We start from the raw sequence: 115343 nt of genomic DNA, 5'->3' as shown, positions 1-115343 counted from the left end.
CGGCATTTCTGGAGCGGCGAGATGGATTTCGCGACGGCCGATCCGGGCGAAGATCCGCGCGGCGCGCCCGACCCGATGCCGCTCTGGACCGTGCTCGACATGACGCCGGAAGGTCGCGGCTCGAACTGGTATCCGAAGCTGGATTACTCCTAAAAGCGCGTTACTTCTGTCAACTTCAGTCATATCTCCGCGCGGGTGGTCAACTTCTGCCCGCGAGCAGCGTTATGGGCGAGCCGTTTCGCGGTGAATCGGTATTACGTGGAGAAGTTCGCTCATGGTCGCAAACGCATTCATCCGACGCGCGCGGGTCGCGGGACTCGCATCCGTCGGCGCGGTGGTCGTGCTCAATGGATGCGCGGCGCAGCAGCCCGTGACGCCGGTCGAGCCCATTAAGCCGCAGGAAGCGCCTCGCGAAGAGCCGCCGCAAGTGGAGGCGGCAACGGCTTCTTCCGTCGATGCTCCGGCTCCGGTGGAATCGGTGGAATCGGAAAGCGCCGCGACGCCGGCGGAACCCGAAGCGGCGTCGAAGCCGTCGCAGGTCGGCGAGGCGTCGTTCTACAGCAGCAAGTTTCAGGGACACCGCACCGCGAGCGGCGAGCGATACGACATGCACGCGCTGACCGCGGCGCATCGCACGCTGCCGCTCGGAACGTATGTGCGCGTGAGCAATCTTTCGAAGACGCGCTCGGTGGTCGTGCGCATCAACGATCGCGGGCCGTTCGTGAAAGGGCGCATGATCGATCTGTCGTTTGCCGCTGCGAGCGTGCTCGGCCTGCAGCATGCGGGGCGCGCACGCGTGATGCTCGAACCGGTCGAGCCCGTATCGCTGACGCTCGCGAAGCCGGCCGCCGCGCCCGCCCGGCCGCACGTTCATCGCGTGAAAACGAAAGCGAAGCCGATGAAGCTGCATCTCGCGCATTCCCGGCATCACGCGGCGCGGCTGCACGCGTAAGCGCCGCGCCATAGCAAAGCGAAGCAATTTCACCGGACGGATACAATGCGGCGGCGCGCATGACCGCGCGCCTTCGCCGAGTCATCCGATCCGACACATGAATTCATCGCCCCGGGCCTTTCTTCTCGGCCCGCTCCTGAAAAGCGTTTCGCGGTCTTTCTATCTGACGCTGCGCATCCTGCCGCCCGCGATGCGCGATCCCATCGGCCTCGCCTATCTGCTCGCGCGCGCGGCGGACACCATCGCCGATACATCGCTCATTCCGCCCGGACGCCGTCTGGACCTGCTGCTTTCGCTGCGCGCGCAAGTGAACGGCGAGCCGGACGATGGCGCGCTCGGGCGTATCGCGGGCGAAGTGGCCGGGCAGCAGGCGCAGCCGGACGAACGCGTGCTGCTCGAATCGCTCGGTCCGGCGCTTTCCACCCTCTCCGAGCTTTCCGCCGCCGACCGCGCCGCCGTGCGCGAGATCGTGACCACGCTCAGCACCGGCATGGAGTTCGATCTCCGCACGTTCCCCGACGAAACCTCGGGCGACATCGCCGCGCTCGCCAGATTCGACGAACTCGACCGCTACACGTATCTCGTCGCGGGATGCGTCGGCGAGTTCTGGACGAAGATGACCTACGCGCACATGCCCGGCACGCTCGCGGCCGCGCCCGACGCGATGCTCGCGCGCGGCGTGCGCTTCGGCCAGGCGCTGCAGATGACCAACGTGCTGCGCGATTGCGCGCGCGATCTGCGCATCGGCCGATGCTATCTGCCCGCCGACATGCTCGCGCGTCATGGTCTCGCGCCGCGCGATCTGCTCGCGGCGGACGCGTCGTCGCGTGCGCGGCCCGTGCTGGCCGAATTGCTGCGCGCGACGCTCCCGCTTTTTCAGGACGCGCTCGATTACACGCTCGCGATTCCGTCGGGCGCGGTGCGTCTGCGGCTTGCGTGCCTGTGGCCGATCATGATCGGACTCGACACGCTCGTGCTGCTCGCGCGCAACGACGCGTGGCTCGACCCGGCGCGCATCTCCAAGATCCGTCGCAACGACGTGTACCGCATCATGGCCGTGTCGATGCCGCTCGTCGCGTCGAACGGCATGGTGCGCGCGTGGGCGTCGCGCCGGATGAAGGCGATCGAATCCGCGTTCAGCGACGCAACTCCGCGATAATCCGCTCGGCCAGAAAATCGCACGGCGGCCGTTGCGACGCCGCGCTGCGCGCGAGCACGACTTCGAGCGCGGCGATTTCCGGCAGCCCTTGCGCCTGCCCGAGCAGCGTGAAGTGCGAAGGCACCGCGCATTTCGCGAGCGGCGTGACGGCGAGCCCGGCTTCGGCCATCGTCAGGAGACCGAGCAGGCTCGGACTCTCGTACGACGTGCGATAGCCGATGCGCGCCCGCTCCAGGCTCCGAATGGCGTTTTCGCGCGCGACGCTGCCCGGCAGGAACACCGCGATCGGCAGCGGCCGTTCGCGCCAGATGTCGGTGGCGCCGGGCGCGGCGGCCCAGACCATCGGCTCGTGACGCAGGAATTCGCCGGAAATGCCTTTGACGCGCGTCGCGCAGACGAGATCGACGTCGCCGTCTTTCAGCATCGGCGCGAGCGCGGCGCTCGGCAATCCGACCACCTGAATCTCGACCTTCGGATACGTTGCCGAGAATTTCTTGAGAATGGGCGGAAAGAGCGACGACGCGTAGTCGTCCGGCACGCCGATCACCACGCGCCCGGTCACGTCCGGCCGCACGACGGCGGCCCACGCTTCGTCGCGCAGCGCGATCATGCGGCGCGCGTACGCGAGCAGCACTTCGCCGTCCTGCGTCGGGACCACGCTGCGCGGCTTGCGCACGAACAGCGCCTTGCCGAGCGCGGTTTCCAGCGTCTTGATCTGCATGCTCACCGCCGATTGCGAGCGATGCACCAGCCCCGCCGCGCGGCTGATGCTGCCGGTATCGGCGACGGCGATGATCATCGAGAGAACGTCGAGGTCGAGGGCTTTCATGGTTCGGGGAATGCTGCTATCAGAAAATCTGAACGATCCTATCAATATTATGCGATTTTCTTTTAGATTCGCGCGCGGCATAGTGCCGGAAAAGGAGTTATCGATGAACGCGCGTACCGATCCCGCTGTCCTCGCCGCCGTGCAAGCCATGCCTGAGCCGTCGTTTGCGACGACCGCATCGGGCATTTCCGTGCCTTACGTCGAATGCGGCGAAGGCGAGCCGCTCGTGTTCGTGCACGGGTCGCTGTGCGATTACCGTTACTGGGATGCGCAACTCGCGCCGCTCGGCAAGCATTTCCGCGCGATCGCGCCGAGCCTGAGCCATTACTGGCCCGCCGTCGATGCCTTCGTGCAGGGCGAATTCAGCGTGCACGCGCACGTCGCCGAGATGGCCGAGTTCATCGTCGCGATGGACCTCGCGCCGGTGCATCTCGTCGGGCATTCGCGCGGCGGCTGCATCGCGTTTCATCTGGCGCGCGAGTATCCGCGCCTCGTCAAGACGCTGACGCTCGCGGACCCCGGCGGTCCGCTGCAAACGTCGCCACAGGCAACGCCCGCCACGCTGCCGCCCGCGACGAACGCGCTGCGTGCGCGCGTCGCGGAACTCATCGAACAGGGCGATCTGGACGCGGGCCTCGAAATGTTCGTCGATTCGGTCAGCATGCCGGGGTTCTGGCGCAAGAGCACCGAGCGCTTTCGCCGGATGGCGCTCGACAACGCGCTCACACTGCCGAAGCAATTCCGCGATCCGCTGCCCGCGTACACCCGCGAGGCCGCGCGCGACATCAAGTGCCGCACGCTGCTCATCGACGGGCAGAAAAGCCCGCGCATGTTCCGCAACAACGTCGAGAAGCTCGTGGAGTGGATCGAATTCGCGGAGCGGCAGACCATCGCGGGGGCATCGCACGGAACGAATGCCGCGAGCCCCGGCGCGTTCAATCGCGCGGTGCTGGGCTTCGCGGGCGCGTGGTGAGCGGCGCATGACGAACGATCATGCTTTAGGCGCGTCTTGCGCGGCTTTTCGTCCGACTTTTTCGAGACGTGTTGTGACCGCACAACCGAAAGCATGCGGTGCGCGGGCTAACATCGTTGCCACCTCATTGCCCGCGAGAGGCACTTGTGAGCACCGGCCACGACGATCTCGACGCATGGAAGCGCCAGCGCACCGTCACGCTGGCGTTCGAACTGGCCGATAGCGGCCGCCACGAAAATTTCGGCGACATCGCCTACGCGCTGCAATTCGAGCGCGGCCTGGCGACCACGCTGATCGACGATCCCGACATGCGCCGCCAGCTCAACGTGCGATGCGCCAACGCGCGCGAACGGGCGTCCGCCGAACCGCCGCCCGCCGCCGTCATTGCGAATGCCGCGCCTTCGCTCTTTCGCCGCGCCGCATCCGCGCTGTCGCGATCCGGCGCGCCCGTCGCCGCACTCAATTCCGCCACGTCCTGATCGCCATTTACGTCGGTTAAAGACAAATCGCCGGGTAAATGGCGGATTTGCACGAGAATCGCGCGCGTCAAAACCATTAAACTTGAGAAAGTTGAACCAGAAGCCCGGATCGTGCCGCGCGCGCGTTCCGGCGTTTGAACTTTGAGGAGGAATTGCTCGTGGCTAACGAAAAAATGCTGGCGCAGATGGCGGAGAAGCAGGGTTTCATCGCCGCTCTGGATCAAAGCGGCGGTTCGACACCCGGCGCGCTGCGCCAATATGGCATTGCCGACGACGCCTATAACGGCGAAGCCGAAATGTTCGCGTTGATGCACGACATGCGCGTTCGCATCATGACCGCGCCGGCCTTCACGGGCGAAAAGGTCATCGGCGCGATTTTGTTCGAACGCACGATGGACGGCGAAGCCGAAGGCAAGCCGGTGCCGGCGTTCCTGTGGGAAGACCGCGGCGTCGTGCCGTTCCTGAAGGTCGATAAAGGTCTCGAAGCCGAAGCGGACGGCGTGCAGATCATGAAGCCGATTCCTGGCCTCGACGCGCTCCTGCAACGCGCGGCGAAGCTCGGCGTGTTCGGCACGAAGATGCGCTCGGTGATTCATCAGGCATCGGAGAAGGGCATCGCGGCGGTGGTGAAGCAGCAGATCGAAGTGGGCGAGCAGATCATCGCGCAAGGCCTCGTGCCGATTCTCGAACCGGAAGTTTCGATCAAGAGCCCGGACAAGAAGGGCGCGGAAAAGATTCTGCGCGACGAACTGCTGAAGGGCCTCGACGCGCTGCCCGAATCGAGCCGCGTGATGATCAAGCTGACCATTCCTGACGAAGCCGATTTCTATCGCCCGCTGATCGAGCATCCGCGTGTCGTGCGCGTGGTGGCGCTGTCGGGCGGCTACACGCGCACCGACGCGTGCAAGCGCCTTGCCGAAAACCACGGCATGATCGCGAGCTTTTCGCGTGCGCTCATCAACGAGCTGAAAAAGTCGATGAGCGACAGCGAATTCAATTCGACGCTCGCGGAATCGATCGACGAGATTTACGAGGCATCGGTCGAAAAGGTTTAAATGCGGATCGCGTGCGCCGGGATTATTCCGGGCGCACGCGGATCGGCGTGTAAAGCGCTTAAAACGGCATTTCAGAGATTCAACTGCTTATTCACGTCGTCAATCCATCGGATTATTGATTGGGGTTTGTCAGCTTCAATCGCCCGCTGTCCGCTTCTATACTGATGCCACTGACATCCGAACGGCGAGCACGCCGTAACCCTCAGCGGCACCCATCATGCACGAACTGGCCTGGCAGATATTCATTTCGGTATCCTTCATGTCTGCGATAGTCATGCTCGCATGCACGATCACCACTTACCTCGATCTCTGGCAATTTCACGGCGACGCCCCGCGCCATGACGAACCGATGCGCTTTCGCATTTTGCGCTCCACCTGGTTCTTTTATTTCAGCGCCGGCATTTGCCTGACATCCGTGCTGGGCTTGCTCTACGTCACCTGAAAGCTACAACGGAAAGCCGCCCGCGAAGGCCTCGCGCAAATATCCGATGAAGAGCGCGACCGCGCGCGGCACATGCGGCGCATACGGCCGCACGACATAGAGCTGGTCCGCGAACGCGCCCACCGGACGCCAGTCCGGCAGCAACACCACGAGCTTGCCCGCCTGCACGGCTGCTTGCGCGGTGAAGTCGGGCAGGAGCGCGATGCCGAGATCGTCGAGCGCCGCATCGCGCAGCAACTCGCTATTGTTCGCGGAAAACGCGCCGTTGACCGCGAGCGTGTACGGCCCCGACGCCGTCTTGCGCGCGCCCTTGCGCACGAACGACCAGATGCTCGCCGCCTGCGTGCGCGGATAGAACAGGCAATCGTGGACGGCGAGGTCCGCGGGCGTCATGGGCGTGCCGCGCCGCTTCAGATACGCGCGCGTCGCGACGATGACCGAGTACGTATCGCACAGCTTCCATGCGACGTGCGTCTCCGGCGCTTGCGCGCTGTGGCGGATCGCGAGATCGAAGCCTTCGGTCGCAATGGACGTCAGCCGGTCCGATGCCTCCAGTTGCACCCGCACTTCCGGATGCGCATGCAGAAAACCCGCGAGCTTCGGCGTCAATTGCTGGCGCGCGAACGCCACCGGCGCGGTCACGCGGATCATCCCGCGCGCGACGCCCGCCATCTCCCGCACGCTCGAAAAGCTCGCGGCGATATGCTCGTACTGCTCGCGCGTTTCATCGACGAGACGCCGGCCCGCCTCCGTGAAGCGCACGCTGCGCGTCGTGCGCGTGACGAGCGGAACGCCCGCCGCGCGCTCCAGTTCGGCGATGCGCTGGCTCATCGCCGCCTTGCTGACGCCCAGCCGCGCCGCCGCGCCCGTGTAAGTGCCCTGCTCGGCGAGCACGGTGAGCCAGTGCAGATGCGTCCAGAGCGCTTCGATCTTTTGCTCGTCCATGTACAGATTGTTTGCCGGTATGAACAATGAGTTCAATCATAGCGTCTTTGCGGCGCCCGAAACGCTTCCTAAACTGACGGCATACCAGTTCGATAGCCCAACATTCCGCAGACGGGAGACATGATGCAAGCATTCAACGATACGGCCGACGTCGTCCACTACATCCACGGCGAGCGCGTGAACGGCTCGGGCACGCGCTCGCAGCCGATCTTCAACCCCGCGACGGGCGAGCGTCCGCGCAAGCTCGTGCTCGGCGAAGCCGCCGATGTCGAAGCCGCCGTCGCGAGCGCGAAGGCCGCGTTTCCCGCCTGGCGCGACATGCCGCCGCTGCGCCGCGCGCGCGTCATGCAGCGCTTCCTCGAACTGGTCAACAAGCATCGCGACGAACTCGCCGCGATCATCACCGCCGAGCACGGCAAGGTGTTCACGGATGCGCAAGGCGAAGTGACGCGCGGCATCGACGTGATCGAATTCGCATGCGGCATTCCGCAACTGCTCAAGGGCGATTACACCGAACAGGTTTCGACCGGCATCGACAACTGGACGATGCGCCAGCCGCTCGGCGTCGTCGCGGGCATCACGCCGTTCAACTTCCCGTGCATGGTGCCGTGCTGGATGTTCCCCGTCGCGATTGCAGCGGGCAACGCGTTCATCCTGAAGCCGAGCGAGCGCGATCCGTCGGCGTCGCTCTTCATGGCCGATCTGCTGAAGAAAGCGGGCCTGCCCGACGGCATCTTCAACGTCGTGCAGGGCGACAAGGTCGTCGTCGATGCGCTGCTCGAACATCCGGACGTGCGCGCGATCAGCTTCGTCGGCTCGACGCCGATCGCCAACTACATCTACGAAACCGGCGCGAAGCACGGCAAGCGCGTGCAGGCGCTCGGCGGCGCGAAGAACCATATGGTCGTGATGCCGGACGCCGATATCGATCAAACCATCGACGCGCTGATCGGCGCGGGCTACGGTTCGGCCGGCGAGCGCTGCATGGCGATCTCGGTCGCGGTGCTCGTGGGCGATGTCGCCGACAAGATCGTGCCGCGTCTCGCGGAACGCGCGCGTCAGCTCGTCGTGAAGAACGGCATGGAAGCGGACGCGGAAATGGGCCCGATCGTCACGCGCGCCGCGCTGGAGCGCATCGAAGGCTATATCGCGATGGGCGTCGACGAAGGCGCGCAACTCGTCGTCGATGGACGCGGCCTGAAGGTCGCGGGACACGAAGACGGCTTCTTCACGGGCGGCACGCTGTTCGATCACGTGACGCCGAACATGCGCATCTACAAGGAAGAGATTTTCGGACCGGTGCTCGCGTGCGTGCGCGTGAAGGACTTCGCGGAAGCCGTCGATCTCGTCAACGCGCACGAGTTCGGCAACGGCGTGGCATGCTATACGCGCGATGGTCACGTCGCGCGTGAATTCGGCCGACGCATCGAAGTGGGCATGGTCGGCATCAACGTGCCGATTCCGGTGCCGATGGCATGGCACGGCTTCGGCGGCTGGAAGCGTTCGCTCTTCGGCGACATGCACGCGTACGGCGAAGAAGGCGTGCGCTTCTATACGAAGCAGAAGTCCATCATGCAGCGCTGGCCCGAGAGCACGGAGAAGGGCGCGGAATTCGTGATGCCGACATCGAAGTAAGCGCGCCGCGCAGGAACATAACGCCCGCTTCTCCGTGATGGAGAAGCGGGCGTCGTGCGTTGAGCCCTTGAAACAGGACACTTTCATGACGAACAGCTTGATGAAATTGCTCGGCATCGCGAAGCCGATCATTCAGGCGCCGATGGCCGGCGTCAGCACGCCCGCGCTCGCGGCGGCGGTATCGAACGCGGGCGGCCTCGGCTCGCTCGGCGTCGGCGCGATGAACGCCGAAGCCGCGCGCAAGACGATTCGCGAGACGCGCGCGCTCACCGACAAGCCGTTCAACATCAACGTGTTCTGTCATCGGCCGGCGCGGGCGAACGCGGCGATCGAAAAGGCGTGGACGGACTGGCTCGCGCCGCTCTTCGCGCAATACGACGCGAAGCCGCCGCAAACGCTCGGCGAAATCTATACGAGCTTCGTCGTGGACAAGGACATGCTCGACGTCTTTCTCGAAGAGAAGCCGGCGGTCGTGAGCTTTCACTTCGGCTTGCCGTCGAGCGAGACGATCGACGCGTTGCGGCGCGCGGGCATCACGCTGATCGCATCGGCGACGAACGTGCGCGAAGCGGAAACGCTCGCGTCGGCGGGGATGGATGCGATCGTCGCGCAGGGCATCGAGGCGGGCGGTCATCGCGGCGTCTTCGATCCCGATGCCGGCGACGATCAACTCGGCGTGTTCGCGCTCACGCGCCTCTTCGCGCGCAAGTTCGACATTCCGGTGATCGCGGCGGGCGGCATCATGGACGGCGCGGGCATCGCGGCGGCGCTCGCGTTGGGCGCGCAGGCGGCGCAACTCGGCACGGCGTTCGTGCCGTGCGTCGAGACATCGATCGATGCGGGCTATCGCCGCGCCATTCTGAGCGATGCCGCGAACCACACGACGTTCACATCGGCGATCTCGGGGCGCATGGCGCGCGGTCTCGTCAACAAGTTCACGGATCTCGGCCGCCGCGCCGATGCGCCGCAGAATCCCGACTATCCCATCACCTACGACGCGGGCAAGGCGCTGCACGCGGCGGCCAAGGCGAAGGGCGACTTCGGCTACGGCGCGCAATGGGCGGGGCAAGCGGCGGCGCTCGCCCGCGAGATGCCCGCAGCCGATCTGGTGGCGCGGCTCGTCGCGGAACTGGACGAAAGCATCGCGGCGCTCGCGCGCTATTCGAGCGCGGACTAGCGAATCATGGCGCCGATGCAGGCGCTCCGCTCGCCGCATCGGATGTCGTTGGCAAGAGCGGCGGCATCGTCTGGAACACCGGCGGCGGCTGCGGCGCCTCTTCCGTCACCTGCGCTTCCGGCTCGGCGGGCGCACGCTTCACGCGCACCGGCTTTTGGGTGGCCGTCTGCCCCGGCTTCGGCGCAACCGGCTTCGACGCCTTGCCGAACGTCTTATCGATCCAGTCGCGCAAGCGCGTCACCATTGTTTGCCATGCGCCCGGCGGCGCTTGCAGGTCGAAGCGCGCGCGTGAATCGATCAGATGCGAACGCAACGCGCGTTGCGTGAAGTCGCCGACCATCGGCAACGCGCTATGCGCGCCTTGTCCCCAGTAGTCGCTGCGCAAGGTGACGCGGCTATCGTTGAAACCGACCCACGCGCCCGCCACCAGTTGCGGATGCATCAGGATGAACCAGCCGTCCGCGTTGTCCTGCGTCGTGCCGGTCTTGCCCGCGACATCGGCGCGAATGCCGAAGCGCGTGCGAATGGTCGAGCCGGTGCCGCGATTCACCACGTCGCGCATCACGTCGATGAGCTTGTGCGCCCCATCGACGGATAACGCGCGTTCCGGCGTGCTGTCGAACTGCGCGAGCACGTCGCCCTGCCGGTTCTCGATGCGCGTGACGAGCAGCGGCTCCATGTAATTGCCGTCGTTCGCGATGGTCCCGTAAGCCGACACCATCTCCTTCAGCGTGACCGGACTCGTGCCGAGCGCGAGCGACGGCACTTCGTCGAGCGGACTCTCGCGCACGCCCATGTTGCGTGCGAGCCGGGCGACGCGCGCCGGGCCGACGGTCTGCATCAATTGCGCGGTGATGCGGTTCTTCGAATACGCGATGCCGTCGCGCAAGCTGACCGGACGGCCGCTCGGCGGCGCTTCGTCGGTCGGATGCCAGGTCTCGTTGCCGGCCACGGGAATGGTGACGTCCTGATCGACGAACGTGTCGGTCGGCATCGCGCCGCGCTCGAAGGCCGCGCCATAGACGAAGGGCTTGAACGTCGAGCCGGGCTGACGGCGCGCCTGCTGAACGTGATCGAACGGATCCTGCGTGAAGTCGCGGCTACCGACCCACGCCTTGATCTGACCGTTGCGCGGATCGAGCGCGAGAAACGCGGCCTGCACGCGCGTCTTGTTCTCGCACACGGTCCGCATGAAATTGCGATCCGCGAGGAGATGCTTCAACGCATCCGCGTCGTTCGCACCGGCATCGCGGGCCGCGCGATACTCGCCCGTCTCGCGGACGAACGCACGCGCGAGATCCCCGTTCGCATTCGCGCAGCCGCCGCGCCCGCCCCACGCGGCATTCGCGATCGACTGCAACTGATTGCCCTGCCACATCAGCGATTGCATCGCCATCGACTGAAGGCGCGAATCGATCGTCGTGCGCACGACGAGGCCATCGGAATAGATATTGAAGTCGTGGTCGTCGGCCCATGCGATCAGCCATTTGCGCAACTGCTGCGCGAAATGCGGCGCGCGTCCCGGCTCTTCCGTCTGCCGCTCGAAGTCGATGCGCAGCGGTCGCTTCTTCAGCGCGTCGAGCTTCGCGGGCGCGAGGTGACCGAAGCGCACCATCTGCCCGAGCACGATATTGCGCCTGTCCAGCGCGCGCTCGGGATTGATGACCGGGTTGTAATAGCTGTTGCCCTTCAACATGCCGATGAGCGTCGCGCTTTCGAGCACGTCGAGCTGGCCGGCGGATTTGCCGAAGTACGTGCGCGCGGCCATTTCGATGCCGTACGCGTTGTAGAGAAACGGCACCGTGTTCAGATACGTCTCGAGAATCTCGTCCTTCGAATAGACGGCTTCGATCTTGAACGCGGTGATCGCTTCCTTCAGCTTGCGCGTGAGCGTCTGCGAGCGGCCGACTTCATCGGGATAAAGATTGCGTGCGAGCTGCTGCGTGAGCGTCGAGCCGCCCTGACGATTGCCCGAGAACGTATGCAGCGCCGCCGACGCCGTGCGCCGCCAGTCGATGCCGTGATGTTCGTGGAAACGCCGGTCTTCGGTGGCGATGAGCGCATCGATCACGTTCGGCGAGATCTGCTTCAGGCTCACCCATTCGCGATGCGTCGGCTTGAACTCGGCGAGCAGCTTGCCATCGGCGGAATAAATCTGCGCGGGTTGATCGACCTTGGCTTTGCGGATATCGCGGATGCCCGGCGTGAACGGAATCAGCACGAGCACGTAAAGCAGGCACAACGCGGGCAGCAGGAGAAGCGTGCGGGGCCGCACATGCGGGCGCAGCCGGACCGCCAGGCGGGTCAGCATCGCTCGCGCGATGGCTTTGAATTCGGACGCGGTCAAAACGAAACGGCGGGGCCGGGCAGGGAAAAGACTGCATCGTAACGCATCTTTACGAATTCCCTGCCGATACCGCCGCGCGCGTTTTACCGCGACGTCATGCCTTGCGGACGAACTCGGATTTCAGGCTCATCGCGCCGAAACCGTCGATTTTGCAGTCGATGTCGTGATCGCTATCGACGAGCCGGATGTTCTTCACTTTCGTGCCCATCTTCACGACGCCGCCCGAGCCTTTCAGCTTCAGGTCCTTGATGACGGTGACCGTATCGCCGTCCTGAAGAATGTTGCCGGCCGAATCGCGATACACCTTCGCGGCGGTGTCGGCGGCGGCGTCCGCTTGCGCGGTCCATTCGTGTGCGCATTCGGGGCAGACGTACGCGCCGCCGTCCTCGTAGGTGAATTCGGAATGGCATTGCGGGCAGGGAGGCAGGGCGCTCATCGGTAATCCTGTGTTGCTGGGTGAAAGCGCGAGAGTATAGCGCCGCGCGCCTTCGCCCTTATTGCGCTTATTTGCGCATATTTGTACTTTACGTGCCGGCGCTATCGCCTGGTTGCCATCCGAGACCGAGGCTCTTTTGCAACGAGACGAAGTCCTTCAGCAATTCCGCCTGCGCCGCGACCACGTCCTCTTGCGCGGCGAACTGCGTGCGCTGCGCATCGAGCAGGTCGATCAAGGTCGATACCCCCGCCGTGTAGCGCTGACGCACGAGCGTCGCCGAGCGCTCCGACGACGCCTGCACCAACTGCAGCCGCACGACATGCTCGCGCTGGTTGCCATAGCGCGAGAGCGACGAATTCGCGTCCTTCAGCGCGGCGAGCACGGTCTTTTCATAGCGCGCTTCGGCTTCGTCGCGCGATGCCTTCGCGGCATCGACACTGGCCGTCGTGCGCCCGAAATCGAACACGTTCCATTGAAGATACGGCACGCCCACCCACGAGAAGTTCTGCTTGCGCAGAAGGTGGCCGGGGTCCGATGCGGAGAAACCGATATCGCCGAGCAGCGACACCTTCGGGAAATAATCCGCGATGTGCTCGCCGATCTGCGCATTGCTCGATGCGAGCCTGCGTTCAGCCGCGCGAATGTCGGGGCGTTGCTGGAGCATCGTCGCGGGATCGCTGATGGATACCGACGCGGGCAGCGCCGGCAGCGGCGCGGGCTGCGCGAGTTCGGCATCGAGCGCGCCGGGCGCGCGGCCCGTGAGCACGGCGAGCTGATCGAGCGAATCGGTGATCTGCACCTGCAACGGCACGAGCGTCGCGCGCGTGCTGTTGACCTGCGTGCTGAGACGTTCGACATCGACTTCCGCCGCCGTCCCGCGCGCGCGGCGCTGCTCGGTGAGCGTGAGCATCTGCTGCTGATAATCGGCGGTGCGTTGCGCGAGCGCGAGACGCGCCTGCTGATCGCGCAGATCGATATACGCCGACGCCACTTCCGCCGCGAGCGACACTTGCGTGTCCGAAAGATCGGCTTGCACGGCATCCGCTTCGCCCGATGCCGCTTCGATTGCGCGCCGCGTGCCGCCGAAGAGATCGATTTCCCACGATGCATCGAAGCCCACAGTGTAGAAATCGACGGGGCCGCGACCGCCGGAACCATCCGATTGCCCGAAGATCGCCGTATCGGGCGAGCGCATGCGCAACGCGGCCGCGGACGCCGACACCTTCGGCAACGCATTGGCCCGCTCGCCGCGCAATTGCGAACGCGCCTGACGCAAGCGCGCCTGCGCCATCTTGAGGTCGGGATTGTGCGCCAGGGCCGCTTCGATCAGCGCGTTCAGTTGCGGATCGCCGAGCGCGGTCCACCATGCAGCGGGCGCGTGCGTGGCCACGACACCCTGAATCGGCGCGCGCACGAACGCGCCGCTTTTCACGGAGTCGGCGGCGACATCCGGCGCGCCGCGATAGTCGGGGCCGACGGTGCATGCAGCGAGCGCCAATGCCGCGAGCGGCAACAGGCGAGTGAAGCGAAAGTAGCGTGATGACATCTTCGAATGATTCATGGCGTCAGTGTCCGGCGGACGGCATTTCGCCGGGCTGGGGCGCGGGCGTCTTCAGAAGCAGCGCGAGCGGCAGGCACGCGAGAAGCGCGATAGCGAGTACATAAAACGTCTCGGAGTAAGTCATGACGATGGCTTGCTGGCCGATCTGCATCGACAACTGGCCGAGCGCCTGGAGCTTCGCGTGCGCCATGTCGCCGGTCTGCGCGAAGAAGCTGGCGGCGCTGCCGGCAATGCGTTCCTGACCGATGACCGAATTCGCCGTCACCGATTCACGGATGGCCGCCGCGTGAAAGTCGTTGCGCCGGTCGATGACCGTACCGAGAATCGCGAGGCCCACGGAGCCGCCGAGATTGCGCGCCATGTTGTAGAGACCGGCGGCATCGCCCGATTCTTCGCGCGAAACCGCGGCCATCGACGCCTGATTGAGCGGCATCATCGCGAGCATCTGGCCGAAGCCGCGCAGGATTTGCGACCAGAAGAAGTCGTGTCCGACGCTTTGGGCGGTCAGCGAGATGTCGAGCAGACAACTCGCCGCGAAGCAGAGCAGGCCGGAGATGACGAGGAAGCGCGAATCGACCTTGCCGAGCAGACGCGGCAGCACCGGCATGATGAGAAACGCGGGCACGCCGGAAATCAGCATGATCGAGCCGGACTGGAACGCGTTATAGCCCGCGACGATGGAAAGAAACTGCGGCAGCAGGAACGACACGCAATAAAGCCCCGCGCCGACCGCGAACACGATGAGAATGACGCTCGCGTAACGCAGGTTGCGCAACAGCGAAAGCCGCACGATAGGCTGCTTCGCGACGAACTGCGACACCGCGATCAGGATGAAGCCGAACACGGTCACGCACGTGAGCGTCACGATTTCATTCGATTCGAACCATTGATTGCGCTGGCCTTCCTCGAGCACGACCGTGAGCGAACTGAGGCCGATCGCCAGTCCCGCGATGCCGATCCAGTCGGCCTTGAAGAACGCTTCCCAATGCGGCTTGTCGGCGGGCAGGCCGCTCAAGAGCAGCGCGGCGAGCGCGACGCCCACGGGCAGGTTGATGAAGAAGCACCACGACCACGAGATGTTCTCCGCGAGCCAGCCGCCGAGCACGGGACCGAGCAGCGGCCCGAGCAGCACGATCAGCCCGAAGATGGTCATGCCGACGGGCATCTGCTGGCGCGGCAGCCGCGTGCGGATGATGGTCTGCGCGGTCGGGATCATCGCGCCGCCGGTGAAGCCCTGGCCGATGCGGCCCGCGACCATCATCGGCAGCGAATGGGAGAGGCCGCACATCACCGAGAAGAGCGTGAACAGCACCGCGTTGCCGAGCAGGAAATTGCGCAGCCCGAACACGCGCGTGAGCCACGCGGCGAGCGGGATCATCACGATTTCCGACATCAGATAGCCGGTCGAAATCCACGTGCCTTCGGTGCCGGTCGCGCCGATTTCGCCCTGAATCTGCGGCAGCGCCGAGTTGGTGATGGAGATGTCGAGCGTGGCCATCAGCGCGCCGAGCGCGCCCGCCGTGACGGCGATCCAGTCGGTGGCGCTCGCTCGGGCTTGCGCGTCGGTGTCAGTCATGGCGGTTTTCAGCGGCGATGCGCTTGCTTTGATCGGTGGCGGATTTCGTATCGACATCGACGGTCACGGACAGTCCCGGCAACAACACCTTGCGCGTTTCCGGCCCCGTGTCGACGCGAATGCGCACCGGCACGCGCTGCACGATCTTCGTGAAGTTGCCCGTGGCGTTCTCGGGCGGCAGAAGCGCGAACTCCGCGCCCGTGCCCGGCGAAAAGCTCTCGACGACGCCATGCAGGTCCGTGCCCTTGAGCGCATCCACATGCAGCGTCGCCGGCTGGCCGACACGCATGCGGCCCACCTGCGTTTCCTTGAAGTTCGCTTCGAGATACACGGTCTGCACGGGCACGACCGTCATCAGCCGCGTGCCCGGCTGCACGAACTGGCCGACGCGCACCGAGCGGTCGCCCACGCGCCCCGCGAGCGGGCTGTAGAGCGTGGTGTCGCTGAAATCGAGTTTCGACTGGTTCAACTGCGCCTGCGCCGCTTCCAGTTGCGCGCGCGCCTGCGCGATCTGCGCTTCGGTCGCGCCGATCTGCGTGGCGGCGGAGCGGGCCGCGGCCTGATTCGCGGCGAGCGTGGCGCGCGCCTGATCGCGCGTGCTCACGAGGCTGGCGAGACGCTCGGCGCTTTCCGCGCCGGTCGCGACGAGCGGGCGATAGCGGGTCACGTCGTCTTCCGCGTGCTGCAGGCTCACGCGCGAGACTTCCGCTTGCGCCTTCGCCTGATCCGCGTTGGCCTGCTGCTGCCTGACTTCGGCTTCGGCGCGCTGAATGTCGGCGGCGCGGGCGTCGAGCGTGGCCTTGGCCTGATCGAGCGATGCCTGATACTGCCGCGTGTCGAGCCGCGCGAGCGGGGCGCCGGCGGCGACGGCCTGATTGTCCTCGACGAGCACTTCGGTCACGTAGCCGCTCACCTTCGGCGCGATGGTCACGCTGTCGGCCTTGAGATAGGCGTCGTCCGTGCTTTCGATGAATCGTCCGACGGTCCACCACCGAACGCCCCACGCCACCGCGACGACGGCCGCGACGAGGCCCACGATAATCAGCAAGCGCCGCCGCGACGGTTTGCGTTGGGTGGTGACAGTGGAAGTGCCGCCTTCTGCGGGCGCTGCAACGGACATGTTTTCTCCGGGGGATGGGGTGAGCCGCATACTCGGCGGCTCGATGAATGCGTGTTGCGAGCGGTGCAAGCGCATGTTTCTCATGCACGATGCAACGCTCGCCAAACTAGACGATGTCGTCTAGTATGCACGAATCTAGACGGGGGCGTCTAGTTTGATCAGACAATGGACACGAGATGACGAAGCATCGCGACGACGGCACCGAACACCACGACTCCGAGCGCAGCAACGCCGCGCGTTCCCCGTTGCAGGCGCGCGGCCGTGCGCGCATCGAGGCGGTGCTCGACGCCACGGCCGAACTGATCGTGGAAAAGGGCCTCGCGGGCGTGACGATGCATGGCGTCGCGCGGCGCGCCGAAACACCCATCGGGTCGATGTATCACTTCTTTCCGGACCGCGAGAGCCTGCTTTCCGCGTTGTGGGATCGCCACATGGCGGCGACCGGCGAGATCGACGACGAACTCGGCCAGATCGATATCGAAACGTGGCGCGCGTTGTCGTCCGAGGCGGTGATCGATCGCTTCATGACGCCCTACATCACGTATCTGGAGCAGAACCCCGACTGCCTGATCCTGATGACCGTGATGCCGCACGACGACAACAAGAAGCGCGAGCCCGGCACGCTGCGAAAAGTGGTGGATGCGCGCATGCCGAACGTGAAGCCCGCCGAGCGCGCGCTCTACGTGGAGATTTTGCGGGCGCTCGCGAGCGGATCGCTCGCCATCAAGCTGCGTCCCGCAATGGGCGACGTACAACTCGCCAGGCGCTATCTGCGCGAGGTCAAACGCGCGCTGGCCGCGTATCTCGCGGCGGTGGAGGCGTCGGTGCTCGGCTGACGCTGTCCGCGCACGGCAAATGTGCGTCGCCTTTCAGAATCGCATGAGCATCAATACAAAATGCTTTCTATTGCGGGCGACGCAGTTATCAATTAGGCATACGAGGGTTTACACGAGACAGACAACGCTCGTTCTATTAACTAAGGCATCCTATCTTGTTAGGCAGCGATCGATTTTCGTGCGTCACTCGTGTTGTCAAATCGTATTTACATCGGGAGAATCGCCATGCGTATGATCGCTCGTCACACGCTCCTTGCCGGAGTGTGCATCGCGCTTGCTTCGCCGCTGACTCACGCCTATTCCTACGATAACGACGACAATTCCTCCGGCCGATGCACGCTTCCGCAAGGCACGGTGTCGCTCGTCGAGAAGCAGCTCTACACCGTGGTCAATCTCGGCGACGGCAACGGCGGCATCTTCAAGCCGAATCGCATGTGGGCGGCCATCGTGGATCGGCAAGGGCATCTCTGCTCCGTCATCAAGACCGGCGATGCATGGCCCGGCAGCCGCGCCATCGCCATCGCGAAGGCCTTCACCGCGAACGGCTTCAGCAACGACGCGCTCGCGCTTTCCACGGCGAATCTCTATGCGGCCACGCAGCCGGGCGGATCCTTGTATGGGCTGAACAATTCGAATCCCTTCGATGCCCGCTTTCTCGAACAGGGAACCGGCATCGGGCGCACGCTCGGCGGCGTCATCACGTTCGGCGGCGGCGTCGCGCTTTACGCGGGCGGCAAGGTGATCGGCGGCCTTGGCGTGAGCGGCGACAGCGCATGCGCCGATCACGCGATCGCGTACCGCATGCGCAAGCTCGCGGGACTCGGCGGCGTGCCGGCCGGTCAGGGTCCGGGCAATACCGACAACATCATCTATTCGACGGGCGCATCGCCGATGGGATTCGAGCATCCGCACTGCTTCCCGACCGATCTCTCCGCGAGCAAGATCGAGTCGGTGCACTAAAACGTTCCCCGCCGATGTCACTTCCATCGAGGGCGCCCAAGCCCTCGATGCGCACCAGCCGGTAAAATGCTGCGCCCGCCGTCATTCAGGCCGCGCCGCGCGACACCCGCGCGCCGGCGTCACGGACGGGCATGCGCCCCACGAAGGCAAGCCTGCGTCATTCTCTTCGACCACGAGCCGCATCATCGACGGCTGACGGGTCGTGAAGCCGTTCGCCGCGCGCCACGGCTTCGACCATCACACGACACGACATACGAGGAACGCTTCACATGCTTGCCCGAATCACCCGTCTCTTTCCGCTTTGGGCCGTTGTTGTTTCGATCGCCGCTTATTTCTCGCCTGCATCCGTGACCGGCATCGCGCCGCACGTCACGACGCTGCTCACCATCATCATGCTGTCGATGGGCGTCACGCTTTCCATCGACGATTTCCGCCGCGTCTTCACGCGCCCCGCGCCCGTCATCGCGGGCATCGTGCTGCATTACCTCGTGATGCCGCTCGCGGCGTGGGTCATCGCGAAGGCGCTGCGCATGCCGCCCGATCTGACGGCGGGCATGGTGCTGGTCGGCAGCGTCGCGAGCGGGACGGCGTCGAACGTGATGATCTATCTCGCGCGCGGCGACGTCGCGTTGTCCGTCACCATCAGCGCGCTGTCCACGCTCGTCGGCGTGTTCGCGACGCCTTTGCTCACGCGCCTTTATGTCGATGCGTCCATCGTCGTCGATGTCCACGGCATGCTGATGAGCATTCTGCAGATCGTCGCGCTGCCGATCGTCGTCGGGCTGATCGTGAATCACTTCTTCGGCAAGTTCGTGCGCAGGATCGAATGGCTGCTGCCGCTGATCTCGATGGTGTCGATTCTCCTGATCATCGCGGCGGTGGTCGGCGGCACGCAGAAGAGCATCGCGTCGGTGGGCATGGTGGTCGCGCTGGGCGTGGTGCTGCATAACGGCATCGGCTTGCTCGGCGGCTATTGGGGCGGCCGCCTGCTCGGTTTCGACGAAGCCGTCTGCCGCACGCTCGCGATCGAAGTCGGCATGCAGAACTCGGGTCTCGCCGCGACGCTCGGCAAGCTGTATTTCACGCCGATCGCCGCGCTGCCCGGCGCGCTGTTCTCGGGGTGGCACAACCTCTCGGGTTCGGTGCTCGCGGGCTACTGGGCGGGACGTCCGGCGAAAGGCGCGACGCGCGACGCCGATGCTTCCGGCGTCGCCGCGCGGCAAAGCTGAACGTCGTTCAAGCAGCGGGGCGCTCAGTTGCCGAGCGCCTCGCGAATGCGTTGCGCTTGCGCTTCGAGCGTCGCATCGTCCGCGCGCACGCGTGCATGCTGCTTCAGCGGCGCGTCGTGCCAGCGCGGGATGATATGAAAATGGATGTGCGGCACGGTCTGGCCCGCCGCCTCGCCGTTGAACTGCGCGATGAGCATGCCGTCGGGCCGCAGGGCATCGCGCACTGCCGCCGCTACGCGTTTCACCTCGCGCATGCATTCGGCGAGCGCGGCGTCGGAGACATCGTGAATCGTCGATGCTGCTTCTCTCGGAATGACGAGCACGTGTCCGTCCGATTGCGGCATCACGTCCATGAAGGCGAGCGTGTGCGCCGTTTCGCTCACCTTGATGCACGGCAGTTCGCTGCGAAGAATGCGGGCGAAGATATTGTTCGGGTCATAGTTCATGAACGGCTCCGTTGCGAAGAATTCGACGATGCCAAGTGTAGGGTCTTCCATGCACGGCCACGCGTTTTTCGCTTAGAATGCGCCCTCCTGGAGATGGCATTCCTCCAAACAACCGCCGGCTGTCCTGCCGGCTGATGATGCCTACGAGTTCCTGAGCGCAGGAGGTCGTGGGCCGTCCAAAGCGGCGTTCTGCCGCTCAGGTTTGATGTTCAGTCAAATCTGCCAATCATGAAGCGTCTTCTTTCCATCGGGCATGTCGAGCAATTCGCCATGGCGCCGCATCTCGTGCGCTGGCTCGCGCTGTCTTCCGTGCTGGGCGTGCTCGCGGGCTCCGCGTCGGCATTCTTTCTCTATTCGCTCGATGCCGCCACGAACACGCGCATCGCGCATCCGTGGCTGTTGTGGCTGCTGCCCGTCGCGGGGCTCGCCACGGGCTGGGTGTATCAGCGCGTCGGCAAGCCGGTCGAGGGCGGCAACAATCTGCTGATCGACGAAATCCACGATCCGCGCACGATCGTGCCCGCGCGCATGGGGCCGCTCGTGCTCGCGGCGACCGTCGTGACGCATCTGTTCGGCGGATCGGCGGGCCGCGAAGGGACGGCCGTGCAGATGGGCGGCGCGCTCGCCGATCGCGTCACGCAATTCTTCCGTCTCGGCACCGACGATCGCCGCATCCTGCTGATGGGCGGCATCGCGGCGGGCTTTTCGTCGGTGTTCGGCACGCCGCTCGCTGGCGCGATCTTCGGTCTCGAAGTGCTCGCGATAGGCCGCCTGCGCTACGACGCGCTGCTGGCGTGCGTGGCGTCGGCCATCGTCGCCGATGAAACGTGCAGGCTCTGGGGCGTCCATCACACGGCGTACGCGGTGCCGTTCGTTCCGCCGGTGAGCGCGATGGGCCTAGGCTCGGCGGTGCTGGCGGGCGTGGCGTTCGGCGTGGTCGGCATGCTGTTCGCCGATACGACGCACGCGCTGTCCGCGTTCATCAAGCGCCGCATTGCGTGGGCGCCGATGCGGCCGTTCGCGGGCGGCGTGGTGGTCGCCGTGTGCGCGACGCTCCTGAACACGCCGCAGTTTCTCGGCCTCGGCATTCCGACCATCGAAGCGGCGTTTCGCGGCGATCTGCCGGTCTACGATTTCGCCGGCAAGTTCGCGTTCACCGTGGTCACGCTGGCATCGGGCTTCAAGGGCGGCGAGGTCACGCCGCTGTTCTATATCGGCGCGACGCTCGGCAACGCGCTCGGTCAGGTGCTCGCGCTGCCGGTGCCGGTTTTGGCCGCGCTCGGTTTCGTCGCGGTGTTCGCGGGCGCGGCCAATACGCCGATCGCATCCACGGTCATGGCGATCGAGCTTTTCGGCGCGCATATCGGCGTCTATGCCGCCGTGGCGTGCGTCGTCAGTTATCTGTTTTCGGGGCACACGGGCATTTATCGGGCGCAGCGCGTGGGGCAGGCGAAGCATCGGCGTTTGCCGGAAGATATTCGCCTCGCCGATGTCGCCGCGTTTCGCAAGCGCGGGCAGGCAGACGAGCGTTCGTGATCGCGATCGCACGCCTTTGCCCGATGACAGGCAAAATACGCGGTTCAATCCCTGAACGCTGCCTTCGATCTTCGGACCGGCCGATGCTCGACGAGCGCATCGGCGCTTTCGCCCTTTATGAACCCTGCCAACCCCGACCGCTCTTTCGCCGCCGTGCGCGAATCGAATTCGCCGCGCTTTCTGCTGTTCCTCGTGTGCTTCTTCGCGTCCGCCGGGCAACTCGCGATCGACATCTACGTGCCCGCGCTGCCCGCGATGGCGCGTTACTTCGCGACGTCGCCGCAAGCCATTCAGTCGAGTGTGTCGGGTTACATGGCCGCGTACGCGCTCGGCCAGCTCATTTTCGGCCCCGTCGCCGATGCGTACGGCCGCAAGCGCGTGCTCGCGTTCGGCCTCGTGATCTTCACGCTCGGCTGCCTGCTTTCGCTCGCCGCGACGAATCTCGAAACGTTCCTGCTCGCGCGCTGCATGCAGGGCTTTGGCATCGCGACGACCAATCTGCTCGCGAAAACCATCATCACCGATTCCTTCGCCGGACAGGCGCTGATGCACGCGTTCACGTACATGTCGATTGCGTGGGGTCTCGCGCCGATCGTCGCGCCCGTGATCGGCGCGCACTTGCAGGAACTGTTCGGCTGGAAGTCGTGCCTCGTGTTCCTGCTGCTGTATTCGATCGTGATGTGGTTCCTCGTCTGGCGATACCGCGAAACCTTGCCGCGGCCCGTTCATCTCGCGCCGCGCACGCTCATCACGAACGCGGGCAAGGTGCTGTCGAGTCCGGTGTTCCAGAGCTGCTTTCTGGCGCAAGGGCTGTGCTACAGCATCCTGCTCGTGTTCAATATCGTCGGCCCGTTCATGGTGCAGAACACGCTGCACAAGCCGCCGACTTACTTCGGCTATCTCGCGCTCGGCATCGGCCTCGCGTACTTTCTCGGCGGACTGTCGAATCGCGTGCACGGTCCGCGTCTGCCGAGCGCGGAACGGCGGCTGCGCATCGGGGCGTGCACGATGGCGGTCACATCCGTCGTGATGCTGCTGCTCGCGTTGACGGTGGGCCTACGCGTGTGGACGCTCGCGACGCCCGTGCTCGTGATGGGCTTCTGCGCCGGCGCGATGTATCCGACGCTGATGGCGAAGGGCAATTCGCTGTTCCCGCACATCGCCGGGCTGACGAGCGCGATTCTCGGCTGCGCGTTGCTGCTCGTGTCGTCCTTGATGATGGGACTTGCGGGCTTCGTGTCGGTGCAGGTGCTGACGCCGCTGGCGGTGTTTTTCGTGCTGCTGGCGTTCACCGTCGTCGGCATGGTGACGAAGCTGCTGCGGCATCTGGAGCAGGCTGCGCCGGATGGGGGCGCGCGGCGGGCGGGTTGAACGCCCCGCTCACTCCGCCGCGAGCGCGTATCGCCGGCAATGCTCCAGATACCCGACCTCATGACTGCCCACCAGCTCGACGATGCTGCTCCACAGCCATAACGGCGCATCGATCGATTTCGGCTTCGTGCGCTTGAGTTCGGCGAGCCAGCTTCGGCGCGTCGCCTTGTCCATCTGGCGCGCGTGCGCCTGACCGACGACGAACGCCAGATAGCGCGCCACTTCCATCGCTTCCGCCTGGCCGATCTGCTCGATCTCGAGCTTGAGATCTTGCGGCAGGAGTTCGCGCAAGATCACGGGCTTGCCTTGCAACGTGGCGGCCAGCATGCGCTCGCCCAGATGCGGCGACAACGCGCGCGCGCCCGCGACGACGCGCTCGGCATTGTCGCGCGGCATCGCGGCGCCCGGATAACGCGGCGCGGCGGCCTTCACGCCTTCCTTGATATCGATGAGACAAAGATCGTCGCCCTCGACGACGCCGCCGTCGACATCGAGCAGCACCGCATAGCGCAGGCGTCCGAGCGAGCTGCATCCCTTCACCCAGTACGCGGCGTCCAGCACCGTGACGTGCCCGGTGTTCGCGCGGTCGCGCAGGCTCGTGGCGAGATTCGCGACCGTCGCCTTTTCGAAGAGCGCATCGATCTCGGCGCGCTCGTCCTTACTGACGGGCCAGAAGCGGCTGCCGAAGGGAATCGTCGGACGCGTGTCTTCGAGGCGCTCGCGCGCGAGATGCTTCCATGACCGGCGCACCGCTTCGCGCATCACGACGCGCACGACTTCGGGCTTGCGGCAGACGTCGTCGGAGGCGCGATCGCTGTCGAACGCGAGCGCGTAGCCTTCGAACAGCGCTTCGATCATGTTGATGGTGGTGACGCCCGGCAGCGCCGATCCGCGCGCCGCCGTGGCCAGCGACAGCCCGAGCCGGATCAGGTCGTGCACCGGATTGCCGATGACCGTTTGATCGAGATCGCGAATCTGCACGTCGATGCGGCCCTGCACGTTGCCGACCGGACCGAGATTGCCGGTGTGGCAATCGCCGCAAATCCAGATCGCCGGTCCTTCGGGAAGGCTGCGAATGTCCGCCTGTTCCAGCCAGTCGTAGAACTTCGCGGTGTTGCCGCGCACGTAGGCGTGCGTCGAGCGGGCCATCTTGGCGTTGCGCCGGGCGGTCAGGAGTTCCTGCCGCTTGTCGAAACTGGTGAGCTTGGGCTGCGGGGGATTACGCATGGAGTCGTGTTCTGATGGGAATCGATGGGGCGCGTCGTATGACTTGAAATCACCGGTCCGCGAAGCAACGCACGGCGTGTGCCTGATGCCGGCGAATGAGCGGTTGGACGGTGCGGTGGAACGCGGAGCAATCGCTGCTGGAAGCGATTGGCGTGGAAGAGGTCGACGAGGCGGGCGCGGACGCGATGTCCGCGCCCGCGCGAACCGCCGCTTACTTGAACAGCTTGACCGCCTGCGTGAGCGTGTTCGTGATGCCCCACGCGAGCGGAATCAGCACATACAGCCAGAACGCCACCAGCAGCGCCTTGTTCGACGAGCCGCGTTCGGAAGAAGTATCCATCGGAGAGTCCCCTGAATTCAGCCGGCGGTCTGCGCCGCCGTGTCCATGTGATGCCTGTCGTTCACGCGCGTGATCAACAGGTTGCAGAAGAAGCCGATGACGAGCAGCACCGCCATGATGTGCAGCGTCATCGTGTAGGCATCCGCCTTGGCGACGCCGTGCGCCACTTCATACGCGCGAATGTAGTTCACGAGCACCGGACCCGCGATGCCCGCCGCGGCCCACGCGGTCAAGAGCCGTCCATGAATGCCGCCGACGAACGCCGTGCCGAACATGTCCGCGAGATAGGCCGGGATGGTCGCGAAGCCGCCGCCGTACATCGAGAGAATCACGCCGTACGCGGCCACGAAGAGCGCGATGTTGCCCGCCTGCGCGAACTGCGGCACGAGAAAGTACAGCACCGCGCCGAGCGCGAAGAACACGAAATACGTGTTCTTGCGGCCGATCCAGTCGGATGCCGACGCCCACACGAATCGTCCGCCCATGTTGAAGAGCGACAGCAGCCCGACGAAGCCCGCCGCCGCGCCCGCCGTGATCGACGACTTGAAGCTCTCCTGGATCATCACCGATGCCTGGCCGAGCACGCCGATGCCCGCCGTCACGTTCAAAAACAGCACGAGCCACAGCAGATAGAACTGCGGCGTCTTGAGCGCCTGATCGATGTGCACGTGGTTCTTCGTGATCATCTTGTTCGCGGTCGTGGGCGGCGTCCATCCGGCGGGCTTCCAGTCGGCCGGGGGAATGCGGATGGCGAGCGCGCCGATCGTCATCGAGATGAAGTAGACGATGCCGAGCACCACGAAGGTCTCCGCCACGCCCACGCTCGTCGCGCTCTTGAAGTAGTTCATCAGCGCGACGGAGCCGGGCGCCGCGATCATCGCGCCGCCGCCGAAGCCCATGATCGCCATGCCCGTCGCCATGCCGCGACGGTCGGGGAACCAGCGAATGAGCGTCGATACCGGCGATACATAGCCGAGCCCGAGCCCGATGCCGCCGATCACGCCATAGCCGAGATAGAGCAGCGCGATCTGATGCAGATACACGCCGAGCGCGGACACGAGAAAGCCGCCGCCGAAGCAGCATGCGGCGGTGAACATCGTGCGGCGCGGGCCGACCTTTTCGAGCCACTTGCCCGCGAACGCCGCCGACAGCCCCAGAAACACGATGGCGAGCGAGAAGATCCAGCCGAGCGTGGTGAGCGACCAGTCGTCGGGCGCGGACTGCGTGATCCCGATGATCTTCGTGAGCGGCGCATTGAACACGGAGAACGCATACGCCTGCCCGATGCACAGATGAACGGCGAGCGCGGCGGGCGGCACCATCCAGCGTGAAAAGCCGGGGCGCGCGACCGTCGCCTCCTTCGAGAAAAAGCCCTGCGGGCCGTGCGCGGCCCCTTGCTTGATGGTGCTCATCGTGGTCTCCGTGGCGCGTCAATGGCGCGCTTATCCTTGTCGTACACCGCCGCGCGACATCGCGTCAGACATGTGATGAAGCGACATATGACGACGGTTGCGCATGACCTTAGACAAGAGCGATGCGCTTTGCAATATGAACCGTCCTGCCATAAGCGTTTGCCCCAAGCCGCTGTTCCGCATCGCTACAGCGCGCGTTGCACCTGTAGCGAAAGTGGACAGCGGGCGTGCAGCGCGTATGAGCGATTGCGCCCGTCCATCCAGGCTGCGCGGGCTTGTCGAACGATGGCATGGAACTCGCAGAGAAGAACGTGCGGCGGCGAGCATCGCAGCATCGCCGGCCGTTCATATCGACATGCGAGGAGCACATAGATGAATCATGCAGAGATGCAGTTCCTGAGCACGGACTATCCGTACAAGAAGCAGTACGGCAACTTCATCGGCGGAAAGTGGGTGCCGCCCGCAGGCGGCGAGTATTTCGACAACATCTCGCCCATCACCGGTGAGCCGTTCACGTCGATACCCCGCTCGCGCGAAGCCGATATCGAAGCCGCGCTCGATGCCGCGCATGCCGCGAAGGCGTCGTGGGCGAGGACGTCGGCGGCGGATCGCGCGAACGTGCTGATGAAGCTCGCGGACCGCATGGAAGCGAATCTCGCGCGGCTCGCGGTCGCGGAATCCATCGATAACGGCAAGCCCTTGCGCGAGACGATGGCGGCGGACATTCCGCTTGCCATCGATCACTTCCGCTACTTCGCGAGCGCCGCGCGCGCGCAGGAAGGCTCGATTTCGCAGATCGACGACGATACCGTCGCCTATCACTTCCACGAACCGCTCGGCGTGGTCGGGCAGATCATCCCGTGGAATTTCCCCATTCTGATGGCCGTGTGGAAGCTCGCGCCCGCGCTCGCAGCGGGCAATTGCGTCGTGCTGAAGCCGGCCGAGCAGACGCCCGCATCGCTGCTCGTGCTGCTGGAAATCGTGGAGGACTTGCTGCCGCCGGGCGTCGTGAACGTGGTGAATGGCTTCGGGCTGGAAGCGGGCAAGCCGCTCGCATCGAACAAGCGCATCGCGAAGATCGCGTTCACGGGCGAGACCACGACGGGCCGGCTCATCATGCAGTACGCGAGCCAGAACCTCATTCCGGTGACGCTCGAACTGGGCGGCAAGAGCCCGAACATCTTCTTCGCGGATGTCATGAACGCCGACGACAGCTTCTTCGACAAGGCGCTCGAAGGCTTCACGATGTTCGCGCTGAATCAGGGCGAAGTGTGTACGTGTCCGTCGCGCGCGCTGATCGAGGAATCCATCTACGAGCGCTTCATGGAGCGTGCGTTGAAGCGCGTCGCGGCCATCGCGCAAGGGCATCCGCTCGATACGAAGACGATGATCGGCGCGCAGGCATCGCAGGAGCAGCTTGAAAAGATTCTGTCGTATATCGATCTCGGCAAGCAGGAGGGCGCGCAATGCCTGAGCGGCGGCGCGCGCAATGCGCTCGATGGCGAGCTTGCCAACGGCTATTACGTGCAGCCGACGGTGTTTCGCGGCCACAACAAGATGCGCATTTTCCAGGAGGAAATCTTCGGTCCGGTCGTCTCCGTGACGACGTTCAAGAACGAGGAAGAAGCGCTGGAAATCGCCAACGACACGCTCTATGGCCTGGGCGCAGGCGTATGGACGCGCGACGGCACGCGCGCGTATCGCTTCGGCCGCGCGATTCAGGCGGGCCGCGTGTGGACCAACTGCTATCACGCGTATCCGGCGCACGCGGCGTTCGGCGGCTACAAGCAATCGGGCATCGGGCGCGAGAATCACAAGATGATGCTCGATCACTATCAGCAGACGAAGAACCTGCTCGTCAGCTATAGCGACAAGCCGCTCGGCTTCTTCTAAACCACTGCGCGAAGAGAGCCGCTGCATCGAAGGGCGGCTCGGGGAATGTCATGAGCGAACAGGAAGTCTCGCGCGTCGTCGCGACGGATGCGGCCATCGCGTTGATCGAAACGCTCGTCGCGGAGCATGGCGCGGTGCTGTTTCATCAATCCGGCGGATGCTGCGACGGCAGCGCGCCGATGTGCTTTCCCGCGAACGAGTTCATGGTCGGCGGCTCGGACGTGAAGCTCGGCGACATCGCGGGCGTGCCTTTCTACATGAGCGAATCGCAGTTCGAATACTGGCAGCATACGCAACTCGTGATCGATTGCGTGCCGGGCAACGGCGGCATGTTCTCGCTCGAACGTCCGACGGGACTGCGCTTTCTCACGCGTTCGCGCCTTTTCACCGACGAAGAGAACGCGTGGCTCGACAAGCATCCCGTCGAGCACGCGCAATGAACGCGATGCTCACCAGCGCGGCGCGCGTTTCTCGATGAACGCCTGCGTGCCTTCGAGCGTGGCCTCGTCCATCATGTTGCAGGCCATCGTTTCCGATGCGAGCGCATACGCCCCTTCGATGCCCGCTTCCAGTTGCCGATAGAAAAGCCGCTTGCCCGCCGCGACCGCTTCGCGCGGCTTGCTTGCGATGCTCGCTGCGAGCGCGCTGACTGCATCGTCGAGTTCGGCGAGCGGCGCGACGCGATTCACGAGGCCGCGTTCGCGCGCCGTGTTTGCATCGATGAAGTCGCCCGTCACGAGCATTTCGAACGCGGCCTTGCGCGATACGTTGCGCGAAAGCGGCACGCTCGGCGTGGCGCAAAAAAGCCCGAGGTTGACGCCCGATACCGCGAAGCGCGCATCATCCGATGCCACCGCGAGATCGCACATCGCGACGAGCTGACAGCCCGCCGCCGTCGCGATGCCATGCACGCGCGCGATCACCGGCTGCGGTATGCGTTGAACGGTCAGCATCATGCGCGAGCACCGCGCGAAGAGATCGCGGTAATAGTCGAGCGCGGGCTGCGCGCGCATCTCCTTGAGATCGTGGCCCGCGCAGAACGCACGCCCCGCGCCGGCAATGACGACGACCCGCGCATCCGATTCGCCGATGTCCTTCAACGCATGTTCCATTGCATCGAGCATGGACTCGGACAGCGCGTTGAATGCTTGCGGCCGGTTCAACGTGAGTTTCACCGCGCCTTGTATGCCGTATGCGTCGTGTTCCAGCAGGACGAGTGCTTCGCTATCGCTCATATCGCTCATCGAAGAATCCTTTAAACGTCGATTGCCGCAACCGAGCCCGCGCGCTTGCGCAACTCGTACTTCTGAATCTTGCCGGTCGATGTCTTCGGCAACTCGCAGAATTCGATTGCACGCGGCACCTTGAAGCCCGCGAGATGCGCCTTGCAGTGCGCGATGAGATCCGCCGCGCTCACTTCTGCGCCAGCCTTCGTTTCGACGAACGCGCAAGGCGTCTCGCCCCAGCGCGCATCCGGCTTCGCGACGACGGCCGCCGCGAGCACCGCCGGATGCCGATACAGCACGTCTTCCACCTCGATGCTCGATATGTTCTCGCCGCCCGAGATGATGATGTCCTTGCTGCGATCCTTGATGCGCACGTAACCATCCGGATAGCAGACGGCGAGATCGCCGGTATGGAAGAAGCCGCCGCGAAACGCTTCCTCGGTGGCCTTCGCGTTCTTCAGATAACCCTTCATCGCGATGTTCCCGCGAAACATGATCTCGCCGATGGTCTCGCCGTCGTTGGGAACGGGCTGCATCGTGAGCGAATCGCACACGCTGACCGCATCCTGCAAGTGATAGCGCACGCCTTGCCGCGCATTGAGCCGCGCGCGCTCGCTGATGTCGAGCGCGCTCCATTCGGCCTGCTGCGCGCAGACGGTCGCGGGTCCGTAGACTTCGGTAAGCCCATACACGTGCGTCAGTTCGAAGCCGAGCCGCTCCATGCCTTCGATCATCGCGGCAGGCGGCGCGGCGCCCGCGACCATCGCGTGTACCTTGTGCGCGATGCCTTGCTTCATCTCGTCCGGCGCATTCACGAGCAGGTTCTGCACGATCGGCGCGCCGCAATAATGCGTGACGCCTTCGCTGCGGATCAGATCGAAGATGGCCTTCGCATCGACCTTACGCAAACAGACGTTCACGCCCGCACGCGCCGCGACGGTCCATGGGAAGCACCAGCCGTTGCAATGAAACATCGGCAAGGTCCACAGATACACCGCGTGCTTCGGCATGTCCCATTCGAGGATGTTGCTCACCGCATTCGTATAAGCGCCGCGATGATGGTACACAACGCCCTTCGGATTGCCCGTCGTGCCGGACGTGTAGTTCAGGCAGATGGCGTTCCATTCGTCCGATGGCGGCAGCCACGCATAGTCGGGATCGCCGCTCGCGAGCAGCGCTTCATAGCCGATCTCGCCGATGGCATCGCCTTCGCCGGTGTACTGCGGATCGTCGACATCGATCACGATGAGCGACTGCGGCACGTCCGCGAGCGCCTTCTTCACCACGCCGGAGAACTCGCGATCGACGAGCACCGCCTTCGCCTCGCCATGCGTGAGCATGAACGCGAGCGTCGCGGGATCGAGCCGCGTGTTGAGCGTGTTGAGCACGGCGCCCGTCATCGGCACGCCGAAGTGCGCTTCCACCATTTCGGGCGTGTTCGGCAGCATGGCCGCGACCGTTTCGCCCACGCCGATACCACGCGCCGCGAGCGCCGATGCGAGGCGTCGCGTTCGCGCATACGTTTCGGCCCACGTGCGCCGCACATCGCCATGCACGACGGCAATCCGCGCCGGATACACGGACGCCGCGCGCTCGATGAAAGTCAGCGGCGTCAGCGCCGCGAAGTTGGCCGCCGTCTTGGGAAGGCCTTCGTCATACATATGGGCGGTCATGGTTGTCTCCTCGCTCTGTCTTTCGCGGATGCCGCTCATATTACGCGCGCCTGACGGCGCCACGCATCAGGTCTGATCGTCCAGTTTCACTTCGAAGCCGCGCTGCACGCCGGGCCGCGCGAACAGCGCTTCGTACCAGCGTTTGACGTTGGGAAAATCGTCGAGCGATACCTGATGCCGCTCGTGCCGCCACGCCCAGCCGAGAATCGCGAAATCTGCGACGGACAACGCGCCCGCCACGAATTCCGCTTCGGCGAGACGCCTGTCGAGGACGCCGTAGAGGCGTCGCGTTTCGTCGGAATAGCGCTTGAGGCCGTAACGCCGATCGCTCTCCGCTTCGACCATGCGGAAGTGATGCACTTGTCCGGGCATCGGGCCGAAGCCGCCCATTTGCCACATCAGCCATTCGAGCACCGGAACGCGCTCGCGCAGGCTCGCGGGAAGAAACCGGCCGGTCTTCTCGCCGAGATAAAGCAGGATCGCGCCGGACTCGAACACGCTGATCGGCTGGCCGTCGGGACCATCGGGATCGACGATAGCCGGAATGCGGTTGTTCGGGCTGATGCGCAGAAATTCGGGCGCATGCTGCTGGCCTTTCGTGATGTCGACGGTCCTGACCATATAGGGCAGTTGCATCTCTTCCAGCGCGACGCTGATCTTGCGTCCGTTGGGCGTGTTCCATGTATGCAGTTCGATGGTCATGTCGGTATCGCTTCGATGGATGCGTTCAAGTGAGTTCGGGCGCGATGTAGCGCTGGAATCCCGCGCGTTGCGACTGTCGCGCGTACCAGCGTTCGAGGTCGGGCAGCGCGGGCCGCTCCAGCTCCGCGATGCCGTACCACCGGCGCGCATACGCGGCGATGACGAGATCGGCGAGCGTGAACGCGTTGCCTTCGAGAAAGTCGCGGTCTTTCAGGTGCGCGTCGATCACGCGCCATAGCGTTTCGACTTCGCGGGCATCGGCTTCGAGTTGCTTCACATGGCGCTTGGCCGCGGGCGTGCGGATATAGCCCCAGAACACCGGGCGCTCCGCCGGTTGCAGCGTGGACAGCGTCCAGTCGAGCCAGCGATCGACGCTTGCGCGCAGTTTCGGCTCGGCGGGATAGATGGCGTTGTCCGCGCCGTATTGCATCGCGAGATAGCGGATGATCGCGTTGGATTCCCACAGCACGAAGTCGCCGTCCACGAGCGTCGGCACACGGCCCATTGGATTCATCGCAAGGTATTCGGGTTCGTGATTGCGCCCGAACTGCATGCCCGCGTCGACGCGGTCGTACGCCACGCCGAGTTCATCGCAGCACCACAGCACTTTCTGCACGTTGACGGAGTTAGCTCTTCCCCAGATCGTCGGCATCGGATGTCTCCCTGTTCAATAGTCTGTCGTTTGTTTCAAGCATAACGGCTATTAAGCGAGGGCTGCAATCGGGCTTTGCATGAACGGATGAGGCGTCGCCCACGTTCGCCGTCTTTTACTGTCGATGGCCGGCATCGCAATGATGGGCGAACACGAACGCTAACGAGCGGCATCAGGCAAGTCAACATGATTAGGATGGCGAATAAAAACAGGGCCGCGTCCGGGCGACTGTGGCGATGACGTCGCCCGCCGCGATCGCCGGCCCCGGCACCTGTTGCGTAAAAAACCACAGATCGCGTGCACGCGCCGATGCGTTGCGATATTTGATGTGATAAAAGTCCGCGTGCTCATTGCGTTTCTTGCTGCTGACACACGCAATGAGCGCATCACATCGAACAGAAATAAACGCATGGACACCATGAAGACGATCACCTCGCGCGCGGCCACCACGTTCGCCGCATCCGCCATTGCATTCGCCTGCCAATCCGCGTTCGCGCAAAGCTCAGTGACGCTGTACGGCGTCGCCGATGTAAGCGTGCGCTATCTGACCAACGCGAACGCCAATAACGACGGCAAGCTGTTCATGACGAACGGCGCCATCACCAATAGCCGTATCGGGCTGAAGGGAACGGAAGATCTCGGCGGCGGACTCAAGGCGATTTTCCGCCTGGAAAGCGGCGTTGAACTGAACAGCGGCCAGTATTCGGATAGCCAGCGCGCATTCAATCGCGCGGCGTATGTCGGGCTCGCGAACCAGTATGGCGCGCTGACGCTCGGCCGCCAGAAGACGCCGCTCTTCGACATGCTCGGCGACACCTACGACCCGCTTACCGTCGGCAATTACTTCGAGAACGCGTGGCTGCCGGTGGCGCTCGGCGCGGGCTTGTATGCGGATAACGCGGTGAAGTACGAGGGCACGTTCGCGGGCCTTTCCATCGGCGCGATGTACTCGTTCGGCACGAACTCCACGTCGACCGGCGCAGGCGGCTTCTCGGGCCAGGTGCCGGGACATCAGGGCGCGGGCAACATGTACGGCTTCACGGCGTCGTATGCAATGGGACCGTTGTCCATCGGCGGCGGCTATCAGCAGAACAGCGACAACGCCAGCAACAAGCAGAAGATCTGGAACGCGAACATCGTCTATACGGTCGGGCCCGCGAAGCTCTATGCCGGCTATCTGCATTCGACGGACGACACCGGCTTCGTCGACAGCCTGCTCGCGCAACGCAATCTCGTGTCCGGCGTGGACATTCTCAAGGGCTCGGGCCGCCGCGACGACGGCCCGTTCGCCGGCGTGACGTGGCAGGTGACGCCCGCGCTGTTGCTCACGGGCGCGTTCTACTACGACCACATGAAGAACGCGGCCATCGGCGGTGGCGAGACGGGCAGCGGCAATCGCTACACGGGCGTCGCGGTCGCGGAATATGCGCTCTCCAAGCGCACGGAAGTGTATGGCACCGTGGACTTCAACAAGGTGACGGGCGCGGGCGTCGTCGAATTGCCGGGCCGCTCCAATCAGACGGGCGTGTCGCTCGGACTGCGCAACCTGTTCTGATCGATGCCGATGGTGTCGGCATGTCTTGCGGGCGCGAAACTTGCGGCATAGCGCCCGGAGTCAAAAATCAAAGGAGACAAGAATGCCCGACACCACTCATCCGGACCCATGCAGGCTGGGCGTTGCGTTCATCGACGCCCAGTTGCTCGCGCTTTGCACGCACGCCGGCTTGCTGGCCGACTGGATCGAACATGGCGAGCGCGCGCCGGACTTCAGCGCGGTGGCGCGATTGATCGAGCATCGGCATGCGAAGCCCGAAGCGCACACGCATAGCGAAGACGGCATGCCGATGAAGAACGATCCGTCCGACGCTATGCAGTCGTGGCCTTCGTTGCCCGATGCCTCGCAGCGCATGTCGTTCGCGCTGCGCGTGCCGTGCACGAATGCGATTCTCGCGGTGGCGGATTTCTTCGACGTGCATCGGCTCGCGAGTTCGCGCACGCCCGAAGTGCAGTTCCTCATGCGCCTGCGCGATGCGGCCGTGAACGGCGGGCGCTTTCGCATCGGCGCGGATGAATATGTGCCGCACGCGGCGTATGGCGGTCTCATCATCGACAAGACGCTCGACGGCCAAGCCTTGTTCGGCGATGGCGGGCAAGCGGGCTTTATCGCGTTCGGCGATGTAGTGGGTCTGCTCGCGTACTTGCGCAAGCTCCTGAAGAGCATGCAGGCGGTGATCAGTGCAGGCGATGCCGGGTAACGCGTGACGGAAGCGGCCGCATGCAACGTACCGCACGCGGCCGTGATGCGTTATTGCGCCGGCGCGGTCTTGTGATGCTTGTGGTGCTTGTGCGTCTTGCTATACGCCGGGCGCTTCTGGTTGGACGGATAAGCGGCCGTTGCGAACGACAGGCTCGGTGCGGCGAAAGCCGCGAGCACGAACAGCACGAGAGTCTTCTTGATGGCAGTTTTCATCGGGATGCTCGGTAGTGAGTCGTGAATGACGCGATGGCGAACGATCATTCGTGCGCGTCGCGGGCAATGTCGGCACTGCGCTCGTCAGTTTAACCGCGCAAAAACTTGCCGCGCCAACGCTGCATCCCCGGTGTTGCGGATTCACCGCGCACGCTTCACGCTCACGCTTCACGTTCACGCGTTCGGTCCTTCGGGCAGCTTGCGCTGCCACGCGACGGCAATCGCGCTGCCGACGATCAACGCAATGCCCGCAAGCGAGAGCGGCTGAATGATTTCGCCCCACGCGATGTACGCGAACAACGCAGCCCACGCGATGCTCGTGTAGTTGAACGGCGCGAGCGCCCCGGCGTCCGCGCGCCGATACGCGACCGTCATCAGCAGTTGCCCCGCGGTCGCGAACGCGCCGAGCAGCGCCATCACGACGAGCGCCTGAAGCGTCGGCGTCTTCCAGCTGAACGCGAGCGTGCACGCGGTGACCACGGTGCCGACCGCGCTGAAGAAGAGCACTGTCGTGCGCGAATCGTCGGTGGCGCGAATGCGCTTGATCTGCATGATCGAAAGCGCGCCGAACATGGCGCACGCGAGCAGCAGCAATGGGCCGAACCATGTCGATTCGCCGCCGCCCGGCCGCACGACCAGGAGCACGCCCGCGAAGCCGATGCACGCGGACCATGCGCCGCGCGTCGTGAGTTTTTCCTTGAGGACGAACGGCGCGAGCACGACGACGATCAACGTCTCCGAATACGCGATGGCGACGGCCTCGCCGAGCGGCATGAACGGAAGCCCCGCGAAAAAGAAGCCGGACGCGCCGAGCAGCGTGAGCGCGCGCCACGTTTGCCCTTTGATGTCGAGCGATCGCATGCGATCGGCGAACGAACGCTTGCCGACGCAGCACATCACGAACGCCGGAACGAGGCCGAACAGCATGCGAAAGAACGTCACTTCGTTCGCCGGATACTGAAGCGCGACGACCTTCGCGAGCGCATCGACGATGGCGAAGCACAGCATCGACGTGAGAATGTAGCCGATGCTCGCAAGCGAAAGAGGGCCGGTACGTGGGGCGGTTATCGACGGCATGTGGTGTTCAATGTTTCGATGAGCGTGGCGAAGGCATTGCGCGTTTGGCGGCCGGCTTGCGCGGCTTCGGCTCGACGCCGATACGCGGATCGCGCGCGAGCACGAGTTCGGTCAACTGCTGGACGACGGTCTCGAAGTCCGGGCTTTCCTGCGCCACGTAAAGCCACTTGCCGAGCACGGGATGCGGCTTGAGCGCGGGCATCTCGTCGATGAGCGCGGCGTGGCGTTCGCGCGACGTGCACACGAGCAGGCCATTCCACGGCTTCTCGCGATCGGCGGCGACGAGGCACAGCAAGCCGTCGATATACGCGGCATCGCAACCGAACATGCGTCGGCGGATGTAGGTCGCGTCGTGCTCGAAGGCATCGAAGATCCAGAGCAGGGAATTGCGGATGGAAGCGGGCATCGTCGTTCAGTCAGTCCGCGCCGGCTGGCAATCCGTTTGAAACCAGCGATCGATTCGATGCTGCGCCGCGTGCAGATCGTCGGGATAGTACGGGTCGTACCACTTCGACGGATCGTAGCCCGCTTGCCTCAGCGCGGTCAGCTCGCTCGCGTTGCGCTCGCGCGAAGGCGGCGCGTGATTGCGCAGCGAGGCGAGATCGCGGCATTGCGTCTCTGACAGATGCCGCGCATCGTCGGGCGTGGCGCTCGCGGCGCAACCCGCGAGCAGCAGCGCCGCCGCGCAGATCATCGGGCAGAGTTTGATGAAGTCGTTCATCTCGCGTTTTCCTTTACGGCGATGTCGATTTTGCGTGCGATGCATCGTCGTAGACTGTGTCGAATTTTTCAAGTGAGGGGTGAATATCATGACTACCGGCACCGTCCGCCTGCACCGCGTCCTGCGCGCCACGCCCGAGCGCGTTTATCGCGCGTTTCTCGAACCCGATGCCATCGCGAAGTGGCTGCCGCCCTACGGCTTCACATGTCAGGTGCATCAGATGGATGCGCGCGAGGGCGGAACGCACAAGATGTCCTTTCGCAATTTCAGCACCGGACACGGCCACTCGTTCGGCGGCGAGTACATCGAACTCGTGCCGTTCGAGAAGCTGCGCTACACGGACCGTTTCGACGATCCGAACCTCCCCGGCGAAATGCACGTCACCGTTTCGCTGCGGCAGGTATCGTGCGGCACGGATTTGAGCATCGTGCAGGAAGGCGTGCCCGAGGTCATCCCGCTGGAGATGTGCTATCTCGGCTGGCAGGAGTCGCTGCTTCAGCTCGCAAGACTCGTCGAGCCGGATATCGCCGAATGATGCGCGACACGCGGCCCGCGCTCGCGTGTGTCACGCGTGTCTTGCGCGCTCAGGGCCGCGCCGCGACTTCGTCCAGATGCGCGAGCAGGTCGGCGGGATCTTCGTACACGCGCAGCGCGCCGGATCGCTCGAGTTCGTCGCTGCCGTAACCGCCCGATAGCAGGCCGACGCCGAGCGCCCGGCAGCGACGCGCCGCGAGCATGTCCCAGATGCTGTCGCCGACGACGACCGTATGCTCGATCGGCACGTTCAGGCGTTCGGCGGCGGCGAGGAACAAGTCGGGATCGGGCTTCGCGTACTTCACGTCGTCGCGCGTGATGACAACCTGCTTCGACGGATCGACGCCCAGCGCTTCCAGATTGACCGCCGCCGTTTCCATGCGTCCGCTCGTCGCGATGGCCCAGCGCGTGCCCGCGTCCGTGAGCGCGGCGAGCAGCTCGCGCGCGCCCGGCAGCGGACACACCTGCGCGCGCAGCTGCTTGTACGCCTCGGTATGCAACTGACGCAGCCGCTCGACGCGATCCGCGCTGATCTCGCCATGCGTCTCGCGAAGCAGCTGATTGGTGAACAGCCCGCCGCTCATCCCGATCTTGCGATGAATGCGCCACACCGACAGTTCGATGCCTTCCGCATCCAGCGCTTCCTTCCAGGCGAGCACGTGTTGATAGACGCTGTCGACGAGCGTGCCGTCGAGGTCGAAAAGAAACGATGTTTCGATCCGCATGTTCTGGCTCCGATGATGAAGTCTCATGATACGCACGATCCCTCGCGCAAGGGGCCGCCGCACCGCAACGATGCGATAATCGATGTTCGCGCCGCTAACCGGCCATGAAGCGGGAAAACCGCATCGAACCCGCATTTCAAGCATATAAACCGCATGACGGAGCCCATTTTGAGCCGCATCGACAATCCCGCCCGCGACCAGGAGGCCGGCGTCGCCGACTCCACGCAAGATACGACCCGCATCGACGACACGCGCATCGGCGCGGTGCGTCCGCTGATTTCGCCGGCGCTGCTCATCGACGAACTGCCGGTCACGCCCGGCGTGCAGACGCTCGTGGAAGAAAGCCGCGCGTCGATTGCGAACATCCTGCACGGCCGCGATGACCGGCTCGTGGTCGTCGTCGGACCGTGCTCCATTCACGACCACGATCAGGCGATGCAATACGCCGAGCGCCTGAAAAGCGTCGCCGAGCGCCTGCGCGACGATCTTTTCATCGTGATGCGCGTGTATTTCGAGAAGCCGCGCACGACGGTCGGCTGGAAGGGCTATATCAACGATCCGCGTCTCGACGGCAGTTTCCGCATCAACGAAGGCCTGCGCCGCGCGCGCGAACTTCTGCTCGACTTAAGCGGCCTCGGGCTGCCGACTGCCACCGAATTTCTCGACTTGCTGAGTCCGCAGTACATCGCCGATCTGATCGCGTGGGGCGCGATCGGCGCGCGCACGACGGAAAGCCAGAGTCATCGGCAGCTTGCTTCGGGGCTTTCGTGTCCGATCGGCTTCAAGAACGGCACCGATGGCGGCGTGCAGGTCGCCGCCGATGCGATCGTCGCGGCGAGCGCGAGTCATGCGTTCATGGGCATGACGAAGATGGGCATGGCCGCGATCTTCGAAACGCGCGGCAACGCCGACTGCCACGTGATTCTGCGCGGCGGCAAGAAGGGCCCGAACTACGACGCCGACAGCGTGAACGCCAGTTGCGCCGCGCTCGCGGCGCTCGGCCAGCGCGAGCAGGTGATGATCGACTTCTCGCATGCGAACTCGAACAAGTCGCATCAGCGTCAGGTCGATGTCGCCGAGGACGTCGCGCGGCAACTGTCGGCGGGCGAGAAGCGCATCACGGGCGTGATGATCGAAAGCCATCTCGAAGAAGGCCGGCAGGACCTGAAACCGGGCGTGCCGCTAAAGCACGGCGTATCGATCACGGATGCGTGCCTCGGCTGGACGCAGACCGAGCCGGTGCTGGAACTGCTCGCGGAAGCGGTGAGAAAGCGTCGCGCGCGATAAGCGTTGAACGAAACCGCCGCGCTCAGGCCGCGGCGGCGGCATTCAACGCATCGATCAGCACGAGCGGATCGTACGGCTTGCGCACTTGAATCGCGCGCGGCAACGCCTTGCGTTCGTCGTCGCTCAGTGCGAGTTCGTAGCCCGTCACGAACACGACGCCCAGCGCGGGCCTGTCGCGGCGCGCGGCCATCGCCAGTTCCACGCCCGATTCTCCCGCCAGATCCACGTCCGTCAGCAAGACGTCGAACTGATGCTCGCGCAGCAGCGTCATCGCTTCCTCCACGCTTGCCGCTTCCATCAGATCGAGTCCCATCGTGCGCAGCAGTTCGGCGCTGCTCGTGCGCACCAGCTCGTTGTCTTCGACGAACAGCACGCGCCGGGCGGCAAGCGCATCTTGCTGCGCCGTTTCCGACGCTCGCGCGGGCGTATCGCCGGTATCGGTATCGCGCGCGTTTCGCCCGAGCACGAGCCGGACCTTGCGCGCGAGCGCCTCGTGCGTATAAGGCTTGCTCAACAGGTCGATGCCTTCGTCGAGCCGTCCCGCATGCACGATGGCGTTGTCCGTATAGCCCGACGTGAACAGCACGCCGATGCCCGGCACGCGCTCACGCGCCTTGCGCGCGAGTTCGGTGCTGCGCAGCGGCCCGGGCATCACGACATCGGTGAAGATCAGGTCGATGGGCACGCCGCTTTCGACGATCGCGAGCGCGCTCATCGCGTCCTTCGCGCGCAGCACGCGATAGCCGAGATCGGCCAGCAGCTCGACCACGGTGGCGCGCACTTCCTCGTCGTCCTCGACCACGAGGACGGTTTCGGTGCCGCCCTTCGCCGGCCCGGCTTCGACGTTCGTTTCGAGGTCTTCTTCCTCGCGCGCGCGGGGCAAGTAGATGCGCACCGTCGTGCCGTGTCCTTCCTCGCTGTACACCTTCACGTGCCCGCCCGACTGCTTGACGAAGCCGTACACCATGGAAAGTCCGAGGCCCGTGCCCTGGCCTTCGCGCTTCGTCGTGAAGAACGGCTCGAACGCGCGTTCCCGCACTTCCGGCGACATGCCCGATCCCGTGTCCGTGACCGCGACCATCACGTACTGGCCGGGCAATACGTCGGCGTTGCGCATGGCGTAGGTTTCATCGAGCGATGCGTTGCCCGCCTCGATGGTCAGCTTGCCGTGGCCGTTCATCGCGTCGCGGGCGTTGATCGCGAGATTGAGCAGCGCGTTCTCGACCTGGAACGGATCGACGAGCGTATTCCACAGGCCGCCCGTGATGATCGTTTCGATCTCGATGCCGTCGCCGAGCGCGCGGCGGAACATGTCGTCGAGGCCGCGCACGAAGCGGCCCAGATTGACGACCTTCGGCGCGAGCGGCTGGCGTCGCCCGAATGCGAGCAGTTGCGAGGCGAGATTCGCGCCGCGCGCCACGCCCGCGAGCGCGCTGCGCACGCGCTGCTCGGCCTTCTCGTGACCCGCGACATCTTTCACGAGCAGTTGCAGGTTGCCGCCGATCACTTGCAGCAGGTTGTTGAAGTCGTGCGCGACGCCGCCCGTCAGCTTGCCGATGGCCTCCATCTTCTGCGCGATGCGCAGCGCTTCTTCGACGTGACGCAGCGCATCGGCGGTTTCGCGGTCGCTGGTGACGTCGCGGCCCACGCCGTGAATGCGCCGCGTGCGCGGATCGAGCGACAGCGTCCACGCGATCCATCGCCATCCGCCATCGATGCGCGCCAGCCGGCATTCGTAACGCACCGGCATGCCGCTCGCGCGCAGGCGGTCGATCTCGAACGCGGCGGTGGCCACATCGTCGGGATGCACGAGTTCGAGCATCGTGCGCGCATGCAGACGCTGCGCATCCATGCCGAGCACCGACGCCCACGACGGGCTCACGCGCAACAGCGCGCCGTCGAAGCTCGCGATCACGAACAGGTCTTCGCTCAGTTCCCACAGCCGGTCGCGGTCCGCGACGACTTCCGTCACGCGGCGCTCCAGCGTTTCGTTGAGATCGCGCAGCGCGGACTGCGCCTTGGTGCGCTCGGCGATTTCGTCCTGCGCGGCCTGAAAGAGCCGCGCGTTGTCGATGGCGATAGCCGCCTGCGCCGCGATGCCTTCGATAATTTGCTCGGCGCGTTCAGTGAAAATATCCGGCTCGGGATGCCCGAAAAACAGGCCGCCGAGCACTTCGCCCGTGCGCGACACGACCGGCGCGGCGAGATAGCTGCGCACCGCGAGATGGCCTTTCGGCATGCCGTGATGCGGCGCGTTGTGGCCGTAGCGCGGGTCTTTCGTGATATCCGCCGAACGGACGATGCCTTCGCCCTTGAACGTCGGCGCGAAGACGGACGTGTTGCGCGGCATCGGAAACTTGGCGAAGCTGTCCTTCGGCACGCCCGAAAGCGCGTAGAGCGTGTAGCTGCCGCCTTCGTTGTCGAGCACGTTGTAGAAGAACGAGCCGAACGCCGCGCCGGTCAGTTCCGTGGCGGCGTCCGTGACCACCTGCACCGCGCGCGACAGATCGAGTTCCGCCGCGATCGTCGTGCCCACGCGATTCAGCACTTCGAGCACGCGCGAATCCTCGCGCAATTTCCGCTCGGTCTCCTGCCGCAGCCGCGCGAGCCGCAGATTGCTCGACACGCGCGCCAGCAGTTCGCGGGCGGAGAAGGGCTTGGTCAGATAATCGTCGGCGCCGGCATCGAGGCCGCCCACGCGCGCTTCTTCGCCCGCGCGCGCGGACAGCAGCACGACCGGCGTCTCGCGCAGCGTCTCGTCCTCGCGCAGCGCGCGCAGCAGGCCGAAGCCGTCGAGACGCGGCATCATCACATCCGACACGATCACTTCCGGGCGCAGCGCGCGGGCGGCTTCGAGCGCGGCGGCGCCATCGGCGGCGACGGTGACGTCGTGGCCCGCCGACGCCAGCATGCGGCGCATGTAGTCGCGCAGGTCGGTGTTGTCGTCGACCACGAGCACGCGGCCCGTCAGCGCCGCTTCGCCTTCGGCATGCGCGAGCGGCGCGTCGATGTCGCTGATGGCGTCGATGGCTTCGTTCGCCGCATCGGACGTCCAGCGCAACGCGGCATCGACATAGCTGCGCGCACCGCTGCTCGCTTCGGCGCGCGAGGCGTCGTCGCGCGCGATGAGCTTCGGCTGCGCGGCAGGCAGCGTGACGCGGAAGCACGCGCCTTTGCCCGGCCGGCTTTCCACGCCGATGCGCCCGCCGTGCAGCTTCACGAGTTCGTGCACCATCGCGAGCCCGATGCCGCTGCCTTCCACCGAACGCCCCGTCGCGCCCGCCACGCGATGAAAGCGCTCGAACACGCGCTCGAGTTCGTCGGACGGAATGCCGATGCCCGTATCGCGCACGCACATCTCGATCTCGTTGTCGCCGCGCGCGTGCAGGGACACGATGATCGCGCCGTCGAGCGTGAACTTGAACGCGTTCGACAGCAGGTTCATCACGACCTTCTCCCACATGTCGCGGTCGATGTCCGCGAGCAGGGGCGTGTCGGGAATGTCGGTGCGAAGCTCGAGCCCGGCCGTTTCGATCGCCGAGCGAAACAGCGACGCAAGCTCCGCGGTGAACGCGGCGAGGTCGGTCGTCTGGCGATGAATCTCGATGCGTCCCGCCTCGATGCGCGAAAAGTCGAGCAGCGCGTTGACGAGCTTCAGGAGCCGCAAGCCGTTGCGATGAATCATCTCGACGAGCCGCACGTCGCCGGGCGCGACGCGCTCGTGATTGGCGAGCATCTCTTCGAGCGGGCCGAGCATCAGCGTGAGCGGCGTCCGGAATTCGTGGCTGATGTTCGAGAAAAACGTGGTCTTCGCGCGGTCGATTTCCGCGAGCGCTTCGGCGCGGCGGCGTTCTTCGTCGTAGGCGTGCGCGTAGCCGATCGCCGCGCCGATCTGCCCGGCGACGAGGTTCATGAACGCGCGATAGCCGTCGTCGAACAGGCGATACGGATTCAGCGCGACGACGAGCACGCCCGCGTGGCCGGTCTCGCCGGTCGGCGCGATCGGCATGAGGACCGCGCGCGTGGGTGCGGCGTTCCACGCGCCGCTCGGCAACGGCGCATCGAAATGGTCGGGCAGATTCGTCACGAGCCGCGACTGGTTATCGCGCAGGACTTCGTGGATCGGCCACGGTTCGCGTTGCCCGGCGTGGACCGTCTCGGGCGCGGCGCGATGCCCCGGCGCGATGCCGCATGCGCCGACGAGCGTCGCCGTCTGATGGCCGGGTTCGGCGGCGTAGAGGAGCGCGAACGGCATGTCGCGCGGCGCGTTGCGAAGCGCCTTCATCGAGCGTTCGCAGGCTTCCCGCCAGGTGCGCGCGTCGGCGGCGTAGGTCGCGAGTTCGCGCAGCACGAGAAGCTGGCGCTCGCCGAGCACGCGTTGCGTGTCGTCGCTGTTCGCGCAGATGATGCCGCCCGCGCCGCCCCGGTCGTCGGGAATCGGGCTATAGGAGAACGTGTAGTAGGTTTCCTCCGGGAAGCCGTTGCGCTCCATGATGAGCAGCTTCTGTTCGACGAACGTGCCTTCGACGCCCGCGAGCGCGGTATCGAGCAGCGGCCCGATGTCATTCCAGATTTCACGCCATACAACGGACGTCGGCTGGCCGAGCGCATGCGGATGCTTGCCGCCGATGATCGACTTGTACGCGTCGTTGTAGAAGAACAGCAGGTCGCGGCCCCAGCCGATCCAGATGGGCTGGCGCGACGTCAGCATGATGCGGATGGCGGTCTTGAGACTTTGCGGCCAGTGGATCGGCTCGCCGAGCGTGGTTTGTGTCCAGTCGAAGCCACGGATGAGCACGCCCATCTCGCCGCCGCCGAGGAGAAAGCTCGGGTCGCCGGGGCGCGATGTCATATCCGGGATCAGATTGCTGGAATCCATTGACGCTGTAGCTCCTCACGGGTCTTGCGATGCGGCCATCCACACCGCAGGGTCACGTTTCTACTGGGAAAAAGCTTCGGAATTTTCGCATGGAATCTGCGGACAGCCGGGCCGCCGTGCTCGTTCCGGAGCGCGCGCCAGTCCATAGCAAGCATCGTGACCGCGCGGCTGACACGCATTTGGCGGAGGCGCTGAACGCAAATAGCGCCAATGCCGATAATCGGCATTTCACGCAATCGCACCTCGATCTTTTGAAATGGTTTTTTACACTATACTCGAATGCATCCGTTATCGTTCGCCTTGCATTTAGGAATAGTGCGAAACCGGATTCGGCGGTATGGATTAAATCACTCTGTTAATCAATAAGACCATTCACCGCGACCGGACGATGCGTCCGCGTTTCGCGCGTCGTGGTGCTTTCTTCAATTCCTTTATCGGTTCGCATGGCCGCGCGCGGTCTATATCGACAAAGCCGTTCGAATAACGTTTATCCCCAGCACGAGAATCAACTCATGAATGAAGAGACGAGTCTTAATCGCGAGCGCCTCGCTGAAACGGAAACCATGCTGCGCCGCGAATTGGCTGATAATCCGAATTCCGTTGCAAAAAATAACAATCTGGCGCTCGTCCTTCGCCAGCTCGGCCGTCCCGCCGAAGCCGAACGACTGCTTCGGCATGCGCTGACGTTCCAGCCCGATTCGGCGGACATTCATCTGAATCTCTCGCTGCTTCTTTTCGATCAGCGGCTTTTCGGCGGGTGCGAAACCACGCTGAACGCGGCGCTGGCGCTGCGTCCGGATTTTGCGCTGGCCAAACATCTGCTCGGCTTGGCGCTTCAGGCGCAGGGCCGCATGGATGAAGCCGGCGACGCGTTCGCCGGCGCGATTGCCGACGATCCCGGTTTCGCACTGGCGCACCTGTCGCTCGGACGCTGGCTGCGTATTCGCGGGCGCTGGGCGGAAGCGGAAGCTGCATGCCGCCGCGCGATCGACCTGGCGCCGAATGATGTCGATACACACGTGGTCATGGGCGACGTGCAGTTCGCGGGGATGCGTCTGGACGAAGCCGACGCTTCGTACAAACGGGCGCTCGCGTTGGCTCCGCAGTCGGCTGACGCGCGTGGCGGACTGGGTCACGTCGCCCTGCGGCGCGCCGACCTGACGGAAGCCGAGACCCAGTTCAGGTCCGCGCTCGCGTTGCGTCCCGGTGCTGTCTCGCCGAGCCGTGGACTGATCGAAGCGCTGCTCCGGCAGGGCCGCGCCCATGAGGCGGAAGGCGCGCTGAATGACGCTTTGCAGAACATCGTCGGGCTCCCGGCGAGCTGTGCCCGCGCGCCGGGAGCGGTCGATGCGTTTCACAAGCACTCCTTCGGGCTGTGGCTGCTTCAGATGGGACGATATGAAGAGGCGTGGCCGCTGCACGAATTCCGTCAGATGGATTCGACGGAAGCCGCGGCGTGGGGCGTCAAATGGGATGGCGCGCCGAAGTTGTCCATCGTGAAGTGGAACGGCGAGCCGTTGCAGGGAAAATCGATCCTGCTCGCCGCCGAACAAGGGTTCGGCGACACGATCCAGTTCGTCCGCTTCGCCCCGCTGCTCAAGCGCCTCGGCGCGTCGCGGGTGACGGTCGTTTGCGCGCCCGAGCTCCTGGCATTGGTCGAAGGCGTCGAAGGTGTCGATGCGGCCGTCGATCGCAGAGCGCCGCTGGATGTCGCCGAATACGACCGCTGGTGCGGCCTGATGAGCGTGCCCGCCATTCTCGGCTTGTCGCTCGCGCAGATTCCCGCGCGGGTTCCGTACATCGCGTTGCCTCGCCGCCGCGTCGATGCATGGTCGCGTCGATTGAAGGCGGCCTTGCCGGGCCAAAAGCTGAAGGTGGGCCTTGTCTGGGCCGGGTCGAGCAGGCTCGGTCGTGTGACCGATGCCTTCATCGCGTTCGGCGACGACCGGAAGCGCTCGCTCCACCTCAACAAGCTGCTGCCCTTGCTGCGTATGCCGGATATCGCCTTCGTCAGTCTGCAACTGGGCGAACCGTGCGCCCAGCTTGACGAGCTGCCTTCCGATCTGCGTCCGATCGACATGACGCCGCACATCCGCGACTTCGCCGATACGGCATGCATCGTCGACAAACTCGATCTCGTGATTTCGGTGGATACCTCCGTCGCTCACCTTGCGGGCGCGCTCGGCAAGCCGGTCTGGATTCTGAACCGTCTCGCCGGCGACTGGCGCTGGCTGCTCGATCGAGAGGACTCGCCGTGGTATCCGTCGGCGCGCCTGTTCACGCAGAAGACAGAAGGCGATTGGGACGAAGTGATCGGCCGTGTCGTGAAGCGTCTGGAGCACTTGAGGCGAGGCGCGTGACGAAGCGAGTCTCAGTCAGCGGCATGGACAAAAGCTATATGTAAGGCTTGCTTCTTGCTCGTGCATGAACAGGTAATCGCAGGGAGAAAATTCATGCCTAAGCCGCACCGCACATCGACCGATCAGCTCGACACGATTCCCGACACGAGCAGCCCCGCCTACGCGAAGGCGAATCCCGTGATGCGCGCGTTCGACAGCTTCGCGAGCCTCGTCACGCGCTGGGCCGGCTCGCCGTTCGCCTTCGGCCTCGCGGTCACGAGCATCGTGTTATGGGTCGCCACCGGCCCGATCTTTCATTATTCCGATGGCTGGCAGCTCGTCATCAACACGGGCACGACGATCATCACCTTTCTCATGGTGTTTCTGATCCAGCAAAGCCAGAACAAGGACAGCGTCGCGCTGCATCTGAAGCTGAACGAGTTGCTCGCGACGCACCGCACGGCGAGCAACCAACTCATCGGCATCGAGGATGCGAGCGAGGAAGAGCTGCGCAGGCTCGCCGCCGCGTATCTGCGGCTCGCCTCGGACGCCAGAACGCGCGGCGGCGCGGCGCAATCGCCTGCATGTGAAGTCGAAGTCGAAGTCGAAGGCGCGGGCGACAAGGACGCGCGTTGAGCGTCCTTGCCGCCGCGAAGCCGCATCAGTCCTTGTGGCCCGGCAGCACCGCGCCGATGACCTGCTTCGCCGTATCGATAATGACGTTGCGCTGATTCGGATCGCCCTCGAACAGCGTCGTCGCGAACGCCTTCGCCTGTTGCAGCGTGATGTGCGGCGGCAGCGGCGGCACGTTAGGATCGGCTTTCACTTCGATCACCACGGGCCGATCCGACGCCAGCGCTTCGTCCCATACGGCGGCCATACACTCGGCATCGTCGACATAGAAGCCGCGCAAGCCGATCATCTCCGCGAACCGGTGATACGGCACCGACGGAATCTCCTGCGATGCCTCGAACTTCGGATCGCCGTTCATCACGCGCTGCTCCCACGTGACCTGATTCAGGTCTTCGTTGTTGAGCACCATGCAGATCCATCGCGGATCGGACCATTGCTTCCAGTACTTCGCGACGGTGATGAGTTCGGCCATGTTGTTCATCTGCATCGCGCCATCGCCGACGAGCGCGATCACGGGCCGCTCGGGATGCGCGAACTTCGCTGCAATCGCATACGGTACGGCTGCGCCCATCGACGCAAGGCCGCCCGATAAAGAGCACATCATGCCGCGTTTCACCTTCAGATCGCGCGCATACCAGTTGGCGCACGATCCTGAATCGCTCGTGACGATGGCATTCGACGGCACGCGCGGCGACAGTTCCCATACCGTGCGCTGCGGATTCACGCCGCTTTGCGCAGGCTCCAGCGCCCGCTTTTCGAGCTTCTTCCACCAGTCGCCCATCCAGCCTTCGATGTCCTTGCGCCATGCGTGATCGGTCTTCTGTTGCAGCAGCGGCAGCAGCGCGCGCAAAGTCTCGGCGCTGTCGCCGACGAGATTCACTTCCATCGGATAGCGGATGGACAGCATGTCCGGCTTGATATCGATCTGCACGCCGCGCGCCTGTCCTTCCTTCGGCAGAAACTCGGAGTAGGGGAAGCCCGAGCCGATCATCAGCAGCGTGTCGCATTCGGTCATCAGCTTGTAGCTCGGCTCGGTGCCGAGCAGGCCGATGGACCCCGTTACATAGGGCAGATCGTCGGGCAACGCGGCCTTGCCGAGCAGCGCCTTCGCGACACCCGCGCCGAGCTTGTCGGCCACGGCGATCACTTCATCGGTTGCCTGCAACGCGCCGGCGCCGACGAGAATCGCAACCTTCTTGCCCGCGTTGAGCACATCGGCGGCGCGTTGAAGATCATCGGCATAAGGCACGACTTTCGGCTCGCGATAACCGACACCGGAATGCAAGGTGCCATGCTTGCGCGGCGGCGGCTCGTACTTGAGTTCCTGCAAGTCATTGGGAAACACGAGCGCCGCGACCTTGCGTTCGCCGATCGCCGTGCGGATGGCGCGATCGACGAGATGCCGAACCTGCGCCGGCACGCTCGCCTGTTCCACGAAAGCGCCGGCGACGTCCTTGAACATCGACTGCAAATCGACTTCCTGCTGATAGTGCCCGCCGAGCGCGGCACGCGCCTGCTGTCCCGCGATGGCGAGCACGGGCATGTGATCGAGCCGCGCATCGTAGAGACCGGTGATGAGATGCGCGGCGCCCGGTCCCGAAGTGGCGATGCACACGCCCAGTTCGCCGGTGAACTTCGCGTGCGCCGAGGCCATGAACGCGGCCATTTCCTCGTGCCGCGCCTGAATGAATTCGATCTTGCCCTTCGCGCGATTGAGCGCGCCGAACACGCCGTTGATGCCATCGCCGGGATAGCCATAGATGCGGCGCACGCCCCAGGCGTGCAGGCGGTCGATCAGAAAATCGCCGACGGTGATGCTCATGATGAGGCCTCCGTGATGCGTTCGGAAAGGGATGCGGGAACCAGAGCCAGTGAGCAATGCACATGCCGTATCGATGCGATCGCGGCGATGTAACGGTCGCGTAAGAACATCGAAAACATGGGGCAATCCCGGATGTTTCGATCGTCCTAGGACATGCGTGCGGACAATTGGCTTCTGTATGGTGGACTCAAGACGGCGCGACATGCACGCACGAAGCAAAACGCTTCGCTTCGACGCCGATTCACTGACGCATCCGGACCACGAACATGAGTTATGTGCAGGCATCCATGAAGCAGGACACGACGCACGACACGACACGAACGGGACGCGGCCCGCTTCGCCGTGCGATGGCGGCATCGGCGATAGGCAACGCGACCGAATGGTTCGACTACGGCATCTACAGTTATGGCCTGACGTATATCTCCGCCGCGCTCTTTCCCGGCAGCACCGCGCAAGCGACGCTCTTCGCGCTCGCCACCTTCGCGATTTCGTTTCTCGTGCGTCCGTTGGGCGGCCTCTTCTGGGGACCGCTCGGCGACCGTCTCGGCCGCAAGCATGTGCTCGCGCTGACGATCATCATCATGTCGGTGGCGACGCTGCTCGTCGGCGTGTTGCCGTCGTATGCGAGCATCGGCATGTGGGCGCCGGTATCGCTCATCGCGCTGCGCATGATTCAGGGCTTCTCGACAGGCGGCGAATACGGCGGCGCGGCGACCTTCATGGCCGAATACGCGCCGGACCATCGGCGCGGCTTCTGCGGCAGCTTCCTCGAATTCGGCACGCTCGCGGGCTTCTCGCTCGGCGCGTTCCTGATGCTCGGCTGCTCGGTCTTGCTCGGCAACGACGCGATGCACGCATGGGGCTGGCGTCTGCCGTTTCTCGTCGCCGCGCCGCTCGGTTTGATCGGCCTCTATCTGCGCTCGAAGATGGAAGACACGCCCGTGTTCCGCGAAGCCGCCGCCGCAGCGCAACGCGAAGAGCAGGCGGGCGTGCCGCTGCGCGAACTGTTCACGCGCTTCTGGAAGCCGCTCGTTCTGCTGGGTGGCCTCGTGGTGGCGCTCAATGTCGTGAATTACGTGCTGCTCGCCTACATGCCGACTTTCATGAAGAAGGAACTCGGCATGAGCGACAACCTCTCGCTTCTGCTGCCGCTTATCGGCATGTTGTCGATGATAGTGTTGCTGCCGTTCGCGGGCGCGCTGTCGGATCGCATCGGGCGCAAGAAGGTGTGGTGGCTGTCGCTCGCCGGCATCTTCGTGGCCGCCGTGCCGATGTTCTCGCTGATGTCGCATGGCATTGCGGGCGCGCTCATCGGCCTCGCGGTGCTGGGCGTGCTCTACGTGCCGCAACTCGCGAGCATCTCCGCGATGTTCCCCGCCATGTTCCCGACGCAAGCGCGCTATGCGGGCATGGCGATCGCGTACAACGTATCGACGTCGATCTTCGGCGGCACCGCGCCGATGGTCACGGACTGGCTCATCGGGCGCACGGGCAGCACGCTCGTCCCGGCGTATTACATGATGGCGGCGTGCGCGGTCGGCGCGTTCGCGCTGCTGTTCGTCACCGAGACGGCGGGATGTTCGCTGCGCGGCCGCGAGATTCCGGGCGAAGCGGAGAAGGCAAAGCGCGTGGATTCGACAGCGGATGCCTGGGCCGATGCGGATCGCTATCACGCCTGAACGCAATCACGCATGAAACGGTGATGGCCCGGCAGAACGCGCCGGGCCATTTTCATTGAAGCATGCTCAATGCGCGACCTTCGCGGGCGCGGCGCTTCGCTTCAGCACGCGCGCCTGCAACACGATCACGAGCAGCAGGAACAAGCCGCGAATCACCGACTGCCAATACGCCGACAGGCTGATATACCCGAGCCCGTTTTCGAAGTTCAGCAGATTGAACACGAGCCCGAGGAGCGCGACGCCCGCGATGGTCATCGCGATGGAGCCTTCGCCGCCCGTCAGGCGCGTGCCGCCGAGCACGACCGCCGAGATCGCGAACAGCTCCCAGCCGACGCCTTCGTTCGGCTGTCCCGCGCCGAATTGCGCCGCGAGAATCGCGCCGGCGATGCCCGCCAGCAGTCCGCTCACCGCATACACCGCGACGAGCGTGCGGTCTACGTTCAAGCCCATCAGCCGCGATGCTTCCTCGCTCCCGCCGATAGCCAGCGCATGCCGTCCGAAGCGCGAACTGCGCAACGCGATCCACCCCGCGACCGCCGCCACGAGCGATACGATGCCCGGTATCGGCAAGCCGAGAAAATCGCCCTGGCCGAACGCGGCGAAGTTCGTGTCGTAAGAGATCGCGACGGCGTCGTTATGGCCGAGCAGGAGCGCGAGACCATGCGCGCCGAGACTCGTCGCGAGCGTGACGATGAACGGCAGAATGCGCATGTGCGTGATGACCATGCCGTTCAGCACGCCGACAGCCAGCCCCGCGCACGATCCCGCGAGCACGCCCGCCACCGCGCCGTGCGAACTCGCCAGCGCCGATACCACGCTCGCGAGCGCCGCCACCGCGCCCACCGACAGATCGATGCCGCCCGTGATGATGACGAACGCCATGCCGATGGAGATCAGCGCGAACATCGAGTTGTATCGCCAGAAGGAGGTGACGTTGTATGCCGACGCGAAGTGCTCGTAGCGCACGACGCCCAGCACCAGCAACGCCGCGAGCGCGATGAGAATGGGAAGGTTCTTCTTCATGTCATGAGCCCCGGCGACGTTGCACGTACACGGCGGCGATGATGATCGCGGCCTTGAGCACGAGCGCGGCGGCATCGGGAATGCCGTGCGCGAGCAGTGTGTAACGCAATAGCTGGATGATGAGCGCGCCGATCAGCGTGCCCGTGATGTAGGCCTTGCCGCCTGTGAGCGCGGTGCCGCCGACGGCGACCGCCGCGATCGCATCGAGTTCGACACCGAGGCCGACCACGTTCGCATCCGACGACGAATTCACCGATATCGATATCAAACCCGCGAGTCCCGCGAGCGCGGCGCACAGCGTGTACGCGATCATTTTCACGCGCGCGGTCGGAATGCCGCACAGATACGCGGCGTCCTCGTTGCCGCCGGTGACGAGCAGGTACTTGCCGAAGAGCGTCTTGCGCACGATCCACGTGAAGATCGCGACAAGCGCGAGCATCAGCAGGATTTGAAACGGCACGCCCGCGACCTTGCCGAGCGCGATCCACTGGAACGCGGGATTGTTGAACGCCTGCAGGCTGCCGTCGGTGACGACCTGCGCGATGCCGCGTCCCGCGATGAACAGCACGAGCGTCGCGACGATAGGCTGCACATGAAGCCTCGTCACGAGCAAGCCGTTGAACACGCCGCACGCCGCTGCCGCGAGCACGGGCAGCGTGAACGCGAGCAGCAAGCCCAGCGGCCCGTCGATGTTCATGAAGAGCATCGGCGCGAGCGCGCCTGCAATCGCCATCGATGCGCCCACGGACAGGTCGATGCCGCCCGTCGCCACGACGAGCGTCATGCCGATGCCGACGATCACGATCGTCACCACTTGCGTGAGATTCACGTTGAACGTCTGCAGCGACAGGAAGTGGTCCGTGAAGATGAGATTGAAGACGATCATCGCGACGAGCACGGCGATCTCGCGCTGTATCGCGATGCCGCGCTTCTTCTTCGCGGGCGCGGCCTGTGCGTCGGCTGTGAGCGGCGCGGCCGGTTGCGTCTTGTCGATCATGTTTCGTTTCCTTGCGCGGCGCTCGCTTGCGCCAGCGTCGATTCCTCGCCCGAGCCATACGCGATCGCATCCATGATCGACGCCTCGTTCATCTGCGCGCCGTCCAGTTGCGCGACCGTTTCGCCATCGCGGATGACGACCGCGCGATCGGCCACGGCGGTCAGTTCTTCGAGTTCGGATGCCGAGAGCAGCACCGCCATGCCCGCATCGCGCAACTCGCGCACGATCTTTGCGACATCGGCTTTCGCACCCACATCGATGCCGCGCGTGGGTTCATCGAGCAAAAGAAGGCGCGGGTTCGTCGCGAGCCAGCGCGCGAGCAGCACCTTCTGCTGATTGCCGCCCGACAACTCGCGCACCGGCTGATCCGGCGAACGCAACTTGATGCCGAGCGACGCGATGAAGCGATCGACGATCTCGCGCTGCTTCGCGACATCCACGATGCCGCGTTTCGTCAACGCAGGCAGGCACACGAGCGTGAGGTTGTCGCGCACGGAAAGCTCCGGCACGATGCCTTCCGCCTTGCGGTCTTCCGTGAGATACGCGATGCCGCGCGCGATCGCATCTTTCGGCGACCTGAACGCGACGCTATCGCTGCCGACCGCGAGCGTGCCTTGCGACGGACGGTCCGCGCCGAAGAGAAGCCGCATGGTTTCCGTGCGGCCGGAGCCGAGCAGTCCCGCGAGGCCGACGGCTTCGCCCGCGTGGACATCGAGCGAGACGTTCGCGACCTTCGCGCCCGCCGCGAGCGATTGCGCGCTCAACGCCACCGCGCCGCGCTTCGCGAGATTCGCTTCCTTCACCGCGCTGTCTTCGTGAACGACGGCGGCGAGCGTGCGGCCGAGCATCGTCGTGACGAGCTTGAGCTTGTCCATCTCCTGCATCGTGCTTTCGGCGACGGTCTGTCCGTCGCGCATGACGGTCACGCGGTCGCACAGCGCATAGAGTTCGTCGAGCCGATGCGACACGAAGATGACCGCGCGGCCATCGTCACGCAAGCGGCGCACGACGGTGAAGAGCAGCTCCACTTCGCGTTCGTCGAGCGAGGACGTCGATTCGTCCATGATGACCATCTTCGCCTCCGACGACACCGCGCGCGCGAGCGCCACCATCTGTTGAATCGCGGTGGAATAGTCGCGCACGGGTTTCTTCACATCGATTCGTAATCCGAACGATTCGAGCAGTTCGCTCGCGCGGCGCTGCACCGTCTTCCAGTCGATGAGACCGAACCGGCGCGGCTCGCGCCCGAGAAAGATGTTCTCCGCGACCGAGCGGAACGGCACGAGGTTGATCTCCTGATAGATCGTGCTGATGCCGGATTCGCGCGCTTCCTTCGGCGTGCGGAAATCGACTTCGCGTCCGTCGAAACGAATCGCGCCGCCACTCTTGCGATACGCGCCCGTGAGAATCTTGATGAGCGTCGACTTGCCCGCGCCGTTCTGGCCGATGAGCGCATGCACTTCGCCCGCGGCCACGGTGAGACGCGCGCGCTTCAACGCCGCGACGCCGCCGAACGCGATGTCGATGTCCTGCATGTCGAGTAGGGGAGTCTGGGCCATGCGGCTTGTCCATCGGAATGAAAAAGCGAGCGCCGGCGAACGGCGCCCGCAAGACACACACCTCGCTTCAAACGGTTCAATACCCGTACTGCATGCTCTGATCGACGTTGCTCTTGTCGTAGAAGCGGTCGGAGACTTTCACCCACGGCGGAATGGTCTCGCCCTTCGCGTACTTCTGCGCGACATCGCACGCGAGCGGCCCGAAGAACGGACTCGACTGCACGCTCGCGCCGAGTTCGCCCGCCTTGATCGCTTCGAGGCCGCCCTTGGTGCCGTCGATGGTCACGATCTGAATGTCCTTGCCCGGCTGCTTGCCCGCCGCCTTGATCGCGGCGATCGCGCCGAGCGCCATTTCGTCGTTGTGCGCATAGACGGCGGTCACGTCGGGATGCGCCTGCAACAGCGTTTCCATGACCTGACGGCCCTTGTCGCGCGCGAAGTCGCCGCTTTGCGACGCCACGATCTTCATGCCCGGATTCTTCGCGATGACTTCGTCGAAGCCCTTCTTGCGGTCGTTCGCGGCGGACGCGCCCGTCGAGCCTTCGAGTTCGATGATCGTCGCCTTGCCGTTGGTCGCCTTCACGAGCCAGTCGGCAGCGCGGTGTCCCTGATCGATGAAGTCCGAGCCGATGAACGTGATGTAGTCGCGGCCCGCCTTCGCCATCGACTGATCGATGTTGCGATCGACGAGAATCACCGGAATGCCCGCCTTCTTCGCCTGCATGACGACCGGCGCGAGCGGCTTCTCTTCGCGCGGCGGGAACACGAGCAAGTCCACGCGCTGCGCGATCATGCTCTGGATGTCCGACACCTGTTTCGCGGCGGAACTGTTGGCGTCGGTCATGACCATCTGCCAGCCGCACTTCGCGGCGATGTCCTTGAAGCTCTTGGTCTCCGCGAGCCGCCACGGGTTGTTGCTCTCGGTCTGCGCGAAGCCGACCTTGAGCGGCTTCTTGTTGGGGATCTTGGGCAGGGCGTCGTCGGCGGCGTGCGCGGCCGTGAAACTTGCGGAAAGCGTCAGCGCGGTCACGGCGGCGAGCGCGGCGGAAAGCGGGCGCAAGCCCGAGCGCGAATGGTTCTTGAGCGACAGCATGTCTTCCTCCGATAAGGATGATTCTCTTGTGGTGATGCCGATGCTTGTTGTTGCCCGGTCGATCTGCTGCGAGAGTGGCTGCTGTTGCTGCGTTCTATCGATGGACGGCGCTTTTTTATCGACCGTCAATCGCTAATATTATTAATGGCGAGTTGCCTGACTTCATTGATGACTCTGACCGATCCGCGCTCGATCAGCGGACCGTCGAGTTTCACCGTGCGATGTCGCACCGGCGCGCCGGCCGCGCGATTGTGTTCCTCCTGCAAGAGCGTTTCGACGGCCCAGCGGCCCAGGTCGTAATTAGGAAGCACGACGGTGGACAGCGGCGGATGCGTGTGCCGCGCGATTTCCTGATCGTCATAGCCGACGACGGAGACATCGTCGGGAACGCGCAGGCCGAGCTGCTTCAACGCCTCGATTGCGCCGAGCGCCATCAGGTCGTTCGCGCAGAAGATCGCGGTCGGCGGATTCGCTTCGCGCATCAGCGAAAGCGTCTGCTCGAAGCCCGTGCCCGAACTCCAGTCGCCCTCGCGCACGAGTTCCGGCGCGAACGGCAAGTCGGCTGTGGCAAGCGCGGTGCGATAACCCTTCAGCCGCTCGCGCGCCGCGTCCTGCCACGGCTCGCCGTTGATGTACCCGATCCGCCGATGCCCCGCCGCCAGCAGATAGTCGGTCGCCGTGTGGCCGCCCGCGACCTCCGCCGGCACCACCGACGACACTTTCGCCTCGCTCGAATAGCAGTTGAGCAGCACGGTCGGCACCTTCGCGAGCGCGGCGGGCAGCGTGACGCGGCGCGTGTAGACCGTCGCGTAGATCACGCCGCAGACGTCGCGATTGCGAAGCGTCGCATCCAGCACGCGCGCTTCGATCTCCGCGTTGCCGTGCGTCGAATACACGGCGAGCATGCGTCCGTGCGCGAACGCGGTCTCGCGCGCGCCGTCGATGCTGACCACCGGATGCGGGCTCGTCGAGATTTCGTCGGCGAGATAGACGATGAGATTGCGCTCGTTCTGCGTGTCGAGTGTGCCGAGCGCGTCGAGCGGATCGAGGCTCGCGGATTCGCGCGGCGTCATGCGATAGCCGAGTTCCTGCGCGGCCTTCAGCACCTTGTCGCGCGTGGCGTCCGAAAACTTCGCGCCGCTGGCGTTGTTCAGCACGAGCGATACCGTCGATTGCGAGACTCCGGTGAGCTTCGCGATGTCGGTCATCGTCGGGCGGCGTGGCGTGGATTTCTTCATTGCGCGAAGGCAGGGGTCATGAGCGAATGAAACTTACCACTAATATTAGCGATGAACAACGCGGGCGAGCACTAGCCAAATGGTGAATCCGCACCGGGTTTTCCCGGCTTATTACTAATAATATTGACGGCCTGACGACGCTCATGCGATTCTGCTTTCGATTCAGTGACGACCGAAGAACACGGAGGAGACGATGGGCCGGTACGACGAAAGCACGAGAGACGCGCTCGCTCGATCGTTCGAGAAGGATGGCTTCGTGCTACTGCGCGATCACTTCGACCGCGCGAAGCTCGAAGCGTGGCGCGATGCATTCGCGCCGCTGTTCAAGCCGCATGTCGATGCGGCGCGCGAGGCGTCGGCGAACGGCAATCGCGGACCGGGCCGCTATTACGTGACCTTGCCCTTCGAAGGCGAGTTCGCGGATCCGGCAATCATGTGCGATGAAGACATTGTCGGCATTGTCGAGCGCGTGGCCGGCTCCGATCCCGTGATGTGCCAGCTCGCCACCGATACGCCCGTGCGCGGTTCCGACTTCCAGGACTGGCATCGCGATACGCCGCCGCTCTTCGACGATGCGCCCGAAACGCCGTCGTTCCAGCTTGCGGTGAATTTTCCGCTCGTCGATGTCGACGACAGCAACGGCCCGCTCGAAACCACGCGCGGCACGCATCGCATGTCGCGCGAAGAAGCGCTCGCCGGTCTCGCCGATGGCCGCTTTCCGCCCGAGCGCGTGCCGATGCGCGTCGGCGACGTGATGATCCGCGACGTGCGCGGGCTGCATCGCGGCACGCCGAATCTCACCGACCAACCGCGCCCGATGGTCGTGATCGGTTATAGCCGCGCGTGGTATTTCCGGCCCGAAGTGCATATCGACGTGCCGCGCGCCGTGCTCGCCGATCTGCCGCCGCGCGCGCGCCGTCTCCTGCGCTACAGCCCGCAGGTCGAGCGCACCGCGCGGACCTTCGACGAAAGCTACCGGCAGTTCGCATATTGAGCGCCGATCCGAACGCGGGCGCGCCCGACGCGCTCCTCGAATTGCGTCACGGCGCGCGGCGTGTGCTGCTCGCGCCGCATATCGGCGGGGCGATCGCGGCTTTCTTCGACGCGCACGAAAGCGGCGAGCGTCACTGGCTGCGTCCCGCGACGCCCGATGCGCTGGCCGCGCGCAATCCGCTCGGCATGGCGAGCTTTCCGCTCGTGCCGTACTGCAACCGCATCCGCGATGCGCGCTTCACGTTCGATGGCGCGACCGTCGATCTCTCCGGCGACGGCAACACGTTCCCGCACGCGCTGCACGGCAACGCGTGGCGGCTGCCGTGGCGCGTCGATTCGCTCTCCGAAGCGCATGCGCGCCTCACGCTGCATCACGAGCCGTCGCGGGAAGCGGCGCATCACTGGCCGTTCGCGTACGAGGCGGCGCAGGATATCGCGCTCGATACGCAATCATTGACCGTCACGATGTCGCTGCGCAATCTGTCCGATCGGCCTATGCCGTTCGGCATAGGACATCACCCGTACTTTCCGCGCACGGCGAGCACGCGTGTGCACGCGCGCGTGGCGTCGATGTGGCATACGACGCCCGATCCGCTGCCGACGCACGCCGGGCCGCATCCGGGCATCGATGCGCTGGCATCGCCGGAAGGCATGTCGCCGGATGCGTTCGATCTCGACAACAACTTCACGGGCTGGACGCGCACGGCATCGATCGCGTGGCCGGACGAGCATCGCTCGATCACGCTGCAGGCGAGCGCGCCGTTCGATTTCATGGTGATCTACGCGCCGTCGGCGTTTCCGTCGCTCTTGTGCGTGGAGCCGGTGAGCAACGTGGCGGACTGGGTCAATCTCGATGTCGATCCCGCGTTGAAGGGCGGCGGCGTGCTCGCGCCGGGCGAGTCGATGAGCGCGAGTTTCACGCTGACGCCGCAAACGGTGTAGCGTGGGGGCGGCTTTGAACGACACGCGCATTCGATGAATACACGCACGCCTGCCACGCAGTTGCGGCCCCGCAAGACGCCGACGCAGCCGCGGTCCGCCGAAACGGTCGCCGCGATCGTCGAGGCCGCCGCGCAGATTCTGGAGACCGAAGGCATCGCCGGCTTCAATACAAACGCGGTGGCCGAGCGCGCGGGCGTGAGCATCGGATCGCTCTATCAGTATTTTCCGGGCAAGGACGCGCTCACGGTGGCGCTCATGCATCGCGAGTCGCAGCGTTTTCACGACGATGCCGCCGTCGCGCTCACGCTGGAAAGCGGGGAAGAGGCGCTCGATTATCTGATCGGCGCATCGGTGCGGCAGCAATTGCAGCGGCCGATGCTCGCGCGTCTGCTCGATGTCGAGGAGGGCCGGCCCGCGTTGCGCGGCGAAACGGACAAGCCCGGCATGAAGCATCTGTTCACGACGATCGTGCACCGCGCGATACCGCACCACGCGCATCCCGATGTCGCCGTCGCCGATGTGCTCGCGATCATTCGCGGCATGGTCGACGCTGCGGGCGAGCGCGGCGAGAGCGATATCGACGGTCTGCGGCGGCGCGTGCGCGCGGCGGTCTTCGGCTATCTGCGCGCGTAAATGCGAGCAACGCGCGGGCGCGATGCCCGCGATGCCCGTGACTCCCGCGTGCGAAAAGGCTTTGGCGGACCATCGCCCGCGCGCGCGATGCGAGTTGTTCGAGGTGATCGCGGCCAATATTCTGAGGTCTTTGGCGAACGCGGCATGGGGCCGCCGCCACGTTTGATCGAGACCGACGATGACCGCATCGCACGACACCATGAAACTGAACCACTTGAGCTTTCCTTCCGCCGATACCGCTGCGACCGCGCGCTTCTTCGAGCGGCATCTGGGCTTCACCGTTTCGGGCACCTGGGACAAGTCGTACATCCTGAAGCGCCCGGGCTTCGACGTTGTGATCGACGACGCCAGCCGCGACGTTCCCGCGTGGCCGACGAACTTCCACGTCGGCTTCGAATTGCCGAGCCTGGACGCCGTGCGCGACTTGTACGAGCGCTTCAAGGCGGAGGGCGTTCAAATGGAGACGGAAATCTTCAACAACGGACGCGGCTCGCGCTTTTTTTGCCGCGCGCCCGGCGGCGTGATGTTCGAAATGAACACGCGCCGGGACGCCGCGCCGGAATATCAAGGCACGTTCGACAACTGAGCGGAAAACCATGAAGGTTTTCGTCGAAGGGGCGACGTGCGGGGTCGGCTCCTCGGCGGTCGTCGGCGACTGCTGGAAGCGGACATACGTTAAGGATTGGGGAAAGGACGCGAAATCCCTATGTAGTAGGGATGCGTTAGGAAAGATCGGCTAGAACGAAGCCGGCAACGCGGGAACGGATGCGACGCCGGGAGGCGTCGATCAGGCCGCGCACTGAACGCGGCCTGTACACAACGAGCTACGACGAGACGCTGGTTACTCCGTCTTCGATCCGCTATTCGAGTTGCCCTTCTTCATCGAATGGCCGCTCTTGCTGCTCGACGAGTCCATCGTGCTTGCGCCCGATGCGCCCGACGTCGCGCCGGTCGTGCCGTGTGCATTCGGCGTGCTCATTCCGGTGCCGCCCTGGCCCGCGCCGTTGCCGCCGGCCGTGCCGCCGCCTGCACCGCCTCCGCCGCCGCCCGCACCGCCGCCGGCGCCCTGCGCAAAGGCAGCGCCCGACATACTCAGAACCAACGCGGATACCAGCAAGCTCTTCTTGGCGATCTTCATGGTGCCTCCCTTGAGTGGTGGTTATTGCGCGCCGCTTCGCATGTCCGGCGCGGCGTCGCGGCTTACATACCGCAATCCCCGTGCCGCGCGATGTAAGCGCGCATGAAGCCAGCCATCCCGATCAGCAAGCGACCCGTCAGGCAAGCGCCTCGTCACACCATTCGATGGCCCACGAACGCGCGCAATTCAAGGCGTCCCATTCGTTGGCGAACGAGTCGAGGTCGCCGGAATCGTGAACTTCCACGTGCGGTGTGTATTCGTTCGGCGCGCTCGTGATGCGGGCATGCGCGTAGAAGCGCCCGTCGTCGTCGTGGCGCGCCGTGCAGTCGATGTGAAAGTGCTTGTAGTCGAAACGCATTGAGCAGTCTCCGGAAGTGAAGTGGTCAGCTTCGACCGAGCAAGGCGATGTCACAGGAGCGATGCTTGCTCGATCGCGGTATGGCGATCCAAGGAGCAAACTCGTGACCACCCATCATGCGCATGGACAATCGACGGACGAAGACGACAAGTCCGCGCTCGAAGAATTCAAGGCGCTCGTGAACATGACGGCGCATCAATTGGAAAAATGGCTCGACACGGAAGAGTCCCGCGCAGTTGGCCAGAAAGACGGCGATTCGGAGTCCGTCGGGCACAAGTCGGGACGACGGATTATCGAATTGCTGGGCGCAAAGAAAAGCGACCTTCAAGCCGATGACTACGCCCACATGCGCAAGGTCACCGGCTATGTGAAACGCCATCTCGCGCAGCGCCCGCACGGCGATGTTGAGCATACGAAGTGGCGATATTCGCTGATGAACTGGGGACATGATCCGCTGAAGTGAAGCCCGGCGCAGAAGCGCAAACACGATTACCATACTGTATAAACATACAGTATCATAGGCAAGATGGAACTGTCCGAAAAGCTCGAAATTCTCGCGGATGCCGCGAAGTACGACGCCTCGTGCGCCAGCGGCGGCGCGCCGAAACGCGAGTCGCGCGGCATCGACGGCCTCGGCGCGAGCACAGGCTCAGGCATCTGCCACAGCTTCACGCCGGATGGCCGCTGCGTGTCGCTGCTGAAAATTCTGCTGACCAACTTTTGCCTGTACGACTGCCGCTATTGCATCAATCGCCGGTCGAGCAACGTGCCGCGCGCGCGGTTCACGCCGGAGGAAGTCGTCACGCTGACGGTGGACTTCTATCGCCGTAATTACATCGACGGCCTGTTTCTCAGTTCCGGCGTCATCCGCTCGTCGAATTACACGATGGAGCAGCTCGTGCTCGTCGCGAAGACGCTGCGCGAGAAGCATCAGTTTCGCGGTTATATCCATCTGAAGACCATTCCCGACGCCGATCCCGAACTCATCGCGCAGGCGGGGCGGTACGCGGACCGGCTGAGCGTGAACATCGAGTTGCCGACCGAAATCAGCCTCGAACGGCTCGCGCCCGAAAAGAGCGGACGCACGATCAAGCTCGCGATGGGCAACATTCGCGTCGCGCGCGAAGAAAGCGAAGCGGAGCCGCGCGCGCCGCGTTTCGCGCCGGCCGGGCAGAGCACGCAGATGATCGTCGGCGCGGACGAGACGGACGACCGCACCATCCTCGGCACGGCGGAAACGCTCTACGGCTCGTATCAACTGAAGCGCGTGTACTACTCCGCGTTCAGCCCGATTCCCGACAGCCCGACCGGCGTGCCGTCGAAGGCGCCGCCGCTCTTGCGCGAGCATCGGCTGTATCAGGCTGACTTTCTAATGCGCGGTTACGGCTTCAACGCGGCCGAATTGCTCGGCGATGCCGGCAATCTGCCGCTCGATGTCGACCCGAAGCTCGCGTGGGCGCTGGCGCATCGCGAGCGCTTTCCCGTCGATCTGAACGCGGCGCCCGCGCGCATGATCGCGCGTGTGCCGGGCATCGGCATGCGCAACGCGAAGCGCATCGTCGAATTGCGTCGGACGCGTCGCGTGCGTTACGCCGATCTCGCGCGCCTGCGCTGCGGCATGGACAAGGTGAAGCCGTTCGTCGTGACCGAAGATTATCGGCCGCCGCTTTCGGAGGCGTCGTCGGAGAATTTGCGGCGGGCGCTGGCCACGCAGCCCGTGCAGCTTTCGCTGCTCTAGCTTCGCCATGCGCGCGATCATCATCGACGACGATTTCGATGCTTGGCGCCGTGCCGCGCTCGATGCGTTGTCGCAAGGGCTCGCGCCCGAATCCATCGACTGGCGCACGCGGCAAAGCGAAGCGCCGGCGCTTTTCGAAGCCGACGCCGACGCCGCCACGCCGCGCGCCGATGCGCCCCAAGTCCGCGTTTCCCGCGACCTCGCCGCGCTCTTGAAAGACGCCGCGCATTTTCGCGACGTGCATCGCTGGGGCTTTCTCTACCGCGTGCTGTGGCGATGGACGCACGGCGACCGCTCCGTCGCGTCTCCCGCCGATGAAGACGGCGCGCGTCTCTACAAGATGGCGAAGGCGGTGCGGCGCGCGCAGCACGACATGATCGCCTATGTGCGATTCCGTCAGCGCGACGCGTCGCTCGGGGCGCCCGAATATGTCGCGTGGTACGAGCCGGATCACGACGTGCTCGCGTGGGGCGCGGAGCATTTCGCGGCGCGCATGGGCCGCTCGACGTGGCTCATCACCACGCCCGACGGCGCGGCCATGTGGAACGGCGAGCGTCTGGAGATCGAGCGGCGGCGCGCTCATGCATCCGCTCATGCATCAGAGTCGCCCGACGCCGCCGAAGACCTCTGGATGACGTACTACCGCAGCATCTTCAATCCGGCGCGTCTGAACGAATCCGCGCTCGAACAGAACATGCCGGTGCGTTTCTGGAAAGGCTTGCCCGAAGGCGCATTGATTCCGCAAATGCTGAGCGATGCGCGCGGCGGCGCACGGCGCGTCGCGCAGGCAAGAACGGTCGGCGCGCTCGGCGGCAAGACGGTGCAGGTCGAGGCGGAAGCCGCGCAGCCGGAACGCGACGCGCCGACCTCGCTCGATACATGCCGCCGCTGCGATCTATGGCGCAACGCGACGCAAGCGGTGCACGGCGCGGGGCCGTCGGATGCGCGCATCATGCTGCTCGGCGAGCAGCCCGGCGATCAGGAAGACTTGAAGGGCGAGCCGTTCGTCGGCCCGGCCGGACAATTGCTCGACGACGCCATGCGGCGCGCGGGCGTGCCGCGCGAGCAGGTGTATCTGACCAACGCGGTGAAGCATTTCAAATGGGAGCCGCGCGGCAAGCGGCGTCTGCACAAGACGCCCGCGCAGCAGGAAGTCGAAGCGTGCTCGTACTGGCTCGAACGCGAACTGGACGATACCGCCGCGCGCGTCATCGTCACGCTCGGCGCGACGGCGCTCACCGCGCTGCTCGGCAAGCGCGCGACCTTGCGCGAGCACGTCGGGCGCGTGGTGCCGTTCGGCGACAAGCTGATCGTCGCGACGTATCACCCGTCGTATGCATTGCGGCAAATGGACGAGACCGCGCGCGCAAAGACCGTCGCCGATATCACCGATGCGCTCGCGAAGGCGCATCAACTAAGCGCGACTTAAAACGCCGCGCGCACCACGCCGCCATCCGCGCGCAACGCCGCGCCGTTCGTCGCCGACGACAACTCCGAGCACACGTACACGACCATGTTCGCGATTTCCTCGGGCAGGATGAAGCGCTTGAGCAGCGAACTCGGCCGCGCGTCGGCGAAGAACGACTTCTCGACTTCCTCGAAGCTCTTGCCGCCCGAGAGTTTGTCGACGAACTCGGTGACGCCTTCCGAGCGCGTCGGCCCGGGCAGCACCGCGTTGACCGTCACGCCGGTGCCCGCGCACGTTTCCGCGAGGCCGCGCGAAAGCGACAGTTGCGCGGTTTTCGTCAGGCCATAGTGAATCATCTCGACGGGAATCTGGATGCCGCTTTCGCTGCTGATGAACACCACGCGGCCCCAGTTCTTCGCCTTCATTTTCGGCAGATACGCGCGCGACAGCCGCACGCCCGACATCACGTTGGCATTGAAGAAACGCAGCCAGTCGTCGTCGGAAATCTCTTCGAAGGGCTTCGGCTCGAAGATGCCCATATTGTTCACGAGAATATCGACGTCCGGAAAGCGCTGCACGAGCGCGTCGACTTGCGCGGCGTCCGAGACGTCGCCCGCGAAGCCTTCGGCCTGCGCGTTCGGCACGAGCTGGCGCAGCTTGTCGAGCGCGGCATCGACGGATGATTGCGAACGGCCGTTGACGATCACGCGCGCGCCTTCACGCGCGAGCGCCACCGCGATGGCGTGACCGATTCCCTTCGTCGATCCGGAAACGAACGCGAGCTTGTTGGCGATTTTCAGGTCCATGTCGGGTTCCTTTGAGTGGCGGTTGGGCAACCGGTGAATGGTAGCCACGCGCGCGCAATCGTGCTTGAACGCGGGCTCCTTGCGCGCGTAACTTCGCGACATAAATGTTCGATGGCGTCGTCGGAAGGCATCGTCCATAGTTGCGCCTGCGTGATCGACACAACGAAAGAAAGCATCGCGCGCCGACCCACTCTCGAGCCGCCATCATGTCCATCCAGATCCGCTTTCCTTCGTTCGATTCCATCATCAAGCACGCGCGCCACGCCGCCATTGCCGGCGTGATGACGAGCAGCGCGCTGTTCGCCGGCTGCGCGCAAGCGGGCGAATATCAGCCCGCGCCGGCCGTCGCGACCGCCGCCGCCGCGCGGCCCGACGTCATCTACGTGTATGCGTTCCAAAGCAGCGCAGGCGATGTGAAGCTCGACGAACACGGCATCGCGTCGAAGCTGAAGGCGTCGATGTCCGGCGAATCGCAGGCGCAGCAACAGTCGATGGAAGCCGTCGAAGCGCGCGAGGAAGTGGCCAACGAGATCGTCGCGAAGCTGCAGTCGATGGGCCTGCGAGCGGTCCGCGCCGACGTCCCGCCGCCCGCCAACCAGAACGTGCTCGTCGTGGAAGGCAGCATCAATACGATCGACGCGGGCAATCGCCGCCGCCGCGTGCTGATCGGTCTCGGCGCGGGCGAAAGCAAGGTCGGCGCGACGGTGCAGCTCGTCTACAAGCCGGCGCACGGCGTGCCGCAACTCATCGAACAGTTCGACGCCACCGGCGACAGCGGCCACGCGCCGGGCGTCGCGGAGACGGCGGGCGTCGGCGCGGTGGTGGGGCATGCGGCGAGTTCGCTCGTCGTTTCGGGCGGGCTGCACGCGGTATCGGAGACGAAGCGCGCGGGGGTATCGTCGGATGAAAAGCGTCTCGGCGAGGCGATCGCGACCCAAATCCGCAAGACGGGCGAGGCGCAAGGCTGGATGCCCGCGAACGGCTGATCCGCGCGCGAAAATCGACCGATCGTCCTAAAGAATGCCGGGTGCGCGCCGATAAGACGCAAACGCAAACAAGCATCTTCGCAATCCGGCACTCATGCACGGCATCTATAACTTCTGGCTCGTCGCGGCGTCGCTCGTCGTGGCGACGCTCGCCTCATACACCGCGCTCGACATCTCGGGCCGCCTCGCGGCGCTCTCCGCCTCGCGCATGCGCCATGTGTGGCTCGCGGGCGGCGCGGCGTCGATGGGCACCGGCATCTGGTCGATGCACTTCATCGGCGTGCTCGCCTTCTCGCTGCCGATTCCGCTCGGCTACGACCTGCGCATCACGGCGGCGTCGCTCGTGGTCGCGATACTCGTCTCGTTCTTCGCGCTCTCGGTCATCAATCGCGCGCAACTGACGTTCGCGCGGCTCGCGGCGAGCAGCGTGCTGATGGGCGCGGGCATCGCGACAATGCACTACATGGGCGACGCCGCCATGCGCATGCAACCGGCCATCGTCTACGATCCGCTGCTGTTCGCCGCTTCCGTGGCGATCGCGGTGGTGGCGTCGGGCGCGGCAATGTGGATCGCACGCGCGCTGTCCGATGCGAGCCAGGCGAACCTGACGACGAAGCGCATTGCATCGGCGTTCGTGATGGGCATCGCGATCACCGGCATGCATTACACGGGCAATGTGGCCGCGAACTTTCCGCTCGGCGCGATATGCGGCGCGGCCAACGATGTCGACGTGCACTGGCTCGCCACGACCGTCACGCTATTTACATTCGGAATCCTGATTATCACGCTCGTGCTGTCGCGTCTCGATACGCACAACGCGATGCTCGCGGGATCGGTCACGCGCCTGCATGGACAGATCGTCCACATGGCGACGTTCGACACGCTCACGGAATTGCCGAACCGCAGCACGATGACGGAGCGCATCGAGCGCGCGGTGAGACACGCGACGCAGAGCGGCACGCGCTTCGCGATTCTCTTCATGGACCTGGACGGCTTCAAGACCATCAACGATTCGCTCGGCCACTCGACCGGCGACGAAGTGCTGAAAGCGTTTGCGCGACGCCTGCTGCAATGCGTGCGTGGCGGCGATACCGTCGCGCGGCTCGGCGGCGACGAGTTCGTCGTGATGCTCGAAAACATGAACGCGCACTCCGATGCCGAGCGCCTCGCCGAACGCATTCTCGATGCGACGAAGAAAGGGCTCGTCGTGGGCGCGCATCCGTTGCAGGTGACGCCGAGTATCGGCATTGCGCTTTTCCCCGACGATGGCGAAAGCGTCGAGGCGCTGCTCAAGCACGCGGATGTCGCGATGTACGAAGCGAAGCGCGGCGGCCGCAGCACGTATCGCTTTTTCGAGGCGAGCATGAACGAAGCGGCGGTGCGCACGCTGCAGATTCAGCAGGCGTTGCATGAAGCGTTGAGCGCGGGCTATTTCTTCCTGTTGTTTCAGCCGAAGTTTCGCGGCGATGGCGAGCTTGCCGGCGCTGAGGCGCTCATACGGCTCGATCATCCGCAGATCGGCTTGTTGACGCCGCTCGAATTCATCCCGATTGCGGAGCGCTCGGGACAGATCGTCGAGATCGGCTATTGGGTCGTGCGCGAGACATGCCGGCAGATCACGCGATGGCGCGAAGCGGGACGTCCGCCGGTGAAGGTGGCGATCAATCTATCGCCGCGGCAGATGAACGAGACGGATCTCGTCGCGCGCGTGATGGACATTCTGCGCGAGGAGCATGTCGCGAGCGAGCGTCTCATGTTCGAGATCACCGAGACGGTGGCGATGCAGGACGCGCCGCGCACCATCGAAATGATTCGCGCGTTTCAGGACAATGGCTTTGAGATTGCCATCGACGATTTCGGCACGGGCTATTCGAGTCTCGCTTATTTGCAGCGCTTTCGTGCGAAGCAGTTGAAGATCGACCGCTTCTTCACGAACGGACTCGATGAGAACGGACAGGAAGGGCGCGCGATCGTATCGGCGATCATTGCGCTTGCTCACTCGCTCGATATGGATGTGGTCGCGGAAGGCGTCGAAACGAAATCGCAGCAAGACAGGCTGCGCGATCTCATGTGCGATGAGATGCAGGGGTTCCTGCTGGCGAAGCCGCTCTCGGCTCAGGCGTTCGAGGCGTTGCTGGAGACGGGGGCGGTGGTTTGAGGGGTCTAAAGTGTATTCGGGACCGCTTGTTGCTGTTTGCATCCGCAAACATCCCCACAACCGGAGCCCGTTCATGCCGACTTATCGCAAAGCACCGCTGGCCGCCATCGCTTTGTCCGTTGCAGCGCTCGTCACCTTGCCCGCCGTGCCTGCGCAAGCGCAGGACACCGCTGCTTCCACGCCCAAGCAAGTGAGAAAAGCCGAGCGCAAGGCCGCACGCGCGAAGAAGAACGCGGAGTTGAAAGACCTCGAAAAGAACGGCTACAACCCGTCCGGCGAACAGACCGACTATCCGAGCAACCTGCAAAACGCGCAGAAGCGCGTCAACGCGGAAAAAGCCGGGCAACCCGCGCCGGCATCGGCTCCCTGATTCACGTAACGGCGGCGTTCACGCCGCCATCGACTCATCGTCAAGCGGCATCGGCCAGCCGCACGCCTGCATTGTGCGGCGTGACGTTGCGCAGCATCGGCGAGCGCACGCCCGGCACGTTCTCCATTCCGAACACAGGCCGCGCAAGATAGAAGCCCTGCGCGAAGACATGCGGCCATTGCGCGAGCCACTGCGCTTGCGCGGGCGTCTCGACACCTTCGACCACGACCTTCACCTTGAGCCGCGCGAGCAGCGCGAGCACGGACGAGAACACGGTGCACGCGTTCGGGCAACGCGGCGCTTCAGCGAGCAGTTCCTTCGCGATCTTCACCGTGCCGAAGTTGATCGGTCCCAATGCGGCGAGACACGCGAAGCCGGTACCGAAGTCGTCCATCGCCACGTTCACGCCGCGGCTGCGCAAACGTTGCACAGCCTTCGAGATGCAGGGGAAACGCGCGAGATCCTGATTCTCGGAGAGTTCTATCTCGATGAGTTCGGGGGCGACGCCATGCGCATCGCACACGGTCTGAAGACGTTCGCTGAAGCCTTCCGACGATGCGATCGAAGGCGGCACATTGATCGCCACCGGATAGCACGCGCCGCTCGCCTGCAACGTGGCGATATCGTGCGATACCGCGTTCATCACGAAGTCCGTCAGTTCGGCGATGACCTCTTCGTCTTCGAGCGCTTCGTAAAAGCTGCCCGGCAATAGCACTCCGAACTCCGGATGACGCCAGCGAATGAGCGCTTCCATCTGAGCAAGCTCGCTGGTATCGACACGGTAGATACCCTGATAGGCGACGCGAAACTCATCGGTTCTTAGGCCCTGAAGCACGCGACGCTTCAGCGCGTAACCGGCATTCGGCGCGGCGCTCATCACGCGCGAACGGAGTGTTGTTGCATTCATGCTGTGCCGCCCTCAAACGATGGACCATCCGTTCAAATGCATGAGCCATGCCCGAATGAGACGTTTTGTAGAGCGATACAGCGGAGCGCCGGGAAAACCCTGAATGATGCATCGTTGCAGTGCACGATGCATGACTAAGGACTGTTTCAGAAGCGATAACCAGCTCATCGACTGCGGTAAAGGCAGGGGTTTGTCCGATGCGTCCGGTAAAGAGCGCTGCGGGCGTGAACGATCGTACAAAAACGCTTTGAAGTTTCTGCTGATCTTTTCTGGAACTTTTGTAATACGGACTATTGAAAGAGCACTCGCGTTCTATCAGACGATAGCCGCTTCCGCCACCGGACGCATGCGTTCGAGTGCGCTGCCGTCCTCGCGAAAAAGATGCACGTGACGAATGCTGAAGCCCACATTGAGCCGCTGACCTTCCACCGCGGGCGACTCGCCGGAACCCTTCACGTTAATGACGAGATCGTTCGGCAAGCGAATATGCAGGAGCGTCTCGCCGCCGAGATGTTCGATGACCATGACTTCGCCTGTGAGTCCACTGTCGATATCGCCGCCGCCCGATTCGATGAAATGCTCGGGACGTATGCCGAGCGTGAGGGTTTCCCCGGCCTTCACCGACGCGCCCGCGAACGGCAGCGTCAACGGTTCTCCACCCGGCAGTTCGATGGTCACGCCCGCGCCGTCGGCACGCAGCACACGTACATCCAGGAAGTTCATCTTCGGCGAGCCGATGAATCCCGCGACGAAGCGATTGTGCGGTGTGCGATACAACTCGAGCGGCGATCCGATCTGTTCCACGCGCCCATGATTCATCACCACGATGCGATCGGCCATGGTCATGGCTTCGGTCTGATCGTGCGTGACGTAGATCATCGTTGCGTTGAGCTGCTTGTGAAGCTTGATGAGTTCGAGGCGCATCTGCACGCGCAATGCGGCGTCGAGATTGGATAACGGTTCGTCGAACAAAAAGACCTTCGGTTCGCGCACGATCGATCGCCCGATCGCCACACGCTGCCGCTGCCCGCCCGACAACGCGCGCGGACGCCGCTCCAGCAGTTGCCCGATCTGCAGGATTTCCGCCGCGCGCTTCACGCGTTCCTTGATCTGCGCTTCGGGCAGCTTCAGCATGCGCAACCCGAACGCGATGTTCTCGTACACCGACATGTGCGGATAGAGCGCATACGACTGAAACACCATGGCGACGCCGCGCTGCGATGGTTCGAGGTCCGTGACGTCTTCGCCGCCGATCAGCACTTGTCCGGAGTCGCATTGCTCGAGGCCCGCGATGCTGCGAAGCAAGGTGGATTTGCCGCATCCCGACGGACCGACGAAGACCATGAACTCACGGTCGGCCACTTCGATATCCACGCCCTTCAGCACATCGACGCCGCCGAAAGACTTGCGAATCTGCTGCAAATGGACTGCGCTCATGCGTGTCTCCATCCAGAGCTGCGTGTCATGGCTGCATTGCGAAGGAGGATCGCAGTGCAGCATGGATTGCTTCGTCGATATTGTTCTTGACAACCCGTTCGGGGCCAAATATACAATTGTAAAACCGAAATTACAAGTGAAACGCAGCGGCTAGAAGGCCTGCATTTCGCGCTGCCACGCAAGAAGGGACGCACGACACGAACGTATCCGCTCAAGAAGATAGAAAGGAGACAAGGCATGAAAAAGCGCATCACGCAGGGCAGACATTTCGGTCCGATGAAGCACATTGCAATCATCACGCTATGGGCGGCAAGCGCGGCGTTCGCTGCATCGAATGCGCAGGCCTGGACGCTCAAGGAAGCGGCGCAACCGTATGCGGGCACCACCATCAAGGCTATATTTCTCGACCGTCCGGGATACAAGGCCGCACAAACCCTGATTCCTCAGTTCGAGAAGGAAACCGGCATCAAGGTGCGCTGGGAGGTGATTCCCTACGAGAACACGCGCGAGAAGGAAGTGCTGAACTTCGTCGGCGGCGGGGACCAGGACGTGGTGCTGGTGGACGTCGTGTGGATCGGCGAATTCGCGAGCAACAAGTGGCTCGTGCCTATCAAGAAGTTCACGGACGACCCGAAGCTCGCGGACCCGAATCTCAATCTGAAGGGCTTTTTCCCGATACTGCTCGACTCCTTCGGCACATGGGACAAGGTCACGTATGGCCTGCCGTTCGATAACTACTCGGGCCTCATGTTCTACAACAAGTGCATGTTGAAGGACGCGGGTTTCGACGAGCCGCCGAAGACCTGGGACGAACTGCTCAACACGTATGCGCCGAAGCTCACCAAGGGCGACAAGTTCGCGTTCGCGCTGCAATCGCGGCGTGGCGAAACGCAATCGGCGGACAGCTTCATGCGCGTGCTGTGGCCCAACGGCGGATCGCTGCTCGACGCGAAGTTCAAATCGAATCTGATGTCTCCGCAATCGCAGGCGGGCCTCGAATATCGGCAGAAGCTGATGAAGTACATGCCGCCGGGTATCGTCGATTTCGACCATGCGGAAGCGGTCAACGCGCTGGCACAAGGGCAGGTCGCGATGATCACCGAATGGTCCGCGTTCTACCCGACGCTCACGGACCCGAGCAAATCGAAGATCGGCAACTGTCTTGCCATCACCACCGAGCCGAAGGGTCCGGCTGGCCTCAAACCTGCGCTCGGCGGCTTCTCGCTCGCGGTCAACGCGAAGTCGAATGCGAAGAAGCAGGCGGCCTCGTGGCTCTTCATTCAGTGGATCACGTCCGAAGCCATGGCGAAGCCTTATCTCGAAGCGGGCGGCGTGCCGGCGCGCACGGCGGTGTATCAGGACAAGGCCGTGCAGGACAAGTATCCGTTCGTGAAGCCGATGGTCGAATCGTGGCAAGGCGGCGTGCCGGATTATCGTCCGCGCTTCCCCGAATGGCCGGCGGTCTCCGAGGTCATCGGCGAATGGGGCAGCAAGATGATGCTCGGTCAGGTCACGGTGAAGGAAGGCGCGCAGACCATCGGCCAGAAGACCGAGGACATCCTGAAGAAAGCGGGCTACTACGACGGCAAGAAGCCCTTGCTGAAGTAAGCGCGAACTGGCGGCACACAACACGGAACCGGAGGCGATTCGATGGCGAACGGCACTGTATCCGCGACACAGTCGAGGGGGCCGCGCAAGCATGCGCGTCGCTTCGGCATATGGCCGCGCTCGCCCGCCTTCTGGTTCCTGTTCCCCGCGATCTTCGCGCTCGCGGTCATCGGCATCTATCCGCTGCTGCTCGCGCTGTATAACTCGTTTCATCAGTACAAGCTGGCGGACCTCGCATCGGGCACGCCGTTCGTCGGCTTCGACAATTACATGGCGACGCTCTCGGACCCATCGTTCTGGGGCGCGCTAGGCCGCACTGCGTTGTTTCTTTGCTTGACGCTGCCTATCGAAGTCGCGCTCGGTCTATTCGCCGCGCTGATGCTGCATCGCACGGACTTGCGCATCATGCGTGCAGCCGCGCGCGTGAGTCTCGTGATTCCGATGGCGACGACCTACGCAGTCGTCGGCCTGATCGGACGGCTCATCTTCAATCGGCAGTTCGGCGTGGCGAATTACCTGACCGGTCTCGTTGGCTTACCGCCGCAAGACTGGCTTGCCGATCCCACGCTCGCGTTCGTCTCCGTGATGATCATGGATATCTGGCAATGGACGCCGTTCTGCGCGCTCATCATGCTGGCGGGTCTTTCCATGGTGCCGAAGGAAGCGGAAGAGGCCGCGCGCCTCGAAACGCCGAAGTGGACCATGATCCTGTGGCACTTGCAGCGGCCTTATCTTTTGCCCGGCCTGACCGCGATTCTCATTCTCCGTTCCGCCGACATGCTCAAGATGTTCGACGCCGTCTTCACGATGACGCGCGGCGGTCCCGGCACCGCAACCGAGTTCATCAGCGTCTATATCCAGCGCGTGGGATTCCGTCTCTTCGATCAGGGCATGGCGTCCGCGCAAGCCATCATCCTGCTGATTCTCACTATCGTGTTGTCGCGTCTTTATATTCGCTTCGTTTATCGGGAGGCCGCGTGAGCACATCCGTATCGCCCGTCGCGAATGGCGGCGTTGCAGGGCGCGGCAAGCGTGCGCGCGCGGCACGCCGGCGCGCGACCGTATGGCACTTTCTTGGACTCGTGGTCGTGTTCCTGTCGTCCGTGTTTCCGTTCTACTGGATGGTCACGACGAGTCTCAAGAGCCAGGCGGATGCGCTGGCGTATCCGCCCAAATGGATCTTCAGTCCGACGTTTCATCACTATTCCGCTGCGCTTTTCGAGCATGACGTGGCAGGCAGTCTGATCAACTCGCTCATCATCGCGAGTTCGACAACCGTGCTCGCCATCCTGCTCGGCACGCCTGCCGCGTATGCACTCGCGCGCTATGAGTTTCGCGGCAAGGAAGACCTGTGGTTCTGGTTCATCTCGAACCGCATGGTGAGTCCTGTCGTGCTTGCCGTGCCGTTCTTTCTGATTGCAACGAAGCTCGATCTCGTCGATACGCATATCGTCCTCATTCTGCTTTACCTCACGTTCTCGCTGCCCATCGTCGTATGGATCTGCACGGACCAGTTCCGCAACATTCCCGTCGAACTGGATGAAGCCGCGCGTCTCGATGGTGCATCGCCGTGGCGCGTGTTCTGGCGCATCAATCTGCCGCTCGCGATGCCGGGCATCGTCGTATCCGCGATCTTCGCGTTCATCTTCTCGTGGAACGATCTGCTTTATGCGCTCGTGCTCACGCGCACCGACGCCATTACGTCGCCGGTTGCCGCGACGAGCTACATGAGCGGCTATGAGTTGCCGTGGGGCGAGATCATGGCGACAGGCACGCTCATCGTCCTGCCGATGGTGGTGTTCGCGCTGCTCGTATCGGGGCGGCTCGTGCAAGGGCTCACGATGGGCGCGGTGAAGTAAGATCGCGCGGCCCTTCATTGCGACGACATAGAGAACATGAGCAAGACAGCACCACCCATCGCCATTGCAGTAACGGACGATTCGATCGACTCGGAAGAGGAATTGCAGGCGCGCGTCGCGTGGCATTACTACGTCGGCAATCTGACGCAACAGGAGATCGCGCAACGCATCGGCAGCAACCGCGTGCGCGTGAACCGGCTGCTTGCCGCGAGCCGCGAGTCCGGCCTCGTGCAGATCACCATCAACAGCAAGATCGCGCCGTGCGTGGCGCTGGAAGAAGCGCTCATGAAGCGCTTCGGGCTCGAAAGCGCCGTGGTCGTGCCGAGCGGCGCGAACACCGAGGCGAACAACGCGGCGCTCGGCATCGGCGCGGCGTCGTACTTCTCGAAGCAGATCGTGGCCGGGCAGACCATCGGCCTCGGCTGGGGCCGCACGATACGCGCGGTCCTGCGCGCGATGCCGCAGCGTTCGTATGGCGCGGTGTCGGCGGTATCGCTGCAAGGCGGGTTGTCACATTGCCCGAGCATCAATACGTTCGATCTCGTGTCGGACTTCGCGGACATCTGCCGCGCCGACGGCTATATCTTCGCCGCGCCGATCTATGTGAGCAGCCAGAAGGCGCGCGATGTGATCCTGCAGGAAGGCACCGTGCGCGAGACTTACGAGCGTGCGCGCAACGCGGACCTTGCGCTGCTGACGTGCGGCGATCTGACGGAGTCGCTCGTGGTGACGTATGGCATCGACAATCCCGAGCAATTGCGCACGCTGCAGAAAGCGGGCGCGGTCGGCGACATGCTCGGGCATTTCATGGATGAAGACGGCGAGTTGATCGATCATCCGCTGAATCGCCGCACGGTGGCGATCACGCTCGACGATCTGCGCAAGATTCGCCGCGTGGTTCTGGTGAGCGGCGGCCCCAAGAAGTTTCATGTGACGCGTGCCGCGTTGCGCGGGCGTTATCCATCGGTGCTCGTGACCGATGAAGACACCGCGCGACGCCTGTGCGAAGAGCGCTGACGAAGCCATGACGACCATCGACAGGAACCGCGAATTCGAAGGCAAGACCGTGCTCGTGACGGGCGCGGGCAAGGGCATCGGTCATGCGACCGTGCATTTGCTGGCGACTCGCGGCGCCCGCGTGATTGCATTGAGCCGCAGCGCCGACGACCTCGCCACGCTTGCAGAAGAGACGGGCTGCGAGACCATTGCAGTCGATCTCGCGGATGCCGACGCGGCACGTCAAGCCGCGCGTTCTGCGCAGCCGGTCGATTTGCTCGTCAATTGCGCGGGGCTCGTCGAGTTGCAGCCGTTTCTCGATACCACCGTCGAAGCCTTCGATCTCACGATGAGCGTGAATGTGCGCGCCGCGATGATCGTCGCTCAGGCGTGTGCGAAGAGCATGATCGAGCGCGGCAAGGGCGGCGCGATCGTGAATGTGTCGAGCTTGTCGGCGACGGTCGGCTTGCCGATGCATGCGTCGTATTGCGCATCGAAGGGCGCGCTCGATGCGATGACGCGCGTGATGGCCGTCGAACTCGGTCCGAACGGCATCCGCGTGAACGCGGTCAATCCCGTGGTCACGATGACGCCGATGGCCGAGAAAGCGTGGAGCGATCCCGCGAAGTCGGGACCGATGCTCGCGCGCATTCCGCTGAACCGCTTCGTGCAGCCGGTGGAAGTGGCGCGTACCATCGCTTATTTGTTGAGCGACGATTCGAGCATGGTGAGCGGCGTGAGCCTTGCCGTCGATGGCGGCTTTCAGGCCGGATGATTCGGATGCCTTAATTAAACTGAAGGAACGACGATGGAAGCACTGGTTCTCGAAGAGGCGCGGCGCATCAGCCTGCGTCCGTTCAGCTTGCCGCAGGTCGTGGGTCCGCGCGATGTGCGCATCCGCATCCATACGGTCGGTATTTGCGGCAGCGACGTTCATTACTATCAGCACGGACGCATCGGGCCGTTCGTCGTGAACGAGCCGATGGTGCTCGGACATGAAGCATCGGGCACGGTCGTCGAAGTGGGCGAGGAAGTCACGCATCTGAAAGCGGGCGATCGCGTGTGCATGGAGCCGGGCGTGCCGGACATGGAGTCGCGTGCGTCGCGCGAAGGCATGTACAACCTCGATCCCAAAGTGCGCTTCTGGGCGACGCCGCCGGTGCATGGATGCCTCGCGCCGTTCGTGGTGCATCCGGCCGCGTTCACGTACAAGCTGCCTGATAACGTGAGCTTCGCGGAGGGCGCGATCGTCGAGCCGCTGTCCATCGGCTTGCAGGCCGCGAAGAAGGCCGCGATCCAGCCGGGCGACGTGGCCGTCGTGCTCGGTGCGGGCACCATCGGCATGATGTGCGCGCTTGCGGCGCTCGCGGGCGGATGCAGCCGCGCGATCGTCTGCGATCTCGTGCAGGAGAAGCTCGATCTGATCGGCGGCGTGCAGGGCGTGACGGCGGTGAACATTCGCGAGCAGCGCGTGCAGGACATCATCGCCGAACTGACGGACGGCTGGGGCGCGAACATCGTGTTCGAAGCGAGCGGCAACGAGAAAGCGTTCGAAGGCATCGTCGATCTCTTGTGTCCGGGCGGATGCATCGTGCTCGTCGGCATGCCGCAACGCGCGATTTCGCTCGATGTCGTCGCGGTGCAGATCAAGGAAGCGCGCATCGAGTCCGTCTTCCGCTATGCAAACATCTTTCCGCGCGCGATCCAGTTGATAGCATCGGGCAAGCTCGATGTAAGGCCCTTCATTTCGCGCACGTTCCCGTTCGCGGAAGGCATCAAGGCGTTCGAGGAAGCGGCGAGCGGCGTGCCGACGGATGTGAAAGTGCAGATCGTGATGGAGTGAGAGCAGAACGACCGGGTTATCGTCATATGGTTCGATGGCGAATCGGCGCGGCGTTTCGCCTGTTCAATAGCGCATTCTGCGCGGCGAATGCCACCGCGCTTGGCGTATCGCAAACGCAAGGAGGTGCCCAAAACCTCACGCCCGTTCGCAACGCGGGGTTTATCAAATCGAAAGGAGACGCCTAGAATCAATCCACCGCGCCGGTCTTCGTCGCCTTGCAACAGGACATCTCATGCTGCAGCCATTTGCGTCGTCGGATTCGTTCACGATTGGAGTCGAACTCGAAGTTCAGCTCGTCAACACGCACGATTACAACCTCACGAAGGCCACGACCGAGTTGCTGAACCGCGTGCGCGCCGAGAGCTTCGCAGGCGCGATCAATCCCGAGACGACCGAGGGCATGATCGAACTGTCGACCGGCATATGCAGGCACTTCGATCAGGCGCGCAGCGAACTGCAAGGCCTTCGCGATACGCTCGTGCGCGCAGCCGATTTTCTCAATGTCGGCGTGTGCGGCGGCGGAACGAACTTCTTCCAGAACTGGTACGACCAGAGATCCGACGGACGGGAACGCTCCGAGTATCTGATGGGGCTGTATGGCGCGCTGTATCAGCAGTTCACCATCTTCGGTCAGCACGTGCATGTCGGCTGCCCCGATCCCGATTCGGCGCTCGTGCTGTTGCATTCGCTCTCACGCTACGTGCCGCACTTCATCGCGCTGGCCGCGTGTTCACCGTTCGTGCAGGGAAGCGACACGCAATTCCAATGCGCCCGCCTGAATTCCGTCGCGCCGTTTCCTTTGTCGGGACACTCGCCGTTCGTGACCACATGGGCCGAGTTCGAACAATACTTCGATCGCATGACATGCACGGGTCTGGTCAAGAGTCTCAAAGACTTCTACTGGGACATTCGCCCGAGTCCCGGCTATGGAACGATCGAAATACGCGTGATGGACACGCCGCTTCGCGTCGAATGGGCCGCTGCGATTGCCGCCTATATTCAGGCGCTTTCGCGCTATCTGCTGGTCGACAGGCCCTTGCGTCTCAGTGACCGCGACTACGAGGTGTATCGAACGAACCGGTTCAATGCATGCCGATTCGGTCTCGATGGCGCATGCGTGAATCCCGAGACCGGGCAGCGCGGCCCGCTCAGAAACGACATTCTCGCGACGCTCGCAGCCATCGCACCACACGCGCAAGCGCTCGGCGCGGAGGAAGGCATCGATCAGATCAGGCGCACGGTCACCGACGGCGTGAGCGATGCCGCCTGGCAACGCCGCGTTTATGGCGCGCATCGTTCGTTGCATGAACTGGTGCGTCAGCAGTGCCAGATATGGCGTGGTGAGCAGGTCGCGTGAAGTCGCGTGAAGGAGCGTATGCGATGCCGACACGAACAACGAACCTCGGACGCCGCGATTTTCTGCGCAGGTCGCGCGTCGTGCCGTCTGCGTGCTTGCTGATCGCGCTGGGTCGCGCAGGTCATGCACGAGCCGATGAACTCACCGCGACCCCCGCCTGCAACGACGAGCACGAGCCGACCCGCCCCCAAACCGCCGGCCCGTTCTTTCTTCCGCATTCTCCACAACGGACATCGCTGCTTGCGCCGGGCATGCGAGGCACGAAGATCGTTCTGAGCGGACGCGTATGGTCATCGCGATGCACGCCCGTGTCCGGCGCGCTGCTCGATTTCTGGCATGCCGATGACGCCGGTGAATACGACATCGATGGCTTTCGCTTGCGCGGGCATCAGTTCGCCGACAGCGAGGGACGGTATCGGCTGGAGACCATCGTGCCGGGGCTGTATCCGGGCCGCACGCGGCACTTTCACGTGAACGTGCAGCCGCCCAACGGACGCGTGCTCACCACGCAACTGTACTTTCCGCACGAAGAGCGCAATGCGCGCGACTTTTTGTTCGATCGACGGCTCCTGATGACGATCAACGGCGATGGCGTGAGCAAGACCGCCCGATTCGACTTCGTGCTCGCGCTTGCATGACGTCACGAGCGTGCATCGCGCCGGTGCACATGAAAGACCATCACTAGCTTATTCGACGAAACCCGCTTTCGTTATGCATATGCATTGGTTCCTTTGCAAGCCGATCCGCTTTACCGTGGGCGCTGCGGACGCAGTAAGCCCCGCACACACGCAACGGCACGACGGACATCCAACGACACGCAAAGGAACGGCATTACATGGCAGGCTTCAATCGACGTGATTTTCTGATTTCATCCGGCGCGGCTATCGCATCGACGGGCCTGTCATCACTGGCATTCGCACAGAACCCGGGCGCGCCCCCGAAGCGCGGCGGCACGCTCAACATGCTCATCAACCCCGAACCGCCCGTGCTCGTTTCCATCTTTCAGACGACGGGACCGGCGCTCGTCGCAAGCTCGAAAGTCATCGAAGGTCTGCTCGCCTATGACTTCGATCTCAAGCCCAAGCCGCAGCTCGCGACGGCATGGAACGTCAGCCCGGATGGCCTCAAGTACACGTTCACGCTGCGTGAGAACGTTAAATGGCACGACGGCCAGCCGTTCACGTCGGCGGATGTCGCGTTCTCGATCGATCTCCTGAAGTCCATTCATCCGCGTGGCCGCAGCACGTTCGCCAACGTAACGCGCGTCACCACGCCCGATGCGCGCACCGCGATCATCGAGCTGTCGAAGCCCGCGCCGTATCTTCTGAAGGCGCTGTCGGCGGGCGAGTCGCCTATCGTGCCGAAGCATCTCTATGCAACCGGCGATCCGCTCGCGAACCCGCACAACAATGCGCCCATCGGCACGGGGCCGTTTCGCTTCAAGTCGTGGACGCGCGGCGCGAACATCGTGTATGAGCGCAATCCGGATTACTGGGACGCGGGCAAGCCCTATATCGATTCGCTGGTCCTGAAAGTGATTCCCGATGCCGCCGCGCGTTCGGCCGCGTTTGAAACCGGTTCGCTCGATCTGGGCGGCGAAAATCCCGTGCCCTTGTCGGACCTGCCGCGCCTCACGCAATTGCCGCAGCTCGCGGTGGAAACGCGCGGCTATCGTTTCTTGCAGCCGCAAGGCGAGATCGACTTCAATCTCGATCATCCGATCCTGAAAGACTTGCGCGTGCGTCAGGCGATTGCGCATGCCGTCAATCCGCAGGTCGTGCAGAAGACGATTGCATACGGCTATGCGGACTTGTCGCCGACGCCGATCACGCCCGCATCGCCCTATCACGATGCCAAGCTCACGCCCTATGCCTTCGATACCGGCACCGCCGAGAAGCTGCTCGACGCGGCAGGTTACCCGCGCAAGAACGGCGGCCCGCGCTTCACGCTCACGCATGACTACTTGCCCTATGGCGACACGCATCGGCGGCAGGCGGACTATGTGAAGTCCGCGCTCGCGCGTGTAGGCATCGACGTGACCGTGCGCTCGCAGGACTTGCCGTCGTTTCTCAAGCGCGTGTATGCGGACCGGCAATTCGACTTCACGAGCATCGGCGTGAACACGCTGTTTGATCCGAGCGTGGGCGTGCAGCGGCTTTACTGGTCGAAGAACATTCGCCCCGGCGTGCCGTTCTCCAATGCGCCGCATTACAGCAATCCGCAAGTGGATGCGTTGCTCGAATCGGCATCGGTCGAAACGGACGAAGCAAAACGCGTGGCGCTCTATCAGCAGTTTCAGCAGATCGTGTATCGCGATCTGCCCATCCTGAACCTGATCGCGCCGCGCATGATCACGCTCGCGAATCGTCGCGTGCATGACCATACGGTGTCGGCGCAAGGCCTCGAAGGCAATCTCGCCAACGTGTGGCTGAGCGCGTAAGGACACGCATCATGAACCGACGCACGCGCTTTCGCGCGATCGCACGCCGCACCGCATGGCAGGCGCTGCCCGCGATGCTCGCCATCGTGATCCTCAACTTCTTCCTGCTCAAGCTGATGCCCGGCGATGCAGCCGATGTCATCGCCGGAGAGTCGGGCGCGGCGACCGCGGAAACACTTCAGGCGTTACGCGCGAAGTTCGGTCTCGATCAGCCGGTGCTGCATCAACTGGGCTCGTATCTGTTGCATCTCGCGCACGGCAGTCTCGGCTATTCGCCGCGTTATGACGCGAGCGTCATGCAACTGATTCTTTCGCGTCTGCCGAACACGCTCTTGCTGATGGGCGCGGCGCTCGGCATGGCGATTGTCGCGGGCATCGCGCTCGGCGCGATCATGGCGCACTGGGAGGGCAAGTGGCCCGATCGCGTGTTGTCCGTGCTCGCGCTGCTCTTGTATTCGACGCCGGGATTCTGGATCGGCCTGCTTGCCATCGTGCTGTTCTCCGTGCGGCTCGGCTGGCTGCCGAGCGGTGGCGACCTGACCGTCGGCGCAGGGCTTCATGGCGTGGCGCATGTCGTCGATGTCGCGAAGCACCTGCTGTTGCCCGCCGCGACGCTTTCGACATTCTTCGTCGCGATCTACGCGCGCCTCACGCGCGCCGCGATGCTCGAAGTGCAGCGTCAGGACTTCGTGCGCACCGCGCATGCGAAGGGGCTGCATCCGTTGCGCGTGTCGGTGCGACACGTGTTGCGCAACGCGTTGATGCCGCTCACGACGATGATCGGCATTCACTTCGGCACGCTGCTTGGCGGCGCGGCCGTGACGGAGACCGTGTTCAGTTGGCCCGGTCTCGGGCGGCTCGCGCTCGATGCGGTCATGGCACGCGACTTCAGCGTGTTGCTCGGCGTGCTGCTGCTTTCGTCGTTTCTCGTGATCGTCGCGAACGTGCTCGTCGATCTGTTCCAGGCGTGGCTCGATCCGCGCATCGTCTGACTCTCTTCGAACAACCGATGTCTACCGATTCCACTGAACTCGCATCTTCGCCTCGCGACGGCTCCGCATGGCGCAATCAGCTCGCGGGCGCTCTGTTCGGCGCGCGCCGCGCGCGGGACGTGCACAGCGCGCGTGCTCCGCGCGGCGTATGGCGTGCGTTGTTGCGCAATCCTTCCGCGCTCGCCGGCATGATCCTTCTGACTGCGTTCGTCGTGCTCGCGTTGAGCGCGCCGCATTTCTTTCCCGGCGATCCGCTCGACATGGCCGCCGCGCCTTTCGAATGGCCCGGCGCCGATCCGTTGTATCCGCTCGGCACGGACTCGCTCGGACGCGATGTCGCCGCGGGCGTCGCGCATGGCACGCGCGTGTCGCTGTTGATCGGCGCATCGGCGGCGGCGATCGGCCTGCTCATCGGCACGCTCGTCGGCGCGATCGGCGGCTACTTCGGCGGCGTGCTCGACGACGTGCTCGTGCGCATCACCGAAATCTTCCAGACGGTGCCTTCGTTTCTGCTCGTGATCGTCATCGTCGCGATAGGGCGGCCGAGCGTGACGATCATCGCGCTCGCCATCGGCATTGCATCGTGGCCGACGGTTGCGCGCATCGTGCGTGCCGAATTCCGCACGTTGCGCCAGGCGGATTTCGTGCTCGCCGCGCGCAGTCAGGGCTTTTCCAGCGCACGCATCATCTTCGGCGAGATCCTGCCGAACGCATTGCCGCCGGTGATCGTCACGGCCTCGGTGATGGTGGCGAGCGCGATCCTCATCGAATCGTCGCTCTCGTTTCTCGGCATGGGCGATCCGAACGTGGTCACGTGGGGCGGCATGATCGGCGCGGGCCGCGATGCCTTGCGCACCGCGTGGTATCTGACCGCGATTCCCGGCGCGGCCATCGTGCTCGCCGTGCTTGCGCTGAACCTGCTCGGCGACGGCCTCAACGACGCACTCAATCCGCGCTTGCGGGAACGTAACTGAATGACCGGATATCGACGTGGCCAATCTTCTTGAAGTGCGCGACCTGCGCGTGAGTTTCGGCGCGCATCGCGCGGTGCGGGGCATCGATTTCGATATCGCGCAAGGCGAAACGCTTGCGCTCGTCGGCGAATCCGGCTGCGGCAAATCGGCGACGGCGCTTTCACTGATGCGTCTCTTGCCCGAGCCGGGACGCGTGAGCGGCAGCGTGCGTTTCGACGGACGCGACCTGTTGACGCTCGCACCGCGCGAGATGCGCGCATTGCGCGGCAGTCAGATATCGATGATCTTTCAGGAGCCGATGACATCGCTCAATCCGGTGTTGCCCGTGGGCGCGCAGATTGTCGAGACGTTGCGTCAGCATGAATCGCTTTCGAAAGACGCAGCGAGGAAGCGCGCCGTCGAACTGCTCGATCTCGTGCATATTCCGGAGCCGCATCGGCGTGTGGGCGATTATCCGCATGAGCTGTCGGGCGGCCAGCGTCAGCGCGTGATGATCGCGATGGCGGCTGCGTGCCGTCCGCGTCTCCTGATCGCCGACGAACCCACGACCGCGCTCGACGTCACCATCCAGGCGCGCATTCTCGATCTCCTCGATCAACTGAAGCGCGAACTGTCGATGTCGCTCTTGCTCATCACGCACGATCTCGGCGTGGTCGCGGAGCATGCGGATCGCGTCGCGGTCATGCTCGCGGGCGTGATGGTGGAAGAAGCGCCCGTCGCGCAACTCTTCACCGAGCCGCAGCATGCGTACACGCGCGGCTTGCTCGGCACGTCGCTTAACGTGGCGACGGACCTGCACTATCGCGAATGGAAGCTGCCCGAGATTCGCCACGCATCCAGCGATGAAGGCGCAGCGACGTTCAACGTGATACCGCTTGCGCCACGCATCATCGCGCGCGATGCGAGCGCGGCGCCATTGCTTTCGGTAGAGGATCTTCGCGTGGAATACGCGCATCGGCGAGGCAAGGGCGCGCTTACCGCCGTCGATGGCGTGTCGTTCGATATCGCGCGTGGCGAAACGGTCGGCCTCGTCGGTGAATCCGGATGCGGCAAGTCCACGCTTTCGAAAGCGGTCATGCGTCTCGTGCCTGCCGCGAGCGGATCCATTCAGTTGAATGGCGAGGACATTGCGCCGCTTACCGAACTCGCATTGCGACCGTTGCGGCGTCATGTGCAAATGGTCTTTCAGGATCCCTATGCATCGCTCAATCCACGGCGCAGCGTCGGCGAAATTCTCGAAACCGTGCTTGCCGTGAACGGTATCGGCAATGCGCACACGCGACGCACACGCGCCGCCGCCATGCTCGATTGCGTGGGCTTGCCGAGCGCCGCATTGCAGCGCTTTCCGCACGAGTTTTCGGGTGGGCAGCGCCAGCGCATCGGCATTGCGCGCGCGTTGATCCTGGAGCCTGCGCTCCTGATCTGCGATGAACCCGTGTCCGCGCTCGATGTGTCGATTCAGAAGCAGATTCTCAACCTGCTCGTCGAACTGAAGCGCGATCTCGGCCTCGCGTATCTCTTCATCTCGCACGATCTTTCGGTCGTGCGCTATATCGCGGATCGCGTGCATGTGATGCACGGCGGCAAGATCGTCGAGAGCGGCGATCACCGCGACATCTGGCGCACGCCGCGACACGCGTACACGCGCGCGCTGCTCGATGCGATTCCCGCCAACCGGTTCGACGCGCACGCCGCCTAAACCATTCAATCACGAGGACACCCGATGTCGGACCATCACACCCATTCGGCTTTGCAACACGCACTCGATGCGTTGCCCGCGCTCGCCGCCGCCATCGGCGAAGACGCGGCCGCACGCGAAGCGCGTCGCGAGCTGCCATTCGAAGCGTTCGCGCGCTTTCGCGAATCCGGACTCGGCAAGCTGCGCTTGCCCGTCGAATGGGGCGGCCTGGGCGGCTCGCTCGAAGACGTCTTTCATGTGATATCGACGCTCGCCGCGCATGAAAGCAACGTCGCGCATGCGTTGCGCATTCACTTCGACCAGACCGAAGCGCTGCTGCTTTCGCCGCGCACGCCGTTCAACGAACTGCAGATCGAACGCGTGTCGCAAGGCGCGATCTTCGGTGGCGCATCGACGGAAGCGGGCACGTCGCGGCCCGGCGAAATCACGACGCAACTGAAGCGCGATGGCGACCACTATCGTCTCACCGGCCGCAAATACTATGCGACGGGCACCGCCTTTTCCGACTATGCGCGCCTCAACGTGCAGGACGAAAACGGCGAACCGGTGGTCGCGGTCGTGCCGACGCAACGCGAGGGACTCAACGTGCTCGACGACTGGGACGGCATGGGGCAGCGCATGACCGCGAGCGGGAGTCTCGTGTTCGACGACCTGATCGTGCATGCGGACGAAGTCGCGCCGCGCACGCTCACGACGCTCGCGGGCCGGCACGGCGGCGCGTTGCGGCAGTTGCATCTGGTGGCGGTCGCGGCGGGCGTCGTGCGCAACGTCGTCGCGGATGCGAAGCGCTATGTGCTGCGTCATGGCCGTCCCGCGCTGCATAGTCCCGCGCCGTCCGCGCGTGAGGATGGCTTCATTCAGCAGGTCATCGGCGAGCTTTCGTCGCACAGTTATGCGATCGATGCCCTCGTGCGAGAGAACGCGCGCGTGCTCGACCGCTCTTCGCGCGCGATCCGCAACGGCAGCGCCGACGCCGATGCGCTCGTGCTCGAAGGCGCGCTCGCCACCGCGCGCACGCAGCTCGTCGTGAGCAAGCTCGCGCTGCATACGGCGGAGCGCATGTTCGAAGCGGGCGGCGCATCGGCGACGGCGCGCGCGCATAACTTCGACCGTCACTGGCGCAACCTGCGCACGATCTTCAGCCACAACCCGCTGCTGCACAAGTCGCGCGTCATCGGCGATTACGAGCTGAACGGCGTGACCACGCATCTTACCGAAGGGCGCGTGTTCTGACGCGTGCAACCAACATCGAACCGGAGTGTCATGCCATGAGCGGCGATTTCCCGCGCCAGTTGCATCTCAACATCAACGCGCTGCATTCGGGCTTCGTGCCGTCCGCGTGGCGCGTGCCGAATGCCGATCCGCGCGCGTTCCTCGATGTGAACCATTACGTGAAGCTCGCGCGGATCGCGGAGCGCGCGTGTCTCGACGCGATCTTTCTCGCCGATAACGCCGCGATTTCCGATCAGCTCGACATGCGCCCGATCACCGCGCTCGAACCGACGATGCTGCTCACAAGCGTCGCCGCCGCGACGACGCATATCGGGCTGATCGCGACAGCATCGACGAGCTATAACGAGCCGTACAACATCGCGCGGCGTTTCGCGACGCTCGATCTCATCAGCAAAGGGCGCGCGGGATGGAACATCGTGACGACGGCGGATTTGTCATCCGCGCGCAACTTCGGGCTGGACGCCGTGCCGGATCACGCGCAACGCTACGCGCGCGCCGACGAGTTCGCGTCGCTCGTGAAGTCGCTATGGAACAGCTGGGAAGACGATGCGTTCATCGCGGACAAGGCGAGCGGGCGCTTCGTCGATCTCGGCAAGCTGCATCCGGCCGCGCATCGCGGACGCTTCTTCGGCGTGCAGGGCGCACTCAATCTGCCGCGCTCGGCGCAGGGGCATCCGGTGCTCGTGCAGGCGGGCGCATCCGGCGACGGACGCGATCTCGCCGCGCGTCATGCGGAAGCGGTGTTCTCGGCTTCGCAGTCGTTCGATGAATCGCGAGCGTATCGCGAAGACCTCAACGCACGCGCGACGCGCTACGGACGCGGCCCGAACGCGGTGAAGGTGCTGGCGGGGCTGACCACGATCATCGGTTCGACGGAGGCCGAAGCGCTGCGCCGCCGCGACGAACTCGTCGATCTGATTCCGTGGCGCTACAGCCTGAACCGGATCGCGGGAACGCTGGGCGTGCCGGTGGATTCGCTTTCGCTCGACAAGCGTTTGCCCGACGATCTGCCGCTGCCCAACAACGGCAACGGCAATCACACGTTCTTCAACGCGACGCTCGCGCAGGCGCGCACGCATGGCTACACCGTGCGCGAACTCGTGCGTGCGCTCGCGGGCGGCAGCGGGCATCGCGTGATCGTGGGGACGCCGGAACAGATTGCCGACGACATCGCGCACTGGTTCGAACACGGCGCCGCCGATGGCTTCAACCTCATGCCCGACGTGTTGCCCGATGGACTCGAAGCCTTCACGGAAGGCGTCGTGCCGATTCTTCAGCGGCGCGGCATCTTTCGGCGCGCCTATGCGGGCGATACGCTGCGCAGTCATCTCGGGCTCGGCATTCCGGCGGGGCATCGGGCGACGGAAGAGGCGGCGTAGCGAAGCGGCTCACGCTCGATTGCTATCCGCCGCCACCGGAAGCTCCTCGGCCTTCCACCGCAGCATGCCGCCTGCAAGATTGGCCACCTTGCCGAAACCCGCCTTGGCCAGCAACACGCTGGCCTGAGCGGAACGCACGCCGGAGCGGCACACCGCCACCACCGGCCGCTCGCGATCCAGTTCGTCGAGCCGGCTCGTCAACTGCGAGAGCGGCACCAGCTTCGCGTGCGGCAAATGCCCCAGCGGATCGATGAATTCCGCGGCCTCGCGAACATCGACGATCTGCACCGCGCCTTCACGCTCCAGCAGCGCCATCGGTTCGATCTCCCATACGCCGCTGAAACGCAACGTCAGCGGAGCCCAGGCGGGCGTGTCGTCGGCGGGGGCGTCGCCTTCGGGCTGTCCGCAGCGCAGGTTCGCGGGTACCGCCACGGCCATATGCTTCGGATGCGGCAGATTCAGATTGCTCATGTTCCCCACGAAATCGCCGATGTCCACATCGCCGCCCAGGCGCGGATTGAAACGCCGCTCTTCCGCGACGCTCGTCACCGTGATCCCGCGATAATCGTGCGCCGGATACAGCAGGCAGTCGTCGGGCAACGTCAGGATCTGCTCGCGCACGGAAGCGAATAACTGACGGGCGCTGCCCTGCTGAAAGTCGGTGCGGCCGCAGCCGCGAATCAGAAGACTGTCGCCGGTGAAGGCCATGCGCTGATCGTCGAGCACGTAGGTCAGGCAGCCGTTCGTGTGACCGGGCGTGGCGCGCACCGTCAGATGGCGGCTTCCGAAGCCGATGCGCTCGCCGTGCGCAAGCGGCCGGTCCACGCCCTCGGCGCCCGCGGCGGCGGCGAGCGCGATCGCACTGCCGCTCTGCCTTCGCAAGCGCCACGCGCCGGTGACGTGATCGGCGTGAACATGCGTATCGAGCGTCGCCTGCAGGCGCAGACCGAGTTCTTCCAGAAGCGCGAGGTCGCGCGGCGCTTGCTCGTAGACGGGATCGATCAGCAGCGCCGCGCCGCTATCGCCGAGTAAGTAGGTGTAGGTCGATGACGCGGCATCGAAAAGCTGGCGAAAGATCATGACGGAAGCCCGATCAAAGAAGGACACATTGCGACACGGACGGTCTTACCTCCATTCAAGCCGTTAGCGGGCCAATGCTCAAGTAAGATGAACCGCACCGGACCGCTGCGGATTCGAGCGTGCGCTCGAAAAGCCTTCAGCGCGTACGTTTTCAATTGCGCTGTCCGATTCTTCGCAACATACTTGGTTCCACATTACTTGCCAGAAAAGCGCGCACCGGTGAATCGGTGCCGGAACGCGCGCCCGACGTTTCAATAAGAGCGATGACAACAATAATGGCCGATGCTCGCGAATACCTATAACCCGCTGTTGGTCGTTTGCTCGCTTCTCGTCGCGATCCTGGCCGCCTACACCGCGCTCGACATGGCCGGGCGCATTGCACTCGCCGAAGGACGCACGGCGCGCTGGTGGATGATCGGCGGCGGATGCGCGATGGGGCTCGGCATCTGGTCGATGCACTTCGTCGGCATGCTCGCATTCAATCTGCCGATCGCGCTCGGCTATGACCCGGCCATCACGTCGTTGTCGCTGCTCATCGCGGTGGCGGCGTCCATGTTCGCGCTGTGGCTCGTCTGCCAGAACACGCTGCCCATGCCCCGCCTCGTCGTCGGCGCGTTGCTGATGGGACCGGCCATCGCGGGCATGCACTACACCGGCATGGCGGCCATGCGCATGCGGCCGGGCATCGACTATGACGCGACGCTCGTCGCGCTGTCCGTGACCATTGCCATCGTGGCGTCGGGCGCGGCGTTGTGGATCGCCTTCCGCTTGCGGCAGCGCTCGGCGGGACGCTTCCTGTTGCGGGCAGTCGCGTCGCTGGTGATGGGCGTCGCCATCGTCGGCATGCATTACACGGGCATGGCCGCCGCGCATTTTCCTGCAGGCAGCATCTGCGATGCCGCCCGCGACGGCGCGAATTCCTCGTGGCTCGCGCTGGTGGTGATCGTCGTGACGCTCGCGGTGATCGCCATCGCGCTCATCATTTCCGTGCTCGATCTGCGGATGGAAGCGCGCACGGCGGTGCTCGCCGCGTCGCTCGCGGAGGCGAACAAGGAGCTTGCGTATCTCGCGCTGCACGACAGTCTGACCGGCTTGCCGAACCGCGTGCTGCTCGAAGACCGGCTCGCGCAACTGGTTCGCGGCGCGCGTCATTCGAAGCGTCGTTTCACGCTGATGTTCATGGACCTCGACAGCTTCAAGGCCGTCAACGACGCGCTCGGGCACCACGTCGGGGACAAGCTGCTCGTCGAAGTGTCGCGACGTCTTCGCGCCGCGCTGCCGTCGCACGACACGATCGCCCGCGTGGGCGGCGACGAGTTCGTGCTGCTGTCCAACGTCGAAGACGCGACGGCCGCCGCCGACGTCGCGCAGGCGCTGACGCGTGCAATCGAAGCGCCGTTCGAAGTCGAAACGCACGCTGTCCACATTTCGTTGAGCATCGGCATCGCCATTTATCCGGACAACGGCGCGGACCAACAGGAATTGCTGAGCAACGCGGATGCGGCGATGTATCACGCGAAGGCGCTCGGCAGTGGAAGCTGCTGCTTCTTCGAGCCGTCGATGCAGGCGGACGTGTACGAGCAGATGCAGCTCGCGCATGAATTGCGTTCCGCGGTCGCGGCGGGCGAAATGGTGCTGCATTACCAGCCGAAGTTCGGCGCGGCGAGCGGCGAGGCCGTCGGAGCCGAAGCGCTGCTGCGCTGGAAGCATCCGGTGCGCGGGCTCTTGTCGCCCGACCGCTTCATTCCGCTTGCGGAAAAGACCGGGCTCATCGTGTCGATCGGCATGTGGGTGCTCGACGAAAGCTGCCGGCAACTGAAGCTCTGGCATCGCATGGGACGCACCGGCTGGAGCATCGCGGTGAACCTGTCGCCGCTGCAGTTCGTCGACGACGGTCTCGTGAAAGCCGTGCAGGACGTGCTGCACCGGCACGACTTGCCCGCGCATTGCCTGATCCTCGAAGTGACGGAAACCACCGCGATGCGCGATGTCGATGTCAGCCTGACGGTGCTGAGGCAACTCCGGCATACCGGCGTGCAGATCGCCATCGACGATTTCGGCACCGGCTATTCCAGCTTGCTCTATCTGAAACGCCTGCCCGCGACGGAGCTGAAGATCGATCGCGCTTTCGTGCGTCAACTGTCGCACGGCACCGAGGACGCTGCGATCGTTTCGGCGGTCGTCGCGCTCGGCAGGACGCTCAACCTTCGGATCGTCGCGGAAGGCGTGGAGACGCATCAGCAACGCAAGTATCTGACCGATGTGGGCTGCGACATGTTGCAAGGCTTCCTGCTGGGGCGGCCTATGTCCGCCGATGCGTTCGTCGAGGCGCTGATGCCTTGCGATGCAGCGCTCATCGCAACTCATGTACGTTGACGAAGCTGTCCTTCTTTTGTACAAGGCGGTGAAAAGCGCCGGCTGAAATCGTGATGTAACGGAACGTGGCTTGCTCGAAACGCGTGTTCGAGCGAAGCACTCATCCACCATCACCGGTCTCTTCCCATGCCGACGAATTCCCCTCACGACGACGACAGCGACGACGCTGCACTTCACTCCGAAACGCCGCGCCGCCGCTTCCTTCAGCGCACCGGAACCGGCGTCGCGGCTGCGCTGATCGCGGGCGGCGTCGGCACGGCGCGCGTGGCGCAGGCCGCGCAAGGCACGCCCGGCGATGCCAACGCCGTCAAGCTTTCGCCCATCGCCGATACCGAGACCGAGCAGCAGGAAGAGACGCCCGATCCGCGCGCGCGCACCGACGAGCGCGTGGGCTTCGCGGTCGTCGGCATCGGACGGCTCACGATGAATCAGATCTTGCCGGCGCTCGCATCGTCGAAATATGCGAAGCTCGCCGCGCTCGTGAGCGGCGACGCCGACAAGGCGCACAAGGTCGCGCGGCAATACGGTCTTTCAGAGGACGCGGTCTACGGCTACGACAGCTTCGAGCGTCTCGCCGGCAATCGCGACGTGCAGGTCGTGTATATCGTGCTGCCGAACAGCATGCACCGCGAATACACGGAGCGCGCCGCGAAGATCGGCAAGCACGTGCTCTGCGAGAAGCCGATGGCGACGAGCGTCGCCGACTGCCAGCGCATGATCGACGCGTGCCGTAACGCGAACCGCCTGCTGATGATCGCGTACCGCAGCCAGTACGAGCCGATGGACCGTCTCGTCGCGAAGTGGATCAAGGAGAAGCAACTCGGGCCGGTGACGGAGTTCATCGCCGGAAATTCGCAGAATGCGGGCGATCCCGGCCAGTGGCGTCTGAAGCGCGCGCTCGCGGGCGGCGGGCCGCTGCCGGACGTCGGTGTCTATTGCATCAACGCCGCGCGTTTTCTGCTCGACGAGGAGCCGACGGAGATCATCGGCACCGTCATGCAGCCGGCGTCGGATCCGCGCTTTCGCGAAGTGGAGCAGAGCGTGCATTTCATCCTGCGCTTTCCGAGCGGCGCGACGGCCACGTGCGCGTCGAGCTACGGGAACCACGAATCGCGCTTTTTCCGCGTGCAGGGTGCGAAGGCGTGGGCGGAGATGAATCCCGCGTTCGGATACAACGGGCTGCGGCTGCGCAAGGGCATGCTCGTGGAGGAGAAGAACGCCGCGACGGAGATCACCATCGATCCGGTCGATCAGTTCGCGCGCGAGATCGATCACATGGCGCTGTGCGTCGTGCGCAACCGGACGCCGCATACGCCCGGCGAGGAAGGCCTGCAGGATCAGCGGATCATCGAGGCGATCTACGAATCGGCGCGCACGGGACGCGTCGTGAAGCTCTCGCCGCCGCCCGGACCGACGCGCGGGCCGATGCCGGACGAAGAGAAGTTCTAGAACGGCGGGGCGGTCAGCGCATCGCTTGCCATTCGGCGGCGCGTTGGCCGCCCATCACCAGACATTGCGATCTGAACGCGTCGCCCTGACTGCCCGCGGCGGCCTCGCTGAACCCTTTACCGAGCGCGTCGAGCCGGACATGCTCGGCGCCGCGCACGCACGACGGAGCGTCGACGTCGCGCGCCTGTGCGTGCAGCATGGCGCGATCGGCCACGAGATAAGCGACGATCGCGAAGACGGCGGCGTTGAACAGCTTTCTCATTCTTGTCTCCCTGCTTGTCTCTTTCCACTAGGCTAAGTGGCGGGGCGCTCCGGGCAAATCAGGGCAAGCACGGAGAGAGCGAACGATCGGTGACCTGTCGATGACACCGGAAACGGTCGATTCGAAATTGTCAACCGCGCCACACGCAATGAACTTGATCGTCGCCAATTCCCCGAAAAGTTTTTCTTTGAGTTATTCTCGTTAACCCTAGAAGTACGCGCCTTTCATTTTGGTTGCGCTCCGGGTTTCGGAACACTCGCGCAACCGTTCCGCTCGTTACCTCATCGTCAACCTCGCGGTTTCAGCATGTCATCCGGCGTTCCCGGCGACGTGCGGGACGCGTTTTGCGCTTCACGAATCGTCAAGCTATGCACCTGCCGTCAGTACTCAGCTTTCTCATCTGGATGCCAGTGGTGTCGGGCATCTTCGTGTTCACGTTCAGCGCGTCGGCCATGCTCGCGCGCGCGGCCGCGCTCTTCGGCGCGGTGCTCGGGCTGCTGCCGGTCGTGCCGCTCCTCGCGCGCTTCGATGCGTCGTCGAATGCGGTTCAGCTCGCCGAGCGTATCGACTGGTTGCCGCAGTTCGGCATTTCTTACCACCTGGGCGTCGACGGCATCTCGCTGTGGTTCTCCGTGCTCACCGCCGTGACGACGCTGATCGTGTTCATCGCGTCGTGGCGCAGCGTGACGAAACAGGTCGCGCAGTATTACGGCGCGTTCCTCGTGTTGTCGGGGTGCATGCAGGGCGTGTTTCTCGCGCTCGACGGCATGCTGTTCTTCGTCTTCTTCGAGGCGACGCTGATTCCGCTGTATCTGCTGATCGGCACGTGGGGTTCGGAGCGCCGTGTCTACGCGGCAATGCGCTTCTTCTTCATTTCGCTCTTCGGCTCGCTCGCGATGCTCGCCGCGCTGATCTATCTGTGGAGCCAGTCGCATACGTTCGACATCGACGCATGGCGCAACATGAAGATCGGCTTCGCGCCGCAACTCGTGGTGTTCGTGTGCCTGGTGGCGGCTTTCTCGGTGAAGGTGCCGATGTGGCCGCTGCATACGTGGCTGCCCGACGTCAATGCGGAAGGTCCGACCGGCGCGGCCGTGCTGCTCGGCATGTTGAAGATCGGCGGATACGGCATGCTGCGCTATGTGCTGCCGATCGTGCCCGATGCATCGCACTTCTTCGCCCCGGCGATGATCGCGCTGGCGCTCGTCGCCGTGATCTACGGCAGCCTCGTCGCACTCGCGCAGACCGACATGCGCAAGCTGCTCGCGTACTCGGCGGTCGCGCACATGGGTCTCGTGACGCTCGGTCTCTTCACGTTCGACCGCATGGGCACCGAAGGCGCGGTCGTGCAGATGCTGTCGTACGGCGTGGTGTCGGGCGCGATGCTGCTGTGTACCGGCGTGCTCGTCGACCGCACGCAGAACGGCTCCATCGATGCCTACGGCGGCGTGGTCAACACCATGCCGAAGTTCGCCACCTACGCGATGCTCTTCTCGATGGCGAACGTCGGCTTGCCGGGCACGTCCGGCTTCGTCGGCGAATTTCTGGTGCTGATGGGCGCGATCCGCTTCAACTTCTGGATCGGCGCGATCGCGGCGCTGTCGCTCATCTTGAGCGCGGCTTACACGCTGTGGATGTACAAGCGCGTGATCTTCGGCGCGATTGCCAACGAGCGCGTCGCGATGCTCAAGGACATCGGCAAACGCGAGTTCGTCGTGCTCGGCACGATGGCGGTGCTCGTGCTCGCGATCGGCGTGCATCCGAAGACCTTCACGGACGCGATCGGGCCGTCGGTCGAGGCCGTGCTGTCGGCGGCGCAATCTTCGTCGCTGCCCTCGGACGACAACGCGCCTTCGTACGATGCGCATCGCGTCGACGCGACGAAGCGTTTGCCGGGGTAAGTTTCGCTTGCAAATGACAAAGCCTCGCGGTGTGCTCATGCATCCGCGAGGTTTTTTTTCGCCTTACGCAAGCGCGAATGTCGATGCGCTCCAGCGTGAACAGCGCGGCTTATCAGTCTCGCAGGGGCGTAACTTCGGCGTGGCCGGCGTATTCGCGGAAATTACCGTTTGCATGCTTGTTGTCGTGCTTTGGATCGGTACTTTTGTTCCGTGCACGACGGCAAGCGTCCCGAGGAGTTGCGCCATTAGCAGCGCTTGAGTGCGAAAGAGAGCGTCAACCGTCTTTCGTCCGATGAATGCGCGCTCACGCACTTAAGCGTGACGAACGGTGCGGTACGGTAACGCCATTAAAACCGACCGTTCAGTTGCGCCATGAGCCTCGTCAAAGTCACCGCACAAGAATTGAAGATCGGCACGCCGCTCCCTTTCGCTGTCTATTCGGCCAACGGAAAACTGCTCCTTACACAAGGCTATTGCGTTCGTTCGGAGAGCCAGCGCGACAAGATACTCGCGGCAGGCGGTTTCCGCGACGAGGCCGCGCCTGCGACTGCGATTCGGCCTCATGCGGACGCGCCTGCACCCGGCGAAGTGCTCATCTCCACCGCGAAGCACGAAGCACCGGCAAGCGAAAACGTCATGCCCGCGAGCACGGGCGTGTTGCCGAAGTTCATCGATGCGATGCAACTCTCTCTCGTCGGCCGCAAGCACGGTCCCTTGCAAACCGATTACGTCGGCTCCATTGCGGGCCAGGCGCTGCTTCTCACCGCATCGCACGGACACGAGTTACTGGAGCCGGGCGTGGAAGTCGATTGCAAGGCGCTGCGCGGGCGCAAGGTGCATATGTTCCGCAGCAAGGTCATCGGGCGAAGCGAGACGCCGGTGCAACTCGTGTATATCGCGCAACCGGAAATCGTGCAGACGCATATCGTGCGCAGGCATGTACGCGTTTCGACGGAACTCGTGGGCCGGCTCATTCGCAACGACTGCATCGCCGCGGGCTTCGATGTGACTGTCGTGAACGTGAGTCTCGGCGGCGTTGCGCTGAGTACGCCGGACGCCATCGTCAACGTCGGCGAGCACTTCAAGCTCGCGCTACGGCTGCGCGCGGACGGCAAGATGCATGCGGTGGTGATGAACTGCATTGCGCGCAGTCTCAGACATGTCGATGGCGCGGTTCAGGTGGGTGTCGAATTCAGCAACCGAAGCGCCGATGTGACCGCCTTGCTAAGAGCGCATCTCTTCGAAATGGCGACGGGTAGCGGCGGCGATTGAGCGAAGCCATGCGCCGCGCATTTGAGTAACTGGAGTTGTGTTTTGACTCGCTTCGAGCGAAAAGCCTGCTTGCGCGCTGCATTCGTCTCCTGCTTCGATAATCGCACACCATTCAATGGCGAATAATATTTCGCTGTTTTTTATTGCCTTCCACGCTTGCTCAATTCAACGCACAAGCCGGAGCCGCTTATGACCGCGCCGGTACCAAGTCCGGCTGCGGCATCGCGGTGCGATCGTGTGCGCTGCCTGCCGCGGCCATCGGCGATCGCGAGACCACGACCGTACCCCATCCAACCGACGCGGATATCGACGCCGCCATCATGTGCCATCGCGTTGCCAAGGGCGCATCTCTTCGAAATGGCGACGGCCACATGCCGAACAGCCGGATGTCCCATATCGCGGCTTTGCATGACCGGCGCTCGCAATTCATCGACTCCGAAATGCCGGACGACGCGCCCGCACCGATCGCATCGAAAATCCAATAGAAGGTATTTTTCCGTGTCACGCAAAAACGCAACTCATTGCTTTTTTATTGCCTTGCGGCTTTCTATTCCGTAAAAGCAACTTTCCCAATTAATTGCCGCCGCATTATCAGTGTTCGGACATTAATCGCTGCGCTGAATTTCATGACGGCTTATTCGGATTTGATCTGAATCAATTTCCGCCGAGAATCACATGTTTAACTAGGCCTGTATGAACCGTGTTCATACCGTTAGCGCTTCAAATGGAAGTGCCGATGAGGCGATTTAATTAGTCGTTAAACTGTGGAGCATTAAAATGCCTGACAATCAAGTTCAACGGGTTATCGTTATGCCGCGGACGTGGATAAAATATTACGACGATGTCAATTACTCGGGGCGGACTCAAACGATCGCCCACCACGGCGACATGGTTCAGCTTTCGAATCCCGATGGATCCTGGATTCAGTATTCCCGCACTAACGGTCCACTGACGATCACTTTCAGCGATCTGGATACGACCAATCCGCAACAGGTCTATACCAACCGCATCGAGGAAGCGAGTGAAAACGAGTTGTCCTCGTTTGACGCGACGTTCCGTTTTGCAGCTCATCCGCTGAGGGCCCTTACCGTTGTCGCTCAACTCGTTGCCCGCGTCAAAATCTCACTGGACAGCTTGGTCACTTCGTCGCAAGGCACTGTCACTGTCCCCGATGCCCTTGCGGCGACATCGACCGTCCCGCAGAGCACGACGCAATTCACCAGTGTCACTGCCGCCGCTCTGCCGGAAGGGACGCTGGGATTCGTGGACGTGACGCAGCCGGTTTCCACGGACATCACTATCCGTTATGGCACCTTCGATCAAACGAACAATACGATCAACTGGACTGGCACCGGGACGATTTCCCTGTACTTCGAGAATGGCGAGGTGTTCTACAACGGTGTGTCCGGGCTCCCGGTTGGATGGGTCTTATCCAGGCCCGTGCAGACGCCGGATGGCGAATGGAAAATCGATATTCGCCAGGCTCGCCCGGGTATCACGATGCTTCAGTATCCCGAGACGTACTATTACGGCATTTCACAGTACGCGCCAATTGACGGTCTGAACGAATATATCCAGTACAACGAAGGCTTCTGGGCTTTAAATCCATGAGAGTCTCCAACCTCAGAACCGGAATACTTTTTTCTCAGGTCGATCAACTCGCGCGTTTCCGGCCCGCAGATTTTCGGCAAGTTATTTTTACCGAGCCGGAACAGCCAGATTTGCCGTCACTGTACGGCGAATCGAACTATCTTGCATACGCTATCGTGGCAGCAGGCGCTGGGTTTATCGTCTGGCTGAATTGCGAAATTAGCGACCCCGCGTATACGGACTTTTTCCCGAACAAAAGAGAGGAAAGATACACTTACGTAGCCAATCACAGTACTGGCTTGCTGTATGGAAACCGCGATGGCCAGGGGTCAGGTATCGAGGTGTGTACGATCGATTATGGAACCACGGACACTGACGGCTATTTCGTCGGTGCGGGAACGGGTTCGCTCACCTCGGAGCTGGTGGACGGCCAACTCGTTCTAACCGATGTCCTGGGTTTTCCCGCTAACTGGACGCTCACCACGCCCGTTAAACAAGCGGATGGCAACTGGTCCATTACATTGACCGACGCCGTTGCGTGAGTCATCTAGTCGAGCGCAGCGCCCTTTCTGCCTTCACGGAACCCCGAAAGGCAGGAAGGGCGCGTTTTTTTCCATCCGTGCTCACGGCGTCCGGATCAGGCGCTATCAAGAGCCAATACAGTAGCGGCACGATTTCATTCGGCCGGCAACTCCATATCGGCGGAAATTCAACGGTTAATGCAGAATGCCGAAATTCCCGTCGATGACGTGTCGCCCGCTAGGCGGCATGCCTCGACTCCAGCGCTGAATTCAACGCACAAGCCGGAGCCGCTCATGACCACGCTTTCCATCAATGGCCAGTCGCATACCGTCGATGCCCCGCCCGATATGCCGCTGCTCTGGGTGCTGCGCGATATCGTCGGGCTGACCGGCACCAAGTTCGGCTGCGGCATCGCGCAATGCGGCGCATGCACCGTGCATCTCGATGGCGTCGCCGTGCGATCGTGCGTGCTGCCCGTCGCGGCCATCGGCGATCGCAAGATCACGACCATCGAAGCCGTCGGCGCCACGCCCGCGGGCAAGAAAGTGCAGGACGCATGGAATCAGATCGATGTCGTGCAATGCGGCTACTGCCAGTCGGGACAAGTCATGTCGGCGGCCGCGTTGATCGCGACCGTCCCCCAGCCAACCGATGCGGACATCGACGCCGCCATGGCCGGCAACATCTGCCGCTGCGGCACGTATAACCGCATTCGCGCGGCCATCAAGCAAGCGGCGAAGGAGGCTTGAGATGTCGCGAGGACTACTCGAAGCGGGACGTCACGCAGCGAGCGCGGGCTTCTCGCGCCGCTCATTCCTCAAGCTCGGACTGACGGCGGGCGTCACGGCAAGCGGCGGATTCTTGCTCGGTTTCAGCATGCCGGTCGCGAGCCAGGATCAGGCCAAAGGCAAGTCGATCATTGGCGGCGATGGTATCGAGTCGCCGCAAGAGGGCGTCTTCGCGCCGAATGCATTCGTGCAGATCGACACGAGCGGCAAGGTCGTGCTGATCATGCCCAAGGTGGAAATGGGCCAGGGCGTCTATACCGCGTTGCCGATGCTCATTGCCGAAGAACTCGAAGTGCCGCTCGACAGCGTGACGATCGACCACGCGCCGCCCAACGAAAAGCTCTTCATGGACCCGCTCCTTGGCGGTCAACTGACGGGCGGCTCCACGTCCATTCGCTATGCATGGGAGCCGATGCGCAAGGCGGGCGCCGCTGCGCGCATGATGCTCATCGCGGCAGCCGCGCAGCAATGGCAATGCAATGCGTCGGAGTGTCGTGCGGAGAACGGGAAGGTCTTGCATGCTGCGGGCGATCGCACCGCGAGTTATGGCGAGCTTGCGCAGGCCGCCGCGAAAATGCCGGTGCCGCAAGACATCAAGCTCAAGGACGCGAAGGACTTTCGCATCGTAGGGAAACCTGTCAGGCGTCTGGACTCGCCCGAGAAAGTGGATGGCACGGCCGTCTTCGGCCTCGATGTGCGCTTGCCCGGAATGGTCTATGCGGCCATCGTGAATTGCCCGGTGTTCGGCGGCACACTCGCATCCGTCGATGATACGCATACCAAAACAATTCCAGGCGTGCGTCAGGTCGTCAAGTTCGATAACGGCGTGGCGGTCATCGGCGATCACACATGGGCCGCGAAGCGCGGCGCGGCGGCGCTCGCCATTCAGTGGAACGAGGGCGCGGGCGCGAACGTATCGACCCGGCTGATCGTCGATGCAATGGCGAAGGCGTCGGAAAAGCAGGGCGCGGTGGCACGCAATGACGGCGATGTCGGCAAGGGCTTCGCCAATGGTAAAACGCGCATCGATGCCGTGTATGAGCAGCCCTTCCTTGCGCACGCGACGATGGAACCGATCAATTGCACGGTCCATGTGCGCCCGGACGGTTGCGACATATGGCTGGGCACGCAAGTGCCGACGCGTATTCAGGGCGTCGGCGCGCAGGCAACGGGACTGCCGCCGGAGAAGATCGTCGTGCATAACCATCTGCTGGGCGGCGGCTTCGGCAGACGGCTCGAAGTCGACATGGCGACGCAAGCGATCAAGATCGGCAAGCAACTCGGCGTGCCGGTGAAAGTAACGTGGTCGCGCGAAGAAGACATTCAGCACGACATGTATCGCCCGTATTACTACGACAAGCTCTCGGCAGCGCTCGATGCGAACGGCAAGCCGATTGCGTGGACGCATCGCATCGTGGGGTCGTCTATTCTCTCGCGATTCGCGCCGCCTGCCGTGAAGAACGGCATCGATCCGGATGCGGTCGAAGTCGCGTCGGACCTGCCTTATGACTTGCCGAATCAGGTTATCGATTACGTGCGCCATGAACCGCTCAACGTGCCGACTGCATTCTGGCGCGGCGTGGGCCCGACGCGCGGGACGTTCGTCGTAGAGAGTTTCATGGATGAACTCGCCGTGCAAGCCAAGATCGATCCGGTTCAATACCGGCGCGATCTGTTAGGCAAGACGCCGCGTGCGCGCAACGTACTCGATGTCGCGACGCAAGCGGCCGCGTGGGGCAAGCAGTCGGTGCCTCAAGGGCAGGGGCAAGGGCGCGGCGTATCGGTCATGCACGCGTTCGGCAGTTACTTTTCGATGGTCGCGGATGTCACGGTCGACAAGGAAGGCGGCGTCAGAGTGAACAGGGTAGTGTGCGCGGTGGATTGCGGCATGGTGGTGAATCCCAGCACGATCGAAGCGCAAGTGCAGGGCGGCATCATCTTCGGTATCACGGCGGCGCTTTACGGCGAGATCACGATCAAGAACGGCCGCGTCGAGCAGAGTAACTTCACCGATTACCGCATGCTGCGTATCGACGAAACGCCGCCTATCGAAGTGCATATCGTGAAGAGCACGGAAGCGCCGGGCGGCATCGGCGAGCCGGGTACTGCGGCGCTTGCGCCTGCGATCACCAATGCGATCCATGCGGCAACGGGCAAGCGGCTAAGGCAATTACCCGTCGGCAATCAATTGCGCAGCGCCTGAGGAGCCCACTCATGAAAAGCATGTTCAAGCCTCTTGGTGCAGCGGCTTTTGCGGCCAGCATTGCGTTCGCGGCATTTCCACTGGCGGCGCGCGCGGATGCCGCGAGCGATGCGCTCATCTCGCGCGGCGCTTATCTCGCCAAAGCGGGCGATTGCATTGCCTGCCACACTGCGCCACGCGGCAAGCCCATGGCCGGCGGCTTGCCGATGACGACTCCACTCGGCGCGATCTATACGACGAACATCACGCCGGACCCGGATACGGGCATCGGCCGTTATACCGAAGAGGATTTCGTGCGCGCGTTGCGTGAAGGCGTGGCGAAGGACGGCCACAATCTTTATCCGGCGATGCCTTATCCGTCGTTTGCAAAGATCAACGACGACGACATGCACGCGCTTTACGCTTACTTCATGCATGGCGTCACGCCTGTGAAGCAAGCGAATCGCGAACCGGGCATGAAATGGCCGCTCAACATGCGCTGGCCGCTCAAGATATGGAACGCGGTCTTCCTCGATAAAGGCGTTTATAAGGAAAAGGCCGGCAAGGATGTCGCCTGGAATCGCGGCGCTTATCTCACGCAAGGGCTCGGACATTGCGGCGCATGTCATACGCCGCGTGGCATCGCATTTCAGGAGAAAGCGTTCGACGAAAGCGGCAGTGCGTTCCTGACCGGCGGCGTGCTGGACAACTGGTTCGGTTCCAATCTGACCGGCGATCACAACACGGGACTCGGACGCTGGTCCGAACAGGAAGTCGCCACCTTCCTGAAGACCGGTGCGAATGCTCATGCGACGGCGTTCGGTTCGATGACGAGCGTCATCAACAACAGCACGCAGGCGCTGAACGACAACGATATCGCCGCGATGGCGCGTTATTTGAAGTCTCTCCCGGCGGCGGGCGGCAATGGCAATGCGCCTTATTCGTATGATCCGAAAGCGACCAAAGTAGCTTTGACGCGACCCGCCGCGACGGATTCGGGCGCACGCGTGTATGCGGCTTTCTGCATGCACTGCCATGGCATCGATGGCCGTGGCTTCGCGCCGATGCTCGCGCCGCTCGCGGGCAATCCGAATGTGCTGGAGAAGGACGCGTCGTCGCTTATCAACGTGACGCTGAACGGCACCGAAGATCTCGTGATTCAGGGCGTGCCCGCGCCTTATCCGATGCCGCGTTATGCGCCCGTGCTGAATGATCAGCAGATAGCCGACGTGGTGACGTTCATTCGCGGTTCATGGAACAACGGCATGCCCGCGGTGAAGGTCGAGGACGTGGCGAAGATGCGCAAGGCCACAGAAGCGGCGCGCTAGGAAGCAAAGTCGATGACGTCCAGATGAATTGAATTCGACGGATGCGCCAGAAACTTCCGGTGGACGCGGGCGCTGATGCGCTCGTAGCCATCGCTTAACGCTTTAAGGAGGCGCTCGTCGCTTGCGCCGACGGGCGCCCAGAAGCATTGCTCCAGCGCTTTGCGCGTGATGTTGCATTGAATTTCCCTTTCGCGGGAAAAAGCGACGAAGCTGACCGAAGCGCGGTCCGCCGATATGGTCGCATTGATGGAGAGCTTGCTTGTCATGATTCGACAGAGGGTTTTCCGGTTTGCCGGTTTTATTTTGTCAGAAATCAGCTACTGTGCGCACTAGACTTGCAGTCTCCAACGTGTGCAAGCGGGCACTCGTTTAGCGATAAATATTTCCTTTTTTATCGAACGATCGTTCGTGTATCGCCTTGCGTCGGCTTTTTGCAAATCACTGACGGCATGGCTTCGACAAAACCCGGTCAAGAAAAACGAAACGAGACTTTCTCAGGTGTACTACTCTAAGAACGGTCAATTGAAGAAGCGGGGCGCATAGGTCGGTTCATTTCCGCTCCGCGAGTTCCCAACAATTACGCAATGCGCAAGCGGCGCGCATTGCGATCGGCAGGAGGGAGCATGAAGCATCCATCGCTGATGGACCCGTGGAGCCGTACCCTCGCCATGCTCGACGACCGTCCGAGCCGCGGCTCATATTCCAGCGACAAGCCCGCGCCGTTCACGCGTACATTCGACGGCGGCGTGCACGCCAGTGCGGACGAAGCGCACGCGCGCTGCGTCAATATCCGGCTTTTGGAGCGCCTGAGCGAATCGACGCTCGCTTTATCGTGGCACGATCCGACATCGTTCAATTACTCGGAGCAAGTGTGGGCACTATGCACCGCACGCAAACGCGGCGTATGCGCGCTCAGCGGGCAGACTATCCGGCGCGGGCAACCGGTGTATCGCCCAAGACGCGTGGGCAGTTCGGTGCCGCTCAATAGCGGCGCGATGATTCTCGCACTCGCGCTTGCGCCCGGCGAGCAGGACGCCGAGGCGCGAATAGAGTGAGTTGCTCGGCCAATCGCGCGCTATTTAAAAGCGCTTAAAGCAAAGGGCTGCGCGTGCGTGAATAACCGCTGGCGCGATCATAGGCCAGTCCCATCTGCAGGACTGCCAGATCCATTTGCGCCGGACCTATGATCTGCACACCGGCCGGCAATCCATTCGCACCGAAGCCGGCCGGCGCGCATAGCGCGGGCAATGAAGCCATCGTCGCTGCGATGACGGCTTCCATCCAGCGATGATACGTATCCATTGCACGATCGCCGATTGCGTGCGGCCAATCGAGCGTTGCGTCGAATGGAAAGACTTGCGTCGCGGGCATCACGAGAAAGTCGAAGCGTCCAAAGAGTGCGTTCAATGCCTGATACCACGACGAGCGGTCCCGTGCCGCGCGCGACACGTCCTCACCCGATAACCGCAAGCCACGCTCTATTTCCCAAACCGCCTCGGGCTTGAGCTTCGCGCGTTTGGCGTCGTCGCGATAGAGCGGCGCGTTATTCCCCGCGAACGAAAAGCTGCGCAGATCGAGCCACGCTTGCCACAAGCGGTCGAGATCGAAATTCACTTCGGCCGGTTCGGCCACGCAACCCGCCGCTTCGAAGTGTCTCAACGCGGATGAGCATGTGTCGAGCAGTCCGGATTCCATCGCCAGATGTCCGCCCAAATCGCCGAGCCATCCGATTCTCGTCCCGCGCATATCGCGTTCGAGCGCGTGGGCGAAGTCGGCGGGACTATCGCTTCGGCGCGAAAGCGGCGCGCGTGCATCGAAGCCCGCCTGAGTCGAAAGCAGCAGGCCGAGGTCTTCGATCGTGCGCGCGATCGGACCGACGACGCTGAACTGCTGAAAGAACACATCGTCGCTCGGCGCATACGGCACGCATCCCGGCGACGTGCGAAAGCCGAAGACGTTGTTGAATGCAGCGGGCGTGCGCAGCGAACCCATCATGTCCGATCCGTCCGCGAACGGCAGCATGCGCAGCGCGACGGCAACCGCCGCGCCTCCGCTGCTTCCGCCCGCGGAGCGCGACGGGTCGAACGCATTGCGCGTCGTGCCATAGACCGGGTTATAGGTGTGGCCGCCCAGTCCGAATTCCGGCGAGTTCGTGCGTCCGATGAAAACCGCTCCCGCGCGACGCATCCGCTCGAAGACAATGGCGTCCGTCTGCGTGATTTCGCCTGCGAAGATGGGCGATCCTTTGGTCGTCACCATGCCTGCAACGGGCAAGATGTCTTTGGGCGCTTGCGGAAATCCGTGCAGCGGTCCAGAACGCTCTCCACGCGCGAGCTGCTCGTCGCGTTGACGCGCGATGGCCACGAGCGCATCGCGGTCTTGCATCGCGACGATCGCATTGACTTGCGGATTGAAGCGATCCACTTGTGCGAGATACGCGTGCATCACTTCCACGCACGATACGTCGCGCGCCTGAATGGCTTTGGACAGTGCGACTGCGTTCAGCGAAACGATATCGTTCATCAGTTAAAGGAGTGAGTTTGGGCGTACGTTTATGTTAGCGCGTCGCAAAGACTTTCTTCTCTGAGCGACGCACGCGTGCCGACAAGCATCGCGCGCTTGCCGCCGAAGCCGCGCACCTTGCGATATTCGAAGCCGTTTTGAAGGAGCGCGCGCTTGACATCGCCTGAACTCGTGTACGTTGCGAACGTCGCATCCGGTGCGCTGAGGCGAGCAAGCAGCGCGAAGTTCGCCGACGCCCACATTTCAGGATTCTTTGCGGGAGCGAATCCGTCCAGATAGATCGCATCGGCGTTCACGTTCAAAGCCGAGGCTTGACGCAATGCATCGTCGATATCGGCGAGAACGAGCGTCAATGTGACAGCGCCCGAATCGAACATGAGACGATGCATGCCCGGCGCAAGCGCGGGCCACGCGGCGACGAGTTCGTCGGCGAGCGGCATGATCGAGGCGTCGTCGATGATGGCTGCGTGCGCACGCTCCAAATCGTCTGCGTTAAACGGATACTTTTCGACCGACAGAAATTCGAGTGTCTCGCTCCGATTCGTGTCGTCGCGCCATGCAAGCCATGTCGCCAGAAAATTGATGCCCAGGCCAAAGCCGGTCTCGATGATCGAGAAACGCGTTTTGCCGCGCCATCGTTCAGGCAGGCCATTGCATTGCAGGAACACATGGCGCGCCTGCGCAAGCGCGCCCGCCGCGCTGTGATAGATGTCGTCATGACGCGGCGAATACAGCGTTCCGTCATCACGAAACGCCAGCGTGGCGGGACTGATTGGCTCGTTCACATTTCCGATGATTGCGACGACGATTGATCGAGCGTGATACCCAACTCACTCGCCATGCGTTCGACCATGGCGCGCAATTGAGCGACTTCATGCACGAGGCGCTTCTGCTCGGCCTTCAATGCTTCGAATTCGGAAGGCGCAAACGTTTCGCTGGCGGCGGCTTCGCGAACGGGCGCATCGGCAAAACTCACTGCGCCGCACAAGAGATGCATCCAGCGGCTCTCGCGTTCGCCCGGCGTGCGCGGCAACTTGACCACGCGCGGCGGATCGTTGTTGGCTAATTCGTCGAGAAAGCTCTCCACCGACGATATATCCGCGAAGCCATGCAGTCGCGCGCTGTTGGCGCGTAGTTCTGCGGCGGTTTGCGGGCCGCGCAGAAAGAGCGTCGCGAGCAGCGCCACCGATTGACTCGGCACGCCGAGCACGCGGTTGATGTTGTGCTCGAAACGCGGCACGCGGCTGCTGCTTCCCTCCAGCACGAGCGAAAGACGCTTGAGGCTGTCGATCGTCGTCAGCACTTCATCTTCGCTGACGTTCATGACCGGCGAGCGCGCCGTCTTCTGATTGCAGCCTGCGATAAGCGAATTCAGCGATAGCGGATACGTATCCGGCACGGTCTGCTGCTTCTCGACGAGCACGCCCAGCACGCGCGCTTCGAGCGCAGTGAGTTCGCGCAAGGCGGGACGGGGTGCGGCTTCGGTAGGTGTATTCATCGACGTTCGAAGTAATGCGGTCAGACGCCTATCATACCGGCGCGCCGACGCTTACTATCAAATGACGCACCGTCGTGCGGCATGTTGCTGTGCAGCCATCGAAATTGCCGCGCTTTTTTGGTGCAAAAACACTATGAATTGAATCATTCCAGTTCGAATCCTCGCGAATAAAGACGTTGTTCGCTTGGCATTGATGTTGCTGTGGTTGGTTCGGCACTGGGCTGCCCACGCAAGCGATGCACGCCGAGAGAAGGCATCGCGCTTAGAGGTCGCCTAAAGAAACAGGCAATGCCGGCTCGCGCGCAAACGAGTCGGGCATGCCGCGTCGCTAGGCGCTTCGAATCATTGCGAGTGCAACCAGAATGATTAAACGACAGGGGATCGCGGTCCCGGCCCGCACTTGATATGGAAGTCTCTCCATGACGCAAGCATTCTTCAACGAGATGTTCGAGCGCAATGACCTGGAAGCGCGTGGAGTGCCAGCGTCGGCGTTTCGGGGCGTGGGCGATCCACGCTCGCATTACCGGGAATTCATGGAATGGCTCAGCGCGCAGAGCGAGCAGCAGATCGACTTGAAGCGCGCGGAGGCGGATCTCAACTTTCGGCGCGTCGGCATTACCTTCGCCGTCTATGGAACGAGCGATGTCCCCGGCATCATTCCCGAACGCACGATTCCGTTCGATGTCATTCCGCGCATCTTTCCCGCAGACGAATGGCGCGCGCTGGAACGCGGTCTCAGGCAGCGCGTGAATGCACTCAACCGCTTTATTCACGACATCTATCACGATCAGGACATCATTCGCGCGGGCATCATTCCTGAGGCGCAGATCGTCGGCAATGCGCAGTATCGGCCGCAGATGCGCGGTGTCGATGTGACGCGAAATATCTATGCGCATATCGCGGGCATCGATATCGTGCGTGCGGGGCAGGGTGAGTTCTATGTGCTCGAAGACAATCTGCGCGTGCCGTCGGGCGTGTCGTACATGCTTGAAAACCGCAAGATGATGATGCGGCTCTTCCCCGATCTCTTCGCCCGCAATCGTGTGGCGCCTGTCGCGCATTACCCGGATCTGTTGCTCGATACCTTGCGTGCAGCGGCGCCGGCGAGCGCGGAGAATCCGAACGTCGTCGTGATGACGCCGGGCATGTACAACTCCGCGTATTTCGAACACGCGTTCCTTGCGCAGCAAATGGGCGTGGAGTTGGTCGAAGGGCAAGACCTGTTCGTCGATAAGGATCATGTCTATATGCGCACCACGCAAGGGCCGCAGCGCGTGGACGTGATCTATCGCCGCGTCGACGATGACTTTCTCGACCCGCTCGTCTTTCGCGCGGATTCCGCGTTGGGCGTCGCGGGTCTGATCTCGGCGTATCGCGCGGGCAATGTCTCGCTATGCAATGCGGTAGGGACGGGTATCGCGGATGACAAGTCCATTTATCCGTATGTGCCTGACATGGTTCGTTTCTATCTGGGAGAAGAGCCTATTCTCAACAACGTGCCCACATGGATGTGCCGCAAGCCCGACGATCTCAAGTATGTGCTCGCGCACTTGCCGGAACTCGTCGTCAAGGAAACGCATGGCGCGGGCGGCTATGGAATGCTGGTCGGACCTTCGTCGACAGCCGCGCAAATCGCGGAGTTTCGCGCGGTGCTCGAGGCGAATCCCGAGAAATACATCGCACAGCCGACGCTCGCGCTCTCGACTTGTCCGACCTATGTGGAAGCGGGCATCGCGCCCCGGCACATCGACCTACGACCGTTCGTGCTCTCCGGCACGGAAGTGCGCATGGTGCCCGGCGGCTTGACGCGCGTTGCCTTGCGCGAAGGCTCGCTCGTCGTCAATTCGTCGCAAGGAGGCGGCACTAAAGACACGTGGGTGCTGGAACGCTAAAAGACACGAAGACGCCAAAGATTAAAACATCAAGACGCGCTTAGACCATCAAGACTTAAAGCGAGAACAGCCATGCTTAGCCGCACCGCGGATCATCTCTTCTGGATGGCGCGTTATACCGAGCGCGCCGAAAACACCGCGCGCATGCTCGACGCAAACTATCAGCTCTCGCTCTTGCCGCAGTCGGACGAATATGCGGAGCTTGGATGGCGCGCCATGCTGTCGATTTCCGAACTGAGCGGGACTTACTCGGCGGCGCATCACGGCATGAAGAGCCGCGAGGTCATCGACTTCATGTCGCGCGACATGACCAATCCTTCTTCGATTCTCAGTTGCCTGCGCGCCGCGCGCGAGAACGCGCGTGCGGTTCGCAGTTCGACCAATAGCGAGCTTTGGGAAACGCTGAATACGACATGGCTCGATGGCCAGCGCCTGCTGGCGGACGGCATTCTCGATCGCGAGCCGTACACGTTCTTCGAATGGGTCAAGTTCCGCTCGCATCTGTCGCGCGGCGTGCAGCTCGGCACGCTCGTGAAGGACGATGCGTTTTACTTCATGCGGCTCGGCACGTTCATCGAACGCGCGGACAATACCGCGCGCATTCTCGACGTCAAGTTCGAAATGATGGAGCAGCGTGCCGACACGTCCGCGCAGCCCTTCGATTATCACCACTGGACGGCGGTGCTCGGTTCGGTTTCAGGCTTCGAGGTGTATCGCAGGGTGTATCGCGATGTCATCACGCCCGAGCGCGTGGCAGGGCTGCTCATTCTTTATCGCCACTGGCCGCGCTCCATGACGGCGGCCATTGCGGAAGCGGAACAGCTCATCGGTCAAGTGACCAACGGACATCATTCGGAAGCGGCGCGCCTCGCCGCGCAATTGAGCACCGAGCTTAAAAACGGTGATATCGGCGCGATTTTGCAAGGCGGCTTGCACGCGTATCTCGTGAATTTCCTTGCGCGCGTGAACGAACTCGCAAGCCAGATCAGCCGTGAGTTTCTGCTGCCGATCGCGCCGGAGGAGCCTGAGATCACGCAAGCTCCAGCTCAGACGCAATCGCAAACACAGTCGCAAACGCAAGGCTCGTCGAGTTGAACGTGCGCCTAGCGCCTGGCCGCCGCCGCCACGACACGATGCACGAAACGCAGCTTGTCGATGACCGGCGGCGCGAGTGCGAACGGATATCCGTCCGGCATGCCGAGGCTGCGGTTCAGGCTGTTCAGCACATAAGTAAGCGGAAACCAGCGATTCATCAGGTTATCGAACGTGGTTTCCTCGATAGGCGTCTGATCGGTGAGCGTGGGTTCGTTCGGGGTATCCGGCACGAGCACGAGACCGCAAGACACGGCTGTATCGAGCGTATCCACGATATGCAGGTAATGCGCCCACGTTTCCGCCCAGTCTTCCCACGGATGCATGGTCGCGTATGCGCTGATGTAATTGTCGGCCCAGTTCAGCGGCGGGCCTTCCTTGTAATGGCGATCGAGCGCGGCGGAATAGTCTTGCTGCTCGTCGCCGAAAGCGGTGCGAAATGCCTTGATGCGCGGTGTATCCGCAATCAGGCGATCGAAGAAATAGTGCCCTGTTTCATGACGAAAATGACCGAGCAGCGTGCGATACGGCTCGTGCAGCGAAGAGCGGATTTTCTCGCGATGCGCGTCGTCGGCTTCAGCAACGTTCAGCGTGATGAGGCCGTTGTTATGGCCGGTCATCACGCCCTTGCCTTCGGCGTCGGCTTCGAGAAACTGGAATTCGAGTCCGTGTTCCGGGTCTTGCTGACGCGACGTGACATCGAGACCCAGTTCGTCGAGCGTGTAAAGCAGGCGGCGCTTCGCGTTCTCTATGCGATACCAGTAAAGACGGTTCTCCGGCTGCGCCAGATTGGGAATGGTGCTCGTGAGTTGGCAAGAGCAGCAGAGCGTGTCCTCGGAGTCCGCGGGGATGACCCAGTTGCAGACATTCTCGACTGCATAGTTATGGCAAGGACGATAGAACAAATCCTTTGCAAGCGGATGCAGGCTTTTCCAGCGGCCATCGTCGGTTTCTTCAAAGGCACTGATCTGACTCAGCTCGGGCACGTAACCGAGCCGCGCGCCGCATTTTTCGCAATGCGTGTTTTCGAAAAACACGAGTTGATTGCAACGATTGCAATGAAAGGTCTTCATGGTGTGGACCGGAAGGAGGAACGGACCGAGCGTTGGCGGGGTGGGCCAGCGCGACGGTTGCAAGGAGCGTGCCCCGCCTGACTGCCCCAAGCGTTTCCAGAGAAAAACCGATCAAGGAGTTGCGTGTGTCCATTCGTGTCGCGTTGAACCATGTCACGCATTACCGCTATGACCGCCTCGTCGGCCTGTCGCCGCAAGTGGTGCGCTTGCGGCCCGCACCGCATTGCCGCACGCCCATTCTTTCGTATTCGATGCGCGTCGAGCCCGAGGAACACTTCATCAACTGGCAACAGGACGCATTCGCGAACTATCAGGCGCGGCTGGTTTTTCCCGGGAAAACACGCGAATTCAAGGTGACGATCGATCTCGTCGCGGAGATGGCCGTCTATAACCCATTCGATTTTTTTCTCGAACCGTCTGCGGAAACGTTTCCCTTCAGCTACGCGCCGGATCTGCTGCACGACCTTGCGCCCTATACGATCAAGCGCGAATTGACTCCGCGTTTCGCGGCGTTCGTCGAAAGCATCGACCGTTCGACGGCGCGTCCGACAGTGAATTTTCTCGTCGAATTGAATCAGCGTCTGGCGAATGAGATTCGCTATCTCATTCGCATGGAGCCGGGCGTGCAGACGCCGGAAGAAACGCTTGCGCGTGCGGCGGGATCGTGTCGCGATTCGGGCTGGCTGCTTGTCGAAACGCTGCGGCATCTGGGACTCGCCGCGCGCTTCGTGTCCGGCTATCTGCTGCAACTCGCGCCCGACGTTAAATCGCTCGATGGCCCGAGCGGAACCGAGGTCGATTTCACCGACCTGCATGCGTGGTGCGAAGTGTTTCTGCCGGGCGCGGGGTGGATCGGCTTCGATCCGACTTCGGGCCTGCTCGCAGGCGAAGGGCACATTCCCGTCGCGTGCACGCCGGAGCCGGATAGCGCAGCGCCCGTTTCCGGTGCGGTCGAGAAGTGCGAAGTCGAATTCACTCATGCGATGTCCATCGAGCGTGTGCTCGAAACGCCGCGCGTGACGAAGCCTTATAGCGACGATGACTGGGACGCGGTTCTGCGCATGGGCGCACAAGTGGATGCCCAACTTGACGCATCCGATGTGCGTCTGACCATGGGCGGCGAACCGACCTACGTATCGGTGCGCGACCGCGATGCACCCGAATGGAACACCGACGCGCTGGGGCCGACCAAGCGCGCATATTCGGTCTCGCTGATGAACAAGCTGCGCGCCCAATACGGCGCGGGCGGCTTCCTCCATATCGGTCAGGGCAAGTGGTATCCGGGCGAGCAATTGCCGCGCTGGGCCTTATCGCTTTACTGGCGCGCCGACGGCGAGCCTTGCTGGACCGACCCCTCGCTTCTCGCCGACGAACGGCACCCTGCGAACTACACATCCGACGACGCCGCGCGTTTCATTCGACATCTCGCGGGCAAGCTGTCTTTGGATACAAAATACATTCAGCCCGGCTACGAAGACACCTGGTATTACCTGTGGCGCGAACGCCGGCTACCGGTGAATGTCGATCCTTTCGACTCGCGCCTTGGCGACGAACTCGAACGCGTACGTCTGCGCCGCGTCTTCGATGCCGGCCTGCCTTCGGTGATTGGCTATGCGCTGCCCATCGCCCGCGAGGAAGCGGACGCCTCCGGCGCGGCGCGCTGGCAGACGGGCCCATGGTTCCTGCGCGACGAGCGCATGTACCTCGTTCCCGGCGATTCGCCGATGGGCTACCGCTTGCCGCTCGACTCGCTGCCGTGGGTATCGGAAGGCGACTACCCGTGGCAACACGAGCACGATCCGTTCGGGCCGTCCGCGCCGCTTCGTCGTGCGGCCGAACTCCGCATGCAATACATCCAAGACGCGGTTTTGCATGCTGCATCCGGCATGCCGCATGCAAAACACCAAATCGAGCCCGATGCCGCCGCCACGAGCGCGGACCGCGTTCCCGCGCGGGGCGAATCGGCGGCGTGGGTCGCGCGCACCGCGATCTGCGTGGAAGCACGCGATCCGGCGCGCGCTGCCGGCCCGAAGGCGGAAGCCGAGGCGTTGAAGGCGTCCGAGAAGGGCAGTCAGGGCAACAAGCTGATGCACGTTTTCATGCCGCCGCTTTCGGGCATCGACGAGTATCTGGATCTGCTCGCCGCCGTCGAAGCGACCGCTGCGGACTTGCGGATGCCCGTCATCATCGAAGGCTATCCGCCGCCGCGCGATGCGCGCCTGAAGCTGCTTCAGGTCACGCCGGATCCCGGCGTGGTGGAGGTGAACATTCATCCGGCGTCGAACTGGAACGAACTGGTCGATCACACCGAATTCCTTTACAACGCCGCGCACGAGTCGTATCTGAGCCCGGAAAAATTCATGCTGGACGGCCGCCACACCGGCACCGGCGGCGGCAATCACTTCGTGCTCGGTGGCGCGACGCCACCCGACAGCCCGTTCCTGCGACGCCCCGATCTGCTTGCGAGTCTCATCGCGTACTGGCACAACCATCCGTCGCTGTCGATGCTGTTTTCCGGTCTCTTCATCGGCCCGACGAGTCAGGCGCCGCGCGTCGACGAGGCGCGCAACGATCAGGTCTATGAACTCGAAATCGCGTTCGCCGAACTTCAGCGGCAAGTGGACCTGCTCGGCGGACGCGGCAGCGCGGCGGTGCCGCCGTGGCTCATCGACCGCATTCTGCGCAACATCCTGATCGATGTGACGGGCAACACGCATCGCGCGGAATTCTGCATCGACAAACTGTATTCACCGGACGGACCGACCGGCCGCCTCGGCCTGCTCGAACTGCGCGGATTCGAAATGCCGCCTCACGCGCGCATGAGTCTCGTGCAGCAATTGCTTTTGCGTGCACTCGTCGCGCGCTTCTGGCAGACGCCGTACACGGCGCGCCTCACGCGCTGGGGCACCGAACTGCATGATCGCTTCATGCTGAGCACGTTCGTGCAGATGGACTTCGACGACGTGCTCGCCGAACTGCGCGACGCCGGATTTGCATTCGAACGCAAATGGTTCGATCCGCATTTTGAATTCCGTTTTCCGCTCGTCGGTGAATACGATACGAACGGCATCTCGCTCACCATCCGCAACGCGCTGGAACCTTGGCACGTGCTGGGCGAAACGGGCGCAATCGGCGGCACCGTGCGTTATGTCGATTCGTCCGTCGAGCGGCTCGAAGTGCGCGCGATCGGCTTGAACGACAACCGTCATGTGGTGACCGTGAACGGCGAACGCCTGCCGCTGCAATCGACCGGACGCGTGAGCGAATACGTCGCGGGCGTGCGCTTTCGTGCATGGCGGCAGGCACAGGCGCTGCATCCGACAATCGATGCGCATGCGCCGCTCACGATCGATATCGTCGATACATGGACGGGCCGCTCGATCGGCGGATGTCAGTATCATGTTGCGCATCCGGGCGGGCGCAACTACGAGACGTTCCCCGTCAATGCATACGAAGCGGAAAGCCGCCGTCGCGCGCGCTTCTTTGCAAGCGGACATACGCCGGGACGCATGGATATAGAGCCGCGCGAACGCAGCCTCGAATTTCCGTTCACACTCGACATGCGTCGCCGTTGAACGCATCGGTCACGCGCGAACATCATCGACTAAGAGACGACATTGGCGTTCCAATCCACCTTGCCCTTCGATGCAACCGCCGCGCAACTCGATGCGCTCACGCTTCTGCGCGCGCTGCCCCCACGCGAAGGACGCTGGGATGAACTGCGCGATGCATCCGGCCAGTTGCGCGAGCCGTGGCGCCACTTCTTCGACCTGCTCGGCGAACAGGGCATTGCGCGCCTCGACGATGGCGTCGCGGCAGTCGCTCAACAGATCCGCGATAACGACATCACGTACAACGTCTATGCCGACAATGGCGAGCCGCGTGCATGGTCGCTCGACCTGCTGCCGCTCGTGATAGACGAGGACGAGTGGTCTGCGATCGAACGAGGCGTCGCGCAGCGGGCGCGTTTGATGGAAGCGATCATCGCCGATACATACGGTCCGCAAACGCTCCTTCAACGCGGTTTATTGCCGGGGGCGCTCGTGTTCGGGCATCCCGGTTATCTGCGTTCGGTGAAGGGCTTCATGCCGCCGGACGGGCGCTTTCTGCGGATCGTGGCGGTCGATCTCGCGCGTTCGCCATCGGGTGCGTGGACGGTCATCGCGCATCGCACGGAAGCGCCTTCCGGACTCGGTTATGCATTGGAGAACCGGCTGATCGTCGGGAGTCTCTTCACCGATCCTTTTCGTGCAATGCGCGTGAGCCGTCTCGCATCGACTTACTCGCAACTCGTGGCCACGCTCGCGCAAGCGGCGCGCGCGACGATGCGCGACGAAGAAGCGGATCGCAATGACGCGCCGCATATCGCGTTATTGTCGCCGGGACCATTCAGCGAAACTTACTTCGAACATGTGTTTCTCGCGCGTTATCTGGGCGTCACGCTCGTGGAAGGCAAGGACCTCACCGTGCGTCAGGACAAGCTGTATCTGAAGACGCTGGCGGGTCTCTCGCGCGTGCATGCCGTGCTCCGCCGGCTGGACGATGCATTCTGCGATCCCGTCGAATTGCGCGCGGATTCGAGCATCGGCGTGCCCGGTCTCTTGCAGGTCATGCGCGCGGGCAACGTGGCGATATCCAACGTGCCCGGCGCGGGCTTCACCGAATCGCCCGCGCTCAATGCATTTCTGCCGGGCATTGCCGATGCGTTGCTCGGTGAATCGCTCGAACTGCCCACGGTCCCGACATGGTGGTGCGGCGAAGAGGCCGCGCGGAGCGAAGCATTCGAGCACCTCGACGATGCGTTGCTCGTGCCGACATGGCCGGGTGCGCAAGCCGATCATGCGCCCGGCATCGAGGCGGGCGTGCAGAAACTCGCGGACTGGCGCGAACGGATCGAACGTACGCCCGATGTCTTTACGTTGCAGCAGAGCTTGCCGTTCTCATGCGCGCCGCGCTTTCATGACGGCGCGCTCGGCGCTCGCCCATGCGTCTTGCGTGTCTATGCGATCGCCGATGTCGATGGCACATGGCGCGTGATGCCCGGCGGCTTCACGCGCCTCGCGGCCGACAAGCGCGCGACCGTCTCGATGCAGTTCGGCGGCAGCAGCGTCGATACGTGGGTGCTGTCGAGCCAGCCGGGACCGGCCACATCGTTGCGCCCTTCGATGAAGCCCGGCGATTTGCGCAAGCATCGCATCGTGTCGAGCCGTGCTGCGGAAAACCTCTTCTGGGCAGGACGTTATGGCGAGCGCGCGGAGAACAACGTGCGTCTATGCCGCCTGTTGCTGGGTTCGCTCGACACGAGCGATGCAGACGCGATGTTCAGCACGCTCGTCGAACTCGCGCAGCAATGCGGACTCATTCCATCCATCGATACGCTTGCACGCAGTTCACGGCATGCGTTCGAACGCGTGCTCGTTGCGGGACTCGCGGAAAGCGCCACGCAGACGAGCATCGGCGGCAATCTCGCGGAACAGGCGCGCGCATGCGGCGAGATACGCGACAGGCTTTCGACCGATCACTGGCGCACGATCCTCGCATCACGCAATGACTTTCGCGATGCGCTCGCGCGTCTCAAGCTCGCATCGCCGGAAGCGGGTTTCGACTATGACCGCGTGATGCTCGCGGGCGCGCTCGAACATCTCGCCACGCAGCTTCTTGCAATCAGCGGCGCGCAAGGCGATCGCATGACGCGCGATGAAGCATGGCGGCTCATCTTTATCGGCAGAATGATCGAGCGTGTTTCGACGATGTCGACCTTTCTGCGCGCCGCCGCCGAACACGACACGCTCGGCTTGCCTGCGGGCTTCGACTTGCTGCTGCAACTGTTCGACAGCACGCTGACGTATCGCTCGCTCTATCCGGGGCGGCTCGAAGTGCCTGCGCTCATCGATCTGATCGTCGTGGACAGGACCAATCCGCGCGGACTCTATGGTGTCTATGCACGCTTGTGCGTGAAACTCGATGAAATCGCGGCTGCGGCAGGCGGCGCACGG

At 63.6% G+C, this 115343-nt stretch carries 101 protein-coding genes, 2 pseudogenes and 1 riboswitch (2 of these 104 only partly in view); of the genes and pseudogenes, 64 read left to right on the top strand and 39 right to left on the bottom strand.

Annotation, left to right across the window (positions count from 1 at the left end; genetic code table 11):
* The 3 genes from NCR39_RS25510 to NCR39_RS25500 form a co-directional block, all read left to right on the top strand.
* Positions 1-153: the end of a DUF899 family protein gene (locus NCR39_RS25510; RefSeq protein WP_250455045.1), read on the top strand. It extends 555 nt beyond the left edge of the window; 153 of the gene's 708 nt are visible here — the last part of the coding sequence; the start codon falls outside the window, past its left edge; the stop codon is at positions 151-153.
* A 121-nt stretch (positions 154-274) separates the two neighbouring features.
* The gene (locus tag NCR39_RS25505) at positions 275-952 is read left to right on the top strand and encodes a septal ring lytic transglycosylase RlpA family protein (protein ID WP_250455044.1); all 678 of its coding nucleotides are present in this window, start codon (positions 275-277) and stop codon (positions 950-952) included.
* Positions 953-1049: 97 nt separating this feature from the next.
* On the top strand, positions 1050-2111 hold the full coding sequence (locus tag NCR39_RS25500) for a phytoene/squalene synthase family protein (RefSeq protein WP_250455042.1): 1062 nt from the start codon (positions 1050-1052) through the stop codon (positions 2109-2111).
* Here the strand turns inward: NCR39_RS25500 and NCR39_RS25495 are convergent.
* Complete coding sequence (locus NCR39_RS25495; protein ID WP_040049075.1) at positions 2089-2940, bottom strand: LysR substrate-binding domain-containing protein; 852 nt, start codon at positions 2938-2940, stop codon at positions 2089-2091. The two genes, NCR39_RS25500 and NCR39_RS25495, sit on opposite strands and share 23 nt — an antisense overlap.
* Positions 2941-3043: 103 nt before the next feature.
* On the opposite strand from NCR39_RS25495, the gene NCR39_RS25490 reads away from it, so the two are divergent.
* From NCR39_RS25490 to NCR39_RS25475, 4 genes are all read left to right on the top strand, one after another.
* On the top strand, positions 3044-3913 hold the full coding sequence (locus tag NCR39_RS25490; RefSeq protein WP_250455039.1) for an alpha/beta fold hydrolase: 870 nt from the start codon (positions 3044-3046) through the stop codon (positions 3911-3913).
* Positions 3914-4059: 146 nt separating this feature from the next.
* Entirely contained in the window at positions 4060-4392 is a 333-nt protein-coding gene (locus NCR39_RS25485) for a hypothetical protein (RefSeq protein ID WP_250455038.1), read from the top strand.
* Positions 4393-4550: 158 nt separating this feature from the next.
* Complete coding sequence (locus tag NCR39_RS25480) at positions 4551-5447, top strand: fructose bisphosphate aldolase (protein WP_250455036.1); 897 nt, start codon at positions 4551-4553, stop codon at positions 5445-5447.
* Between the two features lie 217 nt (positions 5448-5664).
* Positions 5665-5889, top strand: coding sequence for a hypothetical protein (locus NCR39_RS25475; protein ID WP_250455034.1), 225 nt, complete (start codon positions 5665-5667; stop codon positions 5887-5889).
* Between the two features lie 3 nt (positions 5890-5892).
* On the opposite strand, the gene NCR39_RS25470 is transcribed toward NCR39_RS25475, so the two are convergent.
* On the bottom strand, positions 5893-6834 hold the full coding sequence (locus NCR39_RS25470; protein ID WP_250455031.1) for a LysR family transcriptional regulator: 942 nt from the start codon (positions 6832-6834) through the stop codon (positions 5893-5895).
* Between the two features lie 123 nt (positions 6835-6957).
* Here NCR39_RS25470 and NCR39_RS25465 point away from each other — a divergent pair, with 123 nt between their 5' ends.
* Both NCR39_RS25465 and NCR39_RS25460 read left to right on the top strand, forming a co-directional pair.
* Complete coding sequence (locus NCR39_RS25465) at positions 6958-8469, top strand: CoA-acylating methylmalonate-semialdehyde dehydrogenase (protein WP_250455184.1); 1512 nt, start codon at positions 6958-6960, stop codon at positions 8467-8469.
* An 85-nt stretch (positions 8470-8554) separates the two neighbouring features.
* On the top strand, positions 8555-9646 hold the full coding sequence (locus NCR39_RS25460) for an NAD(P)H-dependent flavin oxidoreductase (protein WP_250455029.1): 1092 nt from the start codon (positions 8555-8557) through the stop codon (positions 9644-9646).
* Between the two features lie 4 nt (positions 9647-9650).
* On the opposite strand, the gene NCR39_RS25455 is transcribed toward NCR39_RS25460, so the two are convergent.
* The 5 genes from NCR39_RS25455 to NCR39_RS25435 form a co-directional block, all read right to left on the bottom strand.
* Positions 9651-11957, bottom strand: coding sequence for a penicillin-binding protein 1A (locus tag NCR39_RS25455; RefSeq protein ID WP_250455027.1), 2307 nt, complete (start codon positions 11955-11957; stop codon positions 9651-9653).
* A 130-nt stretch (positions 11958-12087) separates the two neighbouring features.
* The gene (locus NCR39_RS25450; RefSeq protein ID WP_250455025.1) at positions 12088-12429 is read right to left on the bottom strand and encodes a zinc ribbon domain-containing protein YjdM; all 342 of its coding nucleotides are present in this window, start codon (positions 12427-12429) and stop codon (positions 12088-12090) included.
* An 88-nt stretch (positions 12430-12517) separates the two neighbouring features.
* Complete coding sequence (locus NCR39_RS25445; protein ID WP_250455023.1) at positions 12518-13990, bottom strand: efflux transporter outer membrane subunit; 1473 nt, start codon at positions 13988-13990, stop codon at positions 12518-12520.
* 4 nt (positions 13991-13994) lie between these two features.
* Complete coding sequence (locus NCR39_RS25440; protein ID WP_250455021.1) at positions 13995-15566, bottom strand: MDR family MFS transporter; 1572 nt, start codon at positions 15564-15566, stop codon at positions 13995-13997.
* Positions 15559-16686 carry an HlyD family secretion protein gene (locus tag NCR39_RS25435; protein WP_250455019.1) on the bottom strand — a complete coding sequence of 376 codons (1128 nt, stop codon included), beginning with the start codon at positions 16684-16686 and terminating at the stop codon, positions 15559-15561. The genes NCR39_RS25440 and NCR39_RS25435 overlap by 8 nt, the downstream gene beginning before the upstream one ends.
* Positions 16687-16862: 176 nt before the next feature.
* On the opposite strand from NCR39_RS25435, the gene NCR39_RS25430 reads away from it, so the two are divergent.
* The 3 genes from NCR39_RS25430 (at position 16863) to panS (ending at position 19711) form a co-directional block, all read left to right on the top strand.
* Positions 16863-17522, top strand: a complete 660-nt coding sequence (locus NCR39_RS25430; RefSeq protein WP_250455017.1) for a TetR/AcrR family transcriptional regulator — start codon at positions 16863-16865, stop codon at positions 17520-17522.
* A 225-nt stretch (positions 17523-17747) separates the two neighbouring features.
* Positions 17748-18482 carry a GlcG/HbpS family heme-binding protein gene (locus NCR39_RS25425; RefSeq protein ID WP_250455015.1) on the top strand — a complete coding sequence of 245 codons (735 nt, stop codon included), beginning with the start codon at positions 17748-17750 and terminating at the stop codon, positions 18480-18482.
* A gap of 269 nt (positions 18483-18751) precedes the next feature.
* Positions 18752-19711, top strand: coding sequence for a ketopantoate/pantoate/pantothenate transporter PanS (gene panS / locus NCR39_RS25420; protein ID WP_250455013.1), 960 nt, complete (start codon positions 18752-18754; stop codon positions 19709-19711).
* A gap of 23 nt (positions 19712-19734) precedes the next feature.
* On the opposite strand, the gene NCR39_RS25415 is transcribed toward panS, so the two are convergent.
* The gene (locus NCR39_RS25415) at positions 19735-20157 is read right to left on the bottom strand and encodes an HIT family protein (RefSeq protein ID WP_250455182.1); all 423 of its coding nucleotides are present in this window, start codon (positions 20155-20157) and stop codon (positions 19735-19737) included.
* 80 nt (positions 20158-20237) lie between these two features.
* Positions 20238-20308: riboswitch (Fluoride riboswitch) on the top strand.
* Positions 20309-20385: 77 nt separating this feature from the next.
* Between NCR39_RS25415 and NCR39_RS25410 the strand changes: the two genes are divergently transcribed.
* Positions 20386-21693, top strand: a complete 1308-nt coding sequence (locus NCR39_RS25410) for a voltage-gated chloride channel family protein (protein WP_250455010.1) — start codon at positions 20386-20388, stop codon at positions 21691-21693.
* A gap of 117 nt (positions 21694-21810) precedes the next feature.
* On the top strand, positions 21811-23064 hold the full coding sequence (locus NCR39_RS25405) for a multidrug effflux MFS transporter (protein ID WP_250455008.1): 1254 nt from the start codon (positions 21811-21813) through the stop codon (positions 23062-23064).
* 9 nt (positions 23065-23073) lie between these two features.
* On the opposite strand, the gene NCR39_RS25400 is transcribed toward NCR39_RS25405, so the two are convergent.
* From NCR39_RS25400 to NCR39_RS25390, 3 genes are all read right to left on the bottom strand, one after another.
* Positions 23074-24291 (bottom strand): DUF2252 domain-containing protein, encoded by a 1218-nt coding sequence (locus tag NCR39_RS25400; protein ID WP_250455006.1) that lies wholly within the window; start codon positions 24289-24291, stop codon positions 23074-23076.
* Between the two features lie 211 nt (positions 24292-24502).
* The gene (locus NCR39_RS25395; protein ID WP_250455004.1) at positions 24503-24631 is read right to left on the bottom strand and encodes an MFS transporter small subunit; all 129 of its coding nucleotides are present in this window, start codon (positions 24629-24631) and stop codon (positions 24503-24505) included.
* A 17-nt stretch (positions 24632-24648) separates the two neighbouring features.
* Positions 24649-26043, bottom strand: coding sequence for an L-lactate MFS transporter (locus tag NCR39_RS25390; RefSeq protein ID WP_250455002.1), 1395 nt, complete (start codon positions 26041-26043; stop codon positions 24649-24651).
* Between the two features lie 372 nt (positions 26044-26415).
* On the opposite strand from NCR39_RS25390, the gene adh reads away from it, so the two are divergent.
* Together adh and NCR39_RS25380 are read left to right on the top strand one after the other, a co-directional pair.
* Positions 26416-27936 (top strand): aldehyde dehydrogenase, encoded by a 1521-nt coding sequence (gene adh / locus NCR39_RS25385; protein ID WP_250455000.1) that lies wholly within the window; start codon positions 26416-26418, stop codon positions 27934-27936.
* A gap of 50 nt (positions 27937-27986) precedes the next feature.
* On the top strand, positions 27987-28376 hold the full coding sequence (locus NCR39_RS25380; protein WP_250454998.1) for a DUF779 domain-containing protein: 390 nt from the start codon (positions 27987-27989) through the stop codon (positions 28374-28376).
* A gap of 9 nt (positions 28377-28385) precedes the next feature.
* On the opposite strand, the gene NCR39_RS25375 is transcribed toward NCR39_RS25380, so the two are convergent.
* From NCR39_RS25375 to NCR39_RS25360, 4 genes are all read right to left on the bottom strand, one after another.
* Positions 28386-29171, bottom strand: coding sequence for an enoyl-CoA hydratase (locus NCR39_RS25375; protein WP_502800282.1), 786 nt, complete (start codon positions 29169-29171; stop codon positions 28386-28388).
* 20 nt (positions 29172-29191) lie between these two features.
* Positions 29192-30835 (bottom strand): acyl-CoA synthetase, encoded by a 1644-nt coding sequence (locus NCR39_RS25370; protein ID WP_250454994.1) that lies wholly within the window; start codon positions 30833-30835, stop codon positions 29192-29194.
* 66 nt (positions 30836-30901) lie between these two features.
* On the bottom strand, positions 30902-31537 hold the full coding sequence (locus NCR39_RS25365) for a glutathione S-transferase family protein (protein WP_250454992.1): 636 nt from the start codon (positions 31535-31537) through the stop codon (positions 30902-30904).
* Between the two features lie 25 nt (positions 31538-31562).
* Complete coding sequence (locus NCR39_RS25360; RefSeq protein ID WP_250454990.1) at positions 31563-32189, bottom strand: glutathione S-transferase family protein; 627 nt, start codon at positions 32187-32189, stop codon at positions 31563-31565.
* A 418-nt stretch (positions 32190-32607) separates the two neighbouring features.
* Here NCR39_RS25360 and NCR39_RS25355 point away from each other — a divergent pair, with 418 nt between their 5' ends.
* Complete coding sequence (locus NCR39_RS25355; RefSeq protein ID WP_250455180.1) at positions 32608-33744, top strand: porin; 1137 nt, start codon at positions 32608-32610, stop codon at positions 33742-33744.
* An 82-nt stretch (positions 33745-33826) separates the two neighbouring features.
* Positions 33827-34444 (top strand): hypothetical protein, encoded by a 618-nt coding sequence (locus tag NCR39_RS25350; RefSeq protein WP_250454988.1) that lies wholly within the window; start codon positions 33827-33829, stop codon positions 34442-34444.
* 50 nt (positions 34445-34494) lie between these two features.
* On the opposite strand, the gene NCR39_RS25345 is transcribed toward NCR39_RS25350, so the two are convergent.
* From NCR39_RS25345 to NCR39_RS25330, 4 genes are all read right to left on the bottom strand, one after another.
* Entirely contained in the window at positions 34495-34659 is a 165-nt protein-coding gene (locus tag NCR39_RS25345) for a hypothetical protein (protein ID WP_250454986.1), read from the bottom strand.
* A gap of 174 nt (positions 34660-34833) precedes the next feature.
* Positions 34834-35736, bottom strand: a complete 903-nt coding sequence (locus tag NCR39_RS25340) for a DMT family transporter (protein WP_250454984.1) — start codon at positions 35734-35736, stop codon at positions 34834-34836.
* Between the two features lie 7 nt (positions 35737-35743).
* Positions 35744-36142, bottom strand: coding sequence for a hypothetical protein (locus NCR39_RS25335; RefSeq protein ID WP_250454981.1), 399 nt, complete (start codon positions 36140-36142; stop codon positions 35744-35746).
* A 6-nt stretch (positions 36143-36148) separates the two neighbouring features.
* Positions 36149-36457 carry a DUF4148 domain-containing protein gene (locus tag NCR39_RS25330; RefSeq protein WP_250454979.1) on the bottom strand — a complete coding sequence of 103 codons (309 nt, stop codon included), beginning with the start codon at positions 36455-36457 and terminating at the stop codon, positions 36149-36151.
* Between the two features lie 88 nt (positions 36458-36545).
* Between NCR39_RS25330 and NCR39_RS25325 the strand changes: the two genes are divergently transcribed.
* Positions 36546-36992, top strand: coding sequence for an SRPBCC family protein (locus tag NCR39_RS25325; RefSeq protein ID WP_250454975.1), 447 nt, complete (start codon positions 36546-36548; stop codon positions 36990-36992).
* A gap of 49 nt (positions 36993-37041) precedes the next feature.
* On the opposite strand, the gene NCR39_RS25320 is transcribed toward NCR39_RS25325, so the two are convergent.
* Entirely contained in the window at positions 37042-37716 is a 675-nt protein-coding gene (locus tag NCR39_RS25320) for an HAD family hydrolase (protein WP_250454973.1), read from the bottom strand.
* A 168-nt stretch (positions 37717-37884) separates the two neighbouring features.
* On the opposite strand from NCR39_RS25320, the gene NCR39_RS25315 reads away from it, so the two are divergent.
* Positions 37885-39003: a 3-deoxy-7-phosphoheptulonate synthase gene (locus tag NCR39_RS25315; RefSeq protein WP_250455178.1), complete on the top strand. Its 1119-nt coding sequence runs from the start codon at positions 37885-37887 to the stop codon at positions 39001-39003.
* A gap of 22 nt (positions 39004-39025) precedes the next feature.
* On the opposite strand, the gene NCR39_RS25310 is transcribed toward NCR39_RS25315, so the two are convergent.
* The gene (locus NCR39_RS25310) at positions 39026-43882 is read right to left on the bottom strand and encodes a response regulator (RefSeq protein ID WP_250454971.1); all 4857 of its coding nucleotides are present in this window, start codon (positions 43880-43882) and stop codon (positions 39026-39028) included.
* 89 nt (positions 43883-43971) lie between these two features.
* On the opposite strand from NCR39_RS25310, the gene NCR39_RS25305 reads away from it, so the two are divergent.
* The 4 genes and pseudogenes from NCR39_RS25305 (at position 43972) to NCR39_RS25290 (ending at position 46857) form a co-directional block, all read left to right on the top strand.
* On the top strand, positions 43972-44241 hold the full coding sequence (locus NCR39_RS25305; RefSeq protein WP_250454968.1) for a hypothetical protein: 270 nt from the start codon (positions 43972-43974) through the stop codon (positions 44239-44241).
* 84 nt (positions 44242-44325) lie between these two features.
* Positions 44326-45120: pseudogene (locus NCR39_RS29835) on the top strand (tetratricopeptide repeat protein); the annotation flags it as partial.
* Between the two features lie 150 nt (positions 45121-45270).
* The gene (locus tag NCR39_RS25295) at positions 45271-46242 is read left to right on the top strand and encodes a glycosyltransferase family protein (RefSeq protein ID WP_250454964.1); all 972 of its coding nucleotides are present in this window, start codon (positions 45271-45273) and stop codon (positions 46240-46242) included.
* A 93-nt stretch (positions 46243-46335) separates the two neighbouring features.
* Positions 46336-46857 (top strand): low affinity iron permease family protein, encoded by a 522-nt coding sequence (locus NCR39_RS25290; protein WP_250454962.1) that lies wholly within the window; start codon positions 46336-46338, stop codon positions 46855-46857.
* A gap of 25 nt (positions 46858-46882) precedes the next feature.
* On the opposite strand, the gene NCR39_RS25285 is transcribed toward NCR39_RS25290, so the two are convergent.
* Positions 46883-48676, bottom strand: coding sequence for a thiamine pyrophosphate-requiring protein (locus NCR39_RS25285; RefSeq protein ID WP_250454960.1), 1794 nt, complete (start codon positions 48674-48676; stop codon positions 46883-46885).
* A 287-nt stretch (positions 48677-48963) separates the two neighbouring features.
* On the opposite strand from NCR39_RS25285, the gene NCR39_RS25280 reads away from it, so the two are divergent.
* Positions 48964-50355 carry an MFS transporter gene (locus NCR39_RS25280; RefSeq protein ID WP_250455176.1) on the top strand — a complete coding sequence of 464 codons (1392 nt, stop codon included), beginning with the start codon at positions 48964-48966 and terminating at the stop codon, positions 50353-50355.
* Between the two features lie 66 nt (positions 50356-50421).
* Here NCR39_RS25280 and NCR39_RS25275 read toward each other — a convergent pair whose 3' ends face one another.
* From NCR39_RS25275 to NCR39_RS25255, 5 genes are all read right to left on the bottom strand, one after another.
* Complete coding sequence (locus NCR39_RS25275; RefSeq protein WP_250454957.1) at positions 50422-51378, bottom strand: ABC transporter permease; 957 nt, start codon at positions 51376-51378, stop codon at positions 50422-50424.
* A 1-nt stretch (position 51379) separates the two neighbouring features.
* Positions 51380-52375 (bottom strand): ABC transporter permease, encoded by a 996-nt coding sequence (locus NCR39_RS25270; RefSeq protein ID WP_250454955.1) that lies wholly within the window; start codon positions 52373-52375, stop codon positions 51380-51382.
* Positions 52372-53934, bottom strand: coding sequence for a sugar ABC transporter ATP-binding protein (locus NCR39_RS25265; RefSeq protein WP_250454953.1), 1563 nt, complete (start codon positions 53932-53934; stop codon positions 52372-52374). Before NCR39_RS25265 ends, NCR39_RS25270 begins: the two co-directional genes overlap by 4 nt.
* Before the next feature lie 76 nt (positions 53935-54010).
* Positions 54011-55027, bottom strand: coding sequence for an ABC transporter substrate-binding protein (locus NCR39_RS25260; RefSeq protein WP_250454951.1), 1017 nt, complete (start codon positions 55025-55027; stop codon positions 54011-54013).
* A 125-nt stretch (positions 55028-55152) separates the two neighbouring features.
* Complete coding sequence (locus tag NCR39_RS25255) at positions 55153-56235, bottom strand: LacI family DNA-binding transcriptional regulator (RefSeq protein ID WP_250454949.1); 1083 nt, start codon at positions 56233-56235, stop codon at positions 55153-55155.
* 223 nt (positions 56236-56458) lie between these two features.
* Here NCR39_RS25255 and NCR39_RS25250 point away from each other — a divergent pair, with 223 nt between their 5' ends.
* The 4 genes from NCR39_RS25250 to NCR39_RS25235 all read left to right on the top strand — a co-directional run bounded on the left by NCR39_RS25250 (position 56459) and on the right by NCR39_RS25235 (position 59419).
* Positions 56459-57259, top strand: a complete 801-nt coding sequence (locus NCR39_RS25250; protein ID WP_250454947.1) for a phytanoyl-CoA dioxygenase family protein — start codon at positions 56459-56461, stop codon at positions 57257-57259.
* On the top strand, positions 57256-58200 hold the full coding sequence (locus NCR39_RS25245; protein WP_250454944.1) for an aldose 1-epimerase: 945 nt from the start codon (positions 57256-57258) through the stop codon (positions 58198-58200). The genes NCR39_RS25250 and NCR39_RS25245 overlap by 4 nt, the downstream gene beginning before the upstream one ends.
* A gap of 33 nt (positions 58201-58233) precedes the next feature.
* Positions 58234-58833 carry a TetR/AcrR family transcriptional regulator gene (locus NCR39_RS25240; RefSeq protein WP_250454942.1) on the top strand — a complete coding sequence of 200 codons (600 nt, stop codon included), beginning with the start codon at positions 58234-58236 and terminating at the stop codon, positions 58831-58833.
* A 178-nt stretch (positions 58834-59011) separates the two neighbouring features.
* Complete coding sequence (locus NCR39_RS25235; RefSeq protein WP_250454940.1) at positions 59012-59419, top strand: VOC family protein; 408 nt, start codon at positions 59012-59014, stop codon at positions 59417-59419.
* Between the two features lie 255 nt (positions 59420-59674).
* Here the strand turns inward: NCR39_RS25235 and NCR39_RS25230 are convergent, their stop codons facing one another.
* Entirely contained in the window at positions 59675-59971 is a 297-nt protein-coding gene (locus NCR39_RS25230; protein ID WP_250454938.1) for a hypothetical protein, read from the bottom strand.
* A gap of 136 nt (positions 59972-60107) precedes the next feature.
* Entirely contained in the window at positions 60108-60329 is a 222-nt protein-coding gene (locus NCR39_RS25225) for a hypothetical protein (protein WP_250454936.1), read from the bottom strand.
* Positions 60330-60432: 103 nt separating this feature from the next.
* Between NCR39_RS25225 and NCR39_RS25220 the strand changes: the two genes are divergently transcribed.
* The 3 genes from NCR39_RS25220 (at position 60433) to NCR39_RS25210 (ending at position 63496) form a co-directional block, all read left to right on the top strand.
* Positions 60433-60792, top strand: a complete 360-nt coding sequence (locus NCR39_RS25220; RefSeq protein ID WP_250454934.1) for a DUF3140 domain-containing protein — start codon at positions 60433-60435, stop codon at positions 60790-60792.
* 63 nt (positions 60793-60855) lie between these two features.
* Positions 60856-62067, top strand: coding sequence for a putative DNA modification/repair radical SAM protein (locus NCR39_RS25215; RefSeq protein WP_250454932.1), 1212 nt, complete (start codon positions 60856-60858; stop codon positions 62065-62067).
* Positions 62068-62074: 7 nt separating this feature from the next.
* Positions 62075-63496 (top strand): UdgX family uracil-DNA binding protein, encoded by a 1422-nt coding sequence (locus NCR39_RS25210; RefSeq protein ID WP_250454930.1) that lies wholly within the window; start codon positions 62075-62077, stop codon positions 63494-63496.
* Here NCR39_RS25210 and NCR39_RS25205 read toward each other — a convergent pair.
* Positions 63493-64281, bottom strand: a complete 789-nt coding sequence (locus tag NCR39_RS25205) for an SDR family NAD(P)-dependent oxidoreductase (RefSeq protein WP_250454929.1) — start codon at positions 64279-64281, stop codon at positions 63493-63495. The two genes, NCR39_RS25210 and NCR39_RS25205, sit on opposite strands and share 4 nt — an antisense overlap.
* 206 nt (positions 64282-64487) lie before the next feature.
* Between NCR39_RS25205 and NCR39_RS25200 the strand changes: the two genes are divergently transcribed.
* From NCR39_RS25200 to NCR39_RS25190, 3 genes are all read left to right on the top strand, one after another.
* A complete protein-coding gene (locus NCR39_RS25200) occupies positions 64488-65267 on the top strand; it encodes a DUF4410 domain-containing protein (protein ID WP_250454927.1) in 780 nt (259 codons plus the stop codon).
* A 94-nt stretch (positions 65268-65361) separates the two neighbouring features.
* The gene (locus tag NCR39_RS25195) at positions 65362-67425 is read left to right on the top strand and encodes a putative bifunctional diguanylate cyclase/phosphodiesterase (protein ID WP_250454925.1); all 2064 of its coding nucleotides are present in this window, start codon (positions 65362-65364) and stop codon (positions 67423-67425) included.
* A gap of 73 nt (positions 67426-67498) precedes the next feature.
* Entirely contained in the window at positions 67499-67795 is a 297-nt protein-coding gene (locus NCR39_RS25190; RefSeq protein ID WP_250454922.1) for a DUF4148 domain-containing protein, read from the top strand.
* Positions 67796-67835: 40 nt separating this feature from the next.
* Here NCR39_RS25190 and NCR39_RS25185 read toward each other — a convergent pair whose 3' ends face one another.
* Positions 67836-68702 (bottom strand): EAL domain-containing protein, encoded by an 867-nt coding sequence (locus NCR39_RS25185; RefSeq protein WP_250454920.1) that lies wholly within the window; start codon positions 68700-68702, stop codon positions 67836-67838.
* A 315-nt stretch (positions 68703-69017) separates the two neighbouring features.
* A complete protein-coding gene (locus tag NCR39_RS25180) occupies positions 69018-70139 on the bottom strand; it encodes an ABC transporter ATP-binding protein (RefSeq protein ID WP_250454918.1) in 1122 nt (373 codons plus the stop codon).
* Between the two features lie 237 nt (positions 70140-70376).
* On the opposite strand from NCR39_RS25180, the gene NCR39_RS25175 reads away from it, so the two are divergent.
* The 14 genes from NCR39_RS25175 to NCR39_RS25110 all read left to right on the top strand — a co-directional run bounded on the left by NCR39_RS25175 (position 70377) and on the right by NCR39_RS25110 (position 86519).
* Positions 70377-71747 (top strand): ABC transporter substrate-binding protein, encoded by a 1371-nt coding sequence (locus tag NCR39_RS25175; RefSeq protein WP_250454917.1) that lies wholly within the window; start codon positions 70377-70379, stop codon positions 71745-71747.
* Between the two features lie 42 nt (positions 71748-71789).
* On the top strand, positions 71790-72728 hold the full coding sequence (locus NCR39_RS25170) for a carbohydrate ABC transporter permease (protein ID WP_250454915.1): 939 nt from the start codon (positions 71790-71792) through the stop codon (positions 72726-72728).
* On the top strand, positions 72725-73606 hold the full coding sequence (locus NCR39_RS25165; protein WP_250454912.1) for a carbohydrate ABC transporter permease: 882 nt from the start codon (positions 72725-72727) through the stop codon (positions 73604-73606). The genes NCR39_RS25170 and NCR39_RS25165 overlap by 4 nt, the downstream gene beginning before the upstream one ends.
* A gap of 36 nt (positions 73607-73642) precedes the next feature.
* Positions 73643-74623, top strand: coding sequence for a sugar-binding transcriptional regulator (locus NCR39_RS25160; RefSeq protein WP_250454910.1), 981 nt, complete (start codon positions 73643-73645; stop codon positions 74621-74623).
* 7 nt (positions 74624-74630) lie between these two features.
* Positions 74631-75377 carry an SDR family oxidoreductase gene (locus NCR39_RS25155; RefSeq protein ID WP_250454908.1) on the top strand — a complete coding sequence of 249 codons (747 nt, stop codon included), beginning with the start codon at positions 74631-74633 and terminating at the stop codon, positions 75375-75377.
* Between the two features lie 33 nt (positions 75378-75410).
* Positions 75411-76445: an NAD(P)-dependent alcohol dehydrogenase gene (locus NCR39_RS25150; RefSeq protein WP_250454906.1), complete on the top strand. Its 1035-nt coding sequence runs from the start codon at positions 75411-75413 to the stop codon at positions 76443-76445.
* 232 nt (positions 76446-76677) lie between these two features.
* Entirely contained in the window at positions 76678-77802 is a 1125-nt protein-coding gene (locus NCR39_RS25145) for a YbdK family carboxylate-amine ligase (protein ID WP_250454904.1), read from the top strand.
* Positions 77803-77825: 23 nt separating this feature from the next.
* The gene (locus tag NCR39_RS25140) at positions 77826-78440 is read left to right on the top strand and encodes a dioxygenase family protein (protein WP_250454902.1); all 615 of its coding nucleotides are present in this window, start codon (positions 77826-77828) and stop codon (positions 78438-78440) included.
* A gap of 197 nt (positions 78441-78637) precedes the next feature.
* Positions 78638-80242 carry an ABC transporter substrate-binding protein gene (locus tag NCR39_RS25135; protein ID WP_250454900.1) on the top strand — a complete coding sequence of 535 codons (1605 nt, stop codon included), beginning with the start codon at positions 78638-78640 and terminating at the stop codon, positions 80240-80242.
* 11 nt (positions 80243-80253) lie between these two features.
* On the top strand, positions 80254-81234 hold the full coding sequence (locus NCR39_RS25130) for an ABC transporter permease (RefSeq protein WP_250454898.1): 981 nt from the start codon (positions 80254-80256) through the stop codon (positions 81232-81234).
* Between the two features lie 17 nt (positions 81235-81251).
* Positions 81252-82208: an ABC transporter permease gene (locus tag NCR39_RS25125; RefSeq protein WP_250454896.1), complete on the top strand. Its 957-nt coding sequence runs from the start codon at positions 81252-81254 to the stop codon at positions 82206-82208.
* 16 nt (positions 82209-82224) lie between these two features.
* Positions 82225-83907, top strand: coding sequence for an ABC transporter ATP-binding protein (locus NCR39_RS25120; protein ID WP_250454894.1), 1683 nt, complete (start codon positions 82225-82227; stop codon positions 83905-83907).
* Between the two features lie 24 nt (positions 83908-83931).
* A complete protein-coding gene (locus tag NCR39_RS25115) occupies positions 83932-85140 on the top strand; it encodes an acyl-CoA dehydrogenase family protein (RefSeq protein ID WP_250454892.1) in 1209 nt (402 codons plus the stop codon).
* Positions 85141-85175: 35 nt separating this feature from the next.
* On the top strand, positions 85176-86519 hold the full coding sequence (locus NCR39_RS25110; RefSeq protein ID WP_250454890.1) for an LLM class flavin-dependent oxidoreductase: 1344 nt from the start codon (positions 85176-85178) through the stop codon (positions 86517-86519).
* Positions 86520-86528: 9 nt separating this feature from the next.
* On the opposite strand, the gene NCR39_RS25105 is transcribed toward NCR39_RS25110, so the two are convergent.
* The gene (locus NCR39_RS25105; protein ID WP_250454888.1) at positions 86529-87599 is read right to left on the bottom strand and encodes an MBL fold metallo-hydrolase; all 1071 of its coding nucleotides are present in this window, start codon (positions 87597-87599) and stop codon (positions 86529-86531) included.
* Positions 87600-87881: 282 nt separating this feature from the next.
* Between NCR39_RS25105 and NCR39_RS25100 the strand changes: the two genes are divergently transcribed.
* Positions 87882-89975: a putative bifunctional diguanylate cyclase/phosphodiesterase gene (locus NCR39_RS25100; RefSeq protein WP_250454886.1), complete on the top strand. Its 2094-nt coding sequence runs from the start codon at positions 87882-87884 to the stop codon at positions 89973-89975.
* A 126-nt stretch (positions 89976-90101) separates the two neighbouring features.
* Entirely contained in the window at positions 90102-91424 is a 1323-nt protein-coding gene (locus NCR39_RS25095; protein ID WP_250454883.1) for a Gfo/Idh/MocA family protein, read from the top strand.
* Positions 91425-91437: 13 nt separating this feature from the next.
* Here NCR39_RS25095 and NCR39_RS25090 read toward each other — a convergent pair whose 3' ends face one another.
* Entirely contained in the window at positions 91438-91686 is a 249-nt protein-coding gene (locus NCR39_RS25090; protein WP_250454881.1) for an adhesin, read from the bottom strand.
* Positions 91687-92054: 368 nt separating this feature from the next.
* On the opposite strand from NCR39_RS25090, the gene NCR39_RS25085 reads away from it, so the two are divergent.
* From NCR39_RS25085 to NCR39_RS25050, 8 genes are all read left to right on the top strand, one after another.
* Positions 92055-93587, top strand: coding sequence for a complex I subunit 4 family protein (locus tag NCR39_RS25085; RefSeq protein WP_250454880.1), 1533 nt, complete (start codon positions 92055-92057; stop codon positions 93585-93587).
* A 372-nt stretch (positions 93588-93959) separates the two neighbouring features.
* Positions 93960-94859, top strand: coding sequence for a flagellar brake protein (locus NCR39_RS25080; protein ID WP_250454878.1), 900 nt, complete (start codon positions 93960-93962; stop codon positions 94857-94859).
* A 143-nt stretch (positions 94860-95002) separates the two neighbouring features.
* Complete coding sequence (locus NCR39_RS25075) at positions 95003-95344, top strand: (2Fe-2S)-binding protein (RefSeq protein ID WP_250454876.1); 342 nt, start codon at positions 95003-95005, stop codon at positions 95342-95344.
* Between the two features lie 292 nt (positions 95345-95636).
* Positions 95637-96470: a hypothetical protein gene (locus NCR39_RS25070; protein WP_250454874.1), complete on the top strand. Its 834-nt coding sequence runs from the start codon at positions 95637-95639 to the stop codon at positions 96468-96470.
* A complete protein-coding gene (locus tag NCR39_RS25065) occupies positions 96467-96991 on the top strand; it encodes a hypothetical protein (protein WP_250454872.1) in 525 nt (174 codons plus the stop codon). The genes NCR39_RS25070 and NCR39_RS25065 overlap by 4 nt, the downstream gene beginning before the upstream one ends.
* A gap of 273 nt (positions 96992-97264) precedes the next feature.
* Positions 97265-97720: a (2Fe-2S)-binding protein gene (locus tag NCR39_RS25060; RefSeq protein ID WP_250454870.1), complete on the top strand. Its 456-nt coding sequence runs from the start codon at positions 97265-97267 to the stop codon at positions 97718-97720.
* Between the two features lies 1 nt (position 97721).
* On the top strand, positions 97722-99962 hold the full coding sequence (locus tag NCR39_RS25055; RefSeq protein WP_250454868.1) for a xanthine dehydrogenase family protein molybdopterin-binding subunit: 2241 nt from the start codon (positions 97722-97724) through the stop codon (positions 99960-99962).
* An 11-nt stretch (positions 99963-99973) separates the two neighbouring features.
* Positions 99974-101269: a cytochrome c gene (locus tag NCR39_RS25050; RefSeq protein ID WP_250454866.1), complete on the top strand. Its 1296-nt coding sequence runs from the start codon at positions 99974-99976 to the stop codon at positions 101267-101269.
* Here the strand turns inward: NCR39_RS25050 and NCR39_RS25045 are convergent.
* Complete coding sequence (locus NCR39_RS25045) at positions 101266-101535, bottom strand: DUF1488 family protein (protein WP_250454864.1); 270 nt, start codon at positions 101533-101535, stop codon at positions 101266-101268. The genes NCR39_RS25050 and NCR39_RS25045 overlap by 4 nt on opposite strands.
* 357 nt (positions 101536-101892) lie before the next feature.
* Here NCR39_RS25045 and NCR39_RS25040 point away from each other — a divergent pair, with 357 nt between their 5' ends.
* A complete protein-coding gene (locus NCR39_RS25040) occupies positions 101893-102324 on the top strand; it encodes a DUF3331 domain-containing protein (protein ID WP_250454862.1) in 432 nt (143 codons plus the stop codon).
* A 34-nt stretch (positions 102325-102358) separates the two neighbouring features.
* On the opposite strand, the gene NCR39_RS25035 is transcribed toward NCR39_RS25040, so the two are convergent.
* The 3 genes and pseudogenes from NCR39_RS25035 to NCR39_RS25025 form a co-directional block, all read right to left on the bottom strand.
* A complete protein-coding gene (locus tag NCR39_RS25035; protein WP_250454860.1) occupies positions 102359-103792 on the bottom strand; it encodes an amidase in 1434 nt (477 codons plus the stop codon).
* A gap of 77 nt (positions 103793-103869) precedes the next feature.
* Positions 103870-104577: pseudogene (gene mnmC2, locus NCR39_RS25030) on the bottom strand (tRNA (5-methylaminomethyl-2-thiouridine)(34)-methyltransferase MnmC2); the annotation flags it as partial.
* Positions 104574-105290, bottom strand: coding sequence for a YceH family protein (locus NCR39_RS25025; RefSeq protein WP_250454857.1), 717 nt, complete (start codon positions 105288-105290; stop codon positions 104574-104576). The gene NCR39_RS25025 and the pseudogene mnmC2, both read right to left, overlap by 4 nt.
* A 419-nt stretch (positions 105291-105709) precedes the next feature.
* Here NCR39_RS25025 and NCR39_RS25020 point away from each other — a divergent pair, with 419 nt between their 5' ends.
* On the top strand, positions 105710-107182 hold the full coding sequence (locus NCR39_RS25020) for a circularly permuted type 2 ATP-grasp protein (RefSeq protein WP_250454855.1): 1473 nt from the start codon (positions 105710-105712) through the stop codon (positions 107180-107182).
* Between the two features lie 72 nt (positions 107183-107254).
* Complete coding sequence (locus tag NCR39_RS25015; RefSeq protein WP_250454853.1) at positions 107255-108277, top strand: alpha-E domain-containing protein; 1023 nt, start codon at positions 107255-107257, stop codon at positions 108275-108277.
* An 8-nt stretch (positions 108278-108285) separates the two neighbouring features.
* Here the strand turns inward: NCR39_RS25015 and NCR39_RS25010 are convergent, their stop codons facing one another.
* Positions 108286-109347: a zinc-binding metallopeptidase family protein gene (locus NCR39_RS25010; protein WP_250454851.1), complete on the bottom strand. Its 1062-nt coding sequence runs from the start codon at positions 109345-109347 to the stop codon at positions 108286-108288.
* Positions 109348-109472: 125 nt separating this feature from the next.
* Here NCR39_RS25010 and NCR39_RS25005 point away from each other — a divergent pair, with 125 nt between their 5' ends.
* Together NCR39_RS25005 and NCR39_RS25000 are read left to right on the top strand one after the other, a co-directional pair.
* The gene (locus tag NCR39_RS25005) at positions 109473-112922 is read left to right on the top strand and encodes a transglutaminase family protein (RefSeq protein WP_250454850.1); all 3450 of its coding nucleotides are present in this window, start codon (positions 109473-109475) and stop codon (positions 112920-112922) included.
* 42 nt (positions 112923-112964) lie between these two features.
* On the top strand, positions 112965-115343 hold the 5' portion of the coding sequence (locus tag NCR39_RS25000) for a circularly permuted type 2 ATP-grasp protein (protein ID WP_250454849.1). 204 nt of this gene lie beyond the right edge of the window; the window shows 2379 of its 2583 coding nt (coding positions 1-2379); the start codon lies at positions 112965-112967; its stop codon lies beyond the right edge, outside the window.

Origin of the sequence: Caballeronia sp. ATUFL_M2_KS44, assembly GCF_023630965.1 — a bacterium.
GTDB classification, from domain to species: Bacteria; Pseudomonadota; Gammaproteobacteria; order Burkholderiales; family Burkholderiaceae; genus Caballeronia; species Caballeronia concitans.
Note: the sequence above shows the minus strand (reverse complement) of the source record. Positions and strands in the feature narration are given on the sequence as shown.

Bases quoted from the DNA above. Each gene is read 5' to 3' on its own strand.
- NCR39_RS25180 (WP_250454918.1), bottom strand. From the start codon at position 70,139: ATGAGCGCAGTCCATTTGCAGCAGATTCGCAAGTCTTTCGGCGGCGTC.
- NCR39_RS25175 (WP_250454917.1), top strand. From the start codon at position 70,377: ATGAAAAAGCGCATCACGCAGGGCAGACATTTCGGTCCGATGAAGCAC.
- NCR39_RS25255 (WP_250454949.1), bottom strand. From the start codon at position 56,235: ATGACCGACATCGCGAAGCTCACCGGAGTCTCGCAATCGACGGTATCG.
- NCR39_RS25065 (WP_250454872.1), top strand. From the start codon at position 96,467: ATGAGAGTCTCCAACCTCAGAACCGGAATACTTTTTTCTCAGGTCGAT.
- NCR39_RS25445 (WP_250455023.1), bottom strand. From the start codon at position 13,990: ATGAATCATTCGAAGATGTCATCACGCTACTTTCGCTTCACTCGCCTG.
- NCR39_RS25410 (WP_250455010.1), top strand. From the start codon at position 20,386: ATGAAGCGTCTTCTTTCCATCGGGCATGTCGAGCAATTCGCCATGGCG.
- NCR39_RS25465 (WP_250455184.1), top strand. From the start codon at position 6,958: ATGCAAGCATTCAACGATACGGCCGACGTCGTCCACTACATCCACGGC.
- NCR39_RS25335 (WP_250454981.1), bottom strand. From the start codon at position 36,142: ATGCCCGCTTCCATCCGCAATTCCCTGCTCTGGATCTTCGATGCCTTC.
- NCR39_RS25145 (WP_250454904.1), top strand. From the start codon at position 76,678: ATGCTGCAGCCATTTGCGTCGTCGGATTCGTTCACGATTGGAGTCGAA.
- NCR39_RS25190 (WP_250454922.1), top strand. From the start codon at position 67,499: ATGCCGACTTATCGCAAAGCACCGCTGGCCGCCATCGCTTTGTCCGTT.
- NCR39_RS25450 (WP_250455025.1), bottom strand. From the start codon at position 12,429: ATGAGCGCCCTGCCTCCCTGCCCGCAATGCCATTCCGAATTCACCTAC.
- NCR39_RS25455 (WP_250455027.1), bottom strand. From the start codon at position 11,957: ATGCTGACCCGCCTGGCGGTCCGGCTGCGCCCGCATGTGCGGCCCCGC.
- NCR39_RS25050 (WP_250454866.1), top strand. From the start codon at position 99,974: ATGAAAAGCATGTTCAAGCCTCTTGGTGCAGCGGCTTTTGCGGCCAGC.
- NCR39_RS25415 (WP_250455182.1), bottom strand. From the start codon at position 20,157: ATGAACTATGACCCGAACAATATCTTCGCCCGCATTCTTCGCAGCGAA.
- panS (WP_250455013.1), top strand. From the start codon at position 18,752: ATGCTTGCCCGAATCACCCGTCTCTTTCCGCTTTGGGCCGTTGTTGTT.
- NCR39_RS25435 (WP_250455019.1), bottom strand. From the start codon at position 16,686: ATGTCCGTTGCAGCGCCCGCAGAAGGCGGCACTTCCACTGTCACCACC.
- NCR39_RS25095 (WP_250454883.1), top strand. From the start codon at position 90,102: ATGCCGACGAATTCCCCTCACGACGACGACAGCGACGACGCTGCACTT.
- NCR39_RS25280 (WP_250455176.1), top strand. From the start codon at position 48,964: ATGAAGCAGGACACGACGCACGACACGACACGAACGGGACGCGGCCCG.
- NCR39_RS25195 (WP_250454925.1), top strand. From the start codon at position 65,362: ATGCACGGCATCTATAACTTCTGGCTCGTCGCGGCGTCGCTCGTCGTG.
- NCR39_RS25320 (WP_250454973.1), bottom strand. From the start codon at position 37,716: ATGCGGATCGAAACATCGTTTCTTTTCGACCTCGACGGCACGCTCGTC.
- NCR39_RS25275 (WP_250454957.1), bottom strand. From the start codon at position 51,378: ATGAAGAAGAACCTTCCCATTCTCATCGCGCTCGCGGCGTTGCTGGTG.
- NCR39_RS25500 (WP_250455042.1), top strand. From the start codon at position 1,050: ATGAATTCATCGCCCCGGGCCTTTCTTCTCGGCCCGCTCCTGAAAAGC.
- NCR39_RS25460 (WP_250455029.1), top strand. From the start codon at position 8,555: ATGACGAACAGCTTGATGAAATTGCTCGGCATCGCGAAGCCGATCATT.
- NCR39_RS25150 (WP_250454906.1), top strand. From the start codon at position 75,411: ATGGAAGCACTGGTTCTCGAAGAGGCGCGGCGCATCAGCCTGCGTCCG.
- NCR39_RS25505 (WP_250455044.1), top strand. From the start codon at position 275: ATGGTCGCAAACGCATTCATCCGACGCGCGCGGGTCGCGGGACTCGCA.
- NCR39_RS25135 (WP_250454900.1), top strand. From the start codon at position 78,638: ATGGCAGGCTTCAATCGACGTGATTTTCTGATTTCATCCGGCGCGGCT.
- NCR39_RS25490 (WP_250455039.1), top strand. From the start codon at position 3,044: ATGAACGCGCGTACCGATCCCGCTGTCCTCGCCGCCGTGCAAGCCATG.
- NCR39_RS25110 (WP_250454890.1), top strand. From the start codon at position 85,176: ATGAGCGGCGATTTCCCGCGCCAGTTGCATCTCAACATCAACGCGCTG.
- NCR39_RS25170 (WP_250454915.1), top strand. From the start codon at position 71,790: ATGGCGAACGGCACTGTATCCGCGACACAGTCGAGGGGGCCGCGCAAG.
- NCR39_RS25370 (WP_250454994.1), bottom strand. From the start codon at position 30,835: ATGACCGCCCATATGTATGACGAAGGCCTTCCCAAGACGGCGGCCAAC.
- NCR39_RS25395 (WP_250455004.1), bottom strand. From the start codon at position 24,631: ATGGATACTTCTTCCGAACGCGGCTCGTCGAACAAGGCGCTGCTGGTG.
- NCR39_RS25230 (WP_250454938.1), bottom strand. From the start codon at position 59,971: ATGAAGATCGCCAAGAAGAGCTTGCTGGTATCCGCGTTGGTTCTGAGT.
- NCR39_RS25015 (WP_250454853.1), top strand. From the start codon at position 107,255: ATGCTTAGCCGCACCGCGGATCATCTCTTCTGGATGGCGCGTTATACC.
- NCR39_RS25105 (WP_250454888.1), bottom strand. From the start codon at position 87,599: ATGATCTTTCGCCAGCTTTTCGATGCCGCGTCATCGACCTACACCTAC.
- NCR39_RS25250 (WP_250454947.1), top strand. From the start codon at position 56,459: ATGGGCCGGTACGACGAAAGCACGAGAGACGCGCTCGCTCGATCGTTC.
- NCR39_RS25090 (WP_250454881.1), bottom strand. From the start codon at position 91,686: ATGAGAAAGCTGTTCAACGCCGCCGTCTTCGCGATCGTCGCTTATCTC.
- NCR39_RS25285 (WP_250454960.1), bottom strand. From the start codon at position 48,676: ATGAGCATCACCGTCGGCGATTTTCTGATCGACCGCCTGCACGCCTGG.
- NCR39_RS25440 (WP_250455021.1), bottom strand. From the start codon at position 15,566: ATGACTGACACCGACGCGCAAGCCCGAGCGAGCGCCACCGACTGGATC.
- NCR39_RS25205 (WP_250454929.1), bottom strand. From the start codon at position 64,281: ATGGACCTGAAAATCGCCAACAAGCTCGCGTTCGTTTCCGGATCGACG.
- NCR39_RS25070 (WP_250454874.1), top strand. From the start codon at position 95,637: ATGCCTGACAATCAAGTTCAACGGGTTATCGTTATGCCGCGGACGTGG.
- NCR39_RS25355 (WP_250455180.1), top strand. From the start codon at position 32,608: ATGAAGACGATCACCTCGCGCGCGGCCACCACGTTCGCCGCATCCGCC.
- NCR39_RS25305 (WP_250454968.1), top strand. From the start codon at position 43,972: ATGGAATCTGCGGACAGCCGGGCCGCCGTGCTCGTTCCGGAGCGCGCG.
- NCR39_RS25310 (WP_250454971.1), bottom strand. From the start codon at position 43,882: ATGGATTCCAGCAATCTGATCCCGGATATGACATCGCGCCCCGGCGAC.
- NCR39_RS25185 (WP_250454920.1), bottom strand. From the start codon at position 68,702: ATGAATGCAACAACACTCCGTTCGCGCGTGATGAGCGCCGCGCCGAAT.
- NCR39_RS25140 (WP_250454902.1), top strand. From the start codon at position 77,826: ATGCCGACACGAACAACGAACCTCGGACGCCGCGATTTTCTGCGCAGG.
- NCR39_RS25235 (WP_250454940.1), top strand. From the start codon at position 59,012: ATGACCGCATCGCACGACACCATGAAACTGAACCACTTGAGCTTTCCT.
- NCR39_RS25010 (WP_250454851.1), bottom strand. From the start codon at position 109,347: ATGAAGACCTTTCATTGCAATCGTTGCAATCAACTCGTGTTTTTCGAA.
- NCR39_RS25020 (WP_250454855.1), top strand. From the start codon at position 105,710: ATGACGCAAGCATTCTTCAACGAGATGTTCGAGCGCAATGACCTGGAA.
- NCR39_RS25495 (WP_040049075.1), bottom strand. From the start codon at position 2,940: ATGAAAGCCCTCGACCTCGACGTTCTCTCGATGATCATCGCCGTCGCC.
- NCR39_RS25200 (WP_250454927.1), top strand. From the start codon at position 64,488: ATGTCCATCCAGATCCGCTTTCCTTCGTTCGATTCCATCATCAAGCAC.
- NCR39_RS25080 (WP_250454878.1), top strand. From the start codon at position 93,960: ATGAGCCTCGTCAAAGTCACCGCACAAGAATTGAAGATCGGCACGCCG.
- NCR39_RS25040 (WP_250454862.1), top strand. From the start codon at position 101,893: ATGAAGCATCCATCGCTGATGGACCCGTGGAGCCGTACCCTCGCCATG.
- NCR39_RS25085 (WP_250454880.1), top strand. From the start codon at position 92,055: ATGCACCTGCCGTCAGTACTCAGCTTTCTCATCTGGATGCCAGTGGTG.
- adh (WP_250455000.1), top strand. From the start codon at position 26,416: ATGAATCATGCAGAGATGCAGTTCCTGAGCACGGACTATCCGTACAAG.
- NCR39_RS25330 (WP_250454979.1), bottom strand. From the start codon at position 36,457: ATGAACGACTTCATCAAACTCTGCCCGATGATCTGCGCGGCGGCGCTG.
- NCR39_RS25345 (WP_250454986.1), bottom strand. From the start codon at position 34,659: ATGAAAACTGCCATCAAGAAGACTCTCGTGCTGTTCGTGCTCGCGGCT.
- NCR39_RS25475 (WP_250455034.1), top strand. From the start codon at position 5,665: ATGCACGAACTGGCCTGGCAGATATTCATTTCGGTATCCTTCATGTCT.
- NCR39_RS25400 (WP_250455006.1), bottom strand. From the start codon at position 24,291: ATGCGTAATCCCCCGCAGCCCAAGCTCACCAGTTTCGACAAGCGGCAG.
- NCR39_RS25115 (WP_250454892.1), top strand. From the start codon at position 83,932: ATGTCGGACCATCACACCCATTCGGCTTTGCAACACGCACTCGATGCG.
- NCR39_RS25240 (WP_250454942.1), top strand. From the start codon at position 58,234: ATGAATACACGCACGCCTGCCACGCAGTTGCGGCCCCGCAAGACGCCG.
- NCR39_RS25290 (WP_250454962.1), top strand. From the start codon at position 46,336: ATGCCTAAGCCGCACCGCACATCGACCGATCAGCTCGACACGATTCCC.
- NCR39_RS25260 (WP_250454951.1), bottom strand. From the start codon at position 55,027: ATGCTGTCGCTCAAGAACCATTCGCGCTCGGGCTTGCGCCCGCTTTCC.
- NCR39_RS25405 (WP_250455008.1), top strand. From the start codon at position 21,811: ATGAACCCTGCCAACCCCGACCGCTCTTTCGCCGCCGTGCGCGAATCG.
- NCR39_RS25470 (WP_250455031.1), bottom strand. From the start codon at position 6,834: ATGGACGAGCAAAAGATCGAAGCGCTCTGGACGCATCTGCACTGGCTC.
- NCR39_RS25325 (WP_250454975.1), top strand. From the start codon at position 36,546: ATGACTACCGGCACCGTCCGCCTGCACCGCGTCCTGCGCGCCACGCCC.
- NCR39_RS25270 (WP_250454955.1), bottom strand. From the start codon at position 52,375: ATGATCGACAAGACGCAACCGGCCGCGCCGCTCACAGCCGACGCACAG.
- NCR39_RS25380 (WP_250454998.1), top strand. From the start codon at position 27,987: ATGAGCGAACAGGAAGTCTCGCGCGTCGTCGCGACGGATGCGGCCATC.
- NCR39_RS25390 (WP_250455002.1), bottom strand. From the start codon at position 26,043: ATGAGCACCATCAAGCAAGGGGCCGCGCACGGCCCGCAGGGCTTTTTC.
- NCR39_RS25055 (WP_250454868.1), top strand. From the start codon at position 97,722: ATGTCGCGAGGACTACTCGAAGCGGGACGTCACGCAGCGAGCGCGGGC.
- NCR39_RS25430 (WP_250455017.1), top strand. From the start codon at position 16,863: ATGACGAAGCATCGCGACGACGGCACCGAACACCACGACTCCGAGCGC.
- NCR39_RS25350 (WP_250454988.1), top strand. From the start codon at position 33,827: ATGCCCGACACCACTCATCCGGACCCATGCAGGCTGGGCGTTGCGTTC.
- NCR39_RS25225 (WP_250454936.1), bottom strand. From the start codon at position 60,329: ATGCGTTTCGACTACAAGCACTTTCACATCGACTGCACGGCGCGCCAC.
- NCR39_RS25375 (WP_502800282.1), bottom strand. From the start codon at position 29,171: ATGAGCGATAGCGAAGCACTCGTCCTGCTGGAACACGACGCATACGGC.
- NCR39_RS25265 (WP_250454953.1), bottom strand. From the start codon at position 53,934: ATGGCCCAGACTCCCCTACTCGACATGCAGGACATCGACATCGCGTTC.
- NCR39_RS25100 (WP_250454886.1), top strand. From the start codon at position 87,882: ATGCTCGCGAATACCTATAACCCGCTGTTGGTCGTTTGCTCGCTTCTC.
- NCR39_RS25210 (WP_250454930.1), top strand. From the start codon at position 62,075: ATGCGCGCGATCATCATCGACGACGATTTCGATGCTTGGCGCCGTGCC.
- NCR39_RS25125 (WP_250454896.1), top strand. From the start codon at position 81,252: ATGTCTACCGATTCCACTGAACTCGCATCTTCGCCTCGCGACGGCTCC.
- NCR39_RS25360 (WP_250454990.1), bottom strand. From the start codon at position 32,189: ATGCCGACGATCTGGGGAAGAGCTAACTCCGTCAACGTGCAGAAAGTG.
- NCR39_RS25155 (WP_250454908.1), top strand. From the start codon at position 74,631: ATGACGACCATCGACAGGAACCGCGAATTCGAAGGCAAGACCGTGCTC.
- NCR39_RS25035 (WP_250454860.1), bottom strand. From the start codon at position 103,792: ATGAACGATATCGTTTCGCTGAACGCAGTCGCACTGTCCAAAGCCATT.
- NCR39_RS25045 (WP_250454864.1), bottom strand. From the start codon at position 101,535: ATGACAAGCAAGCTCTCCATCAATGCGACCATATCGGCGGACCGCGCT.
- NCR39_RS25425 (WP_250455015.1), top strand. From the start codon at position 17,748: ATGCGTATGATCGCTCGTCACACGCTCCTTGCCGGAGTGTGCATCGCG.
- NCR39_RS25215 (WP_250454932.1), top strand. From the start codon at position 60,856: ATGGAACTGTCCGAAAAGCTCGAAATTCTCGCGGATGCCGCGAAGTAC.
- NCR39_RS25365 (WP_250454992.1), bottom strand. From the start codon at position 31,537: ATGACCATCGAACTGCATACATGGAACACGCCCAACGGACGCAAGATC.
- NCR39_RS25340 (WP_250454984.1), bottom strand. From the start codon at position 35,736: ATGCCGTCGATAACCGCCCCACGTACCGGCCCTCTTTCGCTTGCGAGC.
- NCR39_RS25060 (WP_250454870.1), top strand. From the start codon at position 97,265: ATGACCACGCTTTCCATCAATGGCCAGTCGCATACCGTCGATGCCCCG.
- NCR39_RS25025 (WP_250454857.1), bottom strand. From the start codon at position 105,290: ATGAATACACCTACCGAAGCCGCACCCCGTCCCGCCTTGCGCGAACTC.
- NCR39_RS25295 (WP_250454964.1), top strand. From the start codon at position 45,271: ATGGGACGATATGAAGAGGCGTGGCCGCTGCACGAATTCCGTCAGATG.
- NCR39_RS25130 (WP_250454898.1), top strand. From the start codon at position 80,254: ATGAACCGACGCACGCGCTTTCGCGCGATCGCACGCCGCACCGCATGG.
- NCR39_RS25160 (WP_250454910.1), top strand. From the start codon at position 73,643: ATGAGCAAGACAGCACCACCCATCGCCATTGCAGTAACGGACGATTCG.